Source organism: Serratia sp. NCCP-200 (assembly GCF_059697885.1).
Genome location: NZ_BAAKUJ010000009.1, coordinates 1 through 115,343, shown reverse-complemented (window position 1 = coordinate 115,343; position 115,343 = coordinate 1). Strand labels below are relative to the sequence as shown.

Sequence of the window (115,343 nt, the reverse complement as noted above, 5' to 3'; positions counted from 1 at the left end):
TTGCGTACCCGGGCCATTTCGACCTGGCGCTTAACCTGTTCCTGAGCCATCTTTTCCGCCTGGGCCTGCACGGCGGCTTCATCAAATTTATCTGCGGTGACCAGCTTATGCATGGTTTCCACTTCGTCTACATTAACACCAGGCAGATCGTAACGGGCCTGGCGCATCAAATCGCGCATTTGCTGGCGTTGCTGTTCGGTCAAGCGAACGCCGTCGAACATGTGATTCTGGCCAAGCGCTCTCAACAGTGCATCATTAGCAGGAGGTTGGACAGTTTCCGGTGTAGTATCAGCAGCAAAGGCAGCGGTAGAACCTATTGCCAAAATTGATGCCATAACTACTGCGGTCACCTTAACCATTTTTACTCCTCGAGCTTTCTCACTTTGCGAATCAACGAGGAGCAGTGTATCGCTGCACCTGCAAACATGCGTCAGGGCATGTAAAACTACGTAAAGTCATGGAATAGCAACAGTTGATGACGTATTTTGCGTCAGGAGGTAAATCACATATGCACAAAATTCTGTTAGTTGACGACGACCGCGAGCTCACCTCGCTACTGAAAGAACTGCTTGAAATGGAAGGCTTTAACATCGTCGTGGCTCACGACGGTGAACAGGCGTTGTCGTTACTGGACAGCTCCATCGATCTGCTGTTGCTCGATATCATGATGCCGAAGAAAAACGGTATCGATACGCTGAAAGAATTGCGTCAGCACCACCAGACTCCGGTGATCATGCTCACCGCTCGCGGCAGCGAATTGGACCGGGTACTTGGCCTGGAACTCGGTGCGGACGACTACCTGGCAAAACCCTTTAACGATCGCGAACTGGTTGCGCGCATCCGGGCCATTCTGCGCCGTTCCAACTGGAGCGAACAGCAACAGAATGTGGATACCAGCGCACCTACGCTGGACGTTGACGGCCTGCAGCTGAACCCCGGCCGCCAGGAAGCCAGCTTCGACGGGCAAGTGCTGGATCTGACGGGCACCGAATTTACCCTGTTGTATCTGCTGGCACAGCATCTCGGCCAAGTAGTTTCCCGTGAACTCCTCAGCCAGGAAGTGCTGGGCAAACGCCTGACGCCGTTCGATCGCGCCATTGATATGCATATCTCCAACCTGCGGCGCAAACTGCCGGACCGCAAAGATGGGCATCCTTGGTTCAAAACCCTGCGCGGGCGGGGCTATTTGATGGTATCTGCAGCATGATCAACAGCTTGACGGCACGCATCTTCGCCATTTTCTGGTTCACATTGGCCCTGGTGCTGATGTTGGTGTTGATGGTGCCCAAACTCGACTCCCGCCAAATGACCACGCTGCTGGAAAGCGAACAGCGGCAGGGGTTGATGCTGGAACAGCATGTCGAAGCCGAACTGCAAAACGATCCGGCCAACGACCTGATGTGGTGGCGCCGCCTGTTCCGCGCCATCGAAAAATGGGCACCGCCGGGCCAGCGCCTGTTGTTAGTGACCAGCGAAGGGCGGGTGATCGGCGCGCAGCGCAACGAAATGCAGATCGTGCGCAACTTTATCGGCCAGTCGGACAACTCCGACCAGCCGCAAAAGAAAAAATATGGCCGCGTCGAGCTGGTTGGCCCGTTCTCGGTGCGCGATGGTGAAGACAACTACCAGCTATACCTGATCCGCCCGGCCAACAGCTCGCAGTCCGATTTTATCAACCTGATGTTCGACCGGCCGCTGCTGCTGCTGATTGTCACCATGCTGATCAGTGCCCCGCTGTTGCTATGGCTGGCCTGGAGCCTGGCAAAACCGGCGCGTAAGTTGAAAAACGCCGCCGATGATGTAGCACGTGGCAACCTTAAGCAACACCCTGAGCTGGAAGCCGGGCCGCAGGAATTCCTTGCCACCGGGGCCAGTTTCAACCAGATGATCAGCGCGCTCGAAAGGATGATGACGGCCCAGCAACGGCTGATTTCCGATATCTCCCACGAGTTGCGCACCCCGTTAACGCGTCTACAGCTGGCAACCGCCCTGATGCGCCGCCGCCACGGTGAAGGCCATGAGCTGGCGCGTATCGAAACCGAAGCCCAACGGCTGGATTCGATGATTAACGATCTGCTGTTGCTATCCCGTGGCCAACAGAAAAGCGAGCTGGTGCGCGAACTGCTGAAGGCCAACGAACTGTGGGCCGACGTGCTGGACAACGCCAGTTTCGAAGCCGAACAGATGGGCAAACAGCTGGAGGTCACCTCCCCTCCTGGCCCATGGACGATTTACGGCAACGCAGGGGCCCTGGACAGTGCACTGGAGAATATTGTGCGTAATGCCCTGCGTTATTCCAATACACGCATCGCGGTGGCATTCAGCGCCGATAATCAGGGGATCACCATCGTGGTGGACGATGATGGCCCTGGCGTCAGCCCGGAAGATCGTGAGCAGATCTTCCGGCCGTTCTACCGCACCGATGAAGCACGCGATCGCCAATCCGGCGGCACCGGGTTGGGCTTGGCCATCGTCGAATCCGCCGTCAATCAGCATCGCGGCTGGGTGAAAGCGGAAGACAGCCCGCTAGGTGGCCTGCGTCTGGTGTTGTGGTTGCCGCTGCATCAGCGTTAATCGCCAGCACCCAAAGATTTTGCTATTCTGCGCCCCTCGTCATGAGGGGCTTTTTACATGCTGAATATCGTTTTATTTGAACCTGAAATTCCGCCGAACACCGGCAACATCATTCGCCTGTGCGCCAACACCGGTTTCCAACTGCATCTGATCGAACCAATGGGCTTCCCTTGGGACGACAAACGCCTGCGCCGTGCCGGGTTGGATTATCACGAATTTGCCTGCATCAAGCGCCATGCCGACTATGCCGCCTTCCTCGCCAGCGAAAATCCACAGCGGCTGTTTGCCCTTACCACCAAAGGCACACCAGCACATAGCGCCGTCAGCTATCAGGCTGGCGATTATCTGCTGTTTGGCCCGGAAACCCGTGGCCTGCCCGCCAGCATTCTGGATGCCTTGCCCGCACAGCAGAAGATCCGTATTCCCATGCAGGCCCAAAGCCGCAGCATGAATCTGTCCAATGCCGTCTCGGTGGTGGTTTACGAAGCCTGGCGCCAACTGGGTTATGCGGGCGCACTGCTTAAAGAGTAATCCCTATTGGGCGATCGCCTGCCAGCCAGACATCGCCCGATCGCCGCCCTGCCAAATTTGTGATCGTCAACACCCGCACCCGCTGAATTTTGCCATGCTCTCCCGGCAACCGGCAGCCAACCGAAGGTTCCTTCCCTAGTGTCTCTTTAGACTCCCTGTTCATCCGTGGTCTCTGCGCTCTACGTCACCACGCCAACAACAACAAGGATAACAAGATGAACAACGCCATTCTGCTAGGGATACTCTGGCACCTGGTCGGGGCGGCCAGCGCGGCCTGCTTCTACGCGCCATTCAAACAGGTCAAAAACTGGTCTTGGGAAACCATGTGGTCGATCGGTGGTTTCGTTTCCTGGCTGATCCTGCCTTGGGCTATCAGCTATATGCTGCTGCCCGATTTTTGGCAGTATTACGGTTCGTTCAGCGCCGCCACCCTGCTGCCGGTGTTCCTGTTTGGCGCCATGTGGGGGATCGGTAATATCAACTATGGCCTGACTATGCGCTATCTCGGGATGTCGATGGGGATTGGTATCGCCATCGGCATCACGTTGATCATTGGCACATTGATGACGCCACTGTTGCAGGGCCGCTTCGAACTTCTGTTCGGCACCGCCGGTGGTCGCATGTCGCTTATGGGCGTGTTTGTTGCGCTGATCGGCGTGGTGATCGTCAGCTACGCGGGCCTGCTGAAAGAACGGGCTATGGGCATTCGTGCTGAAGAGTTCAACCTCAAGAAAGGGCTGACGCTGGCGGTGATGTGCGGCATTTTCTCCGCCGGCATGTCATTTGCCATGGACGCGGCCAAACCGATGCATGAAGCAGCCGGTGCACTGGGCATCGATCCGTTATATGTTGCCCTGCCAAGCTATGTTGTGATTATGGGCGGCGGTGCGTTGATCAACCTGGGTTACTGCTTCATCCGTCTGGCAACCTTGAAAAATATCTCGGTGAAAGCAGACTTCTCGCTGCCGAAAAAACTACTGGTCGCTAACGTGCTGCTCTCAATGCTGGGCGGTCTGATGTGGTATCTGCAATTCTTCTTCTACGCCTGGGGCCACGCCAAGATCCCGGCACAATACGACTACATGAGCTGGATGTTGCACATGAGCTTCTACGTACTGTGCGGCGGTATAGTCGGCCTACTGCTGAAAGAGTGGAAATGCGGGACTAGAAAGCCGGTGGCGGTACTGTGTCTCGGTTGCCTGGTGATCATCCTGGCTGCCAACATCGTTGGCCTGGGCATGGCGTCTTGAAAGCTGAACTATCACGATCACCTAGGCGATAAACCGTTGGCGATATTCGCGCGGGGTCATTCCTGCCTCGCGCGTGAACACCACGGAAAAATAGTTACTGTCTTCAAAGCCGCATCAGGCGGCAATATCGCTGATGCGGTATTCGCTGCGGCGTAGCAGACGCTTGGCCTGGCATAAACGGATCTGACGCAGATAGTGGTTGATGGTCATGCCGGTTTGCTGGCGGAACAGCAGCTTCAGCGCCCGCTCGGTCAACTGATGCTGCTGGCAAAATGCCGGCAGATCAAAGTCACCGTCGATGCCGCTCTGCAGCGCCGCCATCAACAAATCCAACTGTTCTCCGTCCGGCAACATATGCACGCAATCCACCGCATAGCGATAGCGTTTGAGCACGATCGCCAATTGCAGCAACAAAGCCTCCGTCAACTGGATCGATAACGAATCGGTTTTACGGCTCTCCTGCGAAAGCTGGGCGATAATCGGCCGGGCCTGCGCCATACCTTGGGTAGAGAGCCGCCAGTAACGCTCGCTGGAGGTATCAAACGGCGGCAGCAGGCTTTCCCACTGGGCATTCAACCGCAGACGCTCCGGGCAATAGATGACGTTATCCAGCACCAGATCGTGTACCGACTCGTAGCTGTGGCAATCGCTGGCACGGATATAAAAAATATCCCCGCAGGTGATCCGGTAAGGGCGATCGTTCAGCACGTGTAGGCCATTGCCACGCCAAACGATCACAATCTCGCAAAACTGGTGAGTATGCGTGGCAAACCCCATCTGGGGATAGCGCTCCGCCACGGCCACCGGCATCTGTACAGAGGGCAGATAATCGCGGCTCTCTAACAGTAATGTCTCCCTCATCTCACACCCTTCCTATTTGGCACGACTGGGCATTATTGCCGAACCCACGGCGAGGAAAATTGACGCAGTCGTGATTTTCACGCCGCTAGCGCATGCCACGTAACGCACGGGGTGGGCAGGTAAACTCACGCTTGAACAGGGTCGAAAAATGGTTGCTGTCGCCGAAACCGCAGCGAAAAGCGATATCGGTGATGCTGCTATCGCTGTGGCACAGCATATGGCGCGCCTGTAGCAAACGCAGGTGGGTCAGGTAGCGCTGTGGCGTCATGTTAGTGTGCTGTTTCAGCTGCCGATGCAGTGTACGCAGCGGAATGGCAAAGCGATCGGCCAGCTCGGACCATTCGATCGATTCAGCATAGTGGCCCTGTAGCCAGTCCAACAGCTGATGCAAACGCCCCTCCTGATCGTCCCCCTGCCGGGCCAGACAGCCCTGCCACAGCTGCACCAACAGCTGCATAAAGACGCTTTCATGCAGCGCTATCTCTTCTGGCCGCTCACCTGCAGGTGCCGCCGCGAGCTGCGCAATCAACCCCTTGATCTGTTGCAACACCTGCTGGCTGATGCGCCAATGGGCCGGGTATACGCCATCGGCCTCGCGCGGCAGGAACTGCTCCACGCCTGAAACGAAGCGGAAGGCGTCCGGCGCCCGGAACAGAATATTGGTCAGGATCAGGCCGTCGGTCTGTTCAAACAGGTGGCGATCGTGATCGCGCACAAAACAGACGCAACCGTTGTTAAGGGTATAGGGGTTGCCATTAAACACATGCACCCCCGCCCCCTGTTCGACAATCACAATTTCGTAAAAATCATGATGATGTTCTGGAAAAGCCTGCTGCGGCTCGCGGGGTTCGATCACCACGGGTGCGCTGCAGGAAGGGAAAAAATCACTACTGTGCAATAGGTTCATCTTGCCCCCCGGAGCTTTGGCGCGGCGGGATTACCGCGCAACGTCGGTAATCGATAGTAAGAGAAGCACCCGGCAACAAACCTTAAGGTTTTGACCGAAAAGCGCGCTAAAGCTGCGCGTTTTTTAAGAAAGCCGTAGCAATGTTGAGAAATGCGTACAAGGTCACAACCGGGCAAAAATCGGCCCGAGTCGCAAACTGTGAGCTACTTCACCTTTACCTTTGCCATTTTGCCAATCCCCCTCTGGCGTTGGCAGTGGCGAGAAGGCCCGGGCAACGGCAACTTCCTACACTGCTCGCATCAAGCAATCACGGGCTTTCTCTCATGACTATTCGCAATACTGTCGCCATCGACCTTGGAGCCTCCAGTGGACGAGTGATGCTGGCGAGCTATCAACCGCAACAGCAGCAACTCCAGCTGCGTGAAGTCAGCCGCTTCACCAACCGTTTGCAGCACCGGGCAGGGCAAGACTGCTGGGATCTGGATGCGCTAGAAGGCAACATCCGTCAGGCGCTGGCGCAGCTTGATGCAGAAGGCATTCGCCTTGATAGCATCGGCATAGATACCTGGGGCGTGGATTTTGTCCTGCTGGATGCGCAAGGTGAGCGGGTCGGCCAGGCCGTTTCCTACCGTGATGCCCGCACTCAGGGGCTGATGGCAACAGCCCAGCAGGATTTGGGCCGCAGCAATATTTATCAACGCACCGGCATTCAATTCCTGCCTTTCAATACGCTGTACCAGCTGCGTGCTCTGCGTGAACAGCGGCCCGAGCTGGTAGATCGCGTGGCTCACCTGCTGCTGATCCCGGATTACCTGCACTTTCGCCTGACGGGGAAGCTGAACTGGGAATACACCAATGCCAGCACCACCCAGCTCCTGAATATTGAAAGCGATCAATGGGATGAGGAGCTGTTGGCCTGGGCCGGGGTACCTGCCAGCTGGTTTGGCAAACCGACGCCTCCGGGCAACCGCGTAGGCTATTGGACCAGCCCCAGCGGCCAGCAGATCCCGGTGATTGCCGTGGCAACGCACGACACCGCCAGCGCAGTTCTTGCTACGCCATTGCAAGATGCCAATGCCGCCTACCTCAGCTCCGGCACCTGGTCGCTGATGGGCATTGAAAGCCCAATCCCGGTGGTTAATCCGGCGTCATTGGCGGCCAATATCACCAATGAGGGCGGCGCAACGGGCTATCGGGTGCTGAAAAACATCATGGGCCTGTGGCTGCTGCAACGCGCCACTCGGGAATTGAACATCAGCGATCTGCCAGCCCTAATCGCTCAGGCGGCCCAACAGCCAGCCTGCCGTTCATTGGTTAATCCCAATGACGATCGCTTTATCAACCCGATCAACATGTGCCAAACCATTCAGGACAGCTGCCGCGAGCGCGGGATGCCGGTGCCGGAAACCGCAGCCGAATTGGTGCGCTGCATCTTCGACAGCCTCGCCATGCTCTACCGCCAGGTCGCGCAGGAGTTGGCGACGATGCACGGCCGCCCGCTCAGCCATCTGCATATCGTCGGCGGCGGTAGCCAAAACCATTTTCTTAATCAGCTGTGTGCCGATGCCTGCGGGCTGGCCATCAGCGCCGGGCCTATCGAAGCCTCAACCCTGGGCAACGTCGGCTGCCAGTTGATGGCCTTGGACGCCGTCAGCGACATTGGGCAATTCCGCCGCATCGTGGCACAGAACTTCCCACTACAACACTTTACCCCTCGCGACAATCCAGACTTTGCCGCCCACTGGTCGCAATTTCAGTCGTTGAGTCAATTACCTAAGGAACTTTGCATATGAAAAGCTCGATCGATCAAGCTTGGGAACTGGCAAAACAGCGCTTTGCTGCCGTTGGCGTGGACGTTGAAGCCGCTATCAGCGCTATGGAGAGCCTGCCAGTGTCAATGCACTGCTGGCAAGGAGATGACGTGGCCGGGTTCGAAAATCCGGAAGGCTCCCTGACCGGCGGCATTCAGGCCACCGGCAACTACCCGGGCAAAGCACGCAACGCCAAAGAGCTGCGGGCCGATCTGGAGCAGGCACTGGCGCTGATCCCTGGCCCAAAACGCCTGAACCTGCACGCGATCTATCTGGAGTCTGATACGCCAGTCGCCCGTAACAAAATTGAACCACGCCATTTTAAAAACTGGGTGGAGTGGGCCAAACAGCACCAGTTGGGGCTGGATTTCAACCCGTCATGCTTCTCGCACCCGCTGAGCGCCGACGGTTTTACGCTGTCACACGCCAACCCGGAAATCCGTCAGTTCTGGATTGAACATTGCCAGGCCAGCCGCCGCGTGTCGGCCTATTTTGGCGAACAGCTCGGTACGCCTTCGGTGATGAACATCTGGATCCCGGACGGTATGAAAGATACGCCGATCGATCGCCTGGCACCGCGCCAGCGTCTATTAAGCGCGCTGGACGAAGTGATTAGCGAAAAACTCGACCCGGCACACCATATCGACGCGGTGGAAAGCAAGCTGTTCGGGATTGGCGCAGAGAGCTACACCGTGGGTTCCAATGAGTTTTATCTCGGTTATGCCACCAGCCGCCAGACCGCACTCTGTCTGGATGCAGGCCACTTCCACCCAACCGAAGTGATCTCCGACAAGATCTCCAGCGCCATGCTGTATGTACCGCGCCTGCTGCTGCACGTTAGCCGCCCGGTACGCTGGGACAGTGACCACGTGGTGCTGCTGGACGACGAAACGCAGGCGATTGCCGGTGAGATCGTGCGCAACAACCTGTTCAACCGCGTACACATCGGCCTGGACTTCTTCGACGCCTCCATCAACCGCATCGCCGCCTGGGTGATCGGCACCCGCAACATGAAGAAAGCCCTGCTGCGTGCGCTGCTGGAGCCAACCGAGATGCTGCGCAAGATCGAAGAAAACGGCGATTACACTGCCCGCCTGGCCCTGCTGGAAGAACAGAAATGCCTGCCATGGCAAGCCGTATGGGAAACCTACTGCCAGCGTAACGATGTCCCGGCCGATGCCAGCTGGCTCAACAACGTACGCAATTACGAACAACAGATCCTCAGCCAACGTTAAGGGTAGCGCAATGCAACAGATAGTTTCTTCCTGGTTCGTCCAGGGCATGATCAAAGCCACCAGCGACATGTGGCTCAAAGGCTGGGATGAGCGCAACGGCGGCAACGTCAGCCTGCGGCTTTCGGCGGAAGATGTTGAGCCTTTCCGTAGCGACTTCGTGGCCGAGCCGCGCTGCGTAGAGCTGACGCAACCGGCAACCGAGCTGGCCAACTGCTGGTTCCTAGTCACCGGTTCAGGCAAGTTCTTCCGCAACGTGCAGTTGGCACCGCAAGAGAATCTGGTGCTGTTGCAACTGAACCACAACGGCACCGCCTACCACATCCACTGGGGGCTTTCGCAGGGAGGTTTTCCGACCTCGGAACTGGCGGCTCACTTCCAGTCGCACATCGTGCGTATGAACGTCACCTCTGGCCGTGATCGCGTCATCATGCACTGCCATGCCACCAACCTGATCGCTCTGAGCTTTGTGCAGGAACTGGACAACGCCAGCTTCACCCGCCTGTTGTGGGAAGGCAGCACCGAGTGCCTGGTGGTGTTCCCAGACGGCATCGGCATCGTGCCCTGGATGGTGCCAGGGACCGACGGCATTGGCACCCAGACCGCCGAACAGATGCAGGAACACAGCCTGGTACTATGGCCATTCCACGGCATTTTCGGCTCAGGCCCAACGTTGGACGACGCTTTCGGCCTGATCGACACCGCAGAAAAATCGGCCGAGATCATGGTGAAAGTGCTGTCGATGGGTGGCAAGAAGCAAACCATTTCAGGTAGCCAACTGACAGCGCTGGCCAAGCGTTTCGGCGTAACGCCACTGGCCGCCGCGCTCAAGGATTGAGACATCGGTGCCCTGCGTCCGCTACGGCGGGCGCATCACAACGGTTTCTCATTTCAGGAGCAATATCATGAGTTTCATGCTGGCATTACCGAAAATCAGTTTGCACGGCTGCGGCGCCATTGAAGATATGGTCAAGCTGCTGGCACAGAAGCAATGGGGTAAGGCACTGATCGTCACCGACGGTCAACTGGTTGAGCTCGGCCTGCTGGAAGGCCTATTTAACGCCATGCAGCAGCATGCTCTACCTTATGCCATGTTCAATGAAGTGTTTCCCAACCCTACCGAAGAACTGGTGCAACAGGGCTGGCAAGCGTTCAAACAGCAGCAGTGCGACTATCTGATTGCCTTCGGTGGCGGCAGCCCAATCGATACCGCCAAGGCGATCAAAATCCTGACCGGCAACCCTGGCCCCTCTACCGCCTATTCTGGCGTTGGCAAAGTCAAACATCCGGGCGTAGCCTTGGTGGCCATCAATACCACTGCGGGCACCGCAGCCGAGATGACCAGCAACGCGGTGATCATCGACAGCCTGCGCCACGTCAAAGAAGTGATCATCGACACCAACATCATCCCTGACATCGCCGTGGACGACCCGCAGGTGATGTTGGATATTCCCGCCAGCGTAACTGCCGCCACCGGTATGGACGCGCTGACTCACGCGGTGGAAGCCTATGTTTCCGTGGGTGCCCACCCGCTGACCGATCACTCGGCGCTGGAAGCCATCCGCCTGATTAGCACCTGGCTACCTGCCGCCGTGGATGACGGCAAAAACCTGCAAGCGCGGGAAATGATGGCCTATGGGCAATACCTGGCGGGGATGGCGTTCAACAGCGCCGGGCTTGGCCTGGTGCACGCATTAGCCCACCAGCCAGGTGCGACCCACAATCTGCCGCACGGCGTCTGCAATGCCATCCTGCTGCCGGTAATCGAAGAGTTTAACCGCCCGAATGCCGTAGCTCGCTTTGCCCGTATTGCGCAGGTAATGAGGGCAGACACGCAAGGCATGAACGAAGAACAGGCTAGCCATCAGGCAATTACCGCCATTCGCGCGCTTTCGCTGCGCGTGGGTATCCCGGCAGGTTTCTCGGCCCTGGGTATCAAGGAAGCCGATATCGAAGGCTGGTTGGATAAAGCGCTGGCTGACCCATGTGCCCCTTGCAACCCACGCACGGCAGATCGCGAACAGGTTCGTGCGTTGTATTTAGCTGCGCTGTGACCCTTAAGGAAACCCTATGATCCGTAAAGCTTTTGTGATGCAGGTAAACCCGGATGCGCATGCCGAATACCAGCGGCGCCACAGTCCGATCTGGCCAGAGCTGGAGCAGGTGCTGAAGGAACACGGTGCACACCACTATTCCATCTTCCTGGACGAAGCACGCAACCTATTGTTTGGCTATGTGGAGATTGAGTCAGAGGAACGTTGGGATGCAGTGGCCAACACCGCCGTCTGTCAGCGCTGGTGGCAGCATATGGGCGACGTGATGCCGAGTAATCCCGATCATAGCCCGGTCAGCTCACCGCTGCGTGAAGTGTTTTATTTAGAATAATCAACAGGCGACGGTTAAACTCCGTCGCCTTATTTTTAACGCCGTACTATTTTTTACTATAAATAATAAATGAGGTTCTTTGGCCAATTTTATCGTACAGCGAACGGGCTGAAGAATTGAACTCCTGGGTCATCCAGTAAACGCGGCTTGACTCTCTCACTTCCGCCTGTTGATAGGCTTCATTAAATAAGCTCTCCGCCACGTTTTTTCCCCGCGCGCTTTTATCAACGAACAGATCTTCAATATAACAATAGTTTTTATCGCTCCACGTCGAGGCGTGATAAACCAAATGCATAAAGCCGAGGAGCTGCCCCTGATCGTTAACGGCGACCAGGCCGACCAAATCCTGTTTTTGGCACAGGCGGATAAAGGTTTTTTCGGTGATTTCGGCGCTGACATCGGCACGATAAAAGTGCAGATACTGCTGCCATAGATGTTCCCAACCCGCTCTATCTGAAGCGATTATTTCCCTGATGGTAACGCCATTTTTAGTCATCAACATAGTCCTACCCCTGCATGTTCAAAGTGGCGCAAGTATAGGCGATGCCATAGGGCGGGGTTAATGGACCAATCCGCTATAGATACCGGACCATTTCAGCGGCTAATTATCGATCTCGTTTAAACAGCGCGTTAGCAACTGGGAAAACTGTTCGACGTTATAGGCTATCTCAATAGGGTCCAGCGCCGCGAAACCCAGCAGCCAGCCAGATAAGGGAATATCTGCTGTACAAAACTCGGAAACGCTTCTCAGGGTTAAATTATACTCAGAAGCACGATGGGCAACAGCTTGCTCCAGCTGTTTACTTTCCACCAGGCAGAGTATTTGCAAGCCGCAGTTAGGCACTATAACCTTCACCTTTAAGCCGCAGTGCTTGTTGATCTCGTTAATAAACAGCGCCGCACGGGATGAATATATTTTCTTCATGGTCAGGACATGTTCTCGATAATGTCCCTGCATAATGAATTTTGCCAGCGTACGCTGAGCGATCCCCGAAACCTGGCTGTCCGTATTCGCCCGCGCGGTGGTCATGGGTTTTACCAGCGCTTCTGGCAATACCATATAAGCCACATGCAGATCCGGGAACAGGGTTTTACTGAAGGTGCCCATATAAATGGTGCGCTGATGGGGGTCTAACCCCTGCAAACAGGCCGTCGCAATGCCTTGGTAGTGAAACTCGCTGTCATAATCATCTTCGATGATCCACATATCCCGTGTTTTAGCCGCCTCAATTAATGCCAACCGCCTGGCCAGCGAAAGTGCTCGCCCGGTAGGATATTGGTTAGAAGGGGTGACATAGACAAATTTGCCGTTAGCTTGAGAGCGAATGATTTCATCGGTACAGATCCCCTGCTCATCCACGGTAATCGGGATAGGCTTTAGCTGGGCCGCCCGCAAGGCCTTAATCGCACCGGTATACCCCGGATTTTCGATAAAGACGCTATCGCCAGCATCCGCCAGGACCTGCGCACATAAAGACAGCGATTGCTGCGTACTGCTCACAATCAGAATTCGATCGGCCTGCGCCTTCACGCCCCGCTCGGCCAGCAGGAAATCGCAAATCGCCTCCCGCAGGTGAATATTGCCCTGCAAGTTGCTGCCCGCCGAGATAGACAGCCCCTCTTCTTTGACGGTTTGCTGATATAGCCTGAGCCAAGTATGGATCGGAAAATTTCGGGTTTCAGGCATGCCGGGACTAAATGCCCGCAGCTGGGGCAAGTTGCCTGATTCAGGCCTGGTATGCTGTGACGATCTCCGGCTCAATGTGACCTGGCCGCCGAAAGGTGCAACTGAGTGCTCGCTAGTCAGGCCCAGCAAAGGTTGCTGTCTTTGGGCGACAAAGCTTCCCCGCCCCACCTCTCTGCAGACGTATCCCTCGGTTTCCAGCGCCGTATAACAGTTCTCGATGGTCCCTCGAGATAACTGCAGTGAGGCTGCCAACGCACGGCTGGCCGGTAAACGTTGGCCGGTGATGAACTCACCCTGCTGGATCATCGTCTTGAAAGCAGCAGCCAGCGCCGTAGTTAATGAAACTTCGGGGACTGTTTGCTTGGCGAGGTTTTTTTGCAGCAAGAGAGTCTGGAGCTGCTTTTCGGTCAGGCGGTTCAAAGGGCAACTCCACTCACAGTGAGGACAACGCTAAAGGTATCACGCTATCAGAATTCGACCACCAGCAGGCAGGTTAAAAAATAAATAACCACATGTTATTTATGTAAATTTAATCCTTATAACCTCTTTCACCGATCTAAATTCTGCGCTGCCTCCCCAAAATGCACCGCTGAAATGTTCATAGTATCGACATGAACCCAAAACGTGTCGAAATAATCGATTTTTATCGACACGTATTGATGACATGTTTATGGTATCAACATATGCGCTAAACGTGTCGAAATGTAGAGCCTTTATCGACACATTATTGAAACCTGTCGATAAAACGTGGGGAAAATCTATGCAATGGGATCCTGAAAAACCGTTTAACCAGCTTCCGCCCCTCCCACCTATGGATGAACTAATGGAGTCGGTGCCAGTATTGAAGTCTTGCATTAAAGCGCGAGCTGCATTGGCCGAGCTAAAACAGGCGGGAGAGTTGCTACCTAACCAAGGGTTACTGATTAACTTAATCCCGATCCTTGAAGCTAAAGACTCGTCTGAGATTGAAAATATCGTGACCACTTCGGATAAACTTTTTCAGTTCTCGCAAGAAGATAGTCTGGCTGACCCCGCAACTAAAGAAGCACTGCGTTACCGTACAGCGCTTTATGATGGATTTAAGCACTTGGGACAGCGCCCACTTTGTACATCCACTGCGATGGGCATTTGCAGCACATTAAAAAATACGGTGATGGATATTCGCAGAATTCCAGGCACCGCTCTGGTAAACAATGAGCATAAGGTTGTTTACACTCCTCCAGTGGGTGAAGAGCTGATACGTAGCCTTCTGAAAAATTGGGAAAACTTTATTCATGCTGATGATGATATTGATCCTTTAGTAAAAATGGCTATATCACATTATCAATTTGAGGCAATTCACCCTTTCACAGACGGCAATGGCAGGACTGGACGCATACTAAATGTACTTTTTCTCATTGAGAAAAACCTGCTGACACTACCGATCCTCTACTTAAGTCGCTATATCGTCACTCATAAGGCCGATTATTATGGCTTGCTGCGTGGCGTAACGGCCTCTGGCGATTGGGTGCCATGGATCGTGTTTATGCTGGATGCTGTCAATGAGACATCGCAATGGACTACCGCAAAAATTGCGGCCATTAGGGAGTTGCTTGACGTCAGTACCCAGTACATTCGTAACTCGTTGCCAAAAATTTATAGTTACGAACTGATACAGGTAATCTTTGAACAGCCATACTGCCGCATATCAAATCTGGTCGATCAAGGCATAGCCCAGCGTCAAACTGCTTCTACATATCTTAAGCAGCTCTGCGAAATTGGTGTGCTGAATGAAATTACCGTAGGTCGCGAAAAGCTGTATGTGCATCCTAAGCTTATACAGTTGATGACTCGTGATGATAATACCGTACTACCCTACTGATTATTTTGCGCCAGGATCGAAACTTGGCTCCGCAAATGAGGCACTCATGACAGTGTTACATACCTCAGGGTTGGGCGACACCTTTTAGGCCTGCGCTAGTCATGGTCCCAAAAGGGTAAATATACAGAAGGGCTGTTAGATACCGTCGCCATACTCAAACCCGTGATTGGCACCGTTGAAGTACTGGTCCATATCCATCGATGGCGTATCGCTTTCCGGGCGGCCAACAATACGTGCAGGCACGCCTGCGGCAGTGGTATGTGGCGGCACGGGTTGCAGCACCACGGAACCGGCACCGATCTTGGCCCCTTTGCCCACTTCGATATTGCCGAGGATTTTAGCCCCCGCACCAATCATCACGCCTTCGCGGATTTTAGGGTGGCGATCGCCGCTGGTTTTGCCTGTCCCGCCCAGGGTTACCGACTGCAGGATAGAGACGTTATTCTCCACCACGGCGGTTTCACCGATCACAATGCCGGTGGCGTGGTCGAGCATGATGCCGCAGCCGATGGTAGCCGCCGGGTGAATATCCACCCCAAAGGCAACCGAGATTTGATTTTGCAGGTAGATCGCCAATGCCTGACGGCCCTGCATCCACAACCAATGGCCGATACGGTATGCCTGCAAGGCATGGAAACCTTTCAGGTATAGCAACGGCGTTGAATATTTATCTACTGCGGGGTCGCGCAGCCGCACCGCCAGAATATCGCGGGCCGCTGAGACGATCATTTGTGCGTCGGAACGGTAGGCGTCTTCCACCACCTCACGCACGGCGATTGCCGGCATGATCGGATTAGCCAGTTTGTTCGCCAGAATGTAGCTGAGCGCACTGCCCAGATTTTCATGCTTGAGCAAGGTCGCGTGGAAAAAGCTAGCCAGCATCGGTTCACAATCTGCCAGTGCTCTCGCCTCTGATTTAATGCTGCTCCAGACCTGTTCTAACTCTTCTGACGACATAGCTTCCTCTCTGCCAAAACAGACTACCCCGCCAGATCCCGGCAGGGTAACCTAATCAAATTGTCGTGACGCGATACATTGCTGCACCGCAGCCAAGGTCAGGCACTGTGTTTTTCGTCTTTCTTGGTGCGCCCAAGTAGAGTCAACGCTGCCTCGCGGGCATTTTTATTACAGTACAGCACCTGATAGATCTGTTCGGTGATCGGCATTTCCACGCCAAAGCGCTGCGCCAGTGCCAATACCTCTTTGGTATTACGATAGCCTTCAACCACCTGGCCGATGCTATCCTGCGCTTCCTGCACGCCCTTGCCTTGCCCCAGCATAATACCGAAACGACGGTTGCGCGATTGATTATCCGTGCAGGTTAACACCAGATCGCCCAACCCAGCCATGCCCATAAAGGTGGAAGGGTCGGCACCCAATGCCGAACCGAGACGGCTCATTTCTGCCAGACCACGGGTGATCAATGCGGTACGCGCGTTGGCACCAAAACCGATACCGTCAGACATACCGGCGCCGATGGCAATCACGTTTTTCACCGCGCCGCCCAGTTGTACCCCGATGAAATCCGGGTTGCTGTAAACGCGGAAGCTTTTGCCACAGTGCAGCAGCTGCTGTAAATCTTCAGCAAACTGCTCGTCGGTGGCGGCGAGGGCGATCGCCGTTGGCAATCCGGCCGCCAGCTCTTTGGCAAACGTTGGCCCTGAAACGACCGCCAGTGGGATGGTATCCCCCAGAGCCTCACGAGCCACGTCTTGCAACAGCCGCCCCGTTTCCGCTTCCAGACCTTTGGTCGCCCATACGATGCGGGCATCCGGGCGCAGGTGAGGTTTCAACTGACGCAATACGTCACCAAACACGTGGCTAGGCACCACCACCAGCACATCACGGCTGGCCGCTAATGCACGAGCAAGATCGGTTTCGAGCAACAGGGTATCGGGGAAAGGGACGCCGGGAAGGAACGCCTGATTGCAGCGATCGCGCTGCAGAATCTGGATCTGCTCGGGGTTATGCCCCCACAGCACTACCGGGTGGCCATTACGCGCCAGCGTAATGGCTAAAGCGGTGCCGTACGAGCCGGCACCGATTACAGTCATTGAAGCATTGACGGTATTCATCAGGCATCCTGATGAGGTTCAGCGCTTTCGCCTTCCGCCTGCTGTTGCAAATAGCTCATGAACAGCGCGTCAAAGTTTACCGGTGCCAGGTTCAACTGCGGGAAGGTACCGCGAGAAACCAGGCTGGTGATGCACTCACGCGCATACGGGAACAGGATGTTCGGGCAGTATGCACCCAGGCAATGTGCCAGCTGCGTGCCTTCGATACCGGAGATGGAGAAGATACCTGCCTGCTGAACTTCACACAGGAATGCGGTTTCTTCACCCAGAGAGGCGGTAACGGTGACGCGCAGTACCACTTCGTAGACGTCGTCTGCCAGGTGGCTGGAAGCCGTGTCCAGATCGAGCTTAACTTCTGGCTGCCATTCTTGCTGGAATACCTGCGGAGCGTTTGGCGCTTCGAATGAGATATCCTTGGTGTAAATGCGTTGGATCTGGAAAGCCATCTCTGTGCTGTTTTGTTCTGACATGTGTGTAATACCCTTGGTTAACTATCCTTAGAGACACTCAGTGGTTGCAATACCCACATCTTGGCAGTGGGACCGCCGCTGGTTTACAGCAGCGGATCCAGCCCACCGCGAGCATCAAGTGCATGTAAATCATCACAGCCGCCAATATGTTGGCCATCGATGAAAATCTGAGGCACGGTGGTTCGCCCACTGCGCGCGATCATTGCTTCGCGCTTGACGTTATCACCATCGATGGCAATCTCGCTAAACGCAGCTCCCTTGCTGTTCAGCAGCGCCTTGGCGCGATGACAGAACGGGCAGGTTGCCTTGGTGTAGATCTCAATGTTAGCCATGGAAACCCCTTCAATCACACTAAAATTTACTTGCCACGCGCCAACGGCAGGTTTTCCCCACTCCAGCCGGCAATGCCGTCTTTCAGGGTATAGACCTGTTCAAACCCGGCTTTGCTCAGGTTTTCTGCGGGTTCGCGTGAGGTGGTGCCATTGGCACAGACCACGATGACCGGCTGGGCCTTGTGTTTATCCAGTTCGCCGAAGCTGCCGGTTTTGATCTCGCTCGCCGTCAGGTTGATCGCGTTGGCGATATGGCCTCTGCGGAAATCATCACGGGTACGGGTATCGACCACTACCGCATCTTCTTTATTAATCAAGCGAGTAGCTTCACCGCGGGCGATCTCTTTAACCTTGGAGAAACGGCTCTTGAAGGTCATGACGATCACGGCAGCCAGCAGACCGACCCAGGCCAGACTAAGTATGGGGTGCCGGCTAACAAATTGCATAATTTCTTGCAGCATGGGGTGTAACAACTCCCGTCAGTTAAGGGAAAAATAAGTCAAGGTTTCAGAGTATACCTGCCGAATGCGTCAAATACAGCCAATAAGCAAACGGGAATGCAGAAACTGCGGAGTACACTGGAAAATTACCGTCATGACGTTGAGAAAGTCGAGGCTGTTCACCGCATCTTTGATCTCTTTGGGCTCTTTTTAGTCGGTCACAATGTAGTATCATCGGGTTCCAGAGGGTGAATAGCCATCATTCCAGTGCCCACGGGCTGATGGCTATTCACAACTTAAAACGATCATAAAGAGGTTACTGCAATGTCGAGCAAGAAAAAGCCCATGGTACTGGTGATCCTGGACGGTTACGGCCACCGGGAAGAGCAACAGGACAACGCGATCCTGAACGCCAAAACGCCGGTCATGGACCGTCTGTGGCAACAACAGCCGCATACCCTGATTGCCGCTTCCGGTCTGGATGTCGGCCTGCCTGATGGCCAGATGGGTAACTCGGAAGTCGGTCACGTGAACCTCGGCGCTGGCCGCATCGTGTATCAGGACCTGACCCGTCTGGATAAAGAGATTAAAGACGGTGATTTCTTCACCAACGCAACGCTGACCAGCGCCGTCGACAAGGCCGTGAAGGCAGGCAAAGCGGTACACATCATGGGCCTGATGTCCCCTGGTGGCGTCCACAGCCATGAAGATCATATCCTGGCGATGATCAAGCTGGCCGCACAGCGCGGTGCCAAAGCGGTTTACCTGCATGCCTTCCTGGATGGCCGCGACACTCCGCCGCGCAGTGCTGAAAATACACTGAAACGTTTCAGTGACGAATTTGCCACGCTGGGTGCCGGGCGTATCGCCACGGTGATCGGCCGTTACTATGCGATGGATCGTGATAATCGTTGGGACCGCGTACAGCTGGCCTACGATCTGATGACCCAGGCCAAAGGCGAATTCACCGCCGACAACGCCGTGGCCGCGCTGCAGGCTGCCTATGCCCGTGACGAAAACGACGAATTCGTTAAACCAACCGTGATCCAGGCTGCGGGCGAAGCCAGCGCCGAGATGAACGACGGCGACGCGTTAATCTTCATGAACTTCCGTGCCGACCGTGCTCGCCAGATCACCCGCGCCTTCGTCAATGCCGATTTCGACGGCTTCCCGCGTAGCAAAGTGGTCAAATTTGGTGATTTTGTCATGCTGACCGAATACGCCGCCGACATCAAAACCGCCTGTGCCTATCCACCTGCATCGCTGGCAAACACCTTCGGTGAGTGGCTGATGAAGCATGACAAAACCCAGCTGCGCATTTCGGAAACCGAAAAATACGCCCACGTCACCTTCTTCTATAACGGCGGCGTCGAAGAACCGTTCAAAGGTGAAGACCGTATTCTGATCAACTCGCCAAAAGTGGCCACCTACGATTTACAGCCAGAGATGAGCTCCGCCGAGCTGACCGAAAAGCTGTTGGCAGCCATCCACAGCGGTAAATATGACGCCATCATCTGTAACTACCCGAACGGCGACATGGTTGGCCACACCGGTGTCTATGATGCTGCCGTCAAAGCGGTAGAAACCCTGGATAACTGCATTGCGCAGGTAGTTGAAGCGGTGAAAGCCGTTGACGGCCAACTGCTGGTCACCGCCGATCACGGTAACGCCGAGCAAATGCGCGATCCGGCCACCGGCCAGGCGCACACTGCCCATACCAGCCTGCCAGTGCCGTTGATCTACATCGGTAAACCCGCCAAAGCGGTGGAAGGTGGCAAACTGTCAGACATCGCTCCAACCATGCTGTCACTGATGGGAATGGAAATCCCGCAAGAGATGACTGGTAAGCCGCTGTTCATCGTGGAATAATCCTTCCCCATGAGGGAGAAGGCGAATTTTGCACTATCAAGGGTAACCCGAAGCGCAAACTCAGGCAGCCAACCGCTGCCTGAACGCTCCGCGCCACGGAAGTTAACCACACTCTGCGCCAGCGTGTTTTTCGCTGGCGCATTGTTGTTGCCATTCACCAGCAACGCCGCGGAAGATAACAAATCCCAGCTCAAAGATATTCAGCAGAGCATCGCGGAAAAAGAAAAAGCGGTTAAACAGCAGCAACAACAGCGCAGTTCGCTGCAAAATCAGCTCAAACTCCAGGAAAAGACCATCGCGCAAGCCAGCCGTTCGCTGCGTGATACCCAAGGTACGCTCGACATACTGGGCAAAGACATTGCCGGGCTGAACACCTCCATCGCCAAGCTACAAACACAGCAGTCGACTCAGCAGGAAATCCTCGCCAAACAGCTCGATGCCGCCTTCCGCCAGGGGCAACACAGCGCCTTGCAATTGGTGCTCAGCGGTGAGGAAACCCAGCGCAGTGAGCGCATGCTGGCTTATTTCGGCTATCTGAACGAAGCCCGTCAGCAGTCGATTGAACAACTCAAGCAGACCCGCAAGCAATTGGCAGAGCAAAAGAGCTCGCTGGTGGCCAAACAGGGTCAGCAGAAATCCTTGCTTGGCGAGCAACAAACCCAGCAGCAAAAGCTGGAACAGGCGCGCATCGCCCGTAAAAAAACCCTGACCGCGTTAGAAGCCTCGTTGGAAAAAGATCAGCAGCGGCTGGTGGAACTGCGCCAGAACGAAAGCCGTCTGCGCGATCAGATCGCCCGTGCCGAACGTGAAGCCCGCGCCCGAGCCGAACGCGAAGCGCGTGAAGCGGCCAAGGTGCGTGAGCAGGTCAAAGTCAAAGAGCAGCAGGCGAAGAAAACCGGCACCAGCTATAAGCCAAGCGAAGGTGAGCGTTCACTGATGGCGCGAACCGGCGGTTTGGGCAAGCCTGCGGGGCAAGCCGTATGGCCAGTGCGTGGCCGCATCGAACATCGCTTTGGCGAGCAACTGCAAGGTGAGTTACGCTGGAAAGGCATGGTGATTTCCGCAGCCGAAGGCAGCGAAGTCAAAGCCATTGCCGATGGCCGCGTGCTGCTGGCTGACTGGCTGCAAGGCTATGGCCTGGTGGTCGTAGTCGAACACGGTAAGGGCGATATGAGCCTGTATGGCTATAACCAGAGCGCTTTGGTTAGCGTCGGGGCGCAGGTGCGTGCCGGTCAGCCTATCGCTCTGGTCGGTACCAGCGGTGGTCAGGGAACGCCATCGCTCTATTTCGAAATCCGTCGCCAGGGTCAGGCCGTTAACCCACAGCCGTGGTTGGGAAGATAGATTTGTACTATAGCAAAACGCGTACTGCCCTGTTGTTGAGTGCGCTGCTGTGCGTTAGCGCAGCGCAGGCAGGCAAGCTCTCTATCGTGATCGATGACGTGGGCTATCGCCCACATGAAGAAAATGCCGTACTGCAAATGCCGACGGCGATCTCCGTTGCCGTGCTGCCCAATGCGCCTCACGCCCATCTGATGGCCACCAAAGCCCATAGCCAAGGCCGTGAAGTGCTAATCCACATGCCCATGGCTCCGCTCAGCAAACAGCCGCTGGAGCGCGATACCTTACAACCCTCCATGAGCAGTGAAGAAGTGCAGCGTATCATCCGTAATGCGGTGAATAACGTGCCTTTTGCGGTGGGTATGAACAACCATATGGGCAGCGCCATGACCTCCAGCCTGCCGGGCATGCAAAAGGTCATGCAGGCGCTGGAAAGCTACCATCTCTATTTTCTCGACAGCATGACCATCGGCAACAGTCAGGCCACGCATGCGGCGGCGGGCACCGGCGTGAAGGTGATCAAACGCAAGGTGTTCCTTGACGATACGGCCAACCCGGACGATATCCGCCGCCAGTTTAATCGTGCCGTCGAGCTGGCACGCCGCAACGGATCGGCCATCGCTATCGGCCACCCGCGCCCGGCAACGGTAAAAGTGCTGCAACAGATGCTGGCTACGCTGCCCTCCGACATCGTGCTGGTGAAACCCAGCTCGCTGCTCAATGAACCTCAGCAGAGCGGAAGCGGCTATGTGCCGCCATCCAAGCCACACAAACCGCAGCCGAAAAATCCGTTCACCGGTGGCATCAAGCAGTGCAAAGTTAAATTGCCGCAGGAAGGCGTGAATGCCAGCCATGCGCTGGGCATCATTGCAGAAAGCGTGGCGCAGTCGCCGGTCGTGGTGGTGATCAAACGCCATTGGCAGCACTGGATGGGTTCAGAACCAACCAAGCCGTAACTACTCATATTCCCCTCACCCCAACCCTCTCCCACAGGGAGAGGGAGCTGCTAGCCCCTACTCTTTTGGAAGTAAAGAGTTCATCTCAGCAACTCGATCGCCCCCTCACCCAAGACAGAACTCGACGGTTTCAAACACACTCGTTCGGTCCCCTCTCCCTTTGGGAGAGGGTTAGGGTGAGGGGTATCACATCAATCCCAGCTCAGCACCACTTTCCCCGACTGCCCGGAACGCATGGCGTCAAAGCCCTGCTGGAACTCATCAATCGAGAAACGGTGGGTGATGATCGGCGTCAAATCCAGACCGGATTGGATCAGTGCCGCCATCTTGTACCAGGTTTCGAACATTTCGCGGCCGTAGATCCCTTTGATAAACAGCCCCTTGAAGATCACCTGAGTCCAGTCAATCGACATATCTGAAGGTGGGATCCCCAGCATCGCAATACGGCCACCGTGGTTCATGGCATTGAGCAACGAACGGAACGCCGGTGGCGCACCGGACATCTCCAGGCCCACGTCAAACCCTTCGGTCATGCCCAACTCGGCCATCACGTCCGTCAGGTTTTCTTTGCTAACGTTTACCGCACGGGTCACGCCCATCTTGCGCGCCAGCTCCAGGCGATATTCGTTCACGTCGGTGATCACCACGTGGCGTGCGCCAACGTGTTTACATACCGCAGCGGCCATAATGCCGATCGGGCCTGCGCCAGATACCAGCACGTCTTCCCCAACCAGGTCGAAGGAGAGCGCGGTATGCACGGCGTTGCCAAACGGATCGAAGATCGAGGCCAGCTCGTCCGAGATATTGTCCGGGATTTTGAAGGCGTTAAACGCCGGGATCACCAGATATTCGGCAAACGAACCTGGGCGGTTTACGCCCACGCCGGTGGTGTTGCGGCACAGATGCGTACGGCCACCGCGGCAGTTACGGCAGTGGCCACAGGTGATGTGCCCTTCGCCAGAAACGCGATCGCCGATGCTGAAGCCTTTGACTTCCTGGCCGATGGCGACCACTTCACCCACATATTCGTGGCCCACGACCATCGGTACCGGAATGGTTTTCTGCGACCATTCGTCCCAGTTATAGATATGCACATCAGTACCGCAGATAGCGGTTTTGCGGATCTTAATCATGACATCGTTGTGGCCCAGCTCAGGCTGAGGCACATCGGTCATCCAAATACCTTCTTCCGCTTTCAGTTTTGCTAATGCTTTCATCGAATTACCTTATGCAATAACGCCAAGCGTCTTACCGATGCGGATAAACGCCTCAACGGCACGTTCAATCTGCTCCGGTGAGTGATCGGCAGACATCTGGGTGCGGATACGTGCCTGACCTTTTGGCACCACCGGATAGAAGAAACCAGTAACGTAGATGCCTTCCTTAAGCAGTGCGTTGGCGAAATCCTGCGCCAGTTTTGCTTCACCCAACATCACCGGGATGATGGCGTGATCGGCCCCGGCAAGCGTAAAGCCCGCTGCGGTCATTTTTTCGCGGAACAGGCTGGCATTGGCCCACAGGCGATCGCGCAGGGCGTCCCCGTCTTCGAGCAGTTCCAACACCTTGATCGAGGCTGCCACAATGGCCGGTGCCAGCGAGTTGGAGAACAGATAAGGGCGTGAACGCTGACGCAGCCACTCCACCACCTCTTTCTTGCCAGCGGTATAGCCGCCGGAAGCGCCGCCCAGCGCCTTACCCAAGGTGCCGGTGATGATATCGACACGGTCCATCACTTCGCAGTATTCGTGCGTCCCACGCCCGTTGGCGCCGACAAACCCCACCGCGTGGGAATCATCGACCATCACCAGCGCATCGTATTGATCCGCCAGATCGCACACGCCCTTCAAGTTGGCGATCACGCCGTCCATGGAGAACACCCCGTCGGTGGCGATCATGATGTGGCGCGCCCCGTCCGCCTTGGCCTGCTTCAGTTGCTCGGCCAGTTCACTCATGTCGTTATTGGCATAGCGATAGCGCTTGGCCTTGCACAGGCGCACGCCGTCGATGATCGAGGCATGGTTCAGCGCATCGGAAATAATGGCGTCTTCCGAGCCCAGCAGTGTTTCAAACAGGCCCCCGTTGGCGTCAAAACAAGAGGAGTAGAGGATCGCATCTTCCATTCCCAGGAAATCGGCCAACTTTTGTTCCAGTTGCTTATGGCTATCCTGTGTACCACAGATAAAACGCACCGACGCCATGCCGAAGCCATGGCTGTCCATCCCGGCCTTTGCCGCCGCGATCAGCGCCGGGTGGTTAGCCAGCCCGAGATAGTTATTGGCGCAGAAGTTGATCACCTGGCGACCATCAGCCACCGAGATATCGGCCTGTTGGGCAGAAGTGATTATGCGCTCTTGTTTAAACAGCCCTTCGGCGCGAGTGGTAGCAAGCTGCTGTTCCAGCTGCTGGTAAAAAGACGCAGACATTCGGTCATCTCCAGGATAGGGGCATTTTCGGCATATTTTACTGCTTTGCCGACAAACTGACGACATTCCGCCACAGAGAATCTGAAAATTGCAGCAGATATCACGGCAAACCGGCGCATAGTGTAACGGCACGGGATATTAAGAGCCGTACCGATGTTCCCAATGGCATGAAATGCTATTATAGGCAGCATATAGGGTGGGGCATTGTGCACCACCGGGAAGAACACAGGGGTAAACCCAATGATTATCGTCACTGGCGGCGCTGGCATGATTGGCAGCAACATCATCAAGGCACTGAATGAAAACGGATATCGCGATATCCTGGTGGTGGATAACCTGAAAGATGGCACCAAATTCGTTAACCTGGTCGACCTTGATATCGCTGACTATGTCGATAAAGAAGACTTTATCGCCAGCATCATGGCTGGTGACGATCTGGGCGACATCGACGCCATTTTCCATGAGGGTGCCTGCTCCTCCACCACCGAATGGGATGGCAAATACATGATGGATAACAACTATCAGTATTCCAAAGACATCCTGCATTACTGCCTGGATCGTCAGATCCCGTTCCTGTATGCCTCTTCCGCTGCCACCTACGGCGGCCGCACCGATAACTTTATCGAAGAGCGTCAGTTTGAGCAGCCGCTGAACGTTTACGGTTACTCCAAATTCCTGTTCGACCAATACGTGCGCGAAATCCTGCCAGAAGCGGATTCGCAGGTGTGTGGCTTCCGTTACTTCAACGTTTACGGCCCGCGTGAAGGCCATAAAGGCAGCATGGCCAGCGTAGCATTCCACCTGAACAACCAAATCAACCGTGGCGAAAATCCAAAACTGTTCGCCGGCAGCGAAAACTTCAAGCGTGACTTCATCTACGTCGGCGACGTGGCGGCGGTCAACCTGTGGTTCTGGAAGAACGGCGTATCCGGCATCTTCAACTGCGGCACCGGCCGTGCGGAAACCTTCCAGGCGGTGGCCGATGCGGTAGTGGAATACCATCAGTCCGGTGCCGTGGAATACATTGAGTTCCCGGAAAAGCTGAAAGGCCGCTACCAGGCTTACACCCAGGCCGATCAAACCAAGCTGCGCGCTGCCGGTTATGACGCACCGTTCAAAACCGTGGCTGAAGGCGTGAAAGAATACATGGCCTGGTTGAATCGTCCCGCTTAAGCGCTGAAGGAAGTTACTCACGGTATGAAAATACTGGTCATTGGCCCTTCGTGGGTTGGCGATATGATGATGTCGCAAAGTCTCTACCGCACCCTGAAGGCCGAGCACCCGTCGGCAGAAATCGATGTGATGGCACCTGCCTGGTGCCGTCCCCTGCTGGCGCGGATGCCCGAAGTCAACCAGGCATTGGCAATGCCGCTGGGCCACGGTGCCCTGGCATTGGGCGAACGCCGCCGTCTTGGCCATGCGCTACGCGCTAATGGTTATGACCGTGCCTATGTGCTGCCCAACTCATTCAAGTCTGCCCTGGTGCCCTTCTTTGCCAACGTGCCGCAGCGTACCGGCTGGCGCGGCGAGATGCGCTATGGCCTGCTCAACGATCTCCGCGTACTGGATAAAGCAGCATTCCCATTGATGGTGCAGCGCTATGTCGCACTGGCTTATGACAAGCAGCGGATACAGCGCGCCGAAGATCTGCCGCAGCCGATACTCTGGCCGCAGTTGCAGGTCAGTGACGAAGAGATTGCCGAAACCACTTCGGCGTTTAATCTCACCGATCACCGGCCCATTATCGGTTTTTGCCCAGGCGCCGAATTCGGCCCAGCCAAACGCTGGCCGCATTACCATTACGCCACGCTGGCACAGATGTTGATCGACGCAGGCTATCAAATCGCCCTGTTTGGTTCTGCCAAAGACCACGAGGCCGGTGAGCAGATCCGTGACGCATTGGCAGAAAAATCTCGCGATTTTTGCTTCAACCTGGCCGGGGAAACCCAGCTCGAACAGGCAGTGATCCTGTTGGCCTCTTGCCGGGCCGTGGTCAGTAACGATTCCGGCCTGATGCACGTTGCAGCAGCGTTGAATAAACCTCTGATAGCCTTGTACGGGCCAAGCAGCCCGGACTTCACGCCGCCGCTGTCCCATCAGGCCAAGGTGATCCGCCTGATCAGTGGTTATCACAAGGTACGCAAAGGCGATGCCGACCAGGGCTATCACCAAAGCCTGATCGACATCCAGCCACAGCAGGTGTTAGACGCGCTGACGCCGTTATTAGCCGCCAGCGAGGAATAATCATGCAGGTGCTGATCGTAAAAACCTCTTCGATGGGGGATGTGCTCCATACGCTGCCGGCCTTGACCGACGCGATGCACACCATCCCCGGTATTCGCTTCGATTGGGTAGTGGAAGAGGGGTTCAGCCAGATCCCTACCTGGCATCCGGCGGTGGATCGCGTGATCCCGGTGGCCATCCGCCGCTGGCGTAAAAACTGGTTCGGCAGTGAAACACGCCAGCAGCGCTGCGATTTCAAGCGCCAGGTGCAGGAGCGCGACTATGATATCGTGATCGATGCACAGGGCCTGATCAAGAGCGCGGCGTTGGTGACGCGCATCGCGCACGGCAGCAAACACGGCCTGGACTGCAAAAGCGTCCGCGAGCCTTTTGCCAGCTGGTTCTATAATCATCGCCATGAGATCGACAAGCAGCAGCATGCGGTGGAACGCATTCGCGAGCTGTTCGCCAAGAGCCTGGGGTATGCAAAGCCGCAGAGCACGGGTGATTACGCCATTGCCGCTCGTTTTCTAAGCCAACCACCCGCCGATGCCGGGCAATATCTGGTGTTCCTGCACGCCACTACGCGGGATGAAAAACACTGGCCGGAGGAAAACTGGCGCGAACTGATCGCACTGATCGCTCCGAGCGGCATAAACATCAAGCTACCTTGGGGTGCTGAGCACGAACGCCAACGCGCTTTACGGCTGGCAGAAGGGTTTGAACACGTTGAAGTGTTGCCCAAGCTCAGTCTGCAACAGGTTGCCGAAGTGCTGGCTGGGGCAAAAGCCGTGGTGTCGGTCGATACCGGGCTAAGCCACCTGACCGCCGCGCTGGATCGCCCGAATATCACCCTGTTCGGCCCGACCGATCCGGGGCTGATTGGGGGTTATGGGCAGAATCAGCACTCACTGATTTCGCCGGAAAAAAGCATGGCCACCCTCACCGCCGACGCCGTTTGGACAGAACTGCAAAAGGTTATTGCATGAAAAAGCTGCATATTATCAATTTAGGCAAGATGGGCGGGGTTGAGCGCCTGTTCCTGCAGTATATCAATGATACCCACGACGGCAGTAATCAGGTGATTTGCGTCAGCAGCGAAGTTGGCGAAGAGATCCGCCAACAGATGCCGAACCAGCAGGTCACCTTTGCCAACCGGCTGTTCAATTCGCTCTCTCTGCGTTGCCCACAGTTTCTGCGCAAATACCTGCTGCAAAGAAAAATCGAGCGGGCAAACGCCGACGTCATTATCGTGTGGGATCTGATCCCAGGGCTGGCGGCCAAGCCCAAGCGTGGCAAACTGGTCTATTATGATCATGGTTGCTCATGGCGCTACGCCAAAAACCACAAGACCTTGCGCTTCTTCGCCATGCTGGACGGCGTGATTTCTGCCTCCCATGCCTCAAAACGGGTGATGGAGCTGCGCTTTAATCTGCCTTGCCAGAATCCGGTGGTGATCAACCGCATCAAAACGCCTACCGGGATCGATGAAACGCCAAAATCATTGGCACAGCCGATCAGGATTGGGACTGCCTCGCGCCTGGTGAGCCTGAAAGGCATCAGCGTTTCTCTGCTGATGATGCAGGAGCTACTGCGCCGTGGGCACGACGTTTATCTGGAAATTGCGGGCAAAGGCCCGGATCGGGCAGCGTTTGAAGCCCTGGCAGCCAAGCTGCAGCTCGGTGATCGGGTGGTCTTCAGCGGCTTTCAGGATAACGTGGCGGATTTCTTCAACCGTACACAAATCTATATGAGCACGCCGATCACCGAACCCTTCGGCTTATCCTGCATGGAGTCGCTCTATTTTGGCGTACCGGTGATCTTCCCCATGGTAGACGGCCAGCCGGAAGCGGTGAAAGACGGCTACTGCGGCATTGGCTTGACGCCGACGGTATCCATTGAAGAGCACCAGCGGTTAACCGGCATCAAGGTCGATTTCCCGCACGAGGTCTACGATCCCCTCTCCGACAGCCTGGTCACGCCGAAGCTGTTGTCGCATATCGATTGTGCGGATGCGGTAGAGAAACTGCTGGTGGCAGAAACCTACCACCAGATGAGCCAGAATGCCCGGCACTACCCCGCTCAACATTTCAGCTATGCTCTGTTCAAAACAGAATTCGACGACACGCTGCAATCCTTTATTGCTTAACCGTAATGTGAGCCGGAAACCTTACTCCATGTTTAAAGAAACAGCCCCGCACCCCATTTTCAGCTACCTGATCTATCTGGGATGCGCCATTGCCTTTTGTACCATCCCTTTCGGCTTCGATACGGGGCGTAACCTGTTTTATGTCTCCAGCTATATTTCCTTTATTGCCGTTTGTCTGCACTTAAGGTACTTCCTGAAAAACAAAAGAAACCTGATCCTGCCGCTGCTGTTTTTCTGCGTAGGCATGGGGACGATTTTCTGGATGAACCATTTCAAGCAGCCCGGCGAATACATCAATATTTACCGCTCGTATATGTCGACCGGTAAGCTGCAGATTGCCACTGCGTTTATTTTGTTGATCGCGCTGAACGAACGTCTTTGCATGCAACGCGCCTTCATTGTCGTGGCGTTGGCTTGCGGCTTGGCCGTCAATGGTTATGCGCTTTATCAGGGCCTGCAGTTAGATATCTCGCGCGTGGAGCTTAACTTCGACCGCGCCACCGTCGTTGCCTACCTGATGACCGCCATCAGCCTGGTCATGATGAAGGCAATACTGATGCTGCGGACCAAGTATCGCATCCCGCTGTACGTGGTTGGCTTCTTGCTCACCTTCTCCACTCTGATCCTCACCGGAACACGGGCGGCCATACTGGTGTACCCCGTTGCGATCTGCCTGTCGCTGTTGGCAACCAAAGATCTGGTGACCCGCAAGCATAAGATCCAGCTGGTCGCCTCGGTGCCTTTATTGCTATTGGCCTGCGGCTTCGCCTTTAAGTCACAGATCGAACAGCGCGTTGCCGATTTCAAAACCAATCTGCAAATGATCGACCAGCCCGAAGTGGATAACTCGATTATTTCCCGCCTGACGATGCAGGTCATCGCCATACGCACCGGCTCGCTTGCGCCATTGGGACAATCTGCCGAACAGCGTGGGGAAGAAATCCGCGCCATCGTTGCGCAGGAGCCGCGGTTGTACGGGGTAACGCCTTACATCAACGTGCATCTGCATAACGAACTGCTGGAAACCTATTCGCTCAAAGGCCTCTGGGGAAGTTTGTTGTTACTGGCGCTGTACATCGGCCTATTCATCTCCTCATTTAAGCCGTATCGCAATGCGCTGTTGCTGGGGGTGACCTTCAGCCTGTTTGTCTACGGGCTTAGCGACGTTATCTTCTTCAGTACCGAAGGCACGGCAGTCTTCTGCCTGGCCATCATCGCCAGCGTGCTGTCGGTGAAAAAGCGTCAGGAACCGTCGGTATGAGTTCGTCACCGCTGCTGCTCAGCTTTATTGTGCCGGTATACAACAATGAAGACTTTGTCATCGCCAGCCTGAGCTCGTTATACGATCAGATCGGTGATGATATTGAAGTGGTGATTATCGATGATGGCTCAAGCGATGCGTCTGCGGCCCTGGTGAGCCAATTCCTGGCGGCAAGACAGCACCCGCATAGCAAATTCATTACTCAGGCAAACGGCGGCGTTGCCCACGCCCGTAACGTCGGTTTGCAACACGTCAGTGGACGCTACGTCGCATTTCTGGACGGCGATGACCTGCTGAGCAGCGACTATCTGGCGATCCTGCGCCCGCTGTTACTCACGGGCAGAGATGACCTGATTGATTTCAACTATCAGAAATTCTCTGGAAACCCGCCAGCAGTGCCCGCCAATAGCGAGATACGCTACCGTAGCTACGATTTCGAACAGCACGGCCTGGCCAGTCTGAAGCCGCTGTTTGAACACTCAATGTGGCACGTCTGGAGCCGGATTTACCGGCGTACGCTGCTGGCTGGGGAAACGTTCGAAAACGGCCGCCGCTATGAAGACGTTATCTTCACGCCGTTCCAATATTTCAAAACCCGCCACATCGCTCATCTCGACCACCCGCTCTACTTATATCGGGATAATGACCGTGGGATCACCCGCAACATCCGGGCGAAAGATAGTGAAGATATGCTGTTTGCCATGCAGAAGATGCTGCGCTTCGTGGACGCTCATCGCGGTGATGAGCCACTGCGGCAGCTGGCTGCCCTGATGCTCGCCAACGCTTTCTCGGAGTTAAAGGCCATGTCGAAGGCGGTCTACGGCTATTATCGCTACCCACCGGAAACCCTGGCGATCCTGCGCCAAACGGCGGCCCTGTGTAGCAACAGCGACGTTCCGCACAAGAAAGTCCGCCAGATGCGCTTCGCGCGCGTGGATAGCTGCCTGTCTAAAATCCGTCGCTGGCTGAAGAAACGCACCGGGTAACCGATGCGTTTTTTTCTCAAGGGTTCAGTGGTACGTGAGCCACGATCTCATCAAAAACCCGCTGCGGTTGTATGACACCCACCGGGCCTTCCGCTTCCAATGGCATGGTGTAGCCCGTGCGTGACTGATGAATGATACGGTGCAGTTGGTGATCCTGGATCGGCCCGGTTGAGCGCGGGTCAGCGGTGACAAACAGGCTGATGGTCTTGGTTTTCAGGGCCACCGCCAGATGAAGCGGCCCGGTATCTCCGGTCACCAACACATCGAGGCTGCTGATCAGCGTCAGTGCTCCTTGCAGCCCGGTTTTGCCGATCTGGTTGTCAACGCAAGCCTGGGTATTGGCATTAATCAGCCGCTGGAACTGCTGGGCTTTTCCTTCTTCCATCGGCGCACCAATCAGCACGAAGCGCATGTTGTCATAGCGAGCAACGAGCATATCCGCCAGTTTGGCAAAGTGCCCCACCGGCCAGCAGCGTGATTCTGTTGAAGCGCCTAGCTGGAAACCAATGGTGCAGAAATCAGGATTTTTACTGCCTGGCGTATAAGGGGCCGGTATTTCCATGGTCGGATCGTCGCTGCGGCAACCCAGAATAGAAACCAGCTCCAGCTTACGGCGGATAAAGTGGCCGTAATAATGGAATACGTAGTTGGTCAACCAAGGCTCCAGCCCACAGATCCCCGAGCTGTAGTTATCCCGGATGACATATTTAGCCCCGGCCATAATGGCGCTGATAATGTCATAGGGCAGATGTGAATGCATGATCAGCGCCAAATCAGGCTGATGCTCACGCAACGATTTCAACAGCGGCCCCAGGGTCTTTATTTTGCTATTCCAGTAGACTACGCGATCGTAATAGCGGCCGTTTTCTACCAGTTCCCTATTCTTTTCATGTACCACCAGCGTGATATGCGCTGCCGGGTAGCGTTCGCGCATCGCTCTTAACACCGGGGTATTGAACATGAAATCCCCCAGTGCCGTCGTGGAATAAATCACGATATTCTCGAACTGGAGACGGCTGTCGAAAGTCGCTGGCGGCTGGAAACGGCCGTACTTTGCCGTATAGCGCCGCAAGAACCAGTCAGCGGCCTTGATTTTCCATTTTTTTGACATGTTAATTCACTTTCAGTTGATAGTATTCAGCCAAGGTCATGCCAACCGTGCGCTGTTGCAACCAGGCAAACAGCTGCTCCAAATCGCGATATAACGCGTCAATATCCTGCTCGGTCTTGAACGTCGGGCTGCCTCCCGGCATAAACTCGGAGGAGTGCAGCATAAATTCGACGTAATCGTGCCCCTGTGCCAGAGAGCGTTCGACCACCAGCTTCATCTTGTCCAGATTGTTACCGGAGGGACGCAGCCAATGCACCGACGGCGAACGCTTTTTACCCCGCAGGCGGTCATAGCCCTGTTTCACCGCATTCATCAGCGCCGAATGTTTATACTGAATGCTCATTGGCACTTCCAACAGCGTGGAATTACCGGGTTTGGCGATATTGGCCGGATCGATAAAATAGGCCTGCGAGGGGAAATGGCGATAGTCGGTCCCGCCGTTGCCCTGCGGATTGCCGGGCGAATACTGCCAGTTAACGCGCGGAGTGACGGAACAATCGACCTGATAGCCATATTCCAGCAGCAATGAGGCATAAAACTCATTAAACGCCCAGCGCCCGGCACGGTGGCTGAGCATCTTGGTCTGGAAGGTATCTTCCAGCAGCTTGGTCATATGATCGACCTTGGCACGAATTTGATCGGCCGGGTATTCGATCAGATAGGGTTTATGCCGCCAGTCATCATCGGTGAGCGGCGTCAACGGTGGACTGTTCCAGGCGTGCAGATGCATGCCCACTTCGCCGGTGCCGCGTGCTATCACGTCGCGGGCAAATTCAACGTACTGGGTATCGACCGCCATTTCATAGTTGGTCAGATAAACCGGCTTGCAGGCATATTTTTCACACAGCGCCTGAAAGCGCGGCAAAAAACGCGTGTTCTCGGTCGAAATGCGATCGTGGTTTTGCCACAGATTATCGCCTTCGGTATCAATCGTGATAAGAAACGCCGGTTTAGTCATACATTGGGAACCTGATAGTCACAGATTTACATTATGTTACGCAGCCCCATTCCTCAGGGCAAACGACTTTATCGCCTCGTTTGGACAACATTGAGCCGTAATTGTCACTCTATGCCACTATTTTTTTCTGTGCAGGCAAGAAAACCGAGCAACAGTAGCCACATGCAATCGGGTCATTTAGAATCAAAGATTGGTTTCCCTGAAAGCGACTGACTATGAACGACGCGCCAGCCCCTGTTTCTGCCACGCCCATACAGCGTATTCTGATCGTCAAGCTGCGCCATCATGGCGATATGCTGCTGACCACTCCGGTCATCAATACGCTGAGGCAGAACTATCCCGATGCTCAAATCGACATCCTGCTGTACAAAGAAACGCAGGAGATGTTGGCGAGCAACCCGGCGCTGTCGCAAATCTTTGTCATCGATCGCCAGTGGAAAAAACAGGGCACCAAGGCACACTTGGGTCACGAACTGCATCTGATCCGTCAGTTGCAGGCACAACGCTACGATCTGGTGGTCAACCTGGCCGACCAGTGGCGCAGCGCGTTGATTACTCGCCTCACCGGTGCCCGCATTCGTCTGGGATTCGATTTCCCCAAACGCCGTGGCTTCCTGTGGCGTTACTGCCACACTCAGTTGGTGCCGGTAGCCGGGCACGAGCATCTGCATACCGTTGAACAAAATCTCTCGCTGCTGCAACCGCTGGGTTTACCTGAGCAAAACCAGCAGGTCACCATGAGCTACAGCCCACAAGATTGGCAGGCCAGCCACCAGCTTTTGCAACAAAATGGCGTCACCGGCAGCTATATCGTGGTACAACCCACGTCGCGCTGGTTCTTTAAATGCTGGAGCGAAGAAAAAATGGCGGCCACCATCAGCGCATTGCAGGCCGAAGGGCACCAGTTGGTGATCACCTCGGGGCCTGATGCCAAAGAGCAGGACATGGTGGCGCAAATACTGAAACAGTGCCCACAACAAGGGGTGGTTTCTCTGGCCGGGCAGTTGACCCTGCGTCAGCTGGCGGCGTTGATCGACCATGCCAAACTGTTTATCGGGGTAGATTCAGTCCCCATGCATATGGCGGCGGCATTACAAACGCCCTGCGTGGCGCTGTTCGGGCCATCCAAGCTGGTATTTTGGCGCCCCTGGCAGGTTATCGGCCAGGTGATTTGGGCCGGGGACTACGGCAGCCTGCCGGACCCGGATGCCATCAATACCGGCACCGATGAGCGCTACCTGGACCTTATTCCTACAGACGTGGTGATTGCAGCCGCGCGGAGCACGCTTGCATGAAAGCATTTCGCCTGGCGATTGTCCGCCAAAAATACCGCCCAGACGGCGGGGCAGAACGATTCGTTTCCCGTGCCCTGGAGGCGCTGGAACAACAAGATCTGGATCTGAACGTCATCACCCGCGAATGGCAGGGGGACGTTAACCCTAACTGGCACATCCACCTGTGCAACCCGATGAAGTTCGGGCGCATCAGCCGCGAACGCGGTTTTGCCGAAGCGGCTCGGACCCTGTGGCAGAAAGAGAGCTTCGATCTGGTGCAAAGCCATGAACGCATTCCCGGCTGTGATATCTATCGCGCCGGTGACGGCGTCCATCGCCGCTGGCTGCTGCAACGGGCACGCCTGCTGCCTGAGTGGCGGCGCAAATGGCTGTTTTCCAACCGCTATCACCGCTATGTGATGTGTGCAGAACGCGCCATGTATGCCGCGCCAGAGCTGAAAGCGGTGATCTGCAACGCCGAGATGATCAAACGGGAAATCATCGCCGATTTCGGCGTGCCGGCCGATAAAATCACGGTGATCTACAATGCCATCGACAATCAGAAATTTTTACCGGCGAATGAGCAACAGCGGCAGCAGTTGCGGGCGCAGTATCAGATCCCGCAACAGGCGCACTGTCTGATCTTTGTCGGTTCAGGCTTCGAACGTAAAGGGTTGGCAGCCGCAATTCGCGCCGTAGCCGCCACCGACAGCTACCTATTGGTGGTGGGTAAAGATAAAGCAGAAAAACGTTACCGCTCACTGGCACAAAAGCTGGGTTGTGGTGACCGGGTGCGCTTCATGGGCGTGCAGAAACAGACGCTGCCGTTCTATCAGGCCGCAGACGCCCTGTTGCTGCCAACGTTGTACGATCCGTTCCCCAATGTGATTTTGGAAGCCATGTCATGCGGGCTGCCGGTGATCACCAGCACCACCTGCGGTGGCGCTGAGTTCATCACTCCTGGGCAAAACGGCTTTGTCTGTGATGCATTGGACGTCAGCGCCCTCACCGATGCTATCGTTGCACTGCCACGGCAAGCCTTGGGATCGAGCATGGGAGAGGCGGCGCGGTTGCGTATCATGTCGGCCACGCCAGCACACCTCTCAGAACAGCTCATATCGTTGTATAACCGACTGCTGGACTAACTTATGCGTATTCTGATGATTATCGACGGCCTGCCGGGCGGCGGAGCAGAAAAGGTGGTGCTGACCCTGTGCCAGGGCATGCAGCAGTTGGGGCATGATGTCAGCCTGATCTCATTGCGGGACGTCTGCAACTACCCGATCCCCACCGGCATTGATTATCAGGTGCTCAGCGACAACTGCCGATCGCCATGGCGTAAGCTGACCGAGCTGGCACGCCGCGCCGCGATGTTGGATCGCGCGGTTGCCGCCAACGAGCAGCAGCACGGCCGTTACGACCTGGTGTTCTCCAACCTGCACAAGACCGATCGTATCGTCAGCCATAGCAAAGTGCTGGACAGCACCCGGCTGTGGTTCTGCATTCACGGCATTCTGTCCACCTCCTACCTCGGCCACCGTACCGGCCTCGATCGCTGGCTGAAACGCCGCAAGGTCGCGGGTGTCTACCAACGGCAGAATATCGTTGCCGTCTCGCAGGCGGTGGGCAACGATCTCCAGCAAAATCTGGGGATTGCTCCTAACCGGTTGGCGGTGATCAACAACCCGTTCGATATCGCCGCCATCGAACAGCAGGCGGCAGAGCCTTGTGAACTGGCAGGCAAAGACTATCTGGTGCACGTGGGCCGTTTTCATCCACATAAACGCCACGACCGCTTGCTGAAAGCCTACGCACTGTCTGGTATCCAGGCCCCTTTGGCGCTGGTGGGCGCTGGCAATGAAGCGCAAATCAACGAGACCAAACGCCTTGCCACAGAGTTAAACATTAGCGATCGCGTGCTGTTCCTCGGTTTTCAGGCCAATCCCTATCCCCTGATCAAACACGCCGCGATGCTGGTGCTCAGTTCAGACAGTGAGGGGTTCGGTAACGTGCTGGTTGAAGCCTTGCTGTGCGACACGCCGGTCGTCAGCACCCGTTGCCCTGGCGGGCCTGAGGAAATTCTGGAAAAAGCGGGGTTAACCCGTGCACTGGCGGAATTAAATGAAGCCTCACTGGCGGAGAAAATGGCAGAGATTTATGCTCAGCCGCCGGTCATTAATCACCAGCAGTTGCTGAGCTATGGCCTGGAGCCTATTTGCCAACAGTATCTGGCGTTAAAGAAATAAGTCCAGGCAGGGTTACCCTGCCTGGTTGTTAATTAATTCAAGGCCTGTATTTCTTGCCACACCTCATCGACGGTAACATCAACGCAATCACCCGACTCGGTTTGCAGGATCCGATATTGCCCGCTCCACGGATGCCAAGACTCTTTATCCGTATCGCCAAAGAATACCACCATGCTTTTATTCAGTGCCGCGGCCAGATGCATCTGGCCACCGTCGCTGCACAGCACCCTGTCGCATAGCTGGAAACCGGCCAACAGTTCGCGTACCGAGGCCGTTGGGTAAAGCGCTACTCTTTCATTCTGGCAGCCAGCCAATAGCTGCTCCGCTCGCTTTTGATCGCCTATATCATCAGGCGTCAGCGTCCCCTGCGGTGACCAGAAGATCAGCACGCCGGTGGCGGGATCGGCAACCAGGCGGTTGATGATTTCGGCATAGCGCTCAATGGGCCAGCGCCGTTTCGGACTGCGGCTGCTGATATGCACGGCAAATACCCGCTCAACCGGGGGCAGCAGACTGTGTAAACGTTGCTGCGCTTGGTGCTGTTCTTCCGCAGTGAGGAAGACCTTCACCGGAGGAATGGCAATGGAGCGATCGGTGATGGCAGAGAGGTAGCTGAAGGTGTGTTCCACCTGATGCTTGCCGTGAAAATCCGCCGCGCGGAAAGGGTGATGAATTTCACTGGTGCCAAGATCTGCGCCGATAATATTTTTAACCCCGGCCATTTTTGCCAGGCGCAGGCTATATTTGCACGGCACCGGGTTAGCCAGAATAGCCGCATCAAACTTTATTTTTCTCAGCTGTAAAAATATCATCAGCCGTTCAAAATAGACCCCAAGGGTGGTCTCATTCTTGGCCTTGTGTTTGGCCTTCTTATAAACAAACACCTTGGTGAGATGCGGGTTATTTTTCACCACATCCTGGCTGACTTTATTGATAAGCAGATAGAGGTTGGCGTCAGGGTAAGCGGTTTTCACCCCTTCAATCAGCGGGGTAGTACACACGAGATCGCCAATATTGTCGCGGCGGATAATTAAAATATTCTTCATTACAAACCTATCGGCGACATCTCTCGCCTGTTGTCCCAACCTGACACCGAGCCACCAAGTTAGCGCCTTTCCCTTCCGGTTATGGTACTATTCTGGATAACCCATATAAATGAAATTGATAGAATGCTGCTCCGTTTATATCAGGTACTACTCTACCTTATCCAACCCCTGATCTGGCTCCGCTTACTGCTGCGCAGCCGCAAAGCACCAGCCTACCGTAAACGCTGGGCGGAACGCTATGGTTTCTGCGCCGGGAAAGTAGTATCGGGCGGCATTATGCTGCATTCCGTTTCTGTTGGCGAAACCCTGGCGGCGATCCCTCTGGTTCGCGCCCTGCGCCATCGTTACCCTTACTTGCCGATTACTGTGACCACGATGACGCCAACGGGTTCCGAACGGGTGCAGTCCGCTTTCGGTAAAGACGTGCATCATGTCTACCTGCCTTACGATCTGCCGGGTTCGATGCGCCGTTTCCTCGACCAGGTGGATCCCAAGCTGGTGATCATCATGGAAACCGAGCTGTGGCCCAACCTGATTAACGCCCTGCATCAGCGCCAAATCCCGCTGGTGATTGCCAACGCGCGCCTTTCCGCCCGCTCAGCGGCTGGCTACAAGAAAATCGGCGGTTTTATCCGTGATATCCTGCGCCGCATTACCCTGATCGCTGCGCAAAATCAGGAAGACGGCGAGCGCTTTATCGAACTGGGCCTGAAGCGTTCACAGCTGACCGTCACCGGCAGCCTGAAGTTCGATATCTCCGTAACGCCAGAGCTGGCGGCCAGAGCCGTTACGCTACGCCGCCAATGGGCACCACGCCGCCCGGTGTGGATCGCCACCAGCACTCACGAAGGTGAAGAAACCATTCTGCTGGAAGCCCACCGCCGGTTGCTGGAAAAGCACCCCGACCTATTACTTATCCTGGTGCCACGCCACCCGGAGCGTTTCCCAACCGCCAAAGAGCTGACGCAAAAAGCGGGCTTCAGTTACACCACCCGCAGCAGCGGCGAAATCCCTTCCAGCAGCACACAGGTGGTGATTGGCGATACCATGGGCGAACTGATGCTGCTGTACGGCATTGCCGATCTGGCCTTCGTCGGTGGCAGCCTGGTTGAGCGTGGGGGGCATAACCCCCTGGAAGCGGCCGCCCATGCCATTCCGGTGCTGATGGGCCCACATACCTTCAACTTTAAAGATATCTGCGCCAAACTCTCCGAAGCGGGCGGGATGATCACCATCAGCGATGTCGACTCCTTGGTGAAAGAGATAGAAACGCTGCTGACCGATGAAGATTATCGCCGCTATTACGGCCGCCACGCGGTTGAAGTGCTGTATCAGAACCAGGGGGCGTTGCAGCGCCTGCTGCAGTTGTTGGAGCCACACCTGCCGCCACGGAGCCACTGAATGAGCCACCGTAACAGCCTGTCGGTAGTGATGATCGCCAAAAACGAAGCCGAGTTGCTGAGCGAGTGCCTGCAATCGGTCGCCTGGGCTGATGAAATCATCGTGCTCGACTCTGGCAGCAGCGACGGTTCCGTCGCTTTGGCGGAAAGTCTGGGTGCCAAGGTGTTTACCCATACCGACTGGCAAGGCTTCGGCAAGCAGCGGCAGAAGGCGCAAAGCTACGCTACCCAGGATTACGTGCTGATGATCGACGCCGACGAACGCGTCACGCCAGAATTGCGCCACTCCATTGAGCAGGTATTAGCCAACGCCGACGATAACGTCGTCTACAGCCTGGGCCGCCGTAACCTGTTTCTTGGCCGCTTTATGCGCCACAGCGGCTGGTATCCCGACCGAGTCAACCGGCTGTATGCCAATCAGCGCTATCGCTATAACGACGATCTGGTCCATGAATCCCTCAACACCGGCGGCGCAAAAGTCGTGCCGCTGCAAGGCGATCTGCTGCACCTGACCTGCCGTGACTTTTTTGCCTTCCAGCGCAAACAGCTGCATTACGCCGAGCAGTGGGCAATCCAACGCCACCAGGCCGGTAAGCGCTGCGGTTATCTGTCGATCCTCACCCACACGCTGGGGGCGTTCTGCAAAACCTGGCTGCTGCGGGCCGGTTTCCTCGACGGCAAACAGGGCTTGCTGTTAGCCGTGGTCAACGCGCAATATACCTTCAATAAATATGCCGCACTGTGGGCATTGGGCCGCAACTATTCAGAGAAGTAAACCATGAGCAGCAAAGCCATCTACCCAGGTACCTTCGATCCAATGACCAACGGCCATCTGGATCTGGTCACCCGCGCCTCACTGATGTTTGATCACGTGATCCTGGCCATTGCCGCCAGTTCGAGCAAAAAACCGCTGTTTTCGCTGGAAGAACGCGTTGCCCTGGCCACGCAGGTGACTTCTCATCTGGATAACGTCGAGGTGCTGGGGTTCAGCGAGTTGATGGCGCACTTCGCCGCCCATCAGAACGCCAATATTCTGATACGCGGCCTGCGTGCGGTGTCCGACTTTGAATATGAATTGCAGCTGGCGAACATGAACCGCCATCTGATGCCAACGTTGGAAAGCGTGTTTCTGATGCCTTCCGAGCAGTGGTCATTTATCTCTTCTTCCTTGGTGAAGGAAGTGGCACGCCATGGCGGCGACATCGCACCGTTCTTGCCGGATGTCGTCACCAAAGCGCTGATGGAAAAGCTGGCCGCGCAGTAATCATCGCTGGCAGCGGCGGCAGAAGAAGGTGCTGCGCTGCCCGTGTTTGGCGCTCTCGATCGGTGTGCCACAGGCGCGGCAAGGTTCACCTGCCCGGCCATAGACCTGCAGTTCCTGCGCGAAATACCCCGGCTTACCGTCCGACTGCAGGAAGTCACGCAGCGTCGTTCCCCCTTGTTCAATTGAACGCAGCAACACCGCCTTGATGGTTTCGGCCAACAGATCCGCCTGCGCCTTGGTCAAGGATCCCGCCTGACGATCTGGCAGGATCCCGGCGGTAAACAGCGATTCGCTGGCATAGATATTCCCCACGCCAACCACCAGCTTGTTATCCATCAACCAAGGCTTGATCAGCGTGCGCTTATTACGGGATTTCTCGTACAGGTAGGTGCCATTGAACTCTTCACCCAGCGGTTCCGGGCCAAGATGAGCCAATACGTTGCTGGCGGCCAGATCTTCACACCATAGCCAGGCACCAAAGCGGCGCGGGTCGGTGTAGCGCAGGATAAAACCGTTGCTCATCACCAGATCGACATGGTCATGCTTACCGGCCTCGGTTTCCTCTGCCAGCATACGCAAGCTGCCAGACATCCCCAGATGCACGATAATCCAGCCGTGGTCCAACTCGATCAACAGATACTTGGCACGGCGCTGTACGCTGCGCACCGGCCGATCGCTCAGCGCCAGGATCTGCTCGGAGACCGGCCAACGCAGGCGAGCGTTACGCACCACCGCATACTGGATGTTGTGGCCAACAAGATAAGGCTCGATACCACGGCGGCTGGTTTCGACTTCTGGTAATTCAGGCATGACTGGCTCCCTCTCCGTTTGCTACCCCTATAAAATGAAAAAACCCGGCCGAGGCCGGGTTTTCATTAATCCACTAAAATTATTTAATTTTAGCTTCTTTGTAGATCACGTGTTGACGGACAACTGGATCGAATTTCTTCAGTTCCAATTTTTCCGGCTTAGTACGCTTGTTCTTCGTGGTGGTATAGAAGTGACCAGTACCAGCAGAAGAAACCAGCTTGATCTTCTCGCGAACACCTTTAGCCATGATGCAGTTCCTTAATACTTCTCACCACGGGCACGCAGATCGGCCAAGACCGTCTCAATACCCTTCTTATCGATAACACGCATACCTTTAGCAGATACACGCAGAGTTACAAAGCGCTTCTCAGCCTCAACCCAAAAACGGTGTGAGTGCAGGTTAGGCAGAAAACGGCGTTTGGTCGCGTTCATTGCGTGGGAACGGTTGTTACCGCTCACCGGGCGCTTGCCAGTAACTTGGCAGACTCGTGACATGTCTTATTCTCCAAAAATCAAATCAGCTCGAGCTTCGTATAGGGTATGGCCGCCTCGTCAGGCTTTTAGAGCCCATCTCAGCAAACTTCATACTGAGGAGACTCTCGTCATCAGGTCAGAAACCTCACATCAGGTTGGAAACCTGCTGAGATAGGCTCTTAACGCCAAACCCAAGATTCTCAAAGGTGGCGTAGTATACGCTCTGAAGCGTAAGTGCTCAAGTCCCGAACAGCTAAAGATCCCTCAAGGATCGCGAAAAAGTTGCTTATAGCCATCCGCGCTCGGCAAAAGAGACGCATTCACCCCGGCCTATCACCAAATGATCGAGCACTCGGATCTCCAATAATCGGCAGGCATTAACCACTTGCTCGGTTATCAAACGGTCGGCGTGACTGGGTTCAGCCTTACCCGAAGGGTGATTATGCGCCAGAATGAGGGCTGCTGCATTAGCCTTCAACGCCGCACGCACAATTTCTCTTGGGTGGACAACGACGCTGTTGATGGTACCAGCAAACATCTCCTGATGGCGAATAACCCGGTGCTGATTGTCTAAAAACAACACTAAAAACACCTCTCGCTCGTGGTGAGCCAGCAAACTGTGCAGATAATGCTGGGTAATTTTCGGGTTCAGCAGCGCGTTTTCCAGCAAATGGGGGCCGGAAAACAGCCGGAAGGCTAATTCGGAAATTGCCTGCAGCTGCGCATAGGTGGCAATCCCCAACCCTTTCTGACTATGAAATTGTTCGTAGTCCGCCGAAACCAGGTGATACAGCGAACCAAAGTGCGTCAGCAACTGTTCGGCCCGCTGTGAGACGTGAACCCCAGGTAGCCCGGTTCGCAAGAAAATTGCCAACAGCTCCCTATCGGAGAGCGCCGCTGCACCATCACGCATCAATTTTTCCCTGGGTGCTAAAGCCCCAGGCCATAACGACATATCCTGATTGCTCATTGCCACCTCCCTGCCTGCTACAGCAGCATGTCACGGTGAATTTCATCGTGCGACAGGTGATTGATAATATTGCGAAGTGTTACGAAAACTCGCATGTAACTGGCTGCATACACAGCAGAATCGCTCCACCTGGCAGCGGTTATGCTAAAATGTCCGCCTCTTTCGGATTTCAATCGGACAATCATGATGACGGGACTTTCCGGCAAACATATTGTGCTTGGCATCAGTGGCGGTATCGCCGCTTACAAATGCCCTGAGCTGGTGCGCCGCCTGCGCGACAGAGGCGCCGAGGTAAGAGTGGTAATGACCAGCGCTGCCAAAGCCTTCATTACCCCACTGACGCTGCAGGCCGTTTCCGGCTATCCGGTTTTCGACGATCTGCTGGATCCCGCAGCAGAAGCTGCCATGGGCCATATTGAATTGGGCAAATGGGCCGATCTGGTGATCCTGGCTCCGGCCACCGCCGATCTGCTGGCCCGCGTTGCCGCCGGCATGGCCAACGATCTGCTGACCACGGTCTGCCTGGCTACCGATGCTCCGATCGCGGCAGCACCGGCCATGAACCAACAGATGTATCGCGCAGCCGCCACTCAGGCCAATCTACAGACCTTACAAGGGCGTGGTGTGCTGCTGTGGGGGCCAGACAGCGGTAGCCAGGCCTGTGGTGATATCGGGCCTGGCCGCATGCTGGATCCATTGGAGATAGTGGAACTGGCTAACGCTCATTTCTCTGCGCCGCAGGATCTGCAAAATTTAAAGATTATGATCACCGCGGGCCCCACCCGTGAGGCACTTGATCCGGTGCGGTTCGTCAGCAACCACAGCTCCGGCAAGATGGGTTTTGCTATCGCCAAGGCCGCCGCCGCTCGCGGTGCGCAAGTCACGTTGGTCGCCGGGCCGGTCAGCCTGCCTACGCCGCCTTGGGTAACCCGTGTGGATGTCGTCAGCGCGCTGGAAATGGAGCAAGCGGTACAACAGCACGCCGCGCAGCAGAACATCTTTATCTCCTGCGCCGCCGTGGCGGATTACCGGGCAGAACAGATTGCCGATGAGAAAATCAAAAAGCAGGGTGATGAAATCATCCTCAAGATGATCAAGAATCCGGATATTGTCGCGGGCGTTGCCGCGATGAGCAAAAATCGCCCCTTTGTCGTCGGGTTTGCGGCTGAAACCCAGAATGTGGAAGAATATGCGCGACAAAAACTACTGCGTAAAAAACTGGATTTAATCTGCGCTAACGATGTATCGCTTGCAGAGCACGGTTTTAACAGTGATACCAATGCCCTGCATCTTTTTTGGCAGGATGGAGACAAGCGCCTGCCGCATAGCGACAAGGCACTCCTTGGCCAACGTTTACTAGACGAGATAGTCAGCCGTTATGATGAAAAAAATCGACGTTAAGATCCTTGACCCGCGTATCGGTCAAGATTTCCCACTACCGACCTATGCCACCCCAGGCTCTGCCGGGCTTGATCTGCGTGCCTGTCTGGACAGCGCGGTTGAGCTGGCACCAGGCGAAACCACCCTGCTGCCTACCGGCCTGGCTATCCACATCGCCGATACCGGTCTTGCTGCAGTGATCCTGCCGCGCTCCGGTCTGGGCCATAAGCACGGCGTCGTGCTGGGTAACCTGGTTGGCCTGATCGATTCCGATTATCAGGGCCAGCTGATGGTATCCGTATGGAACCGTGGCCAGAAATCCTTCACTATCGAGCCGGGTGAACGCATCGCACAGATGGTATTTGTGCCGGTAGTGCAAGCCGAGTTTAATCTGGTGGAAGAGTTCGATAGCAGCGAACGGGGTACCGGTGGTTTTGGCCACTCCGGTCGCCAATAGAACCTGCCCGTAACCGAATGATTTACAGGGATGGCGCCTGCCACTGCGCCGCTTGCAATGCGGCACGGTTGGTCTGGCAATTGAGAGTAACGCACGGAGAATAAGGGTCTGAAAGACCTGTTAGCCATTACACCGTACAACAGCGATCTTATAAGCCGCACAGAGTTTACTCTGCAACGGCCGGTGCGCGGGTTTTCGCAAATCTATACCCGAAGAGATTGAGGGGATAAGCCGTTTTAGCAAGGGTCTAATCAAACATGGCAGAAAAAGAAAATACCAAAAGGAATCGGCGTGAGGAGATATTGCAGGCGTTAGCCCAGATGCTGGAATCCAGCGACGGCAGCCAGCGCATTACCACAGCCAAGCTTGCCGCAAACGTTGGTGTCTCTGAGGCTGCCCTTTATCGGCATTTCCCCAGCAAGACGCGGATGTTTGATAGCCTGATCGAGTTTATTGAAGATAGCCTGATAACGCGCATCAACCTGATCTTGCAGGATGAAAAAGAGACGTTCAACCGCCTACGCCTGATTGTGTTGTTGGTACTGGGGTTTGCAGAGCGCAACCCAGGCCTGACCAGGATCATGACCGGCCACGCGCTGATGTTTGAACAAGATCGCCTGCAGGGCAGGATCAACCAGCTGTTCGAGCGGATTGAAGCGCAACTGCGTCAGGTGTTAAAGGAACGTAAACTCCGGGAAGGAAAGGGCTTTATCGTCGATGAGACCTTGCTGGCCAGCCAGATCCTGGCCTTCTGTGAAGGGATGCTGTCACGCTATATTCGCTCTGAATTCCGCTACCGCCCAACGCAAGATTTCGATGCCCGCTGGCCGCTGTTAGCGGCACAACTGCAGTAACAAATATCGCCGGGTTCAACCCGGCGCTATTATTTTAACCCCGGATTTTAAACCCCGTACTGCTCGCGATATGCCTTCACGGCCACCAGGCTTTCGGCCATTTCCGGCTGCTCTTCCAGGTAAGCAATCAACTCCTTGAGCGTAATAATCGAGATCACTTTGCAGTGATAATCACGCTCCACTTCCTGGATTGCAGAAATGTCAGCACGGCCACGTTCCTGACGATCGAGAGAAATCAGCACACCTGCCAGGCTGGCGTTATGGGCACTGATAATTTCCATCGATTCGCGGATGGCCGTCCCGGCGGTGATCACGTCATCTACCAGCATCACACGCCCCTGCAACGGGCTGCCTACCAGCGTACCGCCTTCACCATGTTCCTTGGCTTCCTTACGGTTGAAGCAATAAGGCACATCGAGATTGTGATGTTCTGCCAATGCCACTGCGGTGGTGGTCGCGATCGGGATACCTTTGTAGGCTGGGCCAAACAGCAGATCGAACTCGATGCCGGAATCCACCAGCGCTTCGGCATAAAAACGCCCTAACAGCGCCAGATCACGCCCGGTATTAAACAGGCCGGCATTGAAGAAATAGGGGCTGGTACGGCCGGATTTCAGGGTGAACTCGCCGAATTTCAATACCTGCTTGCGGAGCGCAAACTCGATAAACTGGCGCTGGTAGGCTTTCATTACTGCTTCTCCTAATTGGGTCGATAACTTTGGTTCTATTTTCCGGGCATAAAAAAGGCGACTGCTTGGTCGCCTTTAAAAATCAGTCTGCCAGCGCCGCTTTCTGCGCCTGGAAGATGGTTTCGATTCCCCCTCGGGCCAGCGCCAGTAGCGCCAATAGCTCATCGTGGCTGAACGGCTCACCCTCGGCGGTGCCTTGCACCTCGATCATGCGGCCATCTTCCATCATCACCACGTTCATATCGGTTTCTGCGGCGGAATCTTCCACATACTCCAGATCGCACAGCGCTTCGCCGCCAACGATACCGACTGAAACCGCAGCCACCAGCCCTTTCATCGGGTTGGTTTTCAGTTTACCGGCGGTAACCAGCGCATTCAGCGCATCGGCCAGCGCCACACAGGCTCCGGAGATAGAAGCGGTACGGGTGCCGCCATCGGCTTGCAGCACATCGCAGTCCAGAGTGATGGTGAACTCACCGAGTTTTTTCAGATCCACTGCGGCACGCAGTGAACGAGCGATCAGACGCTGGATCTCCAACGTACGGCCACCCTGCTTGCCTTTGGCCGCTTCGCGGGCATTACGGCTGTGGGTAGAACGCGGCAACATGCCGTATTCTGCGGTGATCCACCCTTGCCCTTGGCCTTTCAAAAAGCGCGGAACGCCCTCTTCTACCGTGGCGGTGCACAAAACTTTGGTATCGCCAAACTCAACCAGCACTGAACCTTCAGCGTGTTTCGTGTAGTGACGGGTCAGTGTCAGGGGGCGAACTTGTTGTGGTGCTCTGCCTGCAGGACGCATGGGCTCTCTCCGGCTTCTTATTAACGTTTGGCTGCGCATTATACGGGCTTCGTGACGTTATGCCTATCCTGCCCGCAGGTGCAACGCTATAATCGTTCCATCTTTTCCTATTTACGGGTACGCACAATGATCCGCAGCATGACCGCCTACGCCCGGCGTGAAATCAAGGGTGAATGGGGCAGCGCAGCTTGGGAGCTGCGTTCCGTTAACCAACGCTACTTAGAAACCTACATCCGTCTGCCTGAGCAGTTCCGTAGCCTCGAGCCAGTGATCCGCGAGCGTATCCGTGGCCGCCTGACGCGTGGCAAAGTGGAGTGCAACCTGCGCTTTGAGCTCGACCCAAGCGCGCAAAGCTCGATGATCCTGAACGAAAAACTGGCCAAGCAGCTGGTTGAAGCCGCTAACTGGGTCAAAATGCAGAGCGACGAAGGAGAAATCGATCCGATCGACGTCCTGCGCTGGCCGGGCGTGATGTCCGCTCAGGAACAGGATCTGGACCTCATCAGCAACGAGCTGATGCAGGCGCTGGAAGGCGCACTGGATGATTTCATCGTGGCACGCGAAAGCGAAGGCACCGCGCTGAAAGCCCTGATCGAGCAACGCCTCGACGGCGTGAGCGCCGAAGTGGCCAAAGTCCGCGCCCAGATGCCTAATATCCTGCAATGGCAGCGCGAACGTTTGGTCAGCAAGCTGGAAGAAGCCCAGGTACAGCTGGAAAACACTCGCCTGGAGCAGGAACTGGTGCTGATGGCACAGCGTATCGACGTCGCCGAAGAGCTGGACCGCCTGGAAGCGCACGTCAAAGAGACGCACAACATCCTGAAGAAGAAAGAAGCCGTTGGCCGTCGCCTCGACTTTATGATGCAGGAATTCAATCGCGAATCGAATACGCTGGCGTCCAAGTCGATCAATGCCGAAGTGACTACCTCAGCGATTGAGCTGAAAGTGCTGATTGAGCAGATGCGCGAGCAAATTCAGAATATCGAGTAAATTTTAAGTGCCATCATTGAACAGAGAGCCCGCATAACAGCGGGCTTTTTAATATCACCACTCATCGAGGTTTCCTATGTCCAAATATGCCCCGAATCATCAGATGGATATTGTCTTGGCTTTACTGCGAGAAGGTATGCTCAATATCTAGCAGCTATCGAGCCCACATGTTGGAAACCATTTCGGTGAAGTCACCAAAAAGCTAACCCTACATCGCAGGGCTAACTCAATATCAGGCCAGCCCCACCATCCTCCGCAATAACCCCATCAGCCAAACGGATCACACGCGGAAAGTGCGTTTTAACAAAAGCATAATCATGGCTGATGGCCAGCACGGTGGTGCCTTGCGAACGGCAAACCGCTAACCAGCGGGTAAATACCCCCAACCAATAGCTATCAAAGTCACGGCTGGGTTCGTCCAACAGCAGCAGAGGTGGCGCAACGGCAGCGAGGCTGGCAACGGCGACCATACGCCGCTGACCGGCATGTAAATCCAATGGGTGAGCATCCGCAACATCCGTTAGCTCACAAAGCGCCAGCGTTTGATCAACACGCTGCTCCAGGCTATCGCCGCGCACCCCCTGATGGCGTAAGCCAAAAGCGATCTCATCGCGTACCCGGTTGCGAAAGATCTGCCGTTCTGCTTCCTGAAATAATACTCCCAGCAACGGCGCACGCTGTGCCGCTTTAAGGGTGGCAATATTTTGGCCCTGCAAGAAAACCTTGCCGCCGGTCGGTTTTAGCAACCCGGCCATCAGGCGTAATAACGTGGATTTCCCAGCGCCGTTATCCCCGATCAAGGCCACCCATTCCCCGGCCCTAATGGTGAGATCCAAACCGTTAATGATGGGTTCGGCCACGCCTGACCACTGATATTCCAGCGATTCAATCGTTAGCATAATGAAAGCCTACCTTGCTCCAGTGCCCAGGTTTGCAGGCAATAAGTGGCAACCTTGGTGAGTGACCGTTCAAAGAGCAAAATCACGCACTGCTGCTGATTAGCGTAAGTAACCAACTGTTGTAACAGCTTGGTGGTAGCATCGGGTGTCAAACGGCTAAAGGCTTCATCCAGCAATAGTAGCCGGGGGCGCATCGCCAGCGCACAGGCCATCACCACCCGTTGCGCCTCGCCGCCAGAGAGCGTAGCTGGATGACGATGGCGTAAGGCGTGGCAATCGGTGAACGTCAGCGCCTGTTCGATACACCCCATTATCTCGGCTTCATCCAGGCACAGATTCTCCGGCCCGAAGGCGATCTCCTCTTCGACCGTGAAGGTACAGCCGGAAAGTTGCAGCTGGGGTGCCTGTTGAATGAGCTGCACCTGCTGCGCCATTTCAACCAGCGGGCGCGAACCTATTTCCTCACCGAGGACCAGTCCTGATCCCTGTAATGTGCCGGGTAAGAAGTCGGGGAAACAGCCTGCCAGCAGTTGGGCAAGCGTGGTTTTGCCGCTGCCATTGCCGCCGCTAATGCCATATAAACCTGGAACCTCGCAATGTAGTTCGATGCTTTCCAACTGCCAGCGACTACCTTGAGGAATAAAGCTCAGCGCATTCAGTGCCACAACCACAGCCAGGCTCCTATTTCCAATGCCGCCACCAACAGCAAGCCATAGCGCACGCTACGTTGCAGCGGGCTGTCGCTCGGTGCCCATAGCGTTGTGCGTCTGGGATGCAGCCGAAAAGCACGCATATCCAGCGCCGTGCTGCGCGCGGTTAAATCATTCAACGCACTGTGGGTTAACGGGATAACCAATGCCGGAATGTAGCGCAATCGTTGATACCAATAGCCGTCTAGCGGCACGCCTCGCGCCAGCTGTGCCTGATAAATCGCGGCCAGTTGCGCTCGCAGTTGTTCGGCAACCAGCAGCGGCCCTGCCAGCAGGTAGGCCAGCCCGAGCGGCAAACGGCTGGCAAACAGAGCGCGAATAACGCGCTGCGGCGGCACGTATTGCAGCCAGATTTGCCCAAAACTTAGCAACGCCAACAAGCGTAGCCAGAGCGCGGCGGCGTTGAGCATTTCGCTATCATCACGTGCCTCCCCCCGTAACCACCACGCCAGCCAACCGCTATGCACCAGCCATAAGCCGCCCGCCATGGGTAACATGATCCACGCCACATAGCGCCAGCGATGCCGGGTACTTTTCATCAGGATCAGCAATAGAAAGCTCGCCAGGCTATAGGCTAGCAACGGATAACCAAACGGCATCAGCAAGCTGCTGGTACCCAGTACCAGCCAAAGAGCCAGCGAGGTAAACGGGTGCATTAACGCACGGCAGCCATTGCGGGGAAATTACGCAAGGTTCGCTGCGACATATTACGCACCAATAGCCAGACGATGATGGCAACCAGCACTTTATCTATCAGGTTGATCCCCAACACAGTCATTGCGACGGATTCGATCAGATTGCTACCCATTGAATGCACATAGGCGACAAAGAAGTCTGCGCCACTGCCAGTGACCCCGGCGAACAGATAGGTACGGATCGGTACGGCAACAATCGTCACAGCCAAGGTGATCACCACACCGCTTAAGATCACTTTTGGTAACGTCCGGAACCAACCGATGCTCGCCAATAAGCCAGCCACCAAACCAATCACCATTGCCACCGGTGCAAACGCCGCAGCAATCGGGCCGGTGAGCAGGCCCCAGATCAGGTTGGTCAATAAACCGGTCAACATGCCGATAATCGGCCCGGCGAGAATTGCACTCAGCAAGGTACCGATAGAATCGAGGAAAATAGGCAGCTTCAGCATCGATACCAACTGCCCGCCAATCATGTTGATAGCAATTGAAATCACCATCAACACCAACGTCTGACTCGATAACCCATTACGTGCCATAACAACCTCACTCAACTAGTAGGAAAATTAGCGTTGCTCGACGTTTAATTCGTCATAGCCTGAAAGCGCGCAAGGTTGTCGGCTAAATACGACATCGTTCAATTCCCCAATCACCAATTCGAGCGTGGTGCGCACGGTGCAGCCTGCCATCACATGGCCGCCGGTCATATGACCATGCTCATCGGCCACGGCCAGATGCAGATGTTCGCCTCCGGCCTCCAACGTGCCAATCAGTGACACCACTTCAAATTTTCCGGTCAATAACGTGGTGCCTTCACAGCTGGCATAGCGCAACGCCACGTCACTCAAGCTGCCGACGCAACCACTGATCCAGGCGGCACGCAAATCCTGCTGCCGGATAAAATCACGAAGAGCAGCCAGCAGGTCTTGTTGCGGTAACAGACGCAAGGCATAAAACCGTGCCGTAGACGGCGTTGATGTCTCCACGATAAGATCCTTTACCCCAGTGGGTTGGGTGATACGGAAAAGAGGGAAATGGCGTCGGGAAGGTAGGATGCTGCATGAGGGATGTGACTCCAAATAACTCCGAACCTCGGACGTTATGCAGCATGATAGAGATTGATACGGCCGATGTATGTGACATAGGTCAGTAAAAGCGGCGGTGCTGGTATGCTGGCCAAAAGCTAAATTGGAATGGGTCTGAAAGAACACTGATGCCAAAAATAAAAAGCCAAGAAACTCTGGTACGCGAGCGTAAGCGCTGGGTAGCGCTAGCGATCCTGGTGGCGGCCATTGTTGGCAGCTACCTGTGGTGGAAACAAGGGACACTGCGATACGAAGAGTGGAGCCCCAACAAACAGTATGTGGTGCGCAATTATAAAACCTTCGAGTTTATTCCGCGTTTCACCATGCCTGGCGATGGCGGGCATTACTCCGGCTACATGCGGGTTTATGACCGCAACGGCAAGCTGCTCTACGAAGAGTATTCCGACCTGCTCGACTTTGTCGAAGGCCCATTCTGGGCAAAAGAAGGCGTCTATTGGATGGGTAACGACAATCAGGACATCGTTCGCCTACCCACCTCGCCGGTAGATTGAAGCTAGCGGACAAGTGGCCTCCTGATGGGGGGCTTAACCCGTCAGTTATAAGCGGCGGCCTGCTCTTCGGTGATCAGCTCCATCTTTTCAAGCTGAACGGCAATACCGCGCAGTGAGCGCCCAAACTCCACGCTTAACGCCTCTATCGTTTTACCAGCGCTGTAGCCTTCCTCCAATAGCTTCCTGTCTTCTTCCGACCAGGGGAAATTGAAGTTTGCGGGCCTACCCTCGGCAATATTTTTCTGCCGCCGCTCCTCGGGTGATAACTTTGCCTTTTTCACCCGTTCTCGCTCGGCGTAAAACTCATCCGCCAGGGCAAACAGCATCCGGATCGTCTCTGGGGAATGAACCAGCGAGGTATGATTCAAAAATTCCCCCGTTTCTGGGTTAATCCCCCTCGCCAGCGCACGCAACGTCAGGTAGGTCTGCATCATGGTTTCCGTCCTTAAAAATCTAACCGTCATTCTCGCGGCTAGTTCCCTGCCTATTGTTGCTCATAAAACGAACTATTCAACGATTCGATCGGAATGCGTATTAACTTTGCGAAGCAAATTCCAAATTAACTCTATTTCTTGCAAGAAAATAACCACTTAAAAACAATACCCATTCAGAAATGGGAAACTCAATGCCGTCGATAATTCTCCCGGTAATCGGTGAAACAGGTTTATCTACAATATTCACAGATAGTTTTCACTTGAAATTAATAAGGTAAATTAACCACTTACCGAATTTAGACCGTTCGCGATAAATTAAGGATTACTCACCGCACCGCTGGCTACTTATTAAGGAGTATTTTCCCGCTAACTCTCCCTTATTTTGATTTCCCTCAATAACGCTTGGGCTATTGCTGTTAGTTTGCCATGACTAAAAAACCACTGATAAGCATTAGGGAAAGCAATGGACGTCAATCGCAGACAGTTTTTTAAAATCTGCGCTGGCGGGATGGCTGGGACCACGGTGGCAGCATTAGGCTTCGCGCCCAAGGCTGCGTTAGCGGAAACGCGCAACTACAAATTATTGCGCGCCAAAGAAACCCGCAACACCTGTACCTACTGTTCCGTAGGCTGCGGTTTATTGATGTATAGCCTGGGCGATGGGGCAAAAAACGCCAAATCGACGATTTTCCATATCGAAGGCGACGCGGATCACCCGGTAAACCGCGGGGCGCTGTGCCCGAAAGGCGCTGGCCTGCTGGACTATATCCACAGTGATAGCCGCCTGCGTTACCCAGAGTATCGCGCGCCTGGTTCAGATAAATGGCAGCGCATCAGCTGGAATGATGCCTTTGACCGCATTGCCAGGCTGATGAAAAATGACCGGGATGCCAACTTCGAAGCCACCAACGCCGCTGGCGTGACGGTAAACCGTTGGCTTTCCACCGGGATGTTATGCGCCTCTGCGGCCAGTAACGAAACCGGCATGCTGACACAAAAGTTTGTCCGATCGCTGGGCATGCTGGCAGTTGATAACCAAGCGCGTGTCTGACACGGACCAACGGTAGCAAGTCTTGCTCCAACATTTGGTCGCGGTGCGATGACCAACCACTGGGTTGATATCAAAAACGCCAACGTTGTGATGGTGATGGGCGGCAACGCCGCTGAAGCGCATCCGGTGGGATTCCGCTGGGCGATGGAAGCCAAAAACAACAACGACGCCACGTTAATCGTCGTCGATCCCCGCTTTACCCGTACCGCATCGGTAGCCGATATCTACGCGCCGATCCGCTCCGGCACCGACATTACCTTCCTGTCGGGCGTGTTGCTGTACCTGATTTCCAACAACAAGATCAACGCTGAATACGTGAAGCATTACACCAACGCCAACCTGTTGGTCCGGGATGACTTTACGTTTGAAGACGGGTTGTTCAGCGGTTATGACGACAACAAACGTCAGTACGACAAAACCACCTGGAACTACCAGTTTGGTGAAGATGGTTATGCCTTGCGTGATGATACGCTCCAGCATCCGCGTTGCGTCTGGAACCTGCTGAAAGCACACGTCAGCCGCTACACGCCTGAAGTGGTGGAAAACATCTGCGGCACCCCAAAGGAAGATTTCCTGAAGGTGTGTGAAGTCCTGGCTTCCACCAGCGCAGCAGACCGTACCACCACCTTCCTGTACGCCTTGGGCTGGACCCAGCACACGGTCGGCGCGCAGAACATCCGTACCATGGCGATGATCCAGTTGCTGCTCGGCAACATGGGCATGGCTGGCGGCGGCATCAACGCCCTGCGCGGTCACTCCAACATTCAGGGGTTGACCGATATTGGCCTGCTGTCCACCAGCCTGCCGGGGTACCTGACGCTGCCTTCGGATAAACAGACCGATCTGACCACCTATCTGGCCGCCAATACGCCAAAGGCCACCTTGCCTGGCCAGGTTAACTACTGGAGCAATTACCCGAAATTCTTCGTCAGCCTGATGAAGAGCTTCTACGGCGACGCTGCCCAGAAAGAGAATAACTGGGGCTTTGATTGGTTGCCGAAGTGGGATCAGTCCTACGACGTCATGAAGTACTTCCAGATGATGGATCAGAATAAGGTCAACGGCTATATCTGCCAGGGCTTTAACCCGGTCGCCTCCTTCCCGGACAAGAATCAGGTGGTCGCCTCACTGGCCAAACTGAAGTATCTGGTGATCATAGACCCGTTGGTTACGGAAACTTCCAATTTCTGGCAGAACCACGGCGAGATGAACGATGTCGATACCGCGTCGATCCAAACCGAAGTGTTCCGGCTACCATCCACCTGCTTTGCCGAAGAAGACGGCTCAATCGCCAACTCCGGCCGCTGGCTGCAATGGCACTGGAAAGGCGGCGATGCCCCAGGTGAAGCGATTACCGACGGCGAGATCCTGGCCGGCCTGTACCATCGCCTGCGCCAGATGTATGGCAGCGAGGGCGGTAAAGGTGTCGAGCCACTACTGAAGATGGGCTGGCACTATGAACGGCCAGACCACCCAGAATCCGAGGAAGTGGCCAAAGACAGCAACGGCTACGCGCTGGAAGATCTGTATGACGCCAACGGCAATCTGCTGGCGAAAAAAGGCCAGTTGCTGGATTCCTTCGCGATGCTGCGCGATGACGGCAGCACGGCTTCAGCCTGTTGGATCTATACCGGCAGTTGGACCAGCAAGGGCAACCAGATGGCCAACCGTGATAACAGCGATCCGTCAGGGTTGGGCAACACGCTGGGCTGGGCCTGGGCATGGCCGCTGAACCGCCGCATTATCTACAACCGCGCCTCCGCTGACCCAATGGGTAAACCTTGGGATCCGCAACGCATGCTGATTGAATGGAACGGCAGCAAGTGGGTCGGGAATGATATTCCAGACTACAACACCGCCGCACCGGGCAGCGGCGTTGGGCCGTTCATCATGCAACCGGAAGGGCTTGGTAGGCTGTTTGCCCTCGACAAAATGGCCGAAGGTCCGTTCCCGGAACACTACGAGCCGTTTGAAACGCCGTTGGGCACCAACCCACTACATCCAAACGTGATCTCTAACCCGGCGGCCCGTCTCTATCCGTCCGACGCCAAGCGCATGGGTGATAAATCCGAGTTCCCTTACGTCGGTACCACCTATCGTCTGACCGAGCATTTCCACACCTGGACCAAGCACGCGCGCCTTAACACGATCATGCAGCCGGAACAGTTCGTGGAAATCAGTGAACGGCTGGCGAAGGAGAAAGGGATTGAGCAAGGCGATACCGTCAAGGTCAGCAGCAAACGCGGCTTTATCAAGGCGAAAGCCGTGGTGACCCGCCGTCTGCAAACCCTGAAGGTTAACGGGCAGGATGTCGACACCATCGGTATTCCACTGCATTGGGGCTTTGAAGGGGCAGCCCGCAAAGGCTACCTGGCCAACACCCTGACGCCGTTTGTCGGCGATGCCAACTCGCAAACGCCGGAATACAAGGCGTTTCTGGTTAACGTGGAAAAGGTGTAAGGAGCCGAATTTATGTCCATGCAATCCCAAGACATTATCAAACGTTCGGCCACCAACACCCTGACGCCGCCTCCCCAAGCGCGTGATTACAAGGTCGAGGTCGCCAAGCTGATTGACGTTTCCACGTGCATCGGTTGCAAGGCCTGTCAGGTGGCCTGTTCCGAATGGAACGATATTCGCGATGAAGTAGGACACTGCGTTGGGGTTTATGACAACCCCGCCGATCTGAGTGCCAAATCCTGGACGCTGATGCGTTTCTCGGAGGTGGAGCAGAACGGCAAGCTGGAATGGCTGATCCGCAAGGATGGCTGTATGCACTGCGCAGATCCGGGTTGCCTGAAGGCCTGCCCGTCTGCCGGGGCGATTATCCAATATGCCAACGGCATCGTGGATTTTCAGTCCGAGCACTGCATCGGCTGTGGTTACTGCATCAGCGGCTGCCCGTTCAACATTCCACGGCTGAACCCGCAAGACAACCGGGCGTACAAATGTACCCTGTGCGTTGACCGCGTCAGCGTGGGCCAGGAACCTGCCTGTGTGAAGACTTGCCCAACGGGCGCAATCCACTTTGGCACCAAGGCAGAAATGCTGGACGTGGCACAGGAGAGGGTCGAAAAGCTGAAGAAACGCGGCTTTGAGCATGCGGGCGTGTATAACCCACAAGGCGTTGGCGGCACCCACGTGATGTACGTACTGCACCATGCCGATAACCCCGAGCTGTACCACAATCTGCCAAAAGACCCGCATATCGATCTGTCGATCGGGTTGTGGAAAAGCGTGCTCAAACCCTTATCCGTAGCGGGCTTCATCGCCACCTTTGCCGGTTTGATTTACCACTACATCGGCATTGGCCCGAACAAGGAAGTGGATGATGAAGACGAGGAGGACCATCATGAGCAAAAGTAAAATGATCGTTCGCACCAAGTTTATCGACCGGGCCTGTCACTGGACGGTAGTCATCTGCTTCTTCCTGGTGTCGCTGTCCGGCATTGCGCTGTTCTTCCCCACGCTGCAATGGCTGACCGAAACCTTTGGTACGCCGCAGATGGGTCGCATCCTGCATCCTTTCTTTGGTGTACTGATCTTTATCGCGCTGATGTTTATGTTCTTCCGCTTTGTGAAGCATAACATTCCCGAGAAAGAGGACTTGCCGTGGGTCAAGGGCATCGTGGAAGTGCTGAAGGGCAATGAGCATAAGGTCGCTGACGTCGGCAAATATAATGCCGGCCAGAAGATGATGTTCTGGAGCATCATGAGCATGATTTTCGTGCTGTTGATCACCGGTATTATCATTTGGCGCCCTTATTTCGCCCACAACTTCCCGATCCCGGTGATCCGCTATGCGCTGTTGATCCACGCCGCGTCGGCGATCGTGCTGATCCACGCCATTCTGATCCATATGTATATGGCATTCTGGGTGAAAGGCTCGATCAAAGGCATGATTGAAGGCAAGGTCAGCCGCCGCTGGGCGAAGAAGCATCACCCACGCTGGTACCGTAAGGTCGAGGCTGAAGAGCAGAAAGACGAGCAGTAACCCGTTGAAATTCGCCCCTTCGAATGAGGGGGCGACTCTCTCCTCAAGCGAGCACTGAACCATCAAAGATCTGCTGCATGCTTTCGATCAGGCTCAGCAACTCGCTATTAGCCCCAGGCTTCCACAGTGCCACCATCGGGTGCATCAATCCCTGTTTCCCCAATTCCGTATCGAGCCGCTCAACCTGTGGCAAATGCTGCATTTTTAGATGAGTTGGCAGGAAGGCCCATCCCAACCCGGTGGTTAACAACGTTTGCAGCAAAGCCAGTTCATTGACGACCTGGATGCGATCGGCGATTTGCAGGCGCTTCGCCATCGGCTCGGGCAGATCATAAAAGGGAATAAGTTGGGTGCTGGATGCCAGCGACAGCAAGGTGACCGGGCTACCCACGGGGAAAAAACCCTCGCGAGCATAGACGGCCAACTCAATGGCCCCTAAGGCTCGCCACTTAAATTTTTCGCCAATCGAACGGTTGATCGCCTGATAAACGCCAATATCCGCCACATCGTCTGCCAACGCCTGCTCACCCTCACCACGCTCCATCATCAGCAAATCAAGCTGAATGCCGCGCTGGCCCAAAAACATCGCCAGTTCCGTTAAAAAAGCGCGCGGAGTAAACGGGTCATAGCACAGCGTCAGTTTCTGCCGCACCTGCTGCGGAATATGCTGAGCCAGCAGGCTAAGGGCCTCTGCCTCCTGCAAAAACAGCCGAGCTTGCCGGTAAAGGCGCTGGCCCGCCTCGGTCAATTGCAATGGGCGGGTACGGCGATCGCACAGGGAATAGCCTAGATCCAACTCCAGATTTTCGATCAATTCACTGACGGTGGTGCGATCCTTCCCCAACCGCTTGGCGGCCTGGGTGAGATTGCCGGTCTCACAAACGCTGGCGAAAGCTTCAATCTGCGCCAACGAAAAACCTATTTTCCCCATCTCTCCTCCACAAAATTGCGGGGGATTTCCCCCCGTTCATCCACTCTACGATATGAGTTCGCGGGCTTACCATTATTTTGTTCACCTCATTCAGGTAAGGAAAAAACCATGAAAAAGCTCACACACAGCGTATCAGCCCTACTGGTAGGTGCCGCACTCAGCGCCAGCCTGGCAACCGGGGCGCAAGCCTGCACCCGCGCCTTTATGAATATGTACCCAGGCTATATGGTCAGCGCACGCAATCTGGATTTCTTCGGGCCGGTAGATCCCTCACTGGTGATCACACCACGCGGTATTGCGCATAACGGCGGGGATGCGAAGAACGCCGCCCAGTGGCAAACCCACTACGGCAGCGTCGTGGTATATGCCGATGGCGTATTCCCAATGGACGGTATGAATGAAAAGGGGCTGGCGGGCCATACGCTGTTTTATATGAATGGCAGCCAAGTGCAGCAGGACAATCAGGACAAACCGGTGATCGAAAGCCGCGCCTGGTTGAGCTATATCCTGGATAATTACGCCACCGTTGATGAGGCGGTTAAAGCCATCCACAGCGATGTTCGCCTGGCCGCCGCCCATATGCCTATCGATTACGCTTCGGATACCAAACACATCGCGATCGAGGACGTTAGCGGCGATTCGGCCATCATCGAGATCGATAACGGCAAAGTGAATATCTATCACGACAAAAATTATCGGGTGATGACCAATCCCCCTTCTTACGATAAACAACTCCAGAACCTGGCGAAGTATCAGAATGCCAAGCGCAGCGAAATCCCTGGTGGCTTGGAAGCGGATGAGCGCCTGGTGCGCGCCAGCTATGATTTGAAAAATCTGCCACAGCCGGACAATAAAAACCAGGCGCAGGGCTTCATCTTATCGGTGCTTAATAATGTGGCTTACCCGATCGGTTCACCGGCTGAGCCAAGCGAACAAAAGGTCACCGATATGTATGCCAAATACAGCAAGCGCCCGGACCAGAACAAAGGAATCGGGACTTACTGGACGGCAATTTCGGATCTGAGCCATGCGGAGTATCACTTCAAGTCCGCCTTTGCGGCTTCGCAGGTTTGGGTTCCGCTGCATGACATCAACTTCAGCCAAGGGCAGCCGGTACGCAAGATCGCCCATCTTAACGACTATGCCCAACAGGGCTGGGAAGGTAACGTGCTGGCCCAGGCGAAATAACGCTTAACCCACTATTGTTATAGGGGTAATTTCACGATCAAACGCTGCTGGCCGCCAATGGCCAGCAATAATCTGAACGCATAACTCTCACCCAAAGTATTTTGTTCTAATCGTCATGCGGGGTAATGAAAGGCACCACGGGCTGTGGCTAAATAGCGCTTTCCTAGCCTGTATGCCGTTCGGATTGTTTATGTCGCAAATTTTGCAATTTATTTTAGCCTTGGTGGTTATTGTCGTTCTCGCGTTATTGGTCAGTAATGACCGCAGGAAAATCCGCCCACGTTATATTATTCAGTTGCTGGTGATTGAAGCCGCACTGGCCTATTTCTTCCTGCATTCAGCCAGCGGACTGGGCGTTATCAAGCACGTAGCCGATTTCTTTGGCATCCTGCTGGCCTTTGCAGCACAAGGCTCCGACTTTGTTTTCGGTGGCATGAGCAACCAGGGGCTGGCCTTTATCTTCCTCGGCGTGTTGTGCCCGATTATCTTTATCTCTGCGTTGATCGGTATTTTGCAGCATTTCCGCATCTTGCCGTTGGTGATCCGCGTCGTGGGCACTTTGCTTTCAAAAGTGAACGGCATGGGAAAGCTGGAGTCCTTCAACGCCGTCAGCACGCTTGTGCTAGGCCAGTCGGAAAACTTTATTGCCTATAAGGGCATCATTGCGGATATCTCCCCACGCCGGATGTACACCATGGCAGCCACCGCGATGTCGACGGTTTCGATGTCGATCGTGGGTGCCTATATGGCGATGATCGACGCACAATACGTAGTAGCCGCGTTAATCCTCAATATGTTCAGCACCTTTATCATTCTCTCGATCATCAATCCTTATCAGGTGGACGACGAGCCGGAACTCAAGCTGAATAAACTGCATGAAGAGCAGAGCTTCTTTGAAATGCTGGGGGAATATATTCTCGCAGGTTTCAAAATTGCGATGATCATTGCCGCCATGCTGATCGGCTTTATCGCCCTGATCGCCGCCGTGAACGCCATTTTTGCTGCCATTTTTGGCATCAGTTTCCAGCAGATCCTGGGTTACGTGTTCTACCCGCTAGCCTGGCTAATCGGCATTCCGGCGCCTGATGCGCTGCGGGCTGGCAGCATCATGGCCACCAAACTGGTCGCCAATGAGTTTGTGGCGATGATTGAACTGAAAAAAATCGCGGCAGAGCTGTCCCCACGTGGTTTGGGGATCCTCTCGGTGTTCCTGGTGTCCTTCGCCAACTTTGCTTCCATCGGCATTGTTGCCGGGGCCATCAAGGGATTAAACGAGCGCCAGGGCAACGTGGTTTCCCGCTTCGGCCTGAAGCTGGTTTACGGTTCCACGCTGGTTAGCCTGCTTTCGGCAGCGGTTGCCGGGCTGGTGCTGTAAAAACAATAGCCCGGCTTGCTGTAGTTGCGGCAAGCCGGGTATTCATTAAAACGCGACGCACACCGGCGCATCGACACGCATCACCGAGTCTTGGGCAAACTGTTGTTTATAGTGAGTGCGCAGCGCCTCAATGTTTTGCTCACTGCCCGCATCAGGGCTATGGATCAACATCAACGCCTTGCTGTTTTCCCGTGCCAGCTTGCCATCGTTCCCCAGCCATTGCCCTTTGGCATCAAAGACCGATAACCCATCTTTAAAACGCGGGGTTACCTGCTGATCGACAAAGGTCTGCCATTCAACCGCCGTAATTACCGGCCCTGCCGGGCGATTCAAACCAAAATAGAGCGTGGTTTGAGTCATCGGCTCGCCGATGCTGCACGTTGCTTCTGGTTTTAACGGTGACGCCTGTTGCACTGGCGCTACGCAGCCGCTCAACAGCAAGGTTATGGCGACGGCGACTGCCAATATCGGGGTGTTTTTCATCTCGCTTTCATATTCCTTAAATAATCATCAACAGATACTAACGATAAATTTCTAATGTGCTGTAAAAATCACAAGTAGCACTAGAGACTAGTATTAAGCAAAAATCACCTATTTAGCATTAGGTAAAGTAATTCGAAAGCGACACCAACAAAAAAACTCAGTGGTGCGTTGCCATCAGGCTCGTTACCCTCCGGCGTTGACACCCTTGCCCTCCGACCCTGTGAATCCACTATGTTACTGAGCATTCTTTATATCATCGGCATCACCGCAGAAGCCATGACCGGCGCGTTAGCCGCAGGCCGCCGCCAAATGGATTTGTTTGGCGTGATTTTTATCGCCTCCGCTACCGCCATTGGTGGGGGCTCGGTGCGTGATATGCTGCTTGGGCACTTCCCGCTGAGCTGGGTTAAACACCCTGAGTATATTGTTATCATAGCCATAGCGGCAATTATCACCACCTGGATGGCTCCGCTGATGCGCCACCTGCGCCATCTGTTCCTGGTGTTGGACGCCATTGGGCTGATCGTATTTTCGATCATCGGCGCGCAGGTGGCTCTGGATATGGGCCATGCCCCACTGATTGCAGCCATTGCCGCGGTAATCACCGGCGTTTTCGGCGGGGTGCTGCGCGATATGTTCTGCAACCGTATCCCGCTGGTTTTCCAGAAGGAAATCTATGCAGGCATCGCTTTTGCCGCTGCCTGGCTGTATATCGGCCTGCAATACCTTAACTTGCCGCATAACATGGTGATTATTATTACCCTGGTTGCTGGCCTCAGCGCTCGCCTGATCGCTCTGCGCTTTCGCCTTGGCTTGCCGGTGTTTAACTATCAGCATCCCGATCATTAATTCGCGAACGCATCGCCAAGCGGTTCGGCACGATCGGGAACCGCATCAAAGCCGCTGATATGGTGCTGCTGCAAGGTTTGAACCAGTGCCAGAAAGGCAGGGTATTGCAAAAATTCCTGCACTTTTCTGGCTTTTTGCGCACCCAAGCCAGCAAGTTCCTGCCACTGTGCCAACGTCATCTGCTGTACCTGCGACCAATTTTGTAGCGTGGCCAGCTGTGATGACGAAATTGGCACGCCGAGGGCGATCGGCCAACGCTCGAAAGGTTGCTGCCGCGCCAGCCGAAATTGACGATAAAGCGCCTGCGCACGCTTCGCCCCCAGGCTGGGCACCGCGCTGAGCTGTTCCGGGGTTAATTCCAACCAATCCAGCAGGTTATTCACCAATCCCTGATCAATCAGCACCTGCCAGCCTGCATTATTCAACCCGGTGATGTTCAGCCCATTGGCGCTGCTCAACCAAACCAACCGCGCCAGAAACTGCTGGCGGCATCCGGGCTGCAAGGTAAAGCAACTCAAAGCATGATAATCCTCCGGTTTTGGCGCAATGGGTGTCGCCCTGGCAACTTCACGCCAGACCACCTGTTTCAAATGCGGGATGCCATGCCCCATCAGGCTAATCGCAATATGATCGCCTGGCACGATGTCCCATTTTTGCCACAGGGCCAGCGAGCCCACGTTCACCCGCCGGATCCATTTATCATCCATACGCACCGGATCCAGGCGTAGCATCACGGCAATTTTTCCGGTGCAGCCAATGGCAAACTCAACATCCGTGACTCTGGCCACTTGCTGGACCGGGGTATATTTCCAGGCAACCGCCCAGTCATTGGGTTTGGCCTGCCAGTAGCGCCCCCGAGGTTCTTGCCCTTGGTGGATCACCACGCCATCGGTGACAAACGGCAAAGGGCCGCTGTACCAAGCTGCCCGCCACTGCTCCACCTCCGCCAACGTGGTGACCGGCTGTGAATATTGCAACGGCAGCGTAAAACCCATGGCGGCAAGCTGTTGCAAGCGTTCGGCCATGGTTGGCGGGCCATCGGGCCACGCCCAGACGAACAGGCCAAGCTGCTCAAGTTGCGCAGTGCGCGGATTACGCATCAGCATCCCGGCAACTTTGGAGCGGGCGTTAATGCCCCCTTGGGTTTGCTGGTGATGATCGTTCACCATCAGGAACAGCTCCCCTTGCAGTACTATATTGGCCGTAACCTCCGGTAAAACGTTGGGGATAGCGGGGATCGCCTTGACCTTTTCCAGCCAGTTTTCCCCCTTCTGCCCATCCCCCCGGCTAATGGCGTTCACCAATACGCCATGCCGGTAGACCAAAGTGACCGCCACACCATCAACCTTGGGTTGCACCCACAGATCGTGGCGGCCCTGCATCCATTGTTCTATGGCACGCGAGTTGCGCAGCTTACGCAATCCGGTGTGCGCCACCGGATGCGGTACTTTGCCCGCTGGCAATGGCCGCGTATCCTCTTCCACTGCACCGACACAACGCCGCCAATCATGCAGTTGCTGCAGCAGGCTGTCGTAGAGTTCATCGTCGATCGGGCTGTTGCCCAGGCGATAATAAGCCTCATCCCAGTTCCCGAGTTGATCATCCAGCGCCGTAATTTCCGCCTGTAAGCGCTCTGGCGACCACACTGGACAGTCTCCAGCCCATGCCGAGCTACACAGCACTCCAACCACCACTAGCGCCCGGTAAATACCTCTCCACATTGAGCACCTCCTTGCTTCCCGGCAGTAAATACTCAATCGCCTTTGCTGGCTAACGCCAAAAACCGGAGGTGCGAAACGCTTCCCAAAAGGAATGCGTATTTGCTGAAAACGGCAAAAATTTCCCGATCCGCCGCGCAAATTGACTTTTTCACGCTGTTTTTAGCAGAAAGCGACGGCCAAAATGCGAGCTAACGCTGCATACCGCCCGTTAGCCGTGTATACTGTGCGGAGAATTTACACATCCGCTGTAACTGACTCATCAACCGCTAGCAACGAACATCATCATGGCTCAAGGCACGCTTTATATTGTCTCTGCCCCAAGTGGCGCAGGGAAATCAAGTCTGATTCAGGCTTTGTTAAAGACGCAACCGCTGTACGATACGCAGGTTTCGGTTTCACACACCACGCGCGATAGCCGCCCGGGTGAAAATCACGGCGAGCACTACTTTTTCGTCTCCAAAGACGAATTCCGCCGGATGATTGAGCAGGATGCGTTTCTTGAGCACGCAGAAGTGTTCGGCAACTATTACGGCACGTCCCGCGCGGCCATCGAGCAGGTACTGTCGACCGGCGTTGACGTCTTCCTGGATATCGACTGGCAGGGCGCACAGCAGATCCGTGCCAAAATGCCCCAGGCGCGCAGCATCTTTATTCTGCCGCCGTCGAAGGAAGAGCTTGGCCGCCGCCTGCGTGGCCGTGGGCAAGATGCGGATGACGTGATCGCCAAGCGCATGGCGCAGGCCGTCGCGGAGATGACGCATTTCGCGGAGTATGATTATTTAATCGTGAATGACGATTTCGATCTGGCCCTGTCCGATCTGAAGACCATTATTCGCGCCGAACGCTTGCGTTTGGGCCGTCAAATGCTGCGGCATGATGCTTTAATCAGCAAACTATTGGCAGACTGAAGACAGTTTCAGTATTATGCCCAGTCTTTTCGTCACCTGTGGAGTAGCACAAATATGGCACGCGTAACTGTTCAAGACGCTGTAGAGAAAATTGGTAACCGTTTTGACCTGGTGTTGGTCGCTGCTCGTCGGGCACGTCAAATCCAGACCGGTGGTAAGGATGCACTGGTACCTGAAGAGAATGACAAGTACACCGTTATCGCTCTGCGCGAAATCGAAGAAGGCCTGATCAACAGCCAGATCCTCGATGTTCGTGAGCGCCAGGAGCAGCAAGAGCAGGAAGCCGCAGAGATCCAGGCGGTTACCGCGATTGCTGAAGGTCGTCGTTAATTAGACTGTGAGTCTGCCTTGTACCTGTTTGAAAGCCTGAATCTGCTGATTCAACGTTACTTGCCTGAGGAGCAGATTAAGCGCCTCAAACAGGCATACCTCGTCGCACGTGATGCTCACGAGGGACAGACACGCTCCAGTGGTGAGCCCTACATTACTCACCCGGTCGCCGTGGCCTGTATTCTGGCGGAAATGCGTCTCGATCATGAGACGCTGATGGCAGCCCTGCTGCACGACGTCATCGAAGACACCCCGGCCACCTATCAGGATATGGAACAACTGTTTGGCAAAAGCGTTGCCGAACTGGTTGAGGGCGTATCCAAGCTAGACAAATTAAAATTCCAGGATAAGAAAGAAGCGCAGGCGGAGAACTTCCGCAAGATGATCATGGCGATGGTGCAGGATATCCGCGTCGTGCTGATCAAGCTGGCGGACCGCACCCACAATATGCGAACGCTTGGCTCGCTGCGCCCAGACAAACGGCGGCGTATCGCCCGTGAAACCCTGGAAATATATAGCCCATTGGCCCACCGCCTGGGTATTCATCATCTGAAAACCGAGCTTGAAGAGCTGGGTTTTGAAGCGCTTTACCCGAACCGCTACCGCGTCATCAAAGAAGTGGTGAAAGCCGCGCGCGGTAACCGTAAGGAGATGATCCAGAAAATCCTCTCCGAGATCGAAGGTCGTTTGACCGAAGCGGGTATCCCCTGCCGCGTCAGCGGGCGGGAAAAGCACCTCTACTCCATTTACTGCAAGATGCATCTGAAAGAACAGCGCTTCCATTCCATCATGGATATTTACGCGTTCCGAGTGATCGTCAAAGAAGTGGATACCTGCTACCGCGTGCTGGGCCAGGCACACAGCCTGTATAAGCCGCGCCCGGGCCGGGTAAAAGACTATATCGCCATTCCCAAGGCTAACGGCTATCAATCGCTGCATACCTCACTGATCGGCCCGCACGGCGTGCCGGTTGAGGTACAGATCCGTACCGAAGATATGGATCAGATGGCCGAAATGGGGGTCGCCGCGCACTGGGCCTATAAAGAAAAGGAACAGGGCGAAACCGGCGGCACTACCGCACAGATCCGCGCCCAACGCTGGATGCAGAGCCTGCTGGAGCTGCAACAAAGCGCCGGTAGCTCGTTTGAATTTATTGAAAGCGTAAAATCCGATCTGTTCCCCGATGAGATTTACGTTTTCACCCCGGAAGGCCGTATTGTCGAACTGCCAGCCGGCGCTACACCGGTCGACTTTGCCTACGCCGTGCATACCGATATCGGCCACGCCTGCGTTGGCGCACGTGTCGATCGCCAGCCGCATCCGTTGTCACAAGCTTTAGCCAGTGGCCAGACGGTAGAGATCATCACCGCTCCGGGTGCCCGGCCAAATGCCGCCTGGCTGAACTTTGTGGTGAGCTCCAAAGCCCGCGCCAAGATCCGCCAGATGTTGAAAAACCTCAAGCGCGATGATTCCGTCAGCCTCGGCCGCCGTTTGCTCAACCATGCACTCGGGGGCAGCCGCAAACTTTCGGAAGTGCCGCCAGAGAATATCCAGCATGAACTGGACCGCATGAAGCTGGCCACGCTGGACGATCTGCTGGCAGAAATCGGCCTCGGTAATGCCATGAGCGTGGTAGTCGCGAAGAACCTGCAGGGCGATCAGTCCAGCCTGGGCTCCTCGAACGGCGTGCGCAACCTGGCCATCAAAGGCGCCGATGGCGTCCTGATCACCTTTGCCAAGTGCTGCCGCCCAATTCCAGGCGATCCGATTATTGCCCATGTCAGCCCGGGCAAGGGCCTGGTGGTTCACCATGAATCCTGTCGTAATATCCGCGGCTACCAGAAAGAGCCAGAGAAATTCATGGCGGTCGAGTGGGATATGGAAACCGAGCAGGAGTTCATTGCGGAAATCAAAGTGGACATGTTCAACCATCAAGGTGCGTTGGCCAACCTCACGGCGGCGATTAACGCGGCCGAATCGAATATTCAAAGCCTGAATACCGAAGAGAAAGATGGCCGGGTCTACAGCGCCTTTATCCGCCTGACCACCCGCGATCGCATCCACCTGGCAAATATTATGCGTAAGATCCGTATCATGCCGGATGTGATTAAAGTTAACCGTAACCGAAACTAGCGCCTATGAGCCCCGAACGCTATGCGCGGATTTGTGAAATGCTGGCTAGCCGGCAGCCCGATCTGACGGTCTGCCTGGAACAGGTTCACAAACCGCATAACGTCTCCGCGATTATCCGTACCGCCGATGCCGTCGGCGTACATCAGGTGCATGCCGTGTGGCCTACTCCACGGATGCGTACCCTGGTCTCCTCTGCTGCGGGCAGCAATAGCTGGGTGAGTGTCAAAACCCACCCCACCATCGCCGATGCGGTCACGCATCTGAAAGGCCAAGGGATGCAGATCCTGGCAACTCACCTTTCTGCCCGCGCCGTCGATTTTCGCGAAATAGACTATACCCGCCCCACCTGCATACTGTTGGGGCAGGAAAAAACCGGCATCACCGAAGAAGCGCTAGCCCTGGCCGATCAGGACATCATTATTCCGATGATCGGTATGGTGCAGTCGCTGAACGTCTCTGTCGCTGCGGCTCTGATCCTGTATGAGGCCCAACGCCAGCGGCAAAACGCCGGTATGTATCGCCGCGATCTCAGCGCGTTAGATGAGCAGGAGCAGCAACGCCTGCTGTTTGAAGGCGGTTACCCGGTGTTAGCCAACGTGGCCAAGCGCAAAAGGCTGCCGCGCCCGCAGATTGACGATCAAGGCCAAGTGATTGCAGACGCCGAATGGTGGGCAGCCATGCAGGCAACGACGGTACGCCGATGAAAGGCCGCCTGCTGGATGCCGTCCCACTCACTACACTTTCCGGGGTTGGAGCCAGCCAGGCGGGGAAACTGGCCAAAATTGGCCTGAATACCATCCAGGATCTGCTGCTGCACCTCCCGTTACGTTACGAAGACCGCACCCGCCTCTACCCAATCAACGATCTGCTGCCGGGTATTTTTGCCACGGTGGAAGGGGAAGTGCTGCGCAGTGATATCAGCTTTGGCCGCCGCCGCATGCTCACCTGCCAGATCAGCGACGGCTCCGGCATCCTGACCATGCGTTTTTTCAACTTCAACGCGGCGATGAAGAACAGCCTGGCAACCGGCCGCCACGTAACGGCCTATGGCGAAGTCAAACGCGGCACCCACGGCGCAGAGATCATCCACCCGGAATACCGTGTCCAAGGGGAAAACAGCGAGGTCGAGCTACAAGAAGCTCTGACGCCGGTGTATCCCACCACCGAAGGGATCCGCCAAGCCACGCTACGCAAGTTGACCGATCAGGCGCTGGAGTTGCTGGATACCTGTGCGATTGCCGAGCTGCTGCCACCAGAATTAAGCGGCGGTTTGATGAGCCTGCCACAGGCGCTGCATATGCTGCACCGTCCACCGCCGGATATCCAACTGGCTGATTTGGAACAGGGCAAGCACCCAGCACAGAAACGCCTGATCCTTGAAGAGCTGCTGGCGCATAACCTCAGCATGTTGGCCGTCCGTGCCGGTGCGCAAAGCTACCGGGCATTATCGCTAACGCCTGACGATCGGCTGAAAAACCGCTTCCTGGACCAGCTCCCCTTCTCTCCTACCGGTGCACAAACGCGGGTTGTGGCAGATATTGAAACGGACCTGCAAAAAGGTTTCCCGATGATGCGCCTGGTACAAGGCGACGTCGGCTCGGGTAAAACTCTGGTTGCTGCTCTGGCCGCACTACGCGTCATCGCTCACGGCAAACAGGTGGCGCTGATGGCCCCAACCGAATTACTCGCCGAACAACACGCCAATAACTTCCGCCAGTGGTTTGAACCCTTGGGAATTGAGGTGGGTTGGTTGGCTGGCAAGCAAAAGGGCAAGGCACGCCTCGCCCAACAGGAAGCCATTGCCAGCGGTCAGGTGTCGATGGTGGTAGGGACGCATGCCATCTTCCAGGAGCAGGTGCAGTTTAATGGCCTGGCCCTGGTGATTATCGATGAACAACACCGCTTTGGTGTGCATCAGCGGCTGGCGCTGTGGGAGAAAGGCGAAGAACAAGGGTTCCATGCTCATCAGTTGATCATGACCGCCACGCCAATCCCGCGTACGCTGGCGATGACTGCCTACGCCGATCTGGACACCTCGGTGATCGATGAATTGCCGCCGGGCCGCACGCCGGTAACCACGGTGGCAATCCCCGATACGCGCCGGGCCGATATCATCCAGCGGGTAAAAAGCGCCTGTATCGAAGAAGGTCGCCAGGCATATTGGGTCTGCACGCTGATCGAAGAGTCTGATTTACTGGAAGCGCAGGCCGCAGAAGCAACCTGGGAAGAATTGAAGATTGCACTGCCGGAACTGAAGGTGGCGCTGGTGCATGGCCGCATGAAGTCAGCGGAGAAACAGGCGGTGATGCAGGCCTTCAAACAGGGCGAACTGCAATTGCTGGTAGCCACCACGGTGATTGAGGTGGGGGTGGACGTACCAAACGCCAGCCTGATGATCATCGAAAACCCGGAGCGGCTTGGCTTGGCCCAGCTGCACCAGCTGCGTGGCCGGGTTGGCCGTGGTGCGGTAGCCTCTCACTGCGTGCTGCTGTATAAAACCCCGCTCAGCAAAACCGCCCAAAAACGCCTGCAGGTGCTGCGCGACAGTAACGACGGCTTTGTGATTGCCCAGCAAGATTTGGAAATCCGTGGGCCGGGTGAGCTATTGGGGACGCGCCAAACCGGCAGTGCGGAGTTTAAAGTGGCAGATTTGATGCGCGATCAGGCCATGATCCCCGAAGTTCAGCGCGTAGCACGCCATATTCACCAGCAGTATCCGCAGCATGCACATGCACTGATTGAGCGCTGGCTGCCAGAAACCGCTCGCTACTCCAACGCCTAATCAATTAACCCCTCTTGTCGCCAGGAGGGGTTATCATCACTTAACCGAACACCGGCAGCATCAGATACAGCTTAATCACGATGGCGTTAGCGATATCGATAAAGAACGCGCCCACCATCGGCACCACCAAAAATGCCAGATGCGAAGGGCCGAAACGATCGGTGATCGCCTGCATGTTGGCAATGGCCGTTGGCGTCGCCCCCATGCCAAAACCGCAGTGCCCAGCCGCCAGCACGGCAGCATCGTAGTTTTTCCCCATCACGCGATAGGTCACGAAGATGGCATACAACGCCATGACCAACGTCTGCACCGCCAGGATCGCCAGCATTGGCAAGGCCAGTGAAGCCAGCTCCCACAGGCGCAGGCTCATCAACGCCATCGCCAGGAACAGCGACAGGCTCACGTTACCCAGTACGGAGACCGCACGCTCAAACACCTGGTAGAAGCCCGTTGCCGACAGGGTGTTGCTGAGGATCACGCCAACAAACAGCACGCAGACAAAAGTCGGCAGTTCGAAGGCGGTGCCATTCAATAACCCGGCAATAAAGTTACCGAGGCTCAGGCAGATGGCGATCATGGCGATGGTTTCGATCATCACTAGCGAGGTGATCAGGCGGCCACTTTCCGGCTTCTCAAAGCCGCTCGGCTGCACGCTGTCATCCGGTGTGCCTTCTGGCGTTGAGGAGTGTTTCACCAGATAGCGGGCTACCGGGCCACCAATCAGGCCGCCCAGCACCAGACCAAAGGTGGCGCAGGCCATGGCCACTTCGGTGGCATTCTCAAACCCATAGCGCTCGATGAACACCTTGCTCCAGGCCGCCCCGGTGCCATGCCCACCAGAAAGCGTAATAGAGCCCGCAATCAACCCCATTAATGGATCCAGCCCCAGCATTTTCGCCATGCCGATACCGATGGCATTCTGTACCAACAGCAGACCCAGCACGACAAACAGGAACACGACCAGTGCCTTGCCCCCCGCCCGCAGGCGCGCCAGGTTGGCATTCAGACCGATAGTGGCGAAGAAGGCCAGCATCAATGGGTCTTTCAGCGACATATCAAAGCCGACTTCCCAGTTCACCGTTTTCTTCAAAACCAAGAGCATAACCGCCACCAGTAAACCACCGGCAACGGGAGCAGGAATAGTATATTTTCTCAGCAGAGGAATGGAGCGCACGCATTTGCCCCCAAGCAACAGGACCAGCGTGGCGGCAACTAAAGTGCCGTAAGTATCGAGATGAAACATCTAGCTACTCCGTGTAGTAATTAAATCCAATAAATTAATAAGTTATAAAATTTACTCAGTTTTTTAACTCGATGAAGGGTGGATTAAAAGTAAAAACGACTAATAACACAAGAAAAAATGAACGAAAATGCGACATGCACGGGGTTGGGGTCGTGCAAAATATTAATGCGCAACCGTTTGCTTTTGTGAGGCAGATCATTAAAATGCCTTCTTTGCCGCCTTAGGGAAAGCCACACCATGTCCAGCCAAACCGCCGAGCTTGATGCCGCGCAAAAAGCATCAGCCCCCGTTTCACAAAATAGTGAACTGATTTACCGCCTGGAAGATCGCCCGCCGCTGCCGCAAACGCTGTTTGCCGCCAGTCAGCATCTACTGGCGATGTTTGTTGCCGTGATCACCCCGGCCCTGTTGATCTGCCAGGCGCTTGGCCTGCCAGCGCAGGATACGCAGCACATCATCAGCATGTCGCTGTTTGCTTCCGGTTTGGCCTCGATACTGCAAATCAAAACCTGGGGCCCGGTGGGGTCTGGCCTGCTGTCCATTCAGGGCACCAGCTTCAACTTTGTCTCACCGCTGATTATGGGCGGGCTGGCGCTGAAAAACGGCGGCGCAGACGTGCCCACCATGATGGCTGCGCTGTTTGGCACCTTGATGGTCGCCTCTTGTACCGAAATCCTGCTGTCACGCGTGCTGCACCTGGCGCGCCGCATCATTACCCCGCTGGTCTCCGGCATTGTGGTGATGATTATCGGCCTGTCGCTGATCCAGGTCGGGCTGACCTCTATCGGTGGCGGCTATGCGGCGATGGGCGATCACACCTTCGGCGCGCCCAAGAATCTGCTGCTGGCAGGCGCGGTGCTGGTAGTGATTATACTGCTTAACCGCCAACGTAACCCTTACCTGCGCGTCGCTTCGTTGGTGATCGCAATGGCCGTGGGTTATCTGCTGGCTTGGGCGATGGGTATGCTGCCGGAAACCGAACCGGCTACCCAAACGACCTTGATCACCGTTCCTACCCCGCTGTATTACGGCCTGGGCTTTGACTGGAACCTGTTATTGCCGCTGATGCTGATATTTATGGTCACGTCGCTGGAAACTATCGGTGATATCACCGCCACCTCCGACGTTTCTGAACAGCCGGTCAGTGGCCCGCTATATATGAAGCGCCTGAAAGGCGGGGTGCTGGCCAACGGCCTGAACTCAATGCTGTCTGCGGTATTCAACACCTTCCCGAACTCTTGCTTTGGCCAGAACAACGGGGTGATCCAGCTGACCGGCGTTGCCAGCCGCTACGTCGGTTTTGTGGTGGCACTGATGCTGATCCTGCTGGGGCTGTTCCCGGCCGTTGCCGGTTTTGTGCAGCATATTCCTGAACCGGTGCTGGGCGGCGCGACCATCGTGATGTTCGGTACTATTGCAGCCTCCGGCGTGCGTATCGTTTCCCGCGAGAAGTTAAACCGCCGCGCCATCATGATTATGGCGCTGTCGCTGGCCGTCGGTATGGGGGTTTCCCAACAGCCGCTGATCTTGCAGTTTGCACCGGACTGGCTGAAAACCCTGCTTTCTTCCGGTATCGCCGCCGGTGGTATCACCGCCATTGTGCTGAACCTGCTGTTCCCACCAGAAGAAAAATAAGCGCTCCCCGCAGCAAACCAACGGCCATTGGCAAACCGCTACTGGCCGTTTTTTTATTGTCTTTCAGGCTATTGCCCTTGAGCTGGAAGGCTAATTGCGGCATAAACAGGGTATCTTTTCTGTCCGCTACGGATCCACACGATGAAATTTATCGGAAAACTATTGATCACGTTGCTGTTGCTGATAGTGCTGGCCATTGTGCTGCTCTACGTCGTGGGGCAAACCCGCTGGGCCGCAGGCTGGTTGAGTCACTGGATCAGCGATCGTGGTGATTACCAGCTGTCGGTAGAAAAAATAACGCATTCGTGGAGCAAACCAGGACAGCTAAGCCTGGAGGGCATAACCCTCGCCCGTGCCAACCAACCGCAACTCTTGGCAGCCAAGCAGGTCGATATGGCTTTCAGCCTGCGGCAAATTACCGAGCCACGCTATTTCGATAGCATCACGCTGCGCGACGGCACCCTAAACGTTCAGCCTTTGCAGGGCGCACCGCTGCCAATACAGGCCGATGTGCTGCAACTGAGCAATATGGCACTGCAATCTAACGATGAGAGCTGGCAGCTTAACGCGCAGAAGGTCAATGCCGGGATCAATCCGTGGCAGCCTACGGCAGGCCATTTGCTCGGGGATAACAATCAGTTCCAGTTCAGCGCCGGTTCGATGGTGGTCAACGGTATTCCGGCCTCGCAGGTGTTGATCCAGGGCGAAATCAAACAAAACCAGCTGATATTGAGCGACTTTGGTGCCGATCTGGCACAGGGCGATTTGACCGGGGTAGCCAGCCGAGCTGCCGATGGCAGTTGGTTGGTTGAACGGCTGCGGCTGAGCAACGTCCGCCTGCAAGTACCAATGACGCTAGAACAGTTCTGGAGCCGCTTCACGGCGTTGCCACCCATTACGTTGAAACGCTTTGATCTGATTAACGCCCGCCTGGAAGGTAACGCCTGGGCGGCGAACGATCTCGATTTGTCGATGCAAAATATCACCTTCCAGCAAGGGGATTGGAGCAGTCAGGATGGCGCGATCAACTTCACCGCCGACGACCTAATCAATGGCAACTTCCATCTCATCGATCCGATTATGGATATGCAGCTCTCACCAGCCGGTATTGCCATTGGCCAGTTCAGCACCCGCTGGGAAGGTGGATTGCTGCGTACCACCGGCAACTGGCTGCGCGCCAACAAGCGCCTGCAACTCGACGAGGTGGCCGTCTCTGCGTTGGAGTACACCTTGCCCAGCAACTGGCGTGAACTCTGGTTACAGCCGTTGCCAAGCTGGCTGGCAGAGGTGTACGTCGCCAAGATGAGCACCAACCGTAACCTGATCATTGATATCAACCCGGATTTCCCATTCCAGCTCACCTCGCTGGATGGAAACGGCAGCAATCTGCTGTTGGCCAGTGACCATCAGTGGGGGATTTGGTCCGGCTCGCTGAAACTCAACGCCGGTGGTGCCACCTTTAACAAGATCGACGTGCGCCGCCCATCGCTGGCGTTGGATGCGGATGCACAGCAGATCAACGTTACCGAGCTGAGCGCCTTTATGCCCGATGGCCTATTGGATGCCAAGGCCAACGTCAGCCAACTGCCCGGTAAACCGTTCACCCTGTCCCTTAACGGGCGTTCGGTGCCTGTGAATACCTTGCAGCAATGGGGTTGGCAGCATGTGCCGCTGGAGGGTGATGGTAATTTGCAGTTGCAGCTGAAGGGATTACTCAACAGCGATGGGCCGTTTAAAGCGTCTTTGAAGGGCCAGTTGCAGGCTACCAGTAAGGATGGGCAGACTCTGGAGCAGCAGGTGCCGTGAACTGATGTTGAATACCGCTGCTTCTGGAGTGATCTGGTGGCAGCGGCAAGAGATTGGGTATTAAGGGGGCGCTGCTAATAACTGATTGATACTGAAGGACTAATAGAAGCTAAAATATCTATAACATCGTCTACAGTTGAAAGCATATAATGAACAACTCCGTCGTGTGCATTACCGCTTTGTTCATTAAACCACTCTAAATATTTAGAATTTTCTACAATATAAAACCCTGTAAGCATTTCCCCTTTCTGCTCTTGCTGCATTTTTAATAGGTCACCTTCATCAATCATTCGGAAAGAATAAACCCAATCGAACAACAGATTGATTTTACTGCCCTCTTCGTTATCTCCGGAAAGCAACAACAACTCAAGGGAGCCAGAGGAATATCGAAAATCCTCTAGCTGACTATTCAGTAGAGAACCGACAGCAAGGCTAAATTTAACCAATTTTTCAGTCATATATGATTACTCAGCATATCCAAGATTGGAGTTTCCAAAGCGTAAAAATGAATCCTAACTAGTTAACAAAGTTCTATCAATTATGCTCACAGACTCTTATATCGTTCAGGTAGATACTCAGTTTTTTCAACTATCTTTATCAATCTAATAAGTTCATCTTTATAAAAATATAGCTCCTCCTTATCACAAAATCCGGTTATTATAAAAAATTCATCATTTGAAATCAGTACGTAATCAATGCAACTCTCGTAAACCATCACTTCATCTTCAGAGGTACTTAATTACACTGGTAATGCATTCTTTCTGTAACAACTCAACTTTGTCACCACTTAATCTTGCTTCCACGATGTTAATAAAGCCCTTAGCTGTTCATGTCAGCCCAAGTTTTTATACCTCTCAGGTATATATTTTTTATGCTCCATAGATTTTATTAGACCCAAAATATCTGCTAAAAACAAAGACAACTCTTCTTTACTTGAACACTCAGTTGACTGTTCTATTTGTTCATCTGAGCAATTTTTTAAAACATAGTTTAAGCAGTTTGAAAAAACTACAACTTCAGACTCAGAGAGACGAACCTCAAATAAAGTGACATTTCCCCCTGAAATATAATCAACACTGAGGATATCCATAGCCACCACCTTTAATAGTCATTAAAATTTTAATATTGTTGACCACTATCAGGCCTACTCAACCGGCCAAAATTTAAGCGTATTCCTGAGGGTCACTTAGATAAGGGTTCCAGCTTGAGAAGATGGTTTTTTGCCTTATCAATAAGATGTAGGAACTCATCACAGTTGAATTTTAGAATATCATCATTAGGGTAAATAATAATACTCACGGATTTTCTATCTTGGGATAATGAGATCTCTCCCCACTGAACTCTTTTAAATGATAGTTCAGCATATAGGTCATGCCTATCCATTGAACTGCCTATACTGTACTCTAACATTAGCCATCCCTCATTATTTCTTTGGAGACTCATGGAAGCCGATCAACCGTTAATATAGCTCAGTAGATAGGATCCTGCCGGGTCGTGACTTCTCAGACCGCCTCTAGATGCTCTGGCTTGATATCAGCCTTATTATAAACATATCTAAAATCCAGCAAGTTGGATTTTTTAAAATGTATAGAAATAAGTATTCTCTAGCATAATTGTGGATTATTATTTATGAGCCTGTCAATATTAGTTTTAATTAATTAGGTAATATTTTAAAAAACATTATGATATAATCATTGCATTTTTCAAAATAATATTCATCTTGATTATTTAAAAAATATATCATGTATCCATTTTGGTATAACAAAATATATCTATTGCCATTTATATAAACTCACTTAATTCTGATTATCTGGCCGAAATTATCAATGACAATCACTTTATCCAACCCGATAGCTGGTCAATTATTAACCAAAGGCGATGTAGTCCGGTTGCAGCGGCTAGGAGATAGCGTTTTCAGGACTTGGAATAAAAGTTTCCGCATCAGTTGCAAGGATTTTACTAGTTCATATTATTTTTCTTTTCTTCATATTCTTGTAGATATTCGTTTAACGGTTGTGCTGTCCCGAACACATGAATCTCCCCATTATCTTTATCTATTATAAATGGGGAATTCCCTGCAAGCTGAGCTGATGGATCACCATTTTCAATATATTCTCTTGATTGAAAACAAAAGAACCACCCCTCTGAAAAACGACCCTGAGACGTTATAACGACAGGAATCTCAGTATCACTTAAATATTCATTTGCCTTTTTTACTGCCTCATCAAAGGTAATCATTAACTTGCCCTCAAAATCTTTAGAGCCGAACTTACTGAGCCTCACAGTTTCTAGGCAGGGAATTGACTTAGCTCAAACAATAAGCTTTAACAAAATTGTTATATTCTTCATCCAGATGATAAAACTTAGCATCATGCTCATCTTTAACCTCTTCATATCTGGCTTGCAATTTTTTAAATAATCCTTCCGGAACTAAACGAGCTTAATAATCATTTTTTGCGTAAAAAAATAAGATAATGCTTCTTTTAGGATAGGAATCGATAAGTTTGCGCCATTTTCATTCAAATAATTAAAAGCATATCCCCTCTCTGACACTGATAATAGCAAGCTATATATGCAACGTGATTTAAAGAAGTCATTCCATATAGCTTCAGACTCGATGATTCTTTTGTAGTAAGTCTGAACTAATTCTATATTGATAGACGATAAATATCTTAAATACTCTTCAGCCTGATCTGCATTCTCATCGAATGAGTCACAATTGATATAAAAAGGATCAATATAACCATATTCCAGATACGACTCCAACCCCTCAACCAACTGTTGCTCTGATTTAATAGCTTTATTCCCCATTTAATTAAAAGCCTCTATATACACTGATGACAATCGTTTGACCTGCCCCCTAAGCCCACATGAACATTGTCTGCCATAACCCCATGGCAGCGATCCAAATCACTACCGCAACGTACCTTCAGCTAATGTCGGTCACAGTGGTCGATCGAATCGATGGAAGTGGCTGCTAGAACAATAAGGCGGGGAACAAAAGACAAGCTACCGCCCTGCCTTGGCATCCTTGCCTGCTCATTAGTCATAGTACCAACAAGATCCCTTGCTGCCATTAGTTGTTTAATTCAATTGCCTTTACTGCCGGCCAGAGGATCGAAGCGATCACCGAGTCGGGTCAGTTGATCATCCGCGTCATTACGCAGTAACGGGGAGGTTCATCATGGCCAAGACCAACGCACAACATCAGGCCGAGTACCGCGATGGGGTTAGCACTCCTCTGAAGATCGAAGTGAGCCTCGTCGCCCATTTTGCGCTTGAACGACCGGCGCACCATCACGCTCTGACCCAGCGCAAGATGCTGGAACAGCTGATCACCAGCCCCCATGAAGCCCTGTGCAAAAGCCTTGAGGGTGACGACTTCCGCCGCTATATCGATATGGGAGCATCTTGAACACCACCCTCACACCCCAACCGATCCCGGAGTTGACGATCGACGGTGGTACGCTAGCCGGACTGGGTTTTACCCCCGGCATACCGTTACAGCTCACGCTCCGACCCGATGGCCTGTGGATCATCCCCGTCACCGATGCGGCCACCTGGAACGCACTGTGCGAAACCAGCCAACAACGGCAAGATTTTGGGGCGGATTGGGTACGGCAGAACGGCGAGCTGATCATCTGCGGAGACTGGCTCACCGAGTCCGGCATTACCGACGCGGAACAACTGGAGATAACCACCACACCCGGTGTGATCCGGTTACGACAACGAGAAGATGGCGTTTTCAGGGCTTAGAAGCAGTAACCCCCGGCCAAGGCCGGGGGTTACTGCTTTAATTCAGAAGATCCGTTGATACATTGCCGGTATCGAAGAACTCCTTGAAGATCCTGACAACAAGATCGAAGTCCTTTGTAAGCTGGCGCTCAGGCCAATAATTACCATGAATCATTATCTTATTGTCTATTTTTGACATATCCCAATATGAGCGAACATCAGAGTCACTTTCTGAATACTCCAACAAAGTTAATAAGTAAAAGCCATTTTCTGTAGATACATCAAGTTTTGCTGGACCAACATCAGGGTCAGGCAATACCGTCAATCTTACTGTGCCTTCTTTACCTTTTACTTTTAACAACAACTCTTTAATATCATCCCAATCAGGTCTACGTATTCTGGTAAAAGAGTTTTTGTTACTAAGGTGAAAATCAGCTTCAAACTCTTTTTTCAGATAATCTGACTCAACACCTATCTTCATAATTCTATTTCCTAATGAATTTTTTCATACCAGCTTCCCAATACAAAACATCACCACTCTTTTCTTCATATATCGTCAGTGACTTTAACCCTGATTTTGCAGCCATGGTTTTTACATCACTGAGACAGTAAGTACAAAGTGCTTCCCCACTCACTGACATAAGCATATCTTTGCCATTAGTCATCCCTTTCTCATAGGCTTGTTGGATTACACCTATTTCTGCATGAGCGGTTCCCATGTTTCCATTAGGAAAGTTTTTATTAGGCTCCTTCACTATCTTAGCCTGCACAACATCATTGATAATAGTCGGTTTATTAAAGTCGGCTAACTGCGAAGGTCTCGCTCCCTGGTTAGTATCAGTGAACTTGCTGCCATCAACATTTCCTTTCGCAACGACCTTCACATTCGCATCTACAATCTTGCCAAGTTGTTTCGCCGCTGCCGCACCAAGTACCGGAGTGACCGAAGCAACAATAATATCGGCTCCCTGCTTCAACTTGGTGTAATCTTTGGCTGTTGCGTAATCAACCCCTTTAGTTGTCATAAAGAAGTTGATCATTGCGTCTTGGATCTGCTGCTGATTCTGCGCATCAACACTGGTGATATTCAGCAGGTTTACTATCTGGCCGTAAGCATCCGAGTATTGCTGGCTCGCTTTCGAGTTGTAGTTACCAAGGCCCTCATACCCTTCTTTCGCCTCGATAGCCTTCAGTCTTGCTCCCGCGCAAGCCGAACTCCCGGCATTTCCGTTACTACAGGCATCGATCACTTCCTTGTCGCTGGCGATATCCTTTTCACGCAGTTCATTAACTTTCTGCTGGGCCTGCTCACGCTCTGCCGGGTCTTTGCTGTTCTGGAGTATCTGCTTCGCCAGCTCAAGCTCTGTCTTTTCAGACACGCTCAGATAGTTATTCTCCACCGCATTCTTGCCAGCCTGAGCCCCCGCCAGAGCATTCGCAGTGCTATCACCTGTCACGCCGCCAGCTAAACCTGCTGCCAGCGTCGACAGCGCACTGAGACTCTGCTTCTGCTCCTCACTCAGTTTAGCAATTTTTTCCGGCGTGTCTGCACCATATAACTTTTCAGCCAGATAACGCGCGGCCAATTCACCACCAGCAGCCCCCGCAGCACCAGCGGCTGCCGAGTTGCCACTCACCTGCGCCGCTATCGCCCCCCACACCGCATGGGCAAGCGCGTTGGCCGTTTCATTCGTGCCGGTATACTTCTTGATTTGCTCTGCCGCGTACGGGCTCAAACCACCAGCAAGAGCCTGGGAGATATTTCCCCCTGCCAGGCCCTGCAACGCAGCCGTTACCGCCTGCGCCGCTTTCTGCAAGTCACTGCCCGTACCATACTGCTTCATGGCCTCTTTATACGCAGTGGTGTCTTTCAGGATGCTGACGTACTGATCAATCTCTTCCTGCTTGGCATTTTTCCCCGGCTCCGGCGGCAGTTTCCCATCTTTCGCCAGATCGGCCTTCGCCGCATTCAGCCCGTTTATCTCACCCTGCGTGCGGATGATATCCGCTGCCTGCCCGCCGATCTCGCCAATCAGCTGCGCCTGTTTCAACCGGTTCTGCTCTTTCTCCTTGTCGAAGATCGGTGCAATGCTGCCGTTGGCATTCTCCGTATCCCGGCTCAGGTCGGCGACATTTTGTTGCTGGTTGTCCTTGTCACGGACAGTGATGTTACCTTCGCTCACCGCCGCCTGCGTGGTGCCGCTAGCATGGCCGCTGCCGTTCAGGCCCGATAGCATCCCGCCCGCCAGGTTGCCCTGGAACTCCTTACCACCAAAGTCGCCGCCGCCACTTATCTCAACCCCGACATGTTCGACGTTGTAGTCCGCCTTATTGTGCAGGTCACTGAAGCCCAACGTCCCGGTATCCAGGCTGTTTTTGTCCGCCGTGCCCGTTGAACTGATTACCGCGCCATCCAGTTGGGTATGCTCGCCGACCTTAACGTCAAAGCCGCCCTTGCCCGCAAAGATCCCAGTCTGCTCCTGCACCGAGTCGTAGTTGCTGTGCATTTTGTCCTGGCTCAGGTTCAGGTAGCCAGAGCCGCTCATCGAGCCCCAAGTGAAGCTGCCACCCGCACTGGCGTTCTGCTGCTTCATGTCGTAGAGATCGCTGTCCTGCTGGCTGGAGAGCGTCAGGTTGCGCCCGACGTCAACATCCACCTTGTCACCGCTGACCTGTGCACCGGCCAGGGTGGTATCGCGCCCACTGTTCATGGCCAGCGTCTTACCGCTGTCGATGGTTGTCTCTGTCCACTGCGTACCGGTGCCTTTCTCACTGCCTTTGCCAGCGTTGACGTTGGCGAACACCTTGATACCCGTGTCTTTACCCAGGCTCAGGCCGATACCGATTTCACCGCCGCTGCTCTTGTTACTCCCCGTCTGCTGCTGGGAATTAGCAGCCCCGGCAAGCAAAATGTCGCGAGAGGCATCGATGGTGGTATCGCCACCCGCCTTCAACTGGCTACCCGCAATCACCACATCGCCACTGTTAGCACCACTGCCTTTGCCGGTTGCGGCCACCGACAAATTATTACCCGCCGTCAACGTCGAACCGGTGACATTATCAGAGACCTGTTTTTGCGTGGATGACGACTTTTGGGCCCCCAGGGAAAGGCTGATACCAATCGCATTACCCGCATCGCCCTTGGTATTATCCAACACCGCGGCCTGCCCTGCCTGCACCCCAGACAACGCGGCTTTGGTGCCCTGCAAGGCAGCCAAACGGCCATCGCTTTCACTTTTGGCACTCTGCGCTGCCGCTATTGCTGAGTTGGCCGCTGCACCTGCCGCACCGGACAACGCCACCGTCAGGCCACTCTGCTTCTGCTCAAACCGTTCTTCTACCGTACGCAGGTCATGCCCCGGTTCGATAACGACGCTGTCGCCAGTAACGCTGAGATTTTTACCGGCAATCAGGTCCGCACCGCCAATGTGTGCCTTGCCGCCCGCAACGATATTCACATCGCCACCGGTCGAGCCGATAGTGCTGACACTCTGGCTCTGCGTCGTACCGTCTTCGTTCACCTGATGGCGAGAGCTGGAGCTACCAATCGTCACCCCGATACCACCGGTGCCCATCAGTCCGCTCTTTTTCTTCTCATCCAACCGGTAGCTGGACTGTTCTTCCGTCGCCGCCACGATTTCGACGTTGTTGCCCGCTTGCAGGTTAACTTTACCGTCGCCAACAACCGAAGATCCCTTCACCGTCAGGTCATTACCCGCAGACAGCGACACGTTGTCGCCGCTCAGCAGCGTGCCTTTTTCCTGCGTGGCGTAATCTTCCCGCACCGTATGGGTGGTGGTCTTCGACAGGAACCCTTTCTTGGTCTTGGTTTCTTCGAAGAAGGAGTAGTCGCTTTCGGTGGCGCTGTTGAGCGTCAGATCGCGTCCGGCACTTACCGCCACATCACCGCTGGCCTGCACCTGTGCCGCATTCAAGGTGGCATCTCGATCGGCGCGAATGGTGGTGTTACCCCCGCTGGCGATCTCCGTTCCTTGCTGGCGAATGGACTCATCTACCTGCTGGCGTTTACCTTCCTTGCTCTCGCGGTATTCGCTGGTTTGCTGGGTGTTGAGGTTCACGTCACGCCCGGCGTTCAGGTTAACGTTGTTGTCTGCCACCATCGCTGCGGCCTGCGAGTTCACATCCCGGCCTGCATCCAGCGTTAAATCGCCGCCGCTGGTGAGAGTGGTGCGCGTGGCATCGTTACTGCGCTGTTCGGTGCCGTTATCTTTCTGCCGGGTGCTCGCTTCTTGCGTTTGCAGGTTGATATCGCGCCCAGCCATCACGGTAGTATCAGTCTGGCTGCCAACCTGGCTGGCCTTCACGTTGACATCACGGCCTGCATCGACCGTCAGCGGCCCACCAGCACTAATTTCGCTGCCCTGGCTGCTGTGAGTTTCGCTCTCTCTTACGTTCCGCCAGCTCTGATATTTATCGGCGCTGTAGGTGGTGTTGGCCAGGACGTTGATATCGCCCCCCGCCAGCAAGTCCATCGCACCACCGGAAGTCAATTTGGCTCCCAGGATATCGATGTTGTTTCCAGCGCTCAGGCTCAAGCTGTCCAAGGCCTGGATGGTGCCGATATCGCCGATTTCCGTGCGTGACAGCGACAGGCTTTGTGGCATCCAGCCGCCCAGAGAACCCTGGGTACTCCACTGATTCGTCAGCGTCTGGTTGATGATGCTGCCATCAAGGCTTTCCAACTGCACCGTTTTGCCGCTGATGATTGAGCCGATATTGTTGATATCGCCAATCGCGCTCAGTTGCAGGTTGCCGCCCGCATTGAGCAGGCCAGCATTGAGGTTGCTGATGCTGTTCTGGCTATCGAGCGTCAGTGCGTTCTGTGCGGTCAGCGTGCTGCCGCTGTTGGTGATATTACCGGCGGTGAGAGAGACATTTTTCCCTGAAATCACGCTGCCGTTATTGATCGTCACATCTTTTGGTGACAGGTAGAGCTTCGGCACCATCACCGTTTGGCCATTGATGCTGGTCGCTTCCCACCACAAGATGCTGTGATCCAAAGAGGCGATCTGCTCCGCCGTTAACGCAACCCCAAACTTCAGCCCCAGAGACTGTTGTGCCCTGGCGGCGTTGTCCATCAGGGTTTGCATTTGCTCCAGGTCTGAACCTACGCCGTTCAGATAACGGCTGCCCGTCTGATTGAGCATGGCATTGCTGACATAACGGGTATCAAAGGCCGCATCTCCCAGGAAACGATAGTCGTAATCCGGGTGGAGGTTCAGGCGGTCCAGAAAATAGGAAGAGCCAATAAATTTGTCTTCTACCGTGAACTGTTCGTTGGTTTCACGCGGGCTCTGGCCTGGGGAGATCCCCAGCAATGCGTAGAGATCGCCAAACAGGCTCGGATCGAGTTGCCCCAGCCCGTTAAGTTTCGGGTTGGTGGTGATCAGATACGGGCTGTCCGGATCGGTAGACGCCACAAAATAGCCATTCTCGCCCGTAGGCAGAGGATACGCACTGGTATCGACCGTTTTGCCTTGATACTGGTTTAAGGCCTTACCATCCGTGCCGATCAGGTCCTTGCCATCAGTGGTGGTGTTTTGTAACTTGGCTCCATCACCCAGATTGGCGTTACCCTGGTCACCTTCGCTGTATTTTCCTAACCCGGTGAGCTCAGGCGTGACGTTATCCAGGCCGCTGCCCCCGTTAATCTGTTGCAGGGCATTTTGCAGGCTGTCTTGCCATTCAGGCGAATTGACCGCCGCCTTATCACCAGCAGATAATGCCTGTTTCTCTACGGCACCGCCGATAGTCTGTTGGCTCAGGGTATTCAGCGTTGGGGCATTGATAGTGTGACTTACACCACCTGCGTTGGGTGAGGTGGTGGTATTACTCAGATCGTTGGCAAAGTTGGCCACGACGTTACCGCCAGCCTGAATAACGGAACGGTAGATTTCACCTTCTCCACGTTCATAGCGTACTTCGCCCGTCGCCGTGTAGACGATGTAGTTGGATGTAATTTCCCCTTTAGAAACGCTGGTTTCTGGCACCGGAACTTTACTCAGGCCATAACCATACTGATACGTTTGATAGCGGGTTTCAGTGCCCGAGAACCAGGATTGGTTATTCAGGTTACTCCCTGAAAGATAGGCATTGTTGTTGGCTAAAATATTGCTGGCCTGATTGTCCAGTTGGCCGGCATAAAGGCTGAGATCACGCCCTGCCGCGATACGGGCTGCGCCACCGTTTGCCGTGACGGTGACCGTCGAAACGCCAGAGGCAAACTCCTTAATCCGTTGGTTAAGATAAGGCGTTGGCGTTGAACTGTAATGCGTTGTCGGAGACGCTCCGTGGCCAGGGCTGCCGCCGCCCGATTCCCAGGACTTGATGACATAGCCGTAGTCGCCTTTGTTGAAGAAGGTTAACGGTATTTTGGCCTCAAAATCTGTCACCCAGGAGTACTGCGGTGCGCTGCTTTCAGAGCTGACCACACTCAGCCCATCGCGCTGATTCAGCAAATGGGCGGTGTTAATGGTGATATCACCATTTTGTGTCTCAATGGTGCCAGAGCTGTTCACCACTTCAGCGTTAGCATTGCCCGCCATATCACGCTGCATCCACAGGCTGTTGCCCGCCAGGATGTCACCGCGCAGGTTTTTGATGCTGTTGGCCAGCAGGTACAGGTTGTTACCGGCATACAGCAAGGCGGTGTTAATCAGGCTGCCAGCCGCATTCAGCGTCATCGAGCCCAACGTGCCGGTAAACCCGTCCACGGTGATATCGCTCTGGCTGTTCAGGGTTACGTCGCCCCCTGATTGCAGGGTTCCGGCCGCGTTCATGGCAATGGAGCTGCCACTGAGAGTACTGGCCCCACTTCCGCCGGTGATTTGCCCGTTGTTAGTCAAGATGCCGTACGCCGTGAGGTTGACGCTCTGCCCCTGCAGAGTGCCCTGGTTGGTCAACGCCCCCTGGCTGTTAATATTCAGGCTCTGGCCTGCGGCAATCACGTTCTGGTTAGTAAAGGCGTTCACCAGTTGCAGCGTCAGGTTGCCCAACGCCACGACCTGGCCACGTTGGTCAAAATCGCCACTGCTCAGCAGTAAATCGCCCCCGCTAAACATTTTTCCTGTCTCTTGAAGCGCCACCTGACCGGCATTGATGCCAAGCCCGGAGGTGCCAAGCAGCGTGCCACCGTTAGTCAGTTGCTGGGTATTCAACGCCAGGTTGCTTCCCTGGACCGTGCCCTGATTGTTCAGGCTGCCTGCGGTCAACGTTCCCTGCAGTTCTGCCAGCAAGGTACCGTTGTTGTCTAATGCATCCGCATTCAGTAACAGGGAGCCTGCCTGCAACCAACCGGTGTTGGTAAATTGCGAGCCATAGAGTGACAGATCGGAGCCAGCAAGCAGGCTACCGTCATTACGCCCTGATATCGTCCCCTCGAACCGGGTGTCAGCACCGCTTTGCATCAGGCCGCTGTTGACCCAGTACGGCGAGGTAATGGTGAGTGCGTTCTGGCTGAGAAGGGTACCCGTAGCGTTATTGGTCAATCCACCGGTAAGGTTCAGCGTTAGACCTGTTTCACCTTGCACACGCCCGCTGTTGGTTAGCGTACCGCTGTTAACCCACACGCCGTTCCCCTGGATACGCCCAAGGTTAGTGACCGAGGCCGCATCCAGTTTCAAGTCCCCCGCCGTCAGCAGGGTTTTATCTTGCTGTTGGGTGAAATCTCCGGTCAGCGCCACCGTCAGGCCGTCAACGCCGCTGATTTCGCCCTGATTATTCAGGGTGTCAGCGCGCAGGATGAGATTTTTTGCCAGCCACTGCCCGGCGTTGGTCAACGACTGTGCCTGTAATACAGCTGCACCATTGGCGGTAATTTTGCTGCCAGCCGTCGAATTCAATGCCCCAGACAGAGCCATTTGCAGCGCATCCGCACTCTGGATTGCGCCATCGTTATTCAACGTCTGAGCATTCAGAAGGATCTGTTGCCCCTGCCAGCGGCCGTCATTGGTCACCGTACTGCCATTAACAGAAAGCGTTCCCTGCGTCAGAAGTGATCCCTGGCTGTGGTTCACCAGCGTCAACAACGGGACGGTGAATGCTTGAATGCCCAACGTCAGCGACTGCAGGCCGATCAGCGTGCCTGCGTTATTCACCAAGTTCTGCGTCAGGTTGAGGATGTTACCCTGTACGGCTCCTTGGTTGTTCAACGTAGCGCCCGCCAAAGACAGACTTCCGTCACTCAAGACGGCACCGTCATTGGTCAGCGTCTGCGCCTGTATTTCGCTGTTACCTTTGCTAAGCAGTGACCCTTCATTCACCAGTTCATCGGTGACGTTGACGGCCAGAGAATCGCTCCCCAGCAGGCTGCCACGGTTCAACCAGCTAGTGGCAGTGACGTGGGTTTGTCCACCCTGAACCAGCCCATCTGAGGTCAGTTGCCCAGCATTCAGCGACAATGCGCCTCCGGCCAACGTGCGGCTTGACGCACCCAGCGTCAGCGCATCACCGTAGGCATTCAGCCACTCGCTACCTTGCCATAATCCCGTGTTATTCAGCGTGGCGGCATCCAGCGTCAACCGGTTGGCCACCAGCTTGCCGCTGTTGGTCAGATAGTCGCCGCTCAGGTTCAGAGTCCCCAGGCTTCCCATCTGCCCGCTGTTTTGCAGCGTATTGAGCACCGTGCCAGTCAGGCCCGCAACCGCGTTTATCGATCCGCTGTTATCCAAGCTATCGACGCCAAAGGTCAGGCTATTCCCCTGCCAGGATCCAGCGTTGGTGACTGCGCCACCGTTGACTGCCAGCTCACCCCCGCTCAGCAGTTGTGCACCGGCCAGCACGTTCAGCTCGGTACTGTTCAGAGTCAGCCCGGCATTGCCCTGCATGATCCCGCTGTGAGTCACGGTGCCACTGTCTACCGCCAGCGTATTACCCGCCAACACCCCGGCATTGTTCACCGATTGGCTGCGGAAGGTGGCATTTTCACGGGCCACCAGTTGGCCGCCTTGTTGGTTTACCAAGCCACCCTGCACATTCAGGTTCAGGTTGTTCGCCAGGATGCTGCCCTGGTTGGTGAATTGCTGGCCGGTGAGAGACAAATCATCGTTCACCTGCAATAGGCCAGCGTTATCCAGTTGATCGAGCGCCAGTTCCAGCGCACCGCCGCTGACCAGCTTCCCGCTGGCAAGGTTACTGATAGTGGGGATAGCCAGTTGCAGATGGCTGTTGCCCTGTAGCAGGCCGCTGTTGGTCAGCTGTGGCGCGGTCAATACCACCTTATCTGCCGCCAGGGTGCCCTGGTTCAGAATATGGGCCGCCGTGAGGTCAAACCGATCCTGGCTCAGTAACAGGCCACTGTTGAGCATGTCACCGGTCAGCTCTGCCGTCAGGCGATCTTGCGCCTGGGCACTGCCACTGTTCTGCCAGGTCTGGGCTTTCACCGCCAGTTGTTGCCCCTGCAGAGCGCCCTGATTGAGCAACTGCTGGCCTTCAAGGCGTAACGCCCCGCTAGATAACATCTGGCCGGTGGCTGCGTTATTGAGATGAGTGCCGGAAAGTTGCAGGGACTGGCTACCCTGCACCAGCCCCTTGTTGATAACGTCGCCCACGACGGAGAGCACGGTGGCCGCCAGCCATCCCGCGTTGTCCACTGAGCCCGCAGAGACAGTCATCCCTTGCTGGCCGAGGATCTTCCCTTGGTTGGTCAACGTATTGGCGACTGTCAGGTTCGCCGTTTGTTCACTCAGCGCATTGCCGTTGTTAAGCCACTCTTGTGTGGACAGATCCAGTGTCTGGCCCTGAAGCAATCCGCTATTGGTCAGCGAATCTGCCCGTATTGTCAGTGCTCCGCCACTGAGTAAAACACCATCGAGCTGGTTGTCTAACGTGGAGGTGCCGATATTGAGCTGACGGCTGCCTTGCAGAGTCCCCGTATTGAACAGGGCCGTGGTATCCAAGGTCAGCGTCGTTGCGGCCAGCAGGCCATCATTACTGAATTGAGGGGTGGTCAGCGCCAGGGAGTCGCTCGCGTTGACGGTGCCGTTTTGCTGGTTGCTGAACTGTTTGGCCAGTGACAAGACCATCAGGACCGCCTGCATCGTCCCGGCATTGGTCAAGGTGTCTGCAATCAGGTTTAGCGAACCGCCGGTGAGTACACGCCCACGGTTGGTGGCTTCCGCAGCCTTGATAGCAAGGGCGCTGTCACCCTGCAACGTGCCGCTATTGGCGATGCTGTTGGTGTTCAGGGTCAGTTGATCGGCAGCCAGTTGTCCGGCATTCGACAACGCCATACCGTTCAGTGACAGCTTATCTTTCGCCAGCAGTAAACCGCTCTGCTGGTTATCGATCCGCTGGGTTTTGGCCGTCAGGTTCACGGCATTGATTTCACCGCTGTTGAGCAGTTGATCGCCACTGAGCACCAAATCCCGATCGGTGGTGATCAGTCCGGCGTTTTTCAGCGTCGGGATGGCCAGTGACAGGGCATTGGCCGTATACACGGTGCCGCCCTTCTGGTTCTCCATCAGGCGGGCGATAAGCTCCAGGGTCTGGCTGCCTTGTAGCAAGCCGCTGTTGGTCAGCGTTTGGCTGTTGATCTTCAAGACAGGAGCGACCAGCGTACCCTGGTTGGTCAGGGTGTCCGCCTTCAGGGCCAGGGTTGCGGCATGGCTTTTACCGCTGTGCAGCAGTGAGCCAGCCTCTACCGTTAATGCCCCTTTCGCCGTTTGGGTACCCGCCAGCGTGGCTTGTTGTGCCTGGAGGGTGAGATTGCCCCCGCTTTGTATCTGGGCACCCGGCTGCGTGTTCAACGTCGTGCCATGCCAGGCCAGATCGCCACCCGCATTCCATTCCCCGCCTAATGTGGCGTTACCCGCGTTAACCGTGATCTTGCCTTGGCTGGTGGTGAGGGAATCTGCCGCCGTGCTCAGCGTATCGCTGTTGAGGGTTAACCCCGTCGCGCCAGAGAGCAGGCCGTTCTGCTGCAGCGTTCCAGCCCACAGCGTCAGGCTGTCGTCACTCAGCAACTCGCCGTAACTGCCGTTTCGCAACGTATCGCTGACGTTAAGATCGGCTTTGCCTTTGGCACTCAAGGTGCCGTCTTGATCCAACCTCTGGCTGGTAAGGACCAGCGCCCCTCCACTCAGTATCTTGCCACTGTTGGTGAGAGACTGACCGCTCAACGACAGGTTGCCCTGGCTCTGAACTGTTCCACTATTCGCCAAGTTGGAAAGGGTGCTTTGTATCGCCCCATTGGCCGCCAGCGTGCCGCTGTTGACCAAGCTGGCACCGCTGAGGGTCAGGTTTTGCCCGGCAGTCACTTGCCCCTGCGTCATGCCGCTATTGAACAATGTCATGTCGACATGGCGGGCTGCATCAATCTGGCTGGAACTGTCCACCCGCGCGTCACGAGCCCGCAGGGTGACATCGTTGCCAGCGGTCAGCTTGCCGCTGCTCATCTGCAACGTACCGCCGCTGGTGAGAGCGATATTCTGGTCGCTAACCAGTGTTCCTCCCTGTTGAGTGAGGTCCCCCTGGCTGTTTAACGTGATGGACTGGGTGGCCTTGTGGTCGCCCGACATGCTGATACTTTGCCCTGTCGCCGTTAATGCACCGCCTTGCGCCAACGAATTATTGAGCGTCAATTTACCGTTGGCATCCAGGGTGATATCCCCGGCACGGGCATTGAGGTTACCGAGGTTGACGCCGACGCCTTTGTCGCTGGAAACCAGATGGATACGGTTGGCATACATGCCCCCCAGCGCACCGGTATCGACCGCCACTTTTGGCGTTTCGCCCTGGCCCGCGATCGGGGTCGCATTACCCTGTGCATCCACACGGTTGGCACCCAACGTAATGGTGGCATCCTGGGCATACAGCTGTGCGTTGATCTCAGTGGCACGGGCAATCAGGGCAAATTTCCCGCTCTGGCTGGCATCTAGCCCTTTGCCCTGAATGCTGATGGCCCCTTGCGTCACTTCCAGCGCTTGCAGTTTGCCGTCTGGCCCTAACACCGGTTTACCGGTCGTCAGCGTCGCATTCGGGGTGTTGATGAAGCCGCAGCCGTCGCAGGTGATACCGTAAGGGTTGGCAACCATCACGTTGGCCTGCTTGCCCGCCACTTCCAGATAACCTTGCAGTTGGGAGCGGTTCGGGGCGACAACCTCGTTAATGATGCCTTGGGCTTCCTGCCCGGCTTTCAGGTTGGGGTTGTTCTGGATCAGGCCGCCAAGCTGGGTCTGATTGAGCTGCCCGGTGGCGTTGTTGAGGATCAGCCCCTCTTTGCCCACGTTGAATTCATTGTATTTATTATGGGAAATGCCCGCCTGATTAGGCGTAGCGATATTGACCACCGGCACGCCATTGCCAGCCTGATCGAGCCGGGTATTCCCTTCGGCGACGTTAACACCGTTCGCCAAGGCGGGCAGCAACGGCTGCCAAGCTAGCAAGCTGCACAGGGTATAGCTCAACCAACGCTGGCTGGCATGAATGGGCCGATCGTCTTTTTGCGTCATCCTTGAAACCTTTCCCTGTAAATTAAAGAACGATGTTAATACGGTAGTAAATCGACACCCGATCCGGCTCTAACCAACTCGGATGCGCCAGCGGCCAGCCCACGGTAAATTGGCTGCTGAAATAACGGTTACGGCTGCCCAGCCCCACCGCACCGCCCCACAACGTGCCAGAAGCGTAGGCGTCCACGGAGTCGTGGCGCAGATAACCGCCATCTACGGCAGCCAATACGGAAATATCCCCCAGATACGGCAGGCTGAACGGCGACCAGTTGACCTCGTTACGCCAGTAGCCACCTTTGTCGCCGGAGAGATACTGTTCCTTGAAGCCACGCACCGAACTTTCACCGCCGAGGGTCAGGCGCTCGCTGCCGTAAAGGCGATCGGGCGTCCACTGGCCGTACAGGCTGGTGAGGTAGTTCCAGTTCTGCGCCAACGGCAAGTAATAGCTGCCGGAGAGAGTGTATTTATTAAACTCCGCCTTAGGGGCTTCGCTGGCTTTACCGCTGTCATCTTCCGCGCCTAACCAGGGAACGCCACGGCTGTAGGAAGGGTTGAGCGTGGCAAAGCCGCCCCACAGTTTTTGGCTATGGCTCACGCCCAGAGATACGCTGGTCAGTTTACGGCTGCTGCTGTCCAGCCGGGTGTCATTAAGATAGTTGCGGTTGATACGGTGGGTCAGGCCCAGCGCCAGGCCGGTTTTCATGTCACTGTTACGGAACAATACGCGCGAAACGTTGAAGCGATGGGTCTGGCTGTCGCCGGTAGATCGCCAGTCAAAGCCCTGATTGTCGATCGTCGAGAGGTAGTCGCTGTAGGAGTAGTTGTAATCCATCAGCCAGTAGCCATAAGGCAGGCTGACACCAGCCTGGACGCTGCGGGCATCGTGATCGTTGGCGAAATCGCTGCTGCGCGCGCCGGTCACAAACCACTGATCCGCCAGCCCCAACAGGTTATTGCCGGTCAATGAGCCGTTGATCTGTCCGGTGCCGGTACTTTTCTGCCCGCTGTTGTCAAAACCCAGCCCCAGCATCACCGGGAACTCGGGCTTGGCGGTCAAATTGACCACCGAATAGCCCGGTTGGCTGCCGGGCAGGATTTCAATCTGCACCGGTTGCTGGCGCAGGCGGTTGATCTGCTCCATGCCCTGTTCGATATCGCGCAGGTTCAGGATGTTGCCCACCAGGCCAGGGAACGCCATCTTCAGCATTCGGTCATCCCGTTGGTCCAGCAAGATCTTTTCCAACTGCCCTTCCAGCACCAGCAGCTTCAACTCCCCATGGGACAGGTCTTGCTCGGTCAGAAAAGCGCGGCTGGTGATATAGCCCCGTTCGATATACCAATCGGAAACCTGCTGCACCAGGGTGTTGATCTGGGCCAGATTCAGGCAGCGTTGCAGATAGGGCTGGGTCAAGGCTTGCCGCGCACGGGCGGGCAGATGGCTGGCACCTTCAAGGCGAATGGTCGTAATAGTGAAGCACGGCCCGCCGGGGGCTGTGGCGGCTGGCGTTTGTGGCAGCACCGGCGTCAGGCTGCGTTGCAATTCCTGACGTTGTTGTTGGTTTTGTTGCAACAATTCACGTTGTTGCTGTTGGATAGTATCTCGATCCGCCGGGCTGAGCATATTGGCGCCAACAGCCGAACTGAGAGAAAGAAACAATAAGGATACTGCCAACCGCTGAGCTACTGAGTCCATTCAGATAAACCGCCTTAATGATTTTGCGGCATTCTAGCGACATAATTCGGCATCAGACAAGCAAGAGATCGTGACTTTACGGGACTTCGAGGCATCTGAATTGGCATAAATCTCAGAGTGAGGCGGGGTAAATGTTCTGAAATTGTTTTAATCCATTCACTTTATTTGCTGCATGCAAATTAAACAGTCAATTATGCTAAACAAACACAGATTTTTCTGGTTGAAAAAATAATCGACAACAGTGTCCATTTTCTACGACAGATTAAGCTATCAATTAAGCCTTACCGTTAAGTGGGCGCAGCATGCGCGCCCACCAGGATAGGTTTGGTGACAGAATCTATTCTGAGCTTGATGCTCAGCTCGCTATCGGCTCTGAACCGCCCTTGTCCAACGGCTCTTCCGGTTCGGCTGGCAGCACCATATAGGTGCCCTCAAATACTGCACCTTCGTCATCGTCACCGAATAAATGCACTTCTGCCTGCACCCGCGCCCGGCGGCCACGCGCCAAACGGGCCAGATCGCCACTCAATGAGCTCAGATCGGCAACGGCTCTCGGCCTGCCGGTGATCGGTTTGCTGTAGCGGATGTGGGCGTCTGCCAGAATAATCGTGCCCCCCAGGTGGCGCTCACGCAGCAGCAGCCAGATCAGCCCCCATGCAGTCAGCGTTGCCAGGGAGAACAGGCTACCGGCAAACAGCGTATGGTGTGGATTCTGATTACCCACTTCCGGCATCGTGGTAACAAAGCGTTGGCCGGTATATTGGCTGATGCGCACGCCCATTTTTTCACTGAGCGGGATATGTTCATACCAGGCTTGTTGCAACTGCCCGCACCAGTCGGGGCGATGCAGAATATCGTCCAGCGTGGCCACGGGTTTGATCATCAGGTAATGGCGGATCGGCGTAGTTTGCGGCGCAGTGATTTCGCCCTGGTTGATAAAGCCCAGCTTGGCAAAGAAGTCCACCGCGTCCTCACGGGCGCTACACACCACCCGCTTCACTCCTTCCTGGCGCGCTACCGACTCAAGGGTCATTGCCACCAGAGTTCCCAGGCCTTTGTCCTGCACAGCTGGATCGACCGCCATAAAGCGGATAGCGGCTTCGTTATCGGCATTGATATACAGACGGCCAATCGCCACTATCCGGCCATTCTCATCCACCACCATCTGATGGTGCGCCATGGCGTCGTAGGCATCCTTTTCCGAACCCACCGGCTGGTGTAATGGCTTGCGCAGCATCTCCCAGCGAAACTGGTAATAGTCTTTCAGTTCTTGTTCTGTAACGGGTACTCGTAGGTGATACATAGACGCCTTCTCTTGTGATCTTTAAACCTGCAGCCAGAACGTCACCGGGCCATCGTTCACCAATGCCACCTGCATATCGGCGGCAAACTCACCGGTGTGGGTTTCAATACCCCGTTCCTGGCACTGCCCAACAAAATAGCGGTATAGCCGATCGGCCTCCTGCGGCACCGCACCGCGCGAAAAACTTGGCCGCATGCCTTTCTGGGTATCGGCTACCAGGGTGAACTGCGACACTACCAACAGGCTACCACCAGCCTGCTGAACGTTGAGATTCATCTTGTCATCCTCGTCGCCGAAGATGCGATACCCCAGCACCCGCTCACACAGGCGTTGGGCTTTTTGCTCGTTATCGTCCTGCTCAACGCCCAATAACACTAACAAACCGGGGCCAATCTTGCCTACTGTCTGACCTTCTACCGTAACGCTGGCGTTTAATACCCGTTGAATTAACGCAATCATAACGATCCTTCCTGCTCCTCTTTTTGCTGTTGTTCTGCTTTCTGCTGCTGGTAAAGGCGGTGCTCACCCAGCGTAACGGTGATTTCGGCACCCAATAACACGATACACCAGCTCCAGTAGACCCATAAAAATAAAATCGGGATCACCGCCAGCACGCCGTAGATCAGCTGGTAGGAAGGGAACATGGTGACATACAGCGCAAAAGCTTTCTTACCCAGCTCGAACAACACCCCGGCCACCAGAGCCCCGATCAACGCATCTTTCGCAGGCACGCGTACCGTGGGCACCACGCTGTATAACAACCAGAAAGAGACCCAGGACAGGATCAGCGGGAAGATGCGCAGCACCTCATCCACCAGGCTGTTAACGCCGCTTTGCGCTAACCAGTTTAGCGACAACAGATAGGAGCTGATCGCCATACTGGCCCCCACCAGCAGCGGGCCGAGGGTCAGCACCATCCAGTAAACAGCAAAAGAAACCACGATCGGCCGCTGGTTCTTACTGCGCCAGATGGTGTTCAACACGCTATCCACCGAATAGATCAGCAGCAGCGCGGTGACAATCAGGCCGCAGATCCCCACGGCGGTCATCTTGCTGGAATTGGCAACAAACTGCTCCAGGTAACGTTGCAGCACGTTACCTGCGGCAGGCATAAAGTTGGAGAAAATAAAGCTTTTTAGCTGCACGCTGATATCCGCAAACATCGGGAAAACGGCAAACAGCGCAAACACCACGGTGATCAGCGGCACCAGGGAAAGTAGCGAGACATAGGCCAGATGGCCCGCCAACATGGTCAGGCCATCCTCATCAATACGTTTAAACAGCAACCGCCCGAAGGTTATTCCGGGTTTGATCGACGATGGCAGCTTTTTGCGGCGGAAAAACGACATAGCTTTATCCTAAATGTCAGTCTGGACGCCTTAAGCTTAACGTACGGTGATCATTGAGCAAAATAAGCCGGCACAACCTGGCGATCGATGACGTGTACCGCCTTAATCCCCAGCGCTGCGGCCGCTTCTACGTTCGCCGCCACATCGTCAAAGAATACCGCCTGATCCGCCGGGGTGTTTTCCGCCTTCAGTACGTGCTGATAGATGTTGGCATCGGGTTTACGCATGCCAAGATCCTGCGACAGATACATGTGGTCGGCCGCTTCAGCGACCTGAGGGTAATGCTGAGGCCAATAATTGCAGTGCAGACGGTTGGTATTCGATAACACCACCACGCGATGCCCTTCGTTGCGCAGACGGTGCATAATCTCGATCACTTCAGGGCGTAGGGCGACAAATACCGCCTGCCAGCCGGTGGCAAACTGCTCGAAGCTGAGCGCTATCCCCATCTCTTCACAGAGCTTGGCCGCAAAGTCTTCGTCGCTAATCTCGCCGCGCTCGTGCTGTTGGAATACCTCACCCATGCTAAAACGTTCGGACAACGTCGCCAGCGGTGTGCCGCTCAGGTTGCTCCACACGCCCAGTACACGTTTGAAATCGATATCGACAATCACATTACCTAAATCAAAGATATACAGCATAGTCCTCTCCCATGGGCCAGTGAGATTTCACTGTAACGGGAAAAGTTAAGGCTGAACAGGGAGCAGTGTGAAAAGCGCATGGCGCGCCGCAGAAAGGGGGAAAGACAGAGGAAAAAACTCAGGGCGCTGTGACACGCCCTAAGTATTGCGGATTAAATCGGCGAATTAAGCTTCTTTAGGACCGCGGTTGGCACGCTTACGATCGTTTTCCGTCAGGTGACGCTTACGGATACGGATCGAGATTGGCGTTACTTCTACCAGTTCGTCATCATCGATGAATTCCAGAGCTTGCTCCAGAGACATTTTGATGGCCGGAACCAGGGTAGTCGCTTCATCGGTACCCGATGCGCGCATGTTGGTCAGTTTCTTACCGGTCAGGCAGTTCACGGTCAGGTCGTTAGAACGTGAGTGGATACCGATGATCTGGCCTTCATACACTTCAGCACCGTGGCCCAGGAACAGCTTGCCGCGATCTTGCAGACCGTACAGAGCGAACGCTACCGCTTTGCCCTGGCCGTTAGAGATCAGCACGCCGTTCTGACGCTGGCCCACTTCGCCTGGACGCACATCGTCGTAGTGGCTGAAGGTGGAGTACAGCAGACCGGTACCAGAAGTCATGGTCATGAATTCGTTACGGAAGCCGATCAGGCCACGGCTTGGGATCACGTAGTCAAGACGCACACGGCCCTTGCCATCTGGATCCATGTTTTTCAGGTCAGCTTTACGCTCACCCATCGCCTGCATCACAGAACCCTGGTGCTGTTCTTCGATGTCCAGCGTCACGTTCTCGAACGGCTCTTGCTTGCGGCCATCGATTTCGCGGAAGATAACTTTCGGACGGGAAACCGCCAGTTCAAAACCTTCACGACGCATGTTTTCGATCAGAACCGACAGGTGAAGCTCACCACGGCCTGAAACACGGAATGCGTCAGCATCTTCGGTTTCTTCAACGCGCAACGCCACGTTGTGTACCAGTTCCTTGTTCAGACGCTCAAGGATTTGGCGTGAAGTCACGAACTTGCCTTCTTTACCACAGAACGGTGAGGTATTGACGTTAAAGAACATGCTTACGGTAGGTTCATCAACTGACAGTGCTGGCAACGCTTCAACCGCGTTCACATCACAAATGGTGTCAGAGATGTTCAGCTCGCCCAGGCCGGTGATGGCAACGATGTCGCCCGCCTCGGCAACGGTGGCTTCGATACGTTCCAGACCCATATGGGTCAGCACTTTACCGATTTTACCGTTACGGGTTTTGCCTTCGCTGTCGATCAGGGTGATCTGCTGGTTAGGCTTCACTTTACCACGCTTGATACGGCCGATGCCGATAACGCCCACGTAGTTGTTGTAGTCCAGCTGCGAGATCTGCATCTGGAAAGGTGCTTCCAGCTCAACCTGTGGCGCAGAGACGTGATCGACAATCGCCTGGTACAGCGGAGTCATGTCTTCGGCCATATCGTTATGGTCAAGACCAGCGATACCCATCAATGCAGATGCATAGATGATTGGGAAGTCGAGCTGTTCGTCGGTAGCGTCCAGGTTAACGAACAGGTCGAAGACCTGATCCACAACCCAGTCAGGACGCGCGCCAGGGCGGTCAACCTTGTTGATTACCACGATCGGTTTCAGACCATTAGCGAACGCTTTCTTGGTCACGAAACGGGTTTGCGGCATTGGGCCATCCATTGCATCCACAACCAGCAGCACCGAGTCGACCATTGACATCACGCGCTCTACCTCGCCGCCGAAGTCGGCGTGTCCTGGGGTGTCTACGATGTTGATGCGGTAGTCTTTCCAATTAATGGCGGTGTTTTTTGCGAGGATGGTAATCCCACGCTCTTTCTCCAAATCGTTGGAGTCCATTACGCGTTCTGTCGCTTCTGAACGCTCTCCGAAAGTACCGGATTGTTGCAGCAACTTGTCAACCAGGGTGGTCTTACCATGGTCAACGTGGGCAATAATGGCGATGTTACGCAAATTTTCGATCACAGCTTTGCCTCAGGCATTAGAAATAGCGCGCTATTGTACACGTATTAAGCGAGGTACTAAACAAGATCACAACACTCTCTTATAAACAACTGTGTACAGGCTAGTTTGTGATCCCTTTCACGGTGCAAAAAGCAGCAATCGATGATGTTTTGCACCATTCTAGTGCCCTACCCCAGGTTATTTGCACCACCATAGTGCATTGCATCGCTAATGGTGCATACTGGCAATGAGCAAAACCCGCACAAACCGGCGATTTTTTCGCTTTTTAAAAGTTGGCACAGTTTTCGCTTTAGTCTACACAAGGCAAAACAGGCCAGTTACACAGATTCGTTCCACGACGATGACAACGATAAATCCGGGAGAGTTAAGTATGTCCGCTGAACACGTTTTGACGATGCTGAATGAGCATGAAGTGAAATTCGTAGACCTGCGTTTCACTGACACCAAGGGTAAAGAGCAACACGTTACCATCCCTGCTCATCAGGTAAATGCCGACTTCTTCGAAGAAGGTAAAATGTTTGACGGCTCCTCAATCGGTGGTTGGAAGGGCATCAACGAATCTGACATGGTCCTGATGCCAGACGCCAGCACGGCGGTTCTGGATCCGTTCTTCGAAGAGTCTACCCTGATCATTCGTTGTGACATCCTCGAGCCAGGCACCATGCAGGGCTACGATCGTGACCCACGCTCAATCTCCAAGCGTGCTGAAGACTTCCTGCGCTCTTCCGGCATCGCCGATACCGTGCTGTTCGGGCCAGAACCAGAGTTCTTCCTGTTTGACGACATTCGTTTCGGTAGCAGCATCCGTGGTTCTATGGTTGCTATTGATGATATCGAAGGCGCCTGGAACTCCAGCACCAAACTCGAAGGCGGCAACAAAGGCCACCGTCCAGCGGTCAAAGGCGGTTACTTCCCAGTGCCACCGGTCGACTCTTCACAGGACATCCGTTCTACCATGTGTCTGACCATGGAAGAAATGGGCCTGGTGGTTGAAGCTCACCACCACGAAGTGGCAACCGCAGGTCAGAACGAAGTGGCTACCCGCTTCAATACCATGACCAAGAAAGCCGACGAAATCCAAATCTACAAATACGTGGTTCACAACGTGGCTCACGCATTTGGCAAAACCGCGACCTTCATGCCAAAACCGATGTTCGGCGATAACGGCTCAGGTATGCACTGCCACATGTCACTGTCCAAGAACGGTACCAACCTGTTCGCTGGCGACAAGTACGGCGGCCTGTCTGAAATGGCGCTGTTCTACATTGGCGGCATCATCAAACACGCTAAAGCGATCAACGCCCTGGCCAACCCGACCACCAACTCCTACAAGCGTCTAGTCCCAGGCTACGAAGCGCCGGTTATGCTGGCTTACTCTGCCCGTAACCGCTCTGCGTCTATCCGTATCCCAGTGGTTGCCAGCCCGAAAGCGCGCCGTATCGAAGCTCGTTTCCCGGACCCAGCGGCTAACCCATACCTGTGCTTCGCTGCACTGCTGATGGCTGGCCTGGACGGCGTGATCAACAAGATCCACCCTGGCGATGCCATGGATAAAAACCTGTATGACCTGCCGCCGGAAGAAGAAGCTGAAATTCCAAAAGTGGCTGGCTCACTAGATGAAGCAATGGCCGCACTGAACGAAGACCGTGAATTCCTGACCCGCGGTGGCGTATTCACCGACGACGCGATCGATGCCTACATCGAACTGCGTAAAGAAGAAATGGATCGCGTGCGCATGACGCCACACCCAGTTGAGTTCGAACTGTATTACAGCGTTTAAGTCATACCCGCGCTGTCTAAGGATGGCGCGTCCTAAGTATTAGTAGCCGTTTTTTTGTTGCCGTGGAAACTTTTAGCCCATCTTCGGATGGGCTTTTTTCTCCACCGTATGTTTTGCAAAACTATTTCATACCGTGATGGTTGCGGATGGAGTAGGATGGATGCACTAAAAAGGTGCAGGAGACTGCTGTATGGCAACCGGCAAGCTGCCCGATGCTGGGCAGATCCTCAATTCTCTCATCAACAGCATTTTGCTGTTGGATGACACCCTGGCGATCCACTACGCCAACCCGGCCGCACAACAACTGCTGGCACAGAGTTCCCGTAAACTTTTCGGTACACCTCTGCCCGATTTGCTCGGCTATTTTTCGCTGAATATCGATCTGATGCGCGAGAGCCTGCATGCCGGCCAGGGCTTTACCGATAATGAAGTAACCCTGGTGGTCGACAGCCGCGCCCATATCCTCTCCCTGACCGCTCAGGCGCTGCCAGATGGCTTTATTCTGCTTGAACTGGCCCCAATGGACAATCAGCGTCGCCTCAGCCAGGAGCAGTTACAGCACGCCCAACAGGTTGCAGCTCGCGATCTGGTGCGCGGCCTGGCCCACGAAATCAAAAATCCGCTCGGCGGTTTGCGGGGTGCCGCGCAGTTGCTGGCCAAAGCCTTGCCAGACCCCTCGCTGACGGAATACACCAAGGTGATCATCGAACAGGCCGATCGGCTGCGTAATCTGGTAGATCGCCTGCTCGGGCCACAGCGCCCCGGCCAACATATTACTCAGAGTATCCATCAGGTCGCGGAGCGAGTCTTCCAATTGGTGTCGTTGGAGAAACCCGATAACGTCACGCTGGTGCGTGATTACGACCCTAGTCTGCCTGAGCTGGCGCACGATCCCGATCAAATCGAGCAGGTGTTGCTCAATATCACCCGCAACGCGCTGCAGGCACTGAGCGAAACCGGTGGCACCATCACGCTGCGCACGCGTACCGCGTTTCAGATCACCCTGCACGGCACCCGCTACCGGCTAGCGGCACGGATCGATGTGGAGGATGACGGCCCGGGCGTACCGGCCCAGTTGCAAGACACTCTGTTCTACCCAATGGTCAGCGGCCGCGAAGGCGGTACCGGCCTGGGGTTATCCATCGCCCGTAATCTAATCGATCAGCATTGCGGAAAAATTGAATTTAACAGTTGGCCAGGTCACACCGAATTCTCGGTTTTCCTGCCTATTCGCCAGTGAGGTTTGTGCTATGCAACGAGGGATAGTCTGGATCGTCGATGACGATAGCTCCATCCGCTGGGTGCTAGAGCGTGCGCTCACCGGAGCCGGGGTGAACAGCGTCACCTTCGACAGCGGCAATGCCGTGTTGGAAGCATTGGCCACGCAAACTCCCGACGTGCTGCTATCAGATATCCGCATGCCGGGTATGGATGGCCTGGCGCTGCTCAAGCAGATCAAACAGCGTCACCCGATGCTCCCGGTCATCATAATGACGGCACATTCGGATCTGGACGCGGCGGTTAGCGCCTATCAACAAGGGGCGTTCGATTACCTGCCAAAACCCTTTGATATTGACGAGGCCGTCGCGCTGGTAGAGCGTGCCATCAGCCACTATCAAGAGCAGCAGCAACCCGCTCGCAACCAACCCGCCAACGATCCCGTCGCCGATATTATTGGTGAGGCCCCGGCAATGCAGGATGTGTTCCGCATTATCGGCCGCCTGTCACGTTCCTCCATCAGCGTGCTGATCAACGGGGAGTCGGGAACTGGGAAAGAGCTGGTCGCCCATGCGTTGCATCGCCACAGCCCACGCGTCAAATCTCCGTTTATCGCCCTGAACATGGCCGCGATCCCCAAAGACCTGATCGAATCTGAACTGTTCGGCCATGAGAAAGGGGCGTTTACCGGCGCCAATCAGATCCGCCAGGGCCGTTTTGAACAGGCCGACGGTGGTACGCTGTTCCTGGATGAAATCGGGGATATGCCGCTGGATGTGCAAACCCGCTTGCTGCGCGTATTGGCTGATGGCCAGTTCTATCGCGTGGGTGGCTATGCGCCGGTAAAGGTTGATGTGCGTATCATTGCCGCCACCCACCAGAACCTGGAGTTGCGCGTTCAGGAGGGCAAATTCCGTGAGGATCTGTTCCACCGCCTGAACGTGATCCGCGTACATCTGCCACCGCTGCGTGAACGCCGTGAGGATATTCCGCGCCTGGCGCGCTATTTCCTTCAGGTGGCCGCGAAAGAGTTGGGTGTGGAGGCGAAGAACCTGCATCCGGAAACCGAAACCGCCCTCACTCGCCTGCCATGGCCGGGTAACGTACGCCAGTTGGAAAACACCTGCCGCTGGCTGACCGTGATGGCCGCCGGGCAAGAAGTGCTGATCCAGGATCTGCCCTCGGAGTTGTTTGAAACCGCCGCACCGCAAGCCAGCAGCCACGGCTTGCCGGACAGTTGGGCCACGTTGTTGGCACAGTGGGCCGACCGCGCGTTACGTTCCGGTCATCAAAACCTGTTGTCCGAAGCTCAGCCGGAAATGGAGCGCACTTTGCTCACCACCGCGCTACGGCATACCCAAGGGCACAAGCAGGAAGCTGCCCGCCTGCTGGGATGGGGCCGGAATACCTTAACGCGTAAGCTGAAAGAATTAGGGATGGAGTAAGTAATACCCCTCACCCTAACCCTCTCCCAAAGGGAGAGGGGACAGAACGTGCTACAAATTACCCCTGCGCTCAACTGCTACATTGTTCTTGAGAAGTGCCACAGAATAACTCCATACCTGATATCAACTCCGTACCAGCTCCCTCTCCCTGTGGGAGAGGGTTGGGGTGAGGGGAACTTGATGATTAAAAATACAATCCAGCGCACAAAAAACCAGCGATTTAAGGCTTTTACCGGATATGCGGCAGCAGTATGATCGAAACGCAAACTCAGGAGGCTTTTGATGCTGGATACACTCATCGTCTTTCTTACCCAAGGCGCAGACGTCGGCTCAGCCGTCAGCCATTCACCGCAGGCGGCCGTTGCCACGGTGTTGTGCGCCGCACTGATCAATTTCTTCAGTTAACAGGGCGCAGCACGCTGCGCCCCTACACATCCACCGTGGTGTTGGGCGTCAGATAACCCGGGAGAACTGTTGGGCGCGGGCCTGTTTACGCAGGTAGATATCGAAGCACATGCAGATATTGCGGATCAGCAAGCGCCCACGAGGCGTGACGCGAATGCCGTGGTCATCGCGCTCCACCAGCCCGTCGCGTTCGAACGGCGCCAGTAATTCCAGATCGGCGGCAAAGTAATCCGCAAACGCAATGCCGTATTGCTGCTCAATCGGTTGATAGGCCAGTTGGAAATTACAGATTAGCGTCTTGATCACATCACGGCGCAGACAGTCATCTTCCGTCATCGCCAGGCCACGCCACAGGGCGTTCCCCTGCTCTTCCACGTTAGCGTAATACACCTTCAGCTCTTTCTGGTTCTGCGCGTAGCTGTCACCCAGCATGCTGATGGCGGAAACCCCCAGGCCCAGCAGATCGCTGTCCCCTTGGGTGGTATAACCCTGGAAATTGCGGTGCAGTTTGCCTTCGCGCTGGGCAATGGCCAGCTCATCGTTCGGCCGGGCAAAATGGTCCATACCGATAAACTGATAGCCCGACTCCGTTAGCGAAGCGATGGTTTGCTGCAGAATATCGAGTTTCTGCTGGGCGCTAGGTAGATCGGCGTCCTTGATTTTACGTTGGGCAGCAAACAGGTTCGGCATATGGGCGTAGTTAAATACGCTCAGGCGATCCGGGTTCAGCTCTGCCACCCGTTGCAGGGTGAAGGCAAAACTCTCTGGCGTCTGCTTCGGCAGGCCGTAAATCAGATCGATATTGGTCGAGTTGAAGCCAAGCGCTTTAGCCCGGGCGATCAGGGCAAAAATGAACTCTTCATCCTGCTCGCGGTTAACCAGACGCTGCACTTCTTTATTGAAGTCCTGCACTCCCATGCTGAGGCGGTTGAAGCCTTCGGCACGCAGGTGGTCCAGCACGTCCAGCTCGATTTCACGCGGGTCAACTTCGATCGACATTTCCATTGCTGGCTGGAAATCAAAGTGCTGGCGTAGCATGGCGACCAGCCGACTGATTTGCTGCTTATCCAGATAGGTTGGCGTACCGCCGCCCCAATGCAGTTGGCTGACCTTGCGGCCGGCAAACAGAGGGGCACGAGCGATGATTTCCCGCTCCAACACGGCCAGGTATTCATCGGCCTTGTGAGTCTGGCGTGTGACCAGCTTATTGCAGCCGCAGAAATAGCAGAGCTTATGACAGAAGGGAATATGGACATACAGCGACAGCGGGCGCTCAGGGTAGCGCGTAGCCGCGCGTTGGAACGCAGCTTCGTCATAGCCCTGGTTAAACTCCAGCGCCGTGGGGTATGAAGTATAACGCGGGCCTGAATAGTTATATTTTTGGATCAGGGCCAAATCCCAGACAATGGTCTGTTCTGACATGCTTGCTCACTCCTTCCGATATTTTTTCCTACCGGGCCGGGAAATGGGCAGTTGTCTACGCTGTCTGGCCGCGGAAGCGCTGCGAAAACGCGTTTTGCGCTTCGACAGCCGCCACAGTTTACCGAATAACCACAGTAGATAACATGTCAACAGTAGGGCTATTGCCGGGATCAGCCACATAACCGCTTAAAATACGTCTTTCGGGTTACCGCCTTTCAGCAGTTTCAGAATATCTTCCTGCTTCTCTTCCTGCTCTTCGTCGTCTTCATCACCCAGTTCGATGCCCAGTTCTTCCATCAGCGCATCGATACGATCCAGGGTTTGATCAACGTACGCCTGATCTTCCGCGCTCAGCGTGGCGCCTTCATCCAGGCGATCCAGCAAGGCATCCAGACGTTCATCGTTTTCCAGCTTGGTCAGTTCTTCTTCTGGCGTGAGGCGCGGTTTTTCTGCCTTCGGTTTTGGCTGTGGCTTGGTCGCCTTCACTTTAGCGTCGACCACCAGCGCAACCGGCACTTTACTGCCGAGACGAGGATCTTTGGGTTGCGCGCCAGTTTTATTTTTCTGGTTGGCAGACTCAACCTGGGTACGTGAACCGGAAGCCAGGCCACGGCGCTTTTTCAGGCGCTTGCGCTCGCGCGCTTCCTGATCGAGCTCCACACGACTTTTCTTTTTACTTTTTGACGTCGCCGCGCTGCTGCGTGGGCCGCGAGGTGCTTTTGATGGCTGGTTCATGGCTTTTACTCTTAGGTATGTAGATCCAGTATAGAATTGCTATACGGTTGCGGCGGAATCTAGCAGAAAGCAGACAAAGAAAAAAGGCGGCAGGTTAAAACCTGCCGCCTATTTCGCACCTTCACTCGAAGGATATTCCTGCTCCGCGCTCCATGCGCACACTCAACATCCCGGTTTTTCCATCTGCGATAACCGCGCTCCCTGCTACTACGTCTTTCATCCTGAAAGAAAAAATCATCCGTGCTGCGATCCGTTCGCTTCCACTCTTCCTGAGTGCGCTTCCCGCGGGCGTCCTGATTGCAGCCACTTCATCATCCGTGTACTATTCGTGCGCTCCGGCACCAATAGTTTCAATTCCATCTGACATCATCCTGGTACTCATTACACTGCCTGTGTATTCCCTGAGATTTTTCACCCTTCCTGGATGTTCCTGTTTCCTTGGCCTCCTGCCTTGCAACCTACTTTACGCTTTTATGGGATGTGCTCAAGATACCTACAGGTGGCTTACGGCGATCTTTTACTTAACGAAATTACAACACACTGTTTTATAACAAATAAAATATTTACAGCTTTCGAATAAAGCGACATTACCCCCAATTCGAATGGTCAATGTCTCACACGACTGGCGACCTTTTGCCACAAGCAGTCTGTGGTTAAAACGCTTAAAAACCGAGAAACACACCCTTTTAGCGCTGATGCAGTTATAATCGCCCACCAGATAGCCATCCTCACGGAGACGAAAAATTTTGACCAGCAAGAACTACAATTACCATGTGACCCATTTCGTCACCAGTGCGCCCGATATTCGCCACCTGCCGGGGGATGAAGGTATTGAAGTTGCGTTCGCCGGCCGTTCCAACGCCGGTAAGTCCAGCGCACTGAATACCCTGACCAATCAGAAAGGCCTGGCACGTACCAGTAAAACGCCGGGGCGTACCCAGCTGATTAACCTGTTCGAGGTCGAAGAAGGCATTCGCCTGGTCGACCTGCCAGGCTATGGCTATGCCGAAGTGCCGGAAGAGATGAAGAAGAAATGGCAGCGGGCGCTGGGTGAATACCTGCAAATGCGTAACTGCCTGAAAGGCCTGGTGGTGCTGATGGATATCCGTCATCCACTCAAAGACCTGGACCAACAGATGATCCAGTGGGCCGTCGACGTTGGCACGCCAGTGCTGGTCCTGCTGACCAAGGCCGATAAGCTGGCCTCAGGTGCCCGCAAGGCGCAACTCAATATGGTGCGTGAGGCCGTGCTGCCATTTATGGGTGATATTCAGGTGGAAGCCTTCTCGTCACCGAAAAAGATCGGTGTCGATAAACTGAGCCAGAAGTTGAATACCTGGTTTAACGAGATCCCACCGGAAGTGCTGCCGGAAGACGATATCGGCGGGGAATGATACCGCTGCGGGTGTTTCGTAGGGGCGCCGCATGCTGCGCCCAATGAGCCGATGCTGAGACATCGGCTTTTTTACGCCCGATATCACACCGCACGAGGCCACATTTCGTTATCTAATTACAATTTTGACTAAAAACCATCACGAAAACTTATGGCAGATGTTGCGCTGTCAGGAGATAAATGCTGATAAATCAGCCAAGGGAACGGCGTGAGAGAGAAAGGTGAGGATAACTAAAATCGATGGTTTTGACGTTGTTTTTACAATAAAAAACGCCCCAGTCAATACTGACTGGGGCGGCTAAATATTCAGCCAAATCCGATTACGTGAAGTAAAAGGTCTGAAAGATAGAACATCTTACCTCTGTACCCTACGCCTGTAACTCTACATCATTTTTTCACGCTGCAAAAGAATTTTTTGTAGTTTACTTACACGATCCGAGCACTAACAACGCCAATGTAGTCGAAACAATCGCCGAAAGATGTTGCTCAGTTACCAAAAATGCTTAGGTTTTCGCCAGTTAGCGAAAACTAGCCATAACACATCACCTAGGGTAATCAGTGAGCCTCATCCCAGTTTTTACCTACGCCGATATCCACCCGCAGCGGAACAGCCAACTGCATGCTGTTTTCCATCAACTCATGAATGCGCAGGCTGGCCTCTTCGATGGCCGACTCGTGGATTTCAAACACCAGTTCATCGTGTACCTGCATGATCATGCGCACCAGCGGCTTCTCAGGCCCTTGCAGCCAGGCATCCACCTCAATCATCGCACGTTTGATGATATCCGCAGCAGTGCCCTGCATAGGGGCGTTAATCGCCGCTCTCTCGGCCGCCTTGCGACGCATACCGTTACTGGAGCGAACGTCCGGCAGATACAACCGGCGGCCATCCAGCGTGCTGACGTAGCCCTGCTCGGCGGCCTGCTGACGGGTGCGTTCCATATACTCCAGCACACCAGGGTAGCGCTCGAAGTACAGATCCATATAGCGCTGCGCTTCGCCGCGCGGGATCCCCAGCTGGCGAGCCAAACCAAATGCGCTCATGCCGTAGATCAAGCCAAAGTTAATCGCCTTGGCACTGCGACGCTGTTCGTTGGTGACCTTCTCCAACGCCAGACCAAAGACTTCTGCCGCCGTTGCCCGGTGTATGTCCTTACCTTCAGCAAACGCTGTGAGCAAGCCTTCGTCCTGCGATAAATGGGCCATGATGCGCAGTTCAATCTGCGAGTAGTCCGCCGCGACAATGCGGTAGCCCTCAGGCGCAATAAATGCCTGACGGATACGGCGCCCTTCATCGTTACGTACCGGGATGTTTTGCAGGTTTGGATCGCTGGATGACAAGCGACCTGTGGCGGTGACGGCCTGATGATAAGAAGTATGCACCCGCCCGCTAACCGGGTTGATCATCAACGGTAGTTTGTCGGTATAGGTGGTTTTCAGCTTCGCCAGACCACGGTATTCCAAGATCACTTTCGGCAGCGGATAATCCAGCGCCAACTCGGCCAGCACTTCCTCATTGGTAGAAGGAGCACCGCCAGGGGTCTTTTTCAGCACCGGCAGCTTTTGCTTTTCATACAAAATGGCCTGCAACTGCTTGGTCGAGGCCAGATTGAACGGCTCTTCTGCCAATTCATGGGCCTGCACTTCAAGCTCGCCGAGGCGCTTGGTCAACTCAATGGAGTGAGCAGCCAGAATGTTAGGATCGATCAGCACCCCGGTGCGTTCGATATGGGAAAGCACCGGCAACAGCGGCATTTCAATCTCATTGAATACCGTCAGCAGGCCTTCACTCTCTTTCAACTGCGGCCACATCGCCAAATGCAGCTGTAGCGTAACGTCGGCATCTTCTGCCGCATAAGGGCCCGCCTCTTCAAGGGCGATCTGGTTAAAGGTTAACTGTTTTTTGCCTTTGCCCGCGATCTCTTCGAAGGTAATGGTTTTATGGCCCAGGTAGCGATCGGCCAGGCTATCCATATCGTGACGGCCACTGACGCTGTCGAGTACGTAGGACTCCAGCATGGTGTCGTAGGCGATACCGCGTAGATCGATGTCATAGCGTGCCAGCAGGCTCTTATCGAACTTCAGGTTCTGCCCCACCTTCAACGCCTTCTCGTCTTCCAGCAGCGGCTTCAGGGTGGCCAGGACGTGGTTACGGTCCAGCTGTGGGGGAGCATCCAGATAATCGTGTGCAACCGGCAGGTACGCCGCCACGCCAGGCTCGATGGCGAAGGACAGACCGATCAGGTTAGCCGTCAGGGTATCCAGGCCGTCAGTTTCGGTATCGAAGGCGAAAACTTCGGCCTGCTTCAGGCGCGCCATCCAATCGGCGAAGGTTTCCTCGTCCAGAATGGTGACGTAACCTTCCTGCGACAGGGTAGGTTCTGCGGCGGCTCTTGGTGCTTCTGCCGTTGAGGCTGGCTTGGCTGCCGCGCTGGCCTTACGACCTGACCCTTTGTTTTCTAACCAGGTCCCGGCTTCAACATCGGCCATCCAGCGTTTGAACTCGTAGCGCTTAAACAGCGCCTGCAGCTGATCGACATCCGGCGGGCTCACTTCCAGCTCACTGCATTTCAGATCCAGTTCAACATCGGTTTTGATCGTCGCCAGTTTGTAAGAGAGGTAGGCCACCTCTTTGTTCTGCTCCAGCTTGGCCGCCATGGTCTTGGCACCGCGGAAGCTCAGCGTGGCAATGCTATCCAGATTGGCATAGAGCTGATCCAGGCCCCCTAACCCTTGCAGCAGCGCCTGGGCCGTTTTCTCACCCACCCCAGGTACGCCAGGGATGTTATCTGACGAATCCCCCATCAGCGCCAGGAAATCGATGATCAGTTCAGGAGGAATACCGTATTTATCACAGACCTCCTGCGGGCCAAGGATGGTGTTGTTCATGGTATTGATCAGGGTGACATTCGGCGTCACCAACTGAGCCATATCTTTGTCGCCGGTGCTGATCAACACGGCATGACCCGCTTTCTCAGCCTCTAGCGCCAGAGTGCCGATTACGTCATCGGCCTCTACGCCGGGTGTAACCAGCAACGGTAACCCCATGGCTTTAACCATCTGGTGCAGCGGTTCGATCTGCGCTCGCAAATCGTCCGGCATCGGTGGCCGATGTGATTTATATTCGGCAAACAGCTCGTCACGGAAGGTCTTCCCTTTGGCATCAAACACCACCGCCACATGGCTGGGGGTATACTGCAACAGCAGGCTGCGCAGCATGTTCAGCACACCGTACATCGCTCCCGTCGGCTCACCGACCGAGTTTGTCAGCGGTGGGAAGGCGTGGTAGGCGCGGTAAAGGTAAGAGGAACCATCCACCAGGATTAATGGGTTTTCTGCAATCTGGGCCATAACGTTTCTTTTTCGTGAAAAGGACTGGGGTAAGCATGCCATAGCTAGCCGCTGGTGACGAACCTTAGCGTGCAATATGGCCAAATTAGATGAGATCCTGTGAAGCGATCCGCAAGATCCTGCCTGTGGATAACTTTGTGCATAGTTTAGCAACTGAATTATAACGAAGATAATATCGTTATAATGGAAAATAAAATTCCTAAACAAATCACACTGTTGAAAGAGGGGATTGGCGGTTTTGCTATTTATCGTGTTTCAGTTAATTTGTGGATATAACTGGGGCCGGAGTTTAATCGCACGTTTAATCAATTTAGGCACCTCAATGACCATAGCACAAGATTGAAAATCTGCACGCCAACGGCAAACAACTGGCAATTTCTACCTGGTTAAGATCGCTTACTTTTAGCCGCGTATTCTTGGCCTGGATTCTGTTAAAATATTTTTTTGTTGGTACGTACTGACGTATCTAACGATGTTTCCTTCAACCGTCAGCACTAAACCCATGCCAAAATTGCTATCCCCTGTTATTTTTATCTTTTCTGCGCTGCTTGCCATTGGCGTAACGATGCTGTGCTCCATCTCCATTGTTTTGGCCGGTATCATTAAGCTTTTGATCCCCATGCCCGCCGTTTGGCGATACATTTCAGCCTTTGCTGACCTGATGATGTGGTGCTGGTGCCAATGCCTGGCAGTATTGTTACGAATTAACCCCCGCTTGCAGTGGGATATTCAAGGGCTGCACGGGCTGGAGAAAAAGAATTGGTATTTGCTGATCAGCAACCATAAAAGCTGGTCGGACATTGTAGTGCTGTGTGTGTTATTCCGTCACCATATACCTATGAATAAGTACTTCCTGAAGCAGCAACTGGCCTGGATCCCCTTCGTCGGTCTGGCCTGCTGGGCGCTGGATATGCCCTTTATGAAGCGCTACTCGCGGGCCTATCTGCACAGACATCCAGAGAAAAGCGGGCAGGATATCGAAACCACACGGCGTTCCTGCGACAAGTTTCGCCTGCGCCCGACCACCATCGTCAATTTCGTTGAGGGCTCTCGTTTCACCGAGGCCAAGAAAATTAAAACCCGCTCACCCTACCGCAATTTGCTCGCCCCCAAAGCTGCCGGGATCGCCTTTACGCTTAGCGCGCTTGGTCAGCAATTTGATAAGATCCTGAATGTCACCCTGTGCTATCCAGATAACCATGAGCATCCCTTTAGGGATATGTTATGTGGCCGCTTGCAAAGGGTTGTCGTCAGGATTGAATGCCTACCGATTGATGAGTCGCTGCACGGGGATTACTTCAATGACAAACTGTTTAAACGTAAATTCCAGATTTGGCTGAATACGTTGTGGCAGGAAAAAGATGGTTTGCTAGACAGGCTCAAGCGTGAATAAGTTAAAAAAACGCCGGATTAACCGGCGTTGATTTTTTGCTGCGGCTTACTTTTGTTCGGTCAGGAACTTAACGACATCAGCAAATTGCTTGACGTAAACGTCCATGCTGCTGGTATCCAGCCCATCGTTTTTCACCATGTATTTGCCATTAACAAATACCGCTGGCACGCCACGCAGTTGCAAATCTTCTGCCGCTTTCTCTTGCTGAGCCACCAGAGATTTCACCACGAAGCTGTTTAAAGCCGCGTCATAGTCTTCACCTGCTACGCCTGCATTGACGAATACCTTGCGGATATCGTCAGGCGTTTGCACGGTTTGAGTTTTCTGAATCGCTTCAAACATTGGCTGAGTAATTTTGTCTTCTACACCCAGAGCCATGGCAACTGCCCAGGCTTGAGTTAATTGCTTACCCAATGGACCCAGGAATTCCACATGGTATTTGGTCATCTTGGTGCCTTCAGGCAGCGCTTTTTTGACCGCATCAGAAATATGGTATGTCTCTTCAAACTGGTAGCAGTGCGGGCAGTAGAAAGAGAAGAACTCCAGCACCTGTGGTTCGCCAGTTACCGGCTTATCCAAAGTGATGTATTGCGTACCGTCACTGAATTGCGCAGCGGAGGCACTGAATGCCATCACCATACCAACGAGTGCCAACCAAATTTTTTTCATAACACTAAACTCTCCATTATGTTAATGCTTCAATACATTGGCATGAGCTGCAGAGGGGGTTCCTGCAACAGCTTAACCTGTTCAGTAAATGCCGCAGTCTGAGATAACCAGAAATCAGACTCCGCCATCCACGGGAAACTTTTTGGAAACGCGGGATCCTGCCAACGGCGTGCTACCCATGCCAGGTAATACACCATGCGCATGGCCCGCAAGGGTTCGATCAACGCCAGCTCACGCTGATCAAATTCGGCAAATTCGCCATAGGCTTCCAGCAGGATATCCAGCTGCATCAGCCGATCGCGACGTTCGCCGTGTAACAACATCCACAAATCCTGTATTGCCGGCCCGTTGCGTGCATCGTCAAGATCGACGAACAGCGGACCATCACGCCACAAGATATTGCCTGGGTGGCAATCGCCATGCAAACGCAGCGGTTGCCAATCCAGTTGCCAGTGCGGTTTGATAGCGTCAATCAACGTATCCGTAGCCCGCAGGAAAGTCTCGCGCTGGGCCTTGGGAACTAAATCACAGCTTGCCAGAACCTGCCGGGGCTCCGTGAGATACTCTTCAATGCCAATGGTCGGCCGCTCGGTAAACAGGCTTTCGCTACCCACCTGGTGGATACGGCCAAGAAAACGCCCGACCCACTCCAGCTGTTCCAGATTATCGATCTCATACTGTCGGCCACCGACGCTCGGAAATACGGTAAAGAAAAAGCCTGCATGGGTGTGCAGCGTATTTCCCTGTAATACCAGCGGCGCGACCGCCGGAATTTCGTTGTGCGACAAATCCAGCGCGAACCTGTGTTCTTCACCGATTTGTTCTGCACTCCAGCGTTCTGGGCGATAAAATTTCACCACGTAACGCCGACGATCTTCGTCCATAAACTGGTATACGCGGTTTTCATAGCTGTTGAGCGCCGTCAGCCCTGAATCAACACGCAAACCTATCCCTTCCAGCGCATCCATTATCAGATCGGGAGAAAGGGTTTCAAAATTAAATGCAGAGTTGTTCATAACAACCGTTCAGTTCGCCAGATGACAACAGCGTGCCAAGAATAAGAAAGAGTAGCACTAATCACCGCCACTGATGACCGCACCGCATGAATGCTAATCTTTTATCACGCCACGAGCACGCAGCAACGCCGTTTTAAAGTCGTCTTCGTAGTCTTTCTTCAAGCCTGGGATCTGTTCTGTGCCCGCACTGCCGCGCATTTTCAGGTGATAGATCAAGATATCATCGCTCAGATCGCCTAACTCACCCTGAAAACCCGCTTCCTGTGCCAGCTTTTGCAGAAACTGAATCAGGTTGAGATCGGGATCCTGCTGCCAGGCCGGCTGCAAAAGCTCAATCAGTTCGTTTACGCGATGCGTTTTCATAGCAAAATATCATCCAATGAAGTGATAAACCCACAAAGTAGCAGGCTTGACTACGTAGTGAAAGAACCAGCGTGTCAATAAAGGTAAATCATGATGTCTGAACAGGTTTAGCGCTACAATCAGGGCATTGGAGAGGGGTTGGATGATGACTATGCATGCAGATATAACCGGCGTTATTCTGGCCGGTGGGCGCTCTACCCGCATGGGAGGGAAAGATAAAGGATTGGTGCAAGTGGGGGATAAAACCCTGTACCAGCACGTACTGGGCCGATTTACACCGCAAGTGAGCCAGGTGATCATCAGTGCCAATCGCAATCAGCAATGTTATCAGCAAAGCGGCTTAGAGGTCGTCGGCGATTTGACCGCAGATTACCCCGGCCCTTTAGCCGGTATATTGGCAGGCCTCACTTATGCCCACACACCATGGATTGTCTGCGCCCCCTGCGATGTCCCCGATTTCCCTCTCAACCTGGTAGAACAGCTTTGGCTGCATAAAGGCAATGCCCTTGCCGCCTATGCTTGTGATGGCGAACGTGAGCATCCTACCTTCGCTTTACTGCATACCAGTCTGACAGAGGAACTCACCCGTTATCTAGCCCGGGGGGAACGCAAATTGATGCTGTTCATGGCGGCTGTCGGTGCACAACAGGTGGTGTTCCGTGGGCAGCAAGACGCCTTCCGTAATTTGAATACCCCGGAAGATTGCCAACAGTGGCAGCAGGAAAAGGGGGGCGATCAATGACGGAGTTATTGCCACCCTTGCTGGCTATCGCCGCCTATAGCGGCACAGGTAAAACCACGCTACTTAAGCAATTGATCCCGCTATTAAAACAGCAGCAGGTGCGTGTTGGCCTGATCAAGCATACTCACCATGATATGGATGTAGATACGCCTGGTAAGGACAGCTATGAACTGCGCAAGGCCGGTGCAGACCAAATGCTGGTTGCCAGCGATCGGCGCTGGGCATTAATGACTGAAACACCGGAGCAACAGCCTTTGGATCTCCAGTATCTGGCCAGCAGATTCGATCGCAGCAAGGTGGATTTGATCCTGGTGGAAGGGTTCAAGCATGAGCAGATCAGCAAAATTGTTCTCTATCGCGAGGAAGTCGGTAAACCACTTGCAGATATGTTGGATCAGCACGTCATTGCCGTAGCCAGCGATAAGAAGATAGAAGGTGTTGCGCCGTTACTAGATATCAACCAGCCTGAAACGATCGCTGGGTTTATTGTTGAGTGGCTGAAGCAGACAAAGGCATAGTCCCTCCCCTCACCCTAACCCTCTCCCACAGGGAGAGGGAACCGATCGAGCTCGCGGGTCTCTCTGTGTAATACTTCATCTTTCTGCTTTCTTCCAACGTCCTGAAGCGATACGGGCTCACCAACCTCTCCCCACTTTCCGAAGCAGTACGGGCTCATCCACGACGCCGGACGGCTCCCTCTCCCTCACACAGGGGTTCAGGTTGTTCCCGTTCGTTGCATTGGGAGAGGGCGGGGGTGAGGGGGATTTCCGTTTTCGATGCATAGCAAAAAGGCCATCCTTGCGGATGGCCTCTTGGCTTAATTGATGCCTGGCAGTGTCCTACTCTCGCATGGGGAGACCCCACACTACCATCGGCGCTACGGCGTTTCACTTCTGAGTTCGGCATGGGGTCAGGTGGGACCACCGCGCTATTGCCGCCAGGCAAATTCTGTTTCATTCTTGGCCGTTACTTTCGTAACCACCAGAACCAATCTCGGAACTTCGCTGAAAATTGTCGTCTACTCTAAAACACCTTCGGTGTTGTAAGGTTAAGCCTCACGGATCATTAGTACTGGTTAGCTCAATGCATCGCTGCACTTACACACCCAGCCTATCAACGTC

The 115,343-nt window shown here is 54.6% G+C and carries 103 protein-coding genes, 2 rRNA genes and 1 pseudogene (1 of these 106 running past the window's edge); 53 read left to right on the top strand and 53 right to left on the bottom strand.

Features of this window, described 5'->3' with window-relative positions; translation table 11 throughout:
- Window positions 1-359 carry the 5' portion of a cell-envelope stress modulator CpxP gene (gene cpxP / locus AC6HVW_RS22970; protein WP_024482887.1) on the bottom strand. 136 nt of this gene lie to the left of the window's left edge, so 359 of the gene's 495 nt are visible here — the first part of the coding sequence; its start codon is at window positions 357-359; the stop codon falls past the left edge of the window.
- Window positions 360-508: 149 nt separating this feature from the next.
- On the opposite strand from cpxP, the gene cpxR reads away from it, so the two are divergent.
- The 4 genes from cpxR to rhaT all read left to right on the top strand — a co-directional run bounded on the left by cpxR (window position 509) and on the right by rhaT (window position 4,355).
- Window positions 509-1,207, top strand: a complete 699-nt coding sequence (cpxR, locus tag AC6HVW_RS22965; protein ID WP_021181873.1) for an envelope stress response regulator transcription factor CpxR — start codon at window positions 509-511, stop codon at window positions 1,205-1,207.
- Entirely contained in the window at window positions 1,204-2,574 is a 1,371-nt protein-coding gene (gene cpxA / locus AC6HVW_RS22960) for an envelope stress sensor histidine kinase CpxA (protein WP_024482888.1), read from the top strand. Before cpxR ends, cpxA begins: the two co-directional genes overlap by 4 nt.
- Before the next feature lie 57 nt (window positions 2,575-2,631).
- Window positions 2,632-3,105: a tRNA (uridine(34)/cytosine(34)/5-carboxymethylaminomethyluridine(34)-2'-O)-methyltransferase TrmL gene (gene trmL, locus AC6HVW_RS22955; RefSeq protein ID WP_021807233.1), complete on the top strand. Its 474-nt coding sequence runs from the start codon at window positions 2,632-2,634 to the stop codon at window positions 3,103-3,105.
- Window positions 3,106-3,320: 215 nt separating this feature from the next.
- Entirely contained in the window at window positions 3,321-4,355 is a 1,035-nt protein-coding gene (gene rhaT, locus AC6HVW_RS22950) for an L-rhamnose/proton symporter RhaT (RefSeq protein ID WP_166733666.1), read from the top strand.
- Between the two features lie 21 nt (window positions 4,356-4,376).
- On the opposite strand, the pseudogene rhaR reads toward rhaT, so the two are convergent.
- Window positions 4,377-5,216: pseudogene (gene rhaR, locus AC6HVW_RS22945) on the bottom strand (HTH-type transcriptional activator RhaR).
- A gap of 85 nt (window positions 5,217-5,301) precedes the next feature.
- Window positions 5,302-6,123, bottom strand: a complete 822-nt coding sequence (rhaS, locus tag AC6HVW_RS22940; protein ID WP_071683738.1) for an HTH-type transcriptional activator RhaS — start codon at window positions 6,121-6,123, stop codon at window positions 5,302-5,304.
- Window positions 6,124-6,500: 377 nt separating this feature from the next.
- On the opposite strand from rhaS, the gene rhaB reads away from it, so the two are divergent.
- The 5 genes from rhaB (at window position 6,501) to rhaM (ending at window position 11,551) form a co-directional block, all read left to right on the top strand.
- A complete protein-coding gene (rhaB, locus tag AC6HVW_RS22935) occupies window positions 6,501-7,916 on the top strand; it encodes a rhamnulokinase (RefSeq protein WP_254698903.1) in 1,416 nt (471 codons plus the stop codon).
- The gene (locus AC6HVW_RS22930) at window positions 7,913-9,169 is read left to right on the top strand and encodes an L-rhamnose isomerase (RefSeq protein ID WP_071683740.1); all 1,257 of its coding nucleotides are present in this window, start codon (window positions 7,913-7,915) and stop codon (window positions 9,167-9,169) included. Before rhaB ends, AC6HVW_RS22930 begins: the two co-directional genes overlap by 4 nt.
- Before the next feature lie 10 nt (window positions 9,170-9,179).
- Window positions 9,180-10,004, top strand: coding sequence for a rhamnulose-1-phosphate aldolase (rhaD, locus tag AC6HVW_RS22925; RefSeq protein ID WP_071683741.1), 825 nt, complete (start codon window positions 9,180-9,182; stop codon window positions 10,002-10,004).
- Between the two features lie 67 nt (window positions 10,005-10,071).
- A complete protein-coding gene (fucO, locus tag AC6HVW_RS22920; protein ID WP_071683742.1) occupies window positions 10,072-11,220 on the top strand; it encodes a lactaldehyde reductase in 1,149 nt (382 codons plus the stop codon).
- Between the two features lie 16 nt (window positions 11,221-11,236).
- Window positions 11,237-11,551, top strand: a complete 315-nt coding sequence (rhaM, locus tag AC6HVW_RS22915; protein WP_071683743.1) for an L-rhamnose mutarotase — start codon at window positions 11,237-11,239, stop codon at window positions 11,549-11,551.
- A gap of 46 nt (window positions 11,552-11,597) precedes the next feature.
- Here the strand turns inward: rhaM and AC6HVW_RS22910 are convergent, their stop codons facing one another.
- Window positions 11,598-12,053, bottom strand: coding sequence for a GNAT family N-acetyltransferase (locus AC6HVW_RS22910; protein WP_071683744.1), 456 nt, complete (start codon window positions 12,051-12,053; stop codon window positions 11,598-11,600).
- Window positions 12,054-12,152: 99 nt separating this feature from the next.
- Complete coding sequence (gene pdxR / locus AC6HVW_RS22905; protein ID WP_368438837.1) at window positions 12,153-13,658, bottom strand: MocR-like pyridoxine biosynthesis transcription factor PdxR; 1,506 nt, start codon at window positions 13,656-13,658, stop codon at window positions 12,153-12,155.
- A gap of 340 nt (window positions 13,659-13,998) precedes the next feature.
- Here pdxR and fic point away from each other — a divergent pair, with 340 nt between their 5' ends.
- Window positions 13,999-15,099, top strand: coding sequence for a protein adenylyltransferase Fic (gene fic / locus AC6HVW_RS22900; RefSeq protein WP_071683746.1), 1,101 nt, complete (start codon window positions 13,999-14,001; stop codon window positions 15,097-15,099).
- Between the two features lie 135 nt (window positions 15,100-15,234).
- Here the strand turns inward: fic and cysE are convergent, their stop codons facing one another.
- The 5 genes from cysE to AC6HVW_RS22875 form a co-directional block, all read right to left on the bottom strand.
- Window positions 15,235-16,056 (bottom strand): serine O-acetyltransferase, encoded by an 822-nt coding sequence (gene cysE, locus AC6HVW_RS22895; protein ID WP_021181867.1) that lies wholly within the window; start codon window positions 16,054-16,056, stop codon window positions 15,235-15,237.
- Window positions 16,057-16,154: 98 nt separating this feature from the next.
- Window positions 16,155-17,174, bottom strand: a complete 1,020-nt coding sequence (gene gpsA, locus AC6HVW_RS22890) for an NAD(P)H-dependent glycerol-3-phosphate dehydrogenase (protein WP_071683747.1) — start codon at window positions 17,172-17,174, stop codon at window positions 16,155-16,157.
- Window positions 17,174-17,644, bottom strand: coding sequence for a protein-export chaperone SecB (secB, locus tag AC6HVW_RS22885; RefSeq protein ID WP_021181865.1), 471 nt, complete (start codon window positions 17,642-17,644; stop codon window positions 17,174-17,176). The genes gpsA and secB overlap by 1 nt, the downstream gene beginning before the upstream one ends.
- Before the next feature lie 83 nt (window positions 17,645-17,727).
- Window positions 17,728-17,976 (bottom strand): glutaredoxin 3, encoded by a 249-nt coding sequence (gene grxC / locus AC6HVW_RS22880; protein ID WP_024482902.1) that lies wholly within the window; start codon window positions 17,974-17,976, stop codon window positions 17,728-17,730.
- Between the two features lie 26 nt (window positions 17,977-18,002).
- Window positions 18,003-18,437: a rhodanese-like domain-containing protein gene (locus tag AC6HVW_RS22875; RefSeq protein WP_021807259.1), complete on the bottom strand. Its 435-nt coding sequence runs from the start codon at window positions 18,435-18,437 to the stop codon at window positions 18,003-18,005.
- Window positions 18,438-18,740: 303 nt separating this feature from the next.
- On the opposite strand from AC6HVW_RS22875, the gene gpmM reads away from it, so the two are divergent.
- Genes gpmM through AC6HVW_RS22860 form a run of 3 tightly spaced genes read left to right on the top strand, consistent with a single transcriptional unit; the run spans window position 18,741 to window position 22,582 of the window.
- Window positions 18,741-20,285, top strand: a complete 1,545-nt coding sequence (gpmM, locus tag AC6HVW_RS22870; RefSeq protein WP_071683748.1) for a 2,3-bisphosphoglycerate-independent phosphoglycerate mutase — start codon at window positions 18,741-18,743, stop codon at window positions 20,283-20,285.
- Between the two features lie 9 nt (window positions 20,286-20,294).
- Complete coding sequence (gene envC / locus AC6HVW_RS22865) at window positions 20,295-21,629, top strand: murein hydrolase activator EnvC (RefSeq protein ID WP_039996198.1); 1,335 nt, start codon at window positions 20,295-20,297, stop codon at window positions 21,627-21,629.
- A gap of 2 nt (window positions 21,630-21,631) precedes the next feature.
- Window positions 21,632-22,582, top strand: a complete 951-nt coding sequence (locus AC6HVW_RS22860) for a divergent polysaccharide deacetylase family protein (RefSeq protein ID WP_071683749.1) — start codon at window positions 21,632-21,634, stop codon at window positions 22,580-22,582.
- Window positions 22,583-22,773: 191 nt separating this feature from the next.
- Here the strand turns inward: AC6HVW_RS22860 and tdh are convergent, their stop codons facing one another.
- Complete coding sequence (tdh, locus tag AC6HVW_RS22855) at window positions 22,774-23,799, bottom strand: L-threonine 3-dehydrogenase (protein WP_021181859.1); 1,026 nt, start codon at window positions 23,797-23,799, stop codon at window positions 22,774-22,776.
- A 9-nt stretch (window positions 23,800-23,808) separates the two neighbouring features.
- Window positions 23,809-25,005, bottom strand: coding sequence for a glycine C-acetyltransferase (gene kbl / locus AC6HVW_RS22850; protein ID WP_186486576.1), 1,197 nt, complete (start codon window positions 25,003-25,005; stop codon window positions 23,809-23,811).
- 240 nt (window positions 25,006-25,245) lie between these two features.
- Between kbl and rfaD the strand changes: the two genes are divergently transcribed.
- From rfaD to AC6HVW_RS22820, 6 genes are read left to right on the top strand one after another with little or no spacing between them, the layout of a single operon-like run.
- Window positions 25,246-26,178, top strand: coding sequence for an ADP-glyceromanno-heptose 6-epimerase (gene rfaD / locus AC6HVW_RS22845; RefSeq protein WP_021807264.1), 933 nt, complete (start codon window positions 25,246-25,248; stop codon window positions 26,176-26,178).
- A 24-nt stretch (window positions 26,179-26,202) separates the two neighbouring features.
- Window positions 26,203-27,249 carry an ADP-heptose--LPS heptosyltransferase RfaF gene (gene rfaF / locus AC6HVW_RS22840; protein WP_071683750.1) on the top strand — a complete coding sequence of 349 codons (1,047 nt, stop codon included), beginning with the start codon at window positions 26,203-26,205 and terminating at the stop codon, window positions 27,247-27,249.
- A gap of 2 nt (window positions 27,250-27,251) precedes the next feature.
- Window positions 27,252-28,217 (top strand): lipopolysaccharide heptosyltransferase RfaC, encoded by a 966-nt coding sequence (gene rfaC, locus AC6HVW_RS22835; RefSeq protein ID WP_071683751.1) that lies wholly within the window; start codon window positions 27,252-27,254, stop codon window positions 28,215-28,217.
- Entirely contained in the window at window positions 28,214-29,377 is a 1,164-nt protein-coding gene (locus AC6HVW_RS22830; protein ID WP_186486577.1) for a glycosyltransferase, read from the top strand. The genes rfaC and AC6HVW_RS22830 overlap by 4 nt, the downstream gene beginning before the upstream one ends.
- 28 nt (window positions 29,378-29,405) lie before the next feature.
- Window positions 29,406-30,638, top strand: a complete 1,233-nt coding sequence (locus AC6HVW_RS22825; RefSeq protein WP_071683753.1) for an O-antigen ligase family protein — start codon at window positions 29,406-29,408, stop codon at window positions 30,636-30,638.
- Window positions 30,635-31,624 (top strand): glycosyltransferase, encoded by a 990-nt coding sequence (locus AC6HVW_RS22820; protein ID WP_186486578.1) that lies wholly within the window; start codon window positions 30,635-30,637, stop codon window positions 31,622-31,624. The genes AC6HVW_RS22825 and AC6HVW_RS22820 overlap by 4 nt, the downstream gene beginning before the upstream one ends.
- A 16-nt stretch (window positions 31,625-31,640) precedes the next feature.
- On the opposite strand, the gene AC6HVW_RS22815 is transcribed toward AC6HVW_RS22820, so the two are convergent.
- Window positions 31,641-32,735 (bottom strand): glycosyltransferase family 9 protein, encoded by a 1,095-nt coding sequence (locus tag AC6HVW_RS22815; protein WP_186486579.1) that lies wholly within the window; start codon window positions 32,733-32,735, stop codon window positions 31,641-31,643.
- Between the two features lies 1 nt (window position 32,736).
- Window positions 32,737-33,693, bottom strand: a complete 957-nt coding sequence (locus AC6HVW_RS22810) for a polysaccharide deacetylase family protein (RefSeq protein ID WP_065683743.1) — start codon at window positions 33,691-33,693, stop codon at window positions 32,737-32,739.
- 215 nt (window positions 33,694-33,908) lie between these two features.
- On the opposite strand from AC6HVW_RS22810, the gene rfaQ reads away from it, so the two are divergent.
- From rfaQ to AC6HVW_RS22795, 3 genes are read left to right on the top strand one after another with little or no spacing between them, the layout of a single operon-like run.
- Window positions 33,909-34,988 (top strand): putative lipopolysaccharide heptosyltransferase III, encoded by a 1,080-nt coding sequence (gene rfaQ, locus AC6HVW_RS22805; protein WP_024527877.1) that lies wholly within the window; start codon window positions 33,909-33,911, stop codon window positions 34,986-34,988.
- A complete protein-coding gene (locus AC6HVW_RS22800; protein WP_059199338.1) occupies window positions 34,985-36,112 on the top strand; it encodes a glycosyltransferase family 4 protein in 1,128 nt (375 codons plus the stop codon). The genes rfaQ and AC6HVW_RS22800 overlap by 4 nt, the downstream gene beginning before the upstream one ends.
- Before the next feature lie 3 nt (window positions 36,113-36,115).
- Window positions 36,116-37,213, top strand: a complete 1,098-nt coding sequence (locus tag AC6HVW_RS22795) for a glycosyltransferase (protein ID WP_071683756.1) — start codon at window positions 36,116-36,118, stop codon at window positions 37,211-37,213.
- 32 nt (window positions 37,214-37,245) lie between these two features.
- On the opposite strand, the gene AC6HVW_RS22790 is transcribed toward AC6HVW_RS22795, so the two are convergent.
- Window positions 37,246-38,259, bottom strand: a complete 1,014-nt coding sequence (locus AC6HVW_RS22790) for a glycosyltransferase family 9 protein (protein ID WP_071683757.1) — start codon at window positions 38,257-38,259, stop codon at window positions 37,246-37,248.
- A 123-nt stretch (window positions 38,260-38,382) separates the two neighbouring features.
- Between AC6HVW_RS22790 and waaA the strand changes: the two genes are divergently transcribed.
- From waaA to coaD, 3 genes are read left to right on the top strand one after another with little or no spacing between them, the layout of a single operon-like run.
- A complete protein-coding gene (gene waaA, locus AC6HVW_RS22785) occupies window positions 38,383-39,660 on the top strand; it encodes a lipid IV(A) 3-deoxy-D-manno-octulosonic acid transferase (RefSeq protein ID WP_024527873.1) in 1,278 nt (425 codons plus the stop codon).
- Entirely contained in the window at window positions 39,661-40,434 is a 774-nt protein-coding gene (locus tag AC6HVW_RS22780; protein WP_071683758.1) for a glycosyltransferase family 2 protein, read from the top strand.
- 3 nt (window positions 40,435-40,437) lie between these two features.
- A complete protein-coding gene (coaD, locus tag AC6HVW_RS22775; protein ID WP_021807277.1) occupies window positions 40,438-40,923 on the top strand; it encodes a pantetheine-phosphate adenylyltransferase in 486 nt (161 codons plus the stop codon).
- On the opposite strand, the gene mutM is transcribed toward coaD, so the two are convergent.
- From mutM to radC, 4 genes are all read right to left on the bottom strand, one after another.
- Entirely contained in the window at window positions 40,924-41,733 is an 810-nt protein-coding gene (gene mutM / locus AC6HVW_RS22770) for a bifunctional DNA-formamidopyrimidine glycosylase/DNA-(apurinic or apyrimidinic site) lyase (RefSeq protein WP_071683759.1), read from the bottom strand.
- Between the two features lie 79 nt (window positions 41,734-41,812).
- Window positions 41,813-41,980 (bottom strand): 50S ribosomal protein L33, encoded by a 168-nt coding sequence (rpmG, locus tag AC6HVW_RS22765; RefSeq protein ID WP_004392084.1) that lies wholly within the window; start codon window positions 41,978-41,980, stop codon window positions 41,813-41,815.
- A gap of 11 nt (window positions 41,981-41,991) precedes the next feature.
- Complete coding sequence (gene rpmB, locus AC6HVW_RS22760; RefSeq protein ID WP_004931195.1) at window positions 41,992-42,228, bottom strand: 50S ribosomal protein L28; 237 nt, start codon at window positions 42,226-42,228, stop codon at window positions 41,992-41,994.
- Between the two features lie 265 nt (window positions 42,229-42,493).
- On the bottom strand, window positions 42,494-43,177 hold the full coding sequence (gene radC, locus AC6HVW_RS22755) for a RadC family protein (RefSeq protein ID WP_024527869.1): 684 nt from the start codon (window positions 43,175-43,177) through the stop codon (window positions 42,494-42,496).
- 183 nt (window positions 43,178-43,360) lie between these two features.
- On the opposite strand from radC, the gene coaBC reads away from it, so the two are divergent.
- The 3 genes from coaBC (at window position 43,361) to slmA (ending at window position 45,868) form a co-directional block, all read left to right on the top strand.
- Window positions 43,361-44,578, top strand: a complete 1,218-nt coding sequence (coaBC, locus tag AC6HVW_RS22750) for a bifunctional phosphopantothenoylcysteine decarboxylase/phosphopantothenate--cysteine ligase CoaBC (RefSeq protein ID WP_071683760.1) — start codon at window positions 43,361-43,363, stop codon at window positions 44,576-44,578.
- Window positions 44,556-45,014 (top strand): dUTP diphosphatase, encoded by a 459-nt coding sequence (dut, locus tag AC6HVW_RS22745; protein WP_039996197.1) that lies wholly within the window; start codon window positions 44,556-44,558, stop codon window positions 45,012-45,014. Before coaBC ends, dut begins: the two co-directional genes overlap by 23 nt.
- A gap of 257 nt (window positions 45,015-45,271) precedes the next feature.
- Window positions 45,272-45,868, top strand: a complete 597-nt coding sequence (gene slmA / locus AC6HVW_RS22740; RefSeq protein ID WP_021181838.1) for a nucleoid occlusion factor SlmA — start codon at window positions 45,272-45,274, stop codon at window positions 45,866-45,868.
- A 47-nt stretch (window positions 45,869-45,915) separates the two neighbouring features.
- Here slmA and pyrE read toward each other — a convergent pair whose 3' ends face one another.
- Window positions 45,916-46,557 carry an orotate phosphoribosyltransferase gene (gene pyrE / locus AC6HVW_RS22735; RefSeq protein WP_059199331.1) on the bottom strand — a complete coding sequence of 214 codons (642 nt, stop codon included), beginning with the start codon at window positions 46,555-46,557 and terminating at the stop codon, window positions 45,916-45,918.
- Between the two features lie 82 nt (window positions 46,558-46,639).
- Window positions 46,640-47,356, bottom strand: a complete 717-nt coding sequence (rph, locus tag AC6HVW_RS22730) for a ribonuclease PH (RefSeq protein WP_039996196.1) — start codon at window positions 47,354-47,356, stop codon at window positions 46,640-46,642.
- Window positions 47,357-47,482: 126 nt separating this feature from the next.
- Here rph and AC6HVW_RS22725 point away from each other — a divergent pair, with 126 nt between their 5' ends.
- Window positions 47,483-48,346 carry a YicC/YloC family endoribonuclease gene (locus AC6HVW_RS22725; RefSeq protein ID WP_179248768.1) on the top strand — a complete coding sequence of 288 codons (864 nt, stop codon included), beginning with the start codon at window positions 47,483-47,485 and terminating at the stop codon, window positions 48,344-48,346.
- A gap of 221 nt (window positions 48,347-48,567) precedes the next feature.
- Here AC6HVW_RS22725 and AC6HVW_RS22720 read toward each other — a convergent pair whose 3' ends face one another.
- The 5 genes from AC6HVW_RS22720 to AC6HVW_RS22700 are packed head-to-tail and all read right to left on the bottom strand — an operon-like array spanning window position 48,568 to window position 51,639.
- Window positions 48,568-49,245 (bottom strand): ABC transporter ATP-binding protein, encoded by a 678-nt coding sequence (locus AC6HVW_RS22720; RefSeq protein WP_071683762.1) that lies wholly within the window; start codon window positions 49,243-49,245, stop codon window positions 48,568-48,570.
- On the bottom strand, window positions 49,239-49,916 hold the full coding sequence (locus tag AC6HVW_RS22715) for an energy-coupling factor ABC transporter ATP-binding protein (RefSeq protein WP_390900628.1): 678 nt from the start codon (window positions 49,914-49,916) through the stop codon (window positions 49,239-49,241). The genes AC6HVW_RS22720 and AC6HVW_RS22715 overlap by 7 nt, the downstream gene beginning before the upstream one ends.
- The gene (locus tag AC6HVW_RS22710) at window positions 49,901-50,611 is read right to left on the bottom strand and encodes an energy-coupling factor transporter transmembrane component T family protein (protein ID WP_121608298.1); all 711 of its coding nucleotides are present in this window, start codon (window positions 50,609-50,611) and stop codon (window positions 49,901-49,903) included. Before AC6HVW_RS22710 ends, AC6HVW_RS22715 begins: the two co-directional genes overlap by 16 nt.
- Window positions 50,611-51,189 (bottom strand): ECF transporter S component, encoded by a 579-nt coding sequence (locus AC6HVW_RS22705; RefSeq protein WP_021807285.1) that lies wholly within the window; start codon window positions 51,187-51,189, stop codon window positions 50,611-50,613. The genes AC6HVW_RS22710 and AC6HVW_RS22705 overlap by 1 nt, the downstream gene beginning before the upstream one ends.
- 27 nt (window positions 51,190-51,216) lie before the next feature.
- Window positions 51,217-51,639, bottom strand: coding sequence for a PPC domain-containing DNA-binding protein (locus AC6HVW_RS22700; protein WP_179253152.1), 423 nt, complete (start codon window positions 51,637-51,639; stop codon window positions 51,217-51,219).
- A 224-nt stretch (window positions 51,640-51,863) separates the two neighbouring features.
- Between AC6HVW_RS22700 and AC6HVW_RS22695 the strand changes: the two genes are divergently transcribed.
- A complete protein-coding gene (locus tag AC6HVW_RS22695) occupies window positions 51,864-52,247 on the top strand; it encodes a hypothetical protein (protein WP_179248774.1) in 384 nt (127 codons plus the stop codon).
- Between the two features lie 41 nt (window positions 52,248-52,288).
- Here the strand turns inward: AC6HVW_RS22695 and AC6HVW_RS22690 are convergent, their stop codons facing one another.
- A complete protein-coding gene (locus AC6HVW_RS22690; RefSeq protein WP_024482934.1) occupies window positions 52,289-52,678 on the bottom strand; it encodes a hypothetical protein in 390 nt (129 codons plus the stop codon).
- Between the two features lie 466 nt (window positions 52,679-53,144).
- Here AC6HVW_RS22690 and fdnG point away from each other — a divergent pair, with 466 nt between their 5' ends.
- From fdnG to fdnI, 3 genes are read left to right on the top strand one after another with little or no spacing between them, the layout of a single operon-like run.
- Entirely contained in the window at window positions 53,145-56,192 is a 3,048-nt protein-coding gene (fdnG, locus tag AC6HVW_RS22685) for a formate dehydrogenase-N subunit alpha (protein ID WP_186486580.1), read from the top strand.
- 12 nt (window positions 56,193-56,204) lie between these two features.
- Complete coding sequence (fdxH, locus tag AC6HVW_RS22680) at window positions 56,205-57,098, top strand: formate dehydrogenase subunit beta (protein ID WP_024527856.1); 894 nt, start codon at window positions 56,205-56,207, stop codon at window positions 57,096-57,098.
- Window positions 57,085-57,726, top strand: a complete 642-nt coding sequence (gene fdnI, locus AC6HVW_RS22675) for a formate dehydrogenase-N subunit gamma (protein ID WP_024482937.1) — start codon at window positions 57,085-57,087, stop codon at window positions 57,724-57,726. Before fdxH ends, fdnI begins: the two co-directional genes overlap by 14 nt.
- A gap of 43 nt (window positions 57,727-57,769) precedes the next feature.
- Here fdnI and AC6HVW_RS22670 read toward each other — a convergent pair whose 3' ends face one another.
- Window positions 57,770-58,657, bottom strand: coding sequence for a LysR family transcriptional regulator (locus AC6HVW_RS22670; protein ID WP_071683769.1), 888 nt, complete (start codon window positions 58,655-58,657; stop codon window positions 57,770-57,772).
- Window positions 58,658-58,765: 108 nt separating this feature from the next.
- Here AC6HVW_RS22670 and AC6HVW_RS22665 point away from each other — a divergent pair, with 108 nt between their 5' ends.
- Both AC6HVW_RS22665 and AC6HVW_RS22660 read left to right on the top strand, forming a co-directional pair.
- Window positions 58,766-59,845: a linear amide C-N hydrolase gene (locus AC6HVW_RS22665; protein ID WP_071683770.1), complete on the top strand. Its 1,080-nt coding sequence runs from the start codon at window positions 58,766-58,768 to the stop codon at window positions 59,843-59,845.
- Between the two features lie 190 nt (window positions 59,846-60,035).
- A complete protein-coding gene (locus tag AC6HVW_RS22660; RefSeq protein WP_071683771.1) occupies window positions 60,036-61,220 on the top strand; it encodes a NupC/NupG family nucleoside CNT transporter in 1,185 nt (394 codons plus the stop codon).
- A 45-nt stretch (window positions 61,221-61,265) separates the two neighbouring features.
- Here the strand turns inward: AC6HVW_RS22660 and AC6HVW_RS22655 are convergent, their stop codons facing one another.
- A complete protein-coding gene (locus tag AC6HVW_RS22655) occupies window positions 61,266-61,703 on the bottom strand; it encodes a DUF3574 domain-containing protein (RefSeq protein ID WP_071683772.1) in 438 nt (145 codons plus the stop codon).
- Between the two features lie 231 nt (window positions 61,704-61,934).
- Here AC6HVW_RS22655 and AC6HVW_RS22650 point away from each other — a divergent pair, with 231 nt between their 5' ends.
- Window positions 61,935-62,552, top strand: coding sequence for a trimeric intracellular cation channel family protein (locus AC6HVW_RS22650; RefSeq protein WP_024527839.1), 618 nt, complete (start codon window positions 61,935-61,937; stop codon window positions 62,550-62,552).
- Here the strand turns inward: AC6HVW_RS22650 and ligB are convergent.
- Window positions 62,549-64,273, bottom strand: coding sequence for an NAD-dependent DNA ligase LigB (gene ligB, locus AC6HVW_RS22645; RefSeq protein WP_071683773.1), 1,725 nt, complete (start codon window positions 64,271-64,273; stop codon window positions 62,549-62,551). The two genes, AC6HVW_RS22650 and ligB, sit on opposite strands and share 4 nt — an antisense overlap.
- A gap of 284 nt (window positions 64,274-64,557) precedes the next feature.
- Here ligB and gmk point away from each other — a divergent pair, with 284 nt between their 5' ends.
- The 5 genes from gmk to recG are packed head-to-tail and all read left to right on the top strand — an operon-like array spanning window position 64,558 to window position 70,426.
- Complete coding sequence (gene gmk / locus AC6HVW_RS22640) at window positions 64,558-65,181, top strand: guanylate kinase (RefSeq protein ID WP_024482944.1); 624 nt, start codon at window positions 64,558-64,560, stop codon at window positions 65,179-65,181.
- 54 nt (window positions 65,182-65,235) lie between these two features.
- On the top strand, window positions 65,236-65,511 hold the full coding sequence (rpoZ, locus tag AC6HVW_RS22635) for a DNA-directed RNA polymerase subunit omega (protein WP_024482945.1): 276 nt from the start codon (window positions 65,236-65,238) through the stop codon (window positions 65,509-65,511).
- A gap of 18 nt (window positions 65,512-65,529) precedes the next feature.
- Complete coding sequence (gene spoT / locus AC6HVW_RS22630) at window positions 65,530-67,644, top strand: bifunctional GTP diphosphokinase/guanosine-3',5'-bis pyrophosphate 3'-pyrophosphohydrolase (RefSeq protein WP_024482946.1); 2,115 nt, start codon at window positions 65,530-65,532, stop codon at window positions 67,642-67,644.
- A gap of 5 nt (window positions 67,645-67,649) precedes the next feature.
- Window positions 67,650-68,348 carry a tRNA (guanosine(18)-2'-O)-methyltransferase TrmH gene (gene trmH / locus AC6HVW_RS22625; protein ID WP_094981550.1) on the top strand — a complete coding sequence of 233 codons (699 nt, stop codon included), beginning with the start codon at window positions 67,650-67,652 and terminating at the stop codon, window positions 68,346-68,348.
- Window positions 68,345-70,426 carry an ATP-dependent DNA helicase RecG gene (gene recG / locus AC6HVW_RS22620; protein WP_186486587.1) on the top strand — a complete coding sequence of 694 codons (2,082 nt, stop codon included), beginning with the start codon at window positions 68,345-68,347 and terminating at the stop codon, window positions 70,424-70,426. Before trmH ends, recG begins: the two co-directional genes overlap by 4 nt.
- 40 nt (window positions 70,427-70,466) lie before the next feature.
- Here recG and gltS read toward each other — a convergent pair whose 3' ends face one another.
- A complete protein-coding gene (gene gltS / locus AC6HVW_RS22615; RefSeq protein ID WP_166733697.1) occupies window positions 70,467-71,669 on the bottom strand; it encodes a sodium/glutamate symporter in 1,203 nt (400 codons plus the stop codon).
- Window positions 71,670-71,906: 237 nt separating this feature from the next.
- Here gltS and AC6HVW_RS22610 point away from each other — a divergent pair, with 237 nt between their 5' ends.
- Together AC6HVW_RS22610 and AC6HVW_RS22605 are read left to right on the top strand one after the other, a co-directional pair.
- Window positions 71,907-73,304: a nucleobase:cation symporter-2 family protein gene (locus AC6HVW_RS22610; RefSeq protein WP_497569673.1), complete on the top strand. Its 1,398-nt coding sequence runs from the start codon at window positions 71,907-71,909 to the stop codon at window positions 73,302-73,304.
- 141 nt (window positions 73,305-73,445) lie between these two features.
- Window positions 73,446-75,110: an AsmA family protein gene (locus tag AC6HVW_RS22605; protein WP_071683775.1), complete on the top strand. Its 1,665-nt coding sequence runs from the start codon at window positions 73,446-73,448 to the stop codon at window positions 75,108-75,110.
- Window positions 75,111-75,184: 74 nt separating this feature from the next.
- Here the strand turns inward: AC6HVW_RS22605 and AC6HVW_RS22600 are convergent, their stop codons facing one another.
- The 4 genes from AC6HVW_RS22600 to AC6HVW_RS22585 form a co-directional block, all read right to left on the bottom strand.
- The gene (locus AC6HVW_RS22600) at window positions 75,185-75,568 is read right to left on the bottom strand and encodes a hypothetical protein (protein ID WP_059199315.1); all 384 of its coding nucleotides are present in this window, start codon (window positions 75,566-75,568) and stop codon (window positions 75,185-75,187) included.
- 374 nt (window positions 75,569-75,942) lie between these two features.
- Window positions 75,943-76,200, bottom strand: coding sequence for a hypothetical protein (locus AC6HVW_RS22595; protein WP_071683776.1), 258 nt, complete (start codon window positions 76,198-76,200; stop codon window positions 75,943-75,945).
- Between the two features lie 869 nt (window positions 76,201-77,069).
- On the bottom strand, window positions 77,070-77,348 hold the full coding sequence (locus AC6HVW_RS22590) for a YrhB domain-containing protein (protein ID WP_071683778.1): 279 nt from the start codon (window positions 77,346-77,348) through the stop codon (window positions 77,070-77,072).
- Window positions 77,349-77,540: 192 nt separating this feature from the next.
- Window positions 77,541-77,921 carry a hypothetical protein gene (locus AC6HVW_RS22585; RefSeq protein ID WP_081367114.1) on the bottom strand — a complete coding sequence of 127 codons (381 nt, stop codon included), beginning with the start codon at window positions 77,919-77,921 and terminating at the stop codon, window positions 77,541-77,543.
- 373 nt (window positions 77,922-78,294) lie between these two features.
- Here AC6HVW_RS22585 and AC6HVW_RS22580 point away from each other — a divergent pair, with 373 nt between their 5' ends.
- Together AC6HVW_RS22580 and AC6HVW_RS22575 are read left to right on the top strand one after the other, a co-directional pair.
- Complete coding sequence (locus AC6HVW_RS22580; protein ID WP_071683779.1) at window positions 78,295-78,525, top strand: hypothetical protein; 231 nt, start codon at window positions 78,295-78,297, stop codon at window positions 78,523-78,525.
- Complete coding sequence (locus AC6HVW_RS22575) at window positions 78,522-78,866, top strand: SymE family type I addiction module toxin (RefSeq protein ID WP_071683780.1); 345 nt, start codon at window positions 78,522-78,524, stop codon at window positions 78,864-78,866. The genes AC6HVW_RS22580 and AC6HVW_RS22575 overlap by 4 nt, the downstream gene beginning before the upstream one ends.
- A 37-nt stretch (window positions 78,867-78,903) precedes the next feature.
- Here the strand turns inward: AC6HVW_RS22575 and AC6HVW_RS22570 are convergent, their stop codons facing one another.
- The 8 genes from AC6HVW_RS22570 to typA all read right to left on the bottom strand — a co-directional run bounded on the left by AC6HVW_RS22570 (window position 78,904) and on the right by typA (window position 98,290).
- Window positions 78,904-79,326: a DUF6911 family protein gene (locus AC6HVW_RS22570; RefSeq protein WP_254698881.1), complete on the bottom strand. Its 423-nt coding sequence runs from the start codon at window positions 79,324-79,326 to the stop codon at window positions 78,904-78,906.
- A 4-nt stretch (window positions 79,327-79,330) separates the two neighbouring features.
- Window positions 79,331-91,315, bottom strand: a complete 11,985-nt coding sequence (locus tag AC6HVW_RS22565; RefSeq protein WP_497569672.1) for a hemagglutinin repeat-containing protein — start codon at window positions 91,313-91,315, stop codon at window positions 79,331-79,333.
- 22 nt (window positions 91,316-91,337) lie between these two features.
- Window positions 91,338-93,008: a ShlB/FhaC/HecB family hemolysin secretion/activation protein gene (locus AC6HVW_RS22560; protein WP_059199306.1), complete on the bottom strand. Its 1,671-nt coding sequence runs from the start codon at window positions 93,006-93,008 to the stop codon at window positions 91,338-91,340.
- Between the two features lie 355 nt (window positions 93,009-93,363).
- Window positions 93,364-94,311 carry a fatty acid biosynthesis protein FabY gene (fabY, locus tag AC6HVW_RS22555; RefSeq protein WP_059199305.1) on the bottom strand — a complete coding sequence of 316 codons (948 nt, stop codon included), beginning with the start codon at window positions 94,309-94,311 and terminating at the stop codon, window positions 93,364-93,366.
- A 21-nt stretch (window positions 94,312-94,332) separates the two neighbouring features.
- Window positions 94,333-94,770, bottom strand: a complete 438-nt coding sequence (dtd, locus tag AC6HVW_RS22550) for a D-aminoacyl-tRNA deacylase (protein WP_186486585.1) — start codon at window positions 94,768-94,770, stop codon at window positions 94,333-94,335.
- Window positions 94,767-95,660, bottom strand: a complete 894-nt coding sequence (locus AC6HVW_RS22545; RefSeq protein WP_071683782.1) for a virulence factor BrkB family protein — start codon at window positions 95,658-95,660, stop codon at window positions 94,767-94,769. The genes dtd and AC6HVW_RS22545 overlap by 4 nt, the downstream gene beginning before the upstream one ends.
- A gap of 50 nt (window positions 95,661-95,710) precedes the next feature.
- Window positions 95,711-96,301 (bottom strand): glucose-1-phosphatase, encoded by a 591-nt coding sequence (gene yihX, locus AC6HVW_RS22540; protein WP_024482960.1) that lies wholly within the window; start codon window positions 96,299-96,301, stop codon window positions 95,711-95,713.
- 165 nt (window positions 96,302-96,466) lie between these two features.
- Entirely contained in the window at window positions 96,467-98,290 is a 1,824-nt protein-coding gene (gene typA, locus AC6HVW_RS22535; RefSeq protein WP_059199303.1) for a ribosome-dependent GTPase TypA, read from the bottom strand.
- 370 nt (window positions 98,291-98,660) lie between these two features.
- Here typA and glnA point away from each other — a divergent pair, with 370 nt between their 5' ends.
- The 4 genes from glnA (at window position 98,661) to AC6HVW_RS22515 (ending at window position 103,138) form a co-directional block, all read left to right on the top strand.
- A complete protein-coding gene (glnA, locus tag AC6HVW_RS22530; protein ID WP_024482962.1) occupies window positions 98,661-100,070 on the top strand; it encodes a glutamate--ammonia ligase in 1,410 nt (469 codons plus the stop codon).
- A 190-nt stretch (window positions 100,071-100,260) separates the two neighbouring features.
- Complete coding sequence (glnL, locus tag AC6HVW_RS22525; protein WP_065683705.1) at window positions 100,261-101,310, top strand: nitrogen regulation protein NR(II); 1,050 nt, start codon at window positions 100,261-100,263, stop codon at window positions 101,308-101,310.
- A 10-nt stretch (window positions 101,311-101,320) separates the two neighbouring features.
- Window positions 101,321-102,733 carry a nitrogen regulation protein NR(I) gene (glnG, locus tag AC6HVW_RS22520; RefSeq protein WP_024482964.1) on the top strand — a complete coding sequence of 471 codons (1,413 nt, stop codon included), beginning with the start codon at window positions 101,321-101,323 and terminating at the stop codon, window positions 102,731-102,733.
- 282 nt (window positions 102,734-103,015) lie between these two features.
- Window positions 103,016-103,138 carry a YshB family small membrane protein gene (locus tag AC6HVW_RS22515; protein ID WP_137751101.1) on the top strand — a complete coding sequence of 41 codons (123 nt, stop codon included), beginning with the start codon at window positions 103,016-103,018 and terminating at the stop codon, window positions 103,136-103,138.
- 48 nt (window positions 103,139-103,186) lie between these two features.
- Here AC6HVW_RS22515 and hemN read toward each other — a convergent pair whose 3' ends face one another.
- Window positions 103,187-104,560, bottom strand: coding sequence for an oxygen-independent coproporphyrinogen III oxidase (hemN, locus tag AC6HVW_RS22510; RefSeq protein WP_071683783.1), 1,374 nt, complete (start codon window positions 104,558-104,560; stop codon window positions 103,187-103,189).
- A 186-nt stretch (window positions 104,561-104,746) separates the two neighbouring features.
- Complete coding sequence (gene yihI / locus AC6HVW_RS22505; RefSeq protein ID WP_071683784.1) at window positions 104,747-105,295, bottom strand: Der GTPase-activating protein YihI; 549 nt, start codon at window positions 105,293-105,295, stop codon at window positions 104,747-104,749.
- Between the two features lie 746 nt (window positions 105,296-106,041).
- Between yihI and yihA the strand changes: the two genes are divergently transcribed.
- Window positions 106,042-106,689 (top strand): ribosome biogenesis GTP-binding protein YihA/YsxC, encoded by a 648-nt coding sequence (gene yihA, locus AC6HVW_RS22500; protein ID WP_024482967.1) that lies wholly within the window; start codon window positions 106,042-106,044, stop codon window positions 106,687-106,689.
- A 305-nt stretch (window positions 106,690-106,994) separates the two neighbouring features.
- On the opposite strand, the gene spfP is transcribed toward yihA, so the two are convergent.
- The 3 genes from spfP to AC6HVW_RS22485 form a co-directional block, all read right to left on the bottom strand.
- Window positions 106,995-107,042, bottom strand: coding sequence for a small protein SpfP (gene spfP / locus AC6HVW_RS22495; RefSeq protein ID WP_071892919.1), 48 nt, complete (start codon window positions 107,040-107,042; stop codon window positions 106,995-106,997).
- Window positions 107,043-107,243: 201 nt separating this feature from the next.
- Window positions 107,244-110,039, bottom strand: coding sequence for a DNA polymerase I (polA, locus tag AC6HVW_RS22490; protein ID WP_071683785.1), 2,796 nt, complete (start codon window positions 110,037-110,039; stop codon window positions 107,244-107,246).
- 402 nt (window positions 110,040-110,441) lie between these two features.
- Window positions 110,442-110,681 carry a hypothetical protein gene (locus AC6HVW_RS22485; protein WP_254698925.1) on the bottom strand — a complete coding sequence of 80 codons (240 nt, stop codon included), beginning with the start codon at window positions 110,679-110,681 and terminating at the stop codon, window positions 110,442-110,444.
- Here AC6HVW_RS22485 and yihG point away from each other — a divergent pair.
- Window positions 110,566-111,432, top strand: coding sequence for a 1-acylglycerol-3-phosphate O-acyltransferase, YihG family (yihG, locus tag AC6HVW_RS22480; protein WP_497569709.1), 867 nt, complete (start codon window positions 110,566-110,568; stop codon window positions 111,430-111,432). The genes AC6HVW_RS22485 and yihG overlap by 116 nt on opposite strands.
- 45 nt (window positions 111,433-111,477) lie before the next feature.
- Here the strand turns inward: yihG and dsbA are convergent, their stop codons facing one another.
- From dsbA to AC6HVW_RS22465, 3 genes are all read right to left on the bottom strand, one after another.
- Window positions 111,478-112,101 carry a thiol:disulfide interchange protein DsbA gene (gene dsbA / locus AC6HVW_RS22475; RefSeq protein ID WP_024482970.1) on the bottom strand — a complete coding sequence of 208 codons (624 nt, stop codon included), beginning with the start codon at window positions 112,099-112,101 and terminating at the stop codon, window positions 111,478-111,480.
- Window positions 112,102-112,130: 29 nt separating this feature from the next.
- Entirely contained in the window at window positions 112,131-113,117 is a 987-nt protein-coding gene (locus AC6HVW_RS22470; RefSeq protein WP_071683787.1) for a serine/threonine protein kinase, read from the bottom strand.
- Between the two features lie 93 nt (window positions 113,118-113,210).
- Entirely contained in the window at window positions 113,211-113,480 is a 270-nt protein-coding gene (locus AC6HVW_RS22465; RefSeq protein ID WP_024482972.1) for a YihD family protein, read from the bottom strand.
- 151 nt (window positions 113,481-113,631) lie between these two features.
- Between AC6HVW_RS22465 and mobA the strand changes: the two genes are divergently transcribed.
- Window positions 113,632-114,222: a molybdenum cofactor guanylyltransferase MobA gene (mobA, locus tag AC6HVW_RS22460; RefSeq protein WP_071683793.1), complete on the top strand. Its 591-nt coding sequence runs from the start codon at window positions 113,632-113,634 to the stop codon at window positions 114,220-114,222.
- Window positions 114,219-114,740, top strand: coding sequence for a molybdopterin-guanine dinucleotide biosynthesis protein MobB (gene mobB / locus AC6HVW_RS22455; RefSeq protein ID WP_071683788.1), 522 nt, complete (start codon window positions 114,219-114,221; stop codon window positions 114,738-114,740). The genes mobA and mobB overlap by 4 nt, the downstream gene beginning before the upstream one ends.
- Before the next feature lie 308 nt (window positions 114,741-115,048).
- Here mobB and rrf read toward each other — a convergent pair.
- Both rrf and AC6HVW_RS22445 read right to left on the bottom strand, forming a co-directional pair.
- Window positions 115,049-115,164 (bottom strand): 5S ribosomal RNA (gene rrf, locus AC6HVW_RS22450).
- Window positions 115,165-115,266: 102 nt separating this feature from the next.
- Window positions 115,267-115,343: ribosomal RNA gene (locus AC6HVW_RS22445) — 23S ribosomal RNA — on the bottom strand; the annotation flags it as partial.

Bases quoted from the DNA above. Each gene is read 5' to 3' on its own strand.
- cpxR (WP_021181873.1), top strand. From the start codon at position 509: ATGCACAAAATTCTGTTAGTTGACGACGACCGCGAGCTCACCTCGCTA.
- cpxA (WP_024482888.1), top strand. From the start codon at position 1,204: ATGATCAACAGCTTGACGGCACGCATCTTCGCCATTTTCTGGTTCACA.
- trmL (WP_021807233.1), top strand. From the start codon at position 2,632: ATGCTGAATATCGTTTTATTTGAACCTGAAATTCCGCCGAACACCGGC.
- rhaT (WP_166733666.1), top strand. From the start codon at position 3,321: ATGAACAACGCCATTCTGCTAGGGATACTCTGGCACCTGGTCGGGGCG.
- rhaS (WP_071683738.1), bottom strand. From the start codon at position 6,123: ATGAACCTATTGCACAGTAGTGATTTTTTCCCTTCCTGCAGCGCACCC.
- rhaB (WP_254698903.1), top strand. From the start codon at position 6,501: ATGCTGGCGAGCTATCAACCGCAACAGCAGCAACTCCAGCTGCGTGAA.
- AC6HVW_RS22930 (WP_071683740.1), top strand. From the start codon at position 7,913: ATGAAAAGCTCGATCGATCAAGCTTGGGAACTGGCAAAACAGCGCTTT.
- rhaD (WP_071683741.1), top strand. From the start codon at position 9,180: ATGCAACAGATAGTTTCTTCCTGGTTCGTCCAGGGCATGATCAAAGCC.
- fucO (WP_071683742.1), top strand. From the start codon at position 10,072: ATGAGTTTCATGCTGGCATTACCGAAAATCAGTTTGCACGGCTGCGGC.
- rhaM (WP_071683743.1), top strand. From the start codon at position 11,237: ATGATCCGTAAAGCTTTTGTGATGCAGGTAAACCCGGATGCGCATGCC.
- AC6HVW_RS22910 (WP_071683744.1), bottom strand. From the start codon at position 12,053: ATGTTGATGACTAAAAATGGCGTTACCATCAGGGAAATAATCGCTTCA.
- fic (WP_071683746.1), top strand. From the start codon at position 13,999: ATGCAATGGGATCCTGAAAAACCGTTTAACCAGCTTCCGCCCCTCCCA.
- cysE (WP_021181867.1), bottom strand. From the start codon at position 16,056: ATGTCGTCAGAAGAGTTAGAACAGGTCTGGAGCAGCATTAAATCAGAG.
- gpsA (WP_071683747.1), bottom strand. From the start codon at position 17,174: ATGAATACCGTCAATGCTTCAATGACTGTAATCGGTGCCGGCTCGTAC.
- secB (WP_021181865.1), bottom strand. From the start codon at position 17,644: ATGTCAGAACAAAACAGCACAGAGATGGCTTTCCAGATCCAACGCATT.
- grxC (WP_024482902.1), bottom strand. From the start codon at position 17,976: ATGGCTAACATTGAGATCTACACCAAGGCAACCTGCCCGTTCTGTCAT.
- AC6HVW_RS22875 (WP_021807259.1), bottom strand. From the start codon at position 18,437: ATGCTGCAAGAAATTATGCAATTTGTTAGCCGGCACCCCATACTTAGT.
- gpmM (WP_071683748.1), top strand. From the start codon at position 18,741: ATGTCGAGCAAGAAAAAGCCCATGGTACTGGTGATCCTGGACGGTTAC.
- envC (WP_039996198.1), top strand. From the start codon at position 20,295: ATGAGGGAGAAGGCGAATTTTGCACTATCAAGGGTAACCCGAAGCGCA.
- tdh (WP_021181859.1), bottom strand. From the start codon at position 23,799: ATGAAAGCATTAGCAAAACTGAAAGCGGAAGAAGGTATTTGGATGACC.
- kbl (WP_186486576.1), bottom strand. From the start codon at position 25,005: ATGTCTGCGTCTTTTTACCAGCAGCTGGAACAGCAGCTTGCTACCACT.
- rfaD (WP_021807264.1), top strand. From the start codon at position 25,246: ATGATTATCGTCACTGGCGGCGCTGGCATGATTGGCAGCAACATCATC.
- rfaF (WP_071683750.1), top strand. From the start codon at position 26,203: ATGAAAATACTGGTCATTGGCCCTTCGTGGGTTGGCGATATGATGATG.
- rfaC (WP_071683751.1), top strand. From the start codon at position 27,252: ATGCAGGTGCTGATCGTAAAAACCTCTTCGATGGGGGATGTGCTCCAT.
- AC6HVW_RS22830 (WP_186486577.1), top strand. From the start codon at position 28,214: ATGAAAAAGCTGCATATTATCAATTTAGGCAAGATGGGCGGGGTTGAG.
- AC6HVW_RS22825 (WP_071683753.1), top strand. From the start codon at position 29,406: ATGTTTAAAGAAACAGCCCCGCACCCCATTTTCAGCTACCTGATCTAT.
- AC6HVW_RS22820 (WP_186486578.1), top strand. From the start codon at position 30,635: ATGAGTTCGTCACCGCTGCTGCTCAGCTTTATTGTGCCGGTATACAAC.
- AC6HVW_RS22815 (WP_186486579.1), bottom strand. From the start codon at position 32,735: ATGTCAAAAAAATGGAAAATCAAGGCCGCTGACTGGTTCTTGCGGCGC.
- AC6HVW_RS22810 (WP_065683743.1), bottom strand. From the start codon at position 33,693: ATGACTAAACCGGCGTTTCTTATCACGATTGATACCGAAGGCGATAAT.
- rfaQ (WP_024527877.1), top strand. From the start codon at position 33,909: ATGAACGACGCGCCAGCCCCTGTTTCTGCCACGCCCATACAGCGTATT.
- AC6HVW_RS22800 (WP_059199338.1), top strand. From the start codon at position 34,985: ATGAAAGCATTTCGCCTGGCGATTGTCCGCCAAAAATACCGCCCAGAC.
- AC6HVW_RS22795 (WP_071683756.1), top strand. From the start codon at position 36,116: ATGCGTATTCTGATGATTATCGACGGCCTGCCGGGCGGCGGAGCAGAA.
- AC6HVW_RS22790 (WP_071683757.1), bottom strand. From the start codon at position 38,259: ATGAAGAATATTTTAATTATCCGCCGCGACAATATTGGCGATCTCGTG.
- waaA (WP_024527873.1), top strand. From the start codon at position 38,383: ATGCTGCTCCGTTTATATCAGGTACTACTCTACCTTATCCAACCCCTG.
- AC6HVW_RS22780 (WP_071683758.1), top strand. From the start codon at position 39,661: ATGAGCCACCGTAACAGCCTGTCGGTAGTGATGATCGCCAAAAACGAA.
- coaD (WP_021807277.1), top strand. From the start codon at position 40,438: ATGAGCAGCAAAGCCATCTACCCAGGTACCTTCGATCCAATGACCAAC.
- mutM (WP_071683759.1), bottom strand. From the start codon at position 41,733: ATGCCTGAATTACCAGAAGTCGAAACCAGCCGCCGTGGTATCGAGCCT.
- rpmG (WP_004392084.1), bottom strand. From the start codon at position 41,980: ATGGCTAAAGGTGTTCGCGAGAAGATCAAGCTGGTTTCTTCTGCTGGT.
- rpmB (WP_004931195.1), bottom strand. From the start codon at position 42,228: ATGTCACGAGTCTGCCAAGTTACTGGCAAGCGCCCGGTGAGCGGTAAC.
- radC (WP_024527869.1), bottom strand. From the start codon at position 43,177: ATGAGCAATCAGGATATGTCGTTATGGCCTGGGGCTTTAGCACCCAGG.
- coaBC (WP_071683760.1), top strand. From the start codon at position 43,361: ATGATGACGGGACTTTCCGGCAAACATATTGTGCTTGGCATCAGTGGC.
- dut (WP_039996197.1), top strand. From the start codon at position 44,556: ATGATGAAAAAAATCGACGTTAAGATCCTTGACCCGCGTATCGGTCAA.
- slmA (WP_021181838.1), top strand. From the start codon at position 45,272: ATGGCAGAAAAAGAAAATACCAAAAGGAATCGGCGTGAGGAGATATTG.
- pyrE (WP_059199331.1), bottom strand. From the start codon at position 46,557: ATGAAAGCCTACCAGCGCCAGTTTATCGAGTTTGCGCTCCGCAAGCAG.
- rph (WP_039996196.1), bottom strand. From the start codon at position 47,356: ATGCGTCCTGCAGGCAGAGCACCACAACAAGTTCGCCCCCTGACACTG.
- AC6HVW_RS22725 (WP_179248768.1), top strand. From the start codon at position 47,483: ATGATCCGCAGCATGACCGCCTACGCCCGGCGTGAAATCAAGGGTGAA.
- AC6HVW_RS22720 (WP_071683762.1), bottom strand. From the start codon at position 49,245: ATGCTAACGATTGAATCGCTGGAATATCAGTGGTCAGGCGTGGCCGAA.
- AC6HVW_RS22710 (WP_121608298.1), bottom strand. From the start codon at position 50,611: ATGCACCCGTTTACCTCGCTGGCTCTTTGGCTGGTACTGGGTACCAGC.
- AC6HVW_RS22705 (WP_021807285.1), bottom strand. From the start codon at position 51,189: ATGGCACGTAATGGGTTATCGAGTCAGACGTTGGTGTTGATGGTGATT.
- AC6HVW_RS22695 (WP_179248774.1), top strand. From the start codon at position 51,864: ATGCCAAAAATAAAAAGCCAAGAAACTCTGGTACGCGAGCGTAAGCGC.
- AC6HVW_RS22690 (WP_024482934.1), bottom strand. From the start codon at position 52,678: ATGCAGACCTACCTGACGTTGCGTGCGCTGGCGAGGGGGATTAACCCA.
- fdxH (WP_024527856.1), top strand. From the start codon at position 56,205: ATGTCCATGCAATCCCAAGACATTATCAAACGTTCGGCCACCAACACC.
- fdnI (WP_024482937.1), top strand. From the start codon at position 57,085: ATGAGCAAAAGTAAAATGATCGTTCGCACCAAGTTTATCGACCGGGCC.
- AC6HVW_RS22670 (WP_071683769.1), bottom strand. From the start codon at position 58,657: ATGGGGAAAATAGGTTTTTCGTTGGCGCAGATTGAAGCTTTCGCCAGC.
- AC6HVW_RS22665 (WP_071683770.1), top strand. From the start codon at position 58,766: ATGAAAAAGCTCACACACAGCGTATCAGCCCTACTGGTAGGTGCCGCA.
- AC6HVW_RS22660 (WP_071683771.1), top strand. From the start codon at position 60,036: ATGTCGCAAATTTTGCAATTTATTTTAGCCTTGGTGGTTATTGTCGTT.
- AC6HVW_RS22655 (WP_071683772.1), bottom strand. From the start codon at position 61,703: ATGAAAAACACCCCGATATTGGCAGTCGCCGTCGCCATAACCTTGCTG.
- AC6HVW_RS22650 (WP_024527839.1), top strand. From the start codon at position 61,935: ATGTTACTGAGCATTCTTTATATCATCGGCATCACCGCAGAAGCCATG.
- ligB (WP_071683773.1), bottom strand. From the start codon at position 64,273: ATGTGGAGAGGTATTTACCGGGCGCTAGTGGTGGTTGGAGTGCTGTGT.
- gmk (WP_024482944.1), top strand. From the start codon at position 64,558: ATGGCTCAAGGCACGCTTTATATTGTCTCTGCCCCAAGTGGCGCAGGG.
- rpoZ (WP_024482945.1), top strand. From the start codon at position 65,236: ATGGCACGCGTAACTGTTCAAGACGCTGTAGAGAAAATTGGTAACCGT.
- trmH (WP_094981550.1), top strand. From the start codon at position 67,650: ATGAGCCCCGAACGCTATGCGCGGATTTGTGAAATGCTGGCTAGCCGG.
- recG (WP_186486587.1), top strand. From the start codon at position 68,345: ATGAAAGGCCGCCTGCTGGATGCCGTCCCACTCACTACACTTTCCGGG.
- gltS (WP_166733697.1), bottom strand. From the start codon at position 71,669: ATGTTTCATCTCGATACTTACGGCACTTTAGTTGCCGCCACGCTGGTC.
- AC6HVW_RS22610 (WP_497569673.1), top strand. From the start codon at position 71,907: ATGTCCAGCCAAACCGCCGAGCTTGATGCCGCGCAAAAAGCATCAGCC.
- AC6HVW_RS22605 (WP_071683775.1), top strand. From the start codon at position 73,446: ATGAAATTTATCGGAAAACTATTGATCACGTTGCTGTTGCTGATAGTG.
- AC6HVW_RS22600 (WP_059199315.1), bottom strand. From the start codon at position 75,568: ATGACTGAAAAATTGGTTAAATTTAGCCTTGCTGTCGGTTCTCTACTG.
- AC6HVW_RS22595 (WP_071683776.1), bottom strand. From the start codon at position 76,200: ATGGATATCCTCAGTGTTGATTATATTTCAGGGGGAAATGTCACTTTA.
- AC6HVW_RS22590 (WP_071683778.1), bottom strand. From the start codon at position 77,348: ATGATTACCTTTGATGAGGCAGTAAAAAAGGCAAATGAATATTTAAGT.
- AC6HVW_RS22585 (WP_081367114.1), bottom strand. From the start codon at position 77,921: ATGGGGAATAAAGCTATTAAATCAGAGCAACAGTTGGTTGAGGGGTTG.
- AC6HVW_RS22580 (WP_071683779.1), top strand. From the start codon at position 78,295: ATGGCCAAGACCAACGCACAACATCAGGCCGAGTACCGCGATGGGGTT.
- AC6HVW_RS22570 (WP_254698881.1), bottom strand. From the start codon at position 79,326: ATGAAGATAGGTGTTGAGTCAGATTATCTGAAAAAAGAGTTTGAAGCT.
- AC6HVW_RS22565 (WP_497569672.1), bottom strand. From the start codon at position 91,315: ATGACGCAAAAAGACGATCGGCCCATTCATGCCAGCCAGCGTTGGTTG.
- AC6HVW_RS22560 (WP_059199306.1), bottom strand. From the start codon at position 93,008: ATGGACTCAGTAGCTCAGCGGTTGGCAGTATCCTTATTGTTTCTTTCT.
- fabY (WP_059199305.1), bottom strand. From the start codon at position 94,311: ATGTATCACCTACGAGTACCCGTTACAGAACAAGAACTGAAAGACTAT.
- dtd (WP_186486585.1), bottom strand. From the start codon at position 94,770: ATGATTGCGTTAATTCAACGGGTATTAAACGCCAGCGTTACGGTAGAA.
- AC6HVW_RS22545 (WP_071683782.1), bottom strand. From the start codon at position 95,660: ATGTCGTTTTTCCGCCGCAAAAAGCTGCCATCGTCGATCAAACCCGGA.
- yihX (WP_024482960.1), bottom strand. From the start codon at position 96,301: ATGCTGTATATCTTTGATTTAGGTAATGTGATTGTCGATATCGATTTC.
- glnA (WP_024482962.1), top strand. From the start codon at position 98,661: ATGTCCGCTGAACACGTTTTGACGATGCTGAATGAGCATGAAGTGAAA.
- glnL (WP_065683705.1), top strand. From the start codon at position 100,261: ATGGCAACCGGCAAGCTGCCCGATGCTGGGCAGATCCTCAATTCTCTC.
- glnG (WP_024482964.1), top strand. From the start codon at position 101,321: ATGCAACGAGGGATAGTCTGGATCGTCGATGACGATAGCTCCATCCGC.
- AC6HVW_RS22515 (WP_137751101.1), top strand. From the start codon at position 103,016: ATGCTGGATACACTCATCGTCTTTCTTACCCAAGGCGCAGACGTCGGC.
- hemN (WP_071683783.1), bottom strand. From the start codon at position 104,560: ATGTCAGAACAGACCATTGTCTGGGATTTGGCCCTGATCCAAAAATAT.
- yihI (WP_071683784.1), bottom strand. From the start codon at position 105,295: ATGAACCAGCCATCAAAAGCACCTCGCGGCCCACGCAGCAGCGCGGCG.
- polA (WP_071683785.1), bottom strand. From the start codon at position 110,039: ATGGCCCAGATTGCAGAAAACCCATTAATCCTGGTGGATGGTTCCTCT.
- AC6HVW_RS22485 (WP_254698925.1), bottom strand. From the start codon at position 110,681: ATGTATCGCCAAACGGCGGGCATGGGGATCAAAAGCTTAATGATACCG.
- dsbA (WP_024482970.1), bottom strand. From the start codon at position 112,101: ATGAAAAAAATTTGGTTGGCACTCGTTGGTATGGTGATGGCATTCAGT.
- AC6HVW_RS22470 (WP_071683787.1), bottom strand. From the start codon at position 113,117: ATGAACAACTCTGCATTTAATTTTGAAACCCTTTCTCCCGATCTGATA.
- AC6HVW_RS22465 (WP_024482972.1), bottom strand. From the start codon at position 113,480: ATGAAAACGCATCGCGTAAACGAACTGATTGAGCTTTTGCAGCCGGCC.
- mobA (WP_071683793.1), top strand. From the start codon at position 113,632: ATGCATGCAGATATAACCGGCGTTATTCTGGCCGGTGGGCGCTCTACC.
- mobB (WP_071683788.1), top strand. From the start codon at position 114,219: ATGACGGAGTTATTGCCACCCTTGCTGGCTATCGCCGCCTATAGCGGC.